The organism is Pseudomonas sp. CFII68 (assembly GCF_000416195.1).
GTDB classification, from domain to species: Bacteria; Pseudomonadota; Gammaproteobacteria; order Pseudomonadales; family Pseudomonadaceae; genus Aquipseudomonas; species Aquipseudomonas kilonensis.
Genome location: NZ_ATLN01000024.1, coordinates 1 through 98,168 on the forward strand (window position 1 = coordinate 1; position 98,168 = coordinate 98,168).

General features: G+C 61.6%; 76 protein-coding genes and 3 tRNA genes. 18 read left to right on the top strand and 61 right to left on the bottom strand.

Features of this window, described 5'->3' with window-relative positions:
• Positions 1–254: 254 nt before the first annotated feature.
• The 4 genes from CFII68_RS22975 to gabP all read right to left on the bottom strand — a co-directional run bounded on the left by CFII68_RS22975 (position 255) and on the right by gabP (position 6,399).
• A complete protein-coding gene (locus tag CFII68_RS22975) occupies positions 255–1,604 on the bottom strand; it encodes a TolC family outer membrane protein (RefSeq protein ID WP_018601895.1) in 1,350 nt (449 codons plus the stop codon).
• A gap of 2 nt (positions 1,605–1,606) precedes the next feature.
• Positions 1,607–2,977, bottom strand: a complete 1,371-nt coding sequence (locus tag CFII68_RS22970) for an HlyD family type I secretion periplasmic adaptor subunit (protein ID WP_018601897.1) — start codon at positions 2,975–2,977, stop codon at positions 1,607–1,609.
• Positions 2,970–4,691: a type I secretion system permease/ATPase gene (locus tag CFII68_RS22965; RefSeq protein WP_018601899.1), complete on the bottom strand. Its 1,722-nt coding sequence runs from the start codon at positions 4,689–4,691 to the stop codon at positions 2,970–2,972. The genes CFII68_RS22970 and CFII68_RS22965 overlap by 8 nt, the downstream gene beginning before the upstream one ends.
• 307 nt (positions 4,692–4,998) lie before the next feature.
• Positions 4,999–6,399, bottom strand: coding sequence for a GABA permease (gabP, locus tag CFII68_RS22960; RefSeq protein WP_018601900.1), 1,401 nt, complete (start codon positions 6,397–6,399; stop codon positions 4,999–5,001).
• Positions 6,400–7,002: 603 nt separating this feature from the next.
• Between gabP and CFII68_RS22955 the strand changes: the two genes are divergently transcribed.
• Positions 7,003–7,614, top strand: coding sequence for a TetR/AcrR family transcriptional regulator (locus CFII68_RS22955; RefSeq protein ID WP_018601902.1), 612 nt, complete (start codon positions 7,003–7,005; stop codon positions 7,612–7,614).
• 51 nt (positions 7,615–7,665) lie between these two features.
• Here CFII68_RS22955 and CFII68_RS22950 read toward each other — a convergent pair whose 3' ends face one another.
• The 6 genes from CFII68_RS22950 to CFII68_RS22925 all read right to left on the bottom strand — a co-directional run bounded on the left by CFII68_RS22950 (position 7,666) and on the right by CFII68_RS22925 (position 18,624).
• Positions 7,666–8,769: a polyamine ABC transporter substrate-binding protein gene (locus tag CFII68_RS22950; protein ID WP_018601904.1), complete on the bottom strand. Its 1,104-nt coding sequence runs from the start codon at positions 8,767–8,769 to the stop codon at positions 7,666–7,668.
• Positions 8,770–8,808: 39 nt separating this feature from the next.
• The gene (locus CFII68_RS22945; RefSeq protein WP_018601906.1) at positions 8,809–10,146 is read right to left on the bottom strand and encodes an alginate export family protein; all 1,338 of its coding nucleotides are present in this window, start codon (positions 10,144–10,146) and stop codon (positions 8,809–8,811) included.
• A 116-nt stretch (positions 10,147–10,262) separates the two neighbouring features.
• Positions 10,263–11,525, bottom strand: a complete 1,263-nt coding sequence (locus tag CFII68_RS22940; RefSeq protein ID WP_018601907.1) for a serine hydrolase — start codon at positions 11,523–11,525, stop codon at positions 10,263–10,265.
• A gap of 167 nt (positions 11,526–11,692) precedes the next feature.
• Positions 11,693–12,343 (bottom strand): response regulator transcription factor, encoded by a 651-nt coding sequence (locus CFII68_RS22935; protein ID WP_018601909.1) that lies wholly within the window; start codon positions 12,341–12,343, stop codon positions 11,693–11,695.
• Positions 12,344–12,438: 95 nt separating this feature from the next.
• Entirely contained in the window at positions 12,439–13,017 is a 579-nt protein-coding gene (locus CFII68_RS26415) for a lecithin retinol acyltransferase family protein (protein WP_084483645.1), read from the bottom strand.
• 117 nt (positions 13,018–13,134) lie between these two features.
• Complete coding sequence (locus tag CFII68_RS22925) at positions 13,135–18,624, bottom strand: ATP-binding sensor histidine kinase (RefSeq protein ID WP_018601913.1); 5,490 nt, start codon at positions 18,622–18,624, stop codon at positions 13,135–13,137.
• Positions 18,625–19,097: 473 nt separating this feature from the next.
• On the opposite strand from CFII68_RS22925, the gene CFII68_RS22920 reads away from it, so the two are divergent.
• From CFII68_RS22920 to CFII68_RS22900, 5 genes are all read left to right on the top strand, one after another.
• On the top strand, positions 19,098–19,469 hold the full coding sequence (locus CFII68_RS22920) for a response regulator transcription factor (protein WP_018601914.1): 372 nt from the start codon (positions 19,098–19,100) through the stop codon (positions 19,467–19,469).
• A 340-nt stretch (positions 19,470–19,809) separates the two neighbouring features.
• Complete coding sequence (locus CFII68_RS22915) at positions 19,810–21,258, top strand: efflux transporter outer membrane subunit (protein WP_018601916.1); 1,449 nt, start codon at positions 19,810–19,812, stop codon at positions 21,256–21,258.
• Positions 21,255–22,820 carry an MFS transporter gene (locus CFII68_RS22910; protein WP_018601918.1) on the top strand — a complete coding sequence of 522 codons (1,566 nt, stop codon included), beginning with the start codon at positions 21,255–21,257 and terminating at the stop codon, positions 22,818–22,820. Before CFII68_RS22915 ends, CFII68_RS22910 begins: the two co-directional genes overlap by 4 nt.
• Positions 22,821–22,826: 6 nt before the next feature.
• Positions 22,827–23,858 (top strand): HlyD family secretion protein, encoded by a 1,032-nt coding sequence (locus tag CFII68_RS22905; protein WP_018601920.1) that lies wholly within the window; start codon positions 22,827–22,829, stop codon positions 23,856–23,858.
• Positions 23,859–24,263: 405 nt separating this feature from the next.
• A complete protein-coding gene (locus CFII68_RS22900) occupies positions 24,264–25,367 on the top strand; it encodes a sigma-54-dependent Fis family transcriptional regulator (protein ID WP_018601922.1) in 1,104 nt (367 codons plus the stop codon).
• A gap of 213 nt (positions 25,368–25,580) precedes the next feature.
• Here CFII68_RS22900 and CFII68_RS22895 read toward each other — a convergent pair whose 3' ends face one another.
• The 8 genes from CFII68_RS22895 to msuE all read right to left on the bottom strand — a co-directional run bounded on the left by CFII68_RS22895 (position 25,581) and on the right by msuE (position 33,654).
• Entirely contained in the window at positions 25,581–26,351 is a 771-nt protein-coding gene (locus CFII68_RS22895) for an ABC transporter ATP-binding protein (protein WP_018601924.1), read from the bottom strand.
• A gap of 57 nt (positions 26,352–26,408) precedes the next feature.
• Entirely contained in the window at positions 26,409–27,734 is a 1,326-nt protein-coding gene (locus CFII68_RS22890) for an ABC transporter substrate-binding protein (RefSeq protein ID WP_018601925.1), read from the bottom strand.
• A gap of 72 nt (positions 27,735–27,806) precedes the next feature.
• Entirely contained in the window at positions 27,807–28,874 is a 1,068-nt protein-coding gene (locus tag CFII68_RS22885; protein WP_018601927.1) for a branched-chain amino acid ABC transporter permease, read from the bottom strand.
• A gap of 11 nt (positions 28,875–28,885) precedes the next feature.
• Entirely contained in the window at positions 28,886–29,767 is an 882-nt protein-coding gene (locus CFII68_RS22880; protein ID WP_018601930.1) for a branched-chain amino acid ABC transporter permease, read from the bottom strand.
• A gap of 215 nt (positions 29,768–29,982) precedes the next feature.
• Positions 29,983–30,765, bottom strand: a complete 783-nt coding sequence (locus tag CFII68_RS22875) for an ABC transporter ATP-binding protein (RefSeq protein WP_018601932.1) — start codon at positions 30,763–30,765, stop codon at positions 29,983–29,985.
• Positions 30,766–30,778: 13 nt separating this feature from the next.
• Entirely contained in the window at positions 30,779–31,939 is a 1,161-nt protein-coding gene (locus CFII68_RS22870; protein ID WP_018601934.1) for an AMP-binding protein, read from the bottom strand.
• Between the two features lie 14 nt (positions 31,940–31,953).
• The gene (gene sfnG, locus CFII68_RS22865) at positions 31,954–33,051 is read right to left on the bottom strand and encodes a dimethylsulfone monooxygenase SfnG (protein ID WP_018601937.1); all 1,098 of its coding nucleotides are present in this window, start codon (positions 33,049–33,051) and stop codon (positions 31,954–31,956) included.
• 39 nt (positions 33,052–33,090) lie between these two features.
• Positions 33,091–33,654 (bottom strand): FMN reductase, encoded by a 564-nt coding sequence (msuE, locus tag CFII68_RS22860; RefSeq protein ID WP_018601939.1) that lies wholly within the window; start codon positions 33,652–33,654, stop codon positions 33,091–33,093.
• Between the two features lie 377 nt (positions 33,655–34,031).
• Between msuE and CFII68_RS22855 the strand changes: the two genes are divergently transcribed.
• Positions 34,032–35,276 (top strand): acyl-CoA dehydrogenase family protein, encoded by a 1,245-nt coding sequence (locus tag CFII68_RS22855; protein WP_018601940.1) that lies wholly within the window; start codon positions 34,032–34,034, stop codon positions 35,274–35,276.
• Positions 35,277–35,343: 67 nt separating this feature from the next.
• Here CFII68_RS22855 and ligD read toward each other — a convergent pair whose 3' ends face one another.
• From ligD to CFII68_RS22835, 4 genes are read right to left on the bottom strand one after another with little or no spacing between them, the layout of a single operon-like run.
• Entirely contained in the window at positions 35,344–37,938 is a 2,595-nt protein-coding gene (gene ligD, locus CFII68_RS22850) for a DNA ligase D (RefSeq protein ID WP_018601942.1), read from the bottom strand.
• Positions 37,935–39,098 (bottom strand): carboxylate-amine ligase, encoded by a 1,164-nt coding sequence (locus CFII68_RS22845; RefSeq protein WP_033062421.1) that lies wholly within the window; start codon positions 39,096–39,098, stop codon positions 37,935–37,937. Before CFII68_RS22845 ends, ligD begins: the two co-directional genes overlap by 4 nt.
• On the bottom strand, positions 39,070–40,083 hold the full coding sequence (locus tag CFII68_RS22840) for a class I SAM-dependent methyltransferase (protein ID WP_018601946.1): 1,014 nt from the start codon (positions 40,081–40,083) through the stop codon (positions 39,070–39,072). Before CFII68_RS22840 ends, CFII68_RS22845 begins: the two co-directional genes overlap by 29 nt.
• 10 nt (positions 40,084–40,093) lie before the next feature.
• Positions 40,094–41,479: an iron-containing redox enzyme family protein gene (locus CFII68_RS22835; protein WP_018601948.1), complete on the bottom strand. Its 1,386-nt coding sequence runs from the start codon at positions 41,477–41,479 to the stop codon at positions 40,094–40,096.
• 402 nt (positions 41,480–41,881) lie between these two features.
• Here CFII68_RS22835 and CFII68_RS22830 point away from each other — a divergent pair, with 402 nt between their 5' ends.
• Positions 41,882–43,219, top strand: a complete 1,338-nt coding sequence (locus CFII68_RS22830) for a sodium:proton antiporter (protein WP_018601950.1) — start codon at positions 41,882–41,884, stop codon at positions 43,217–43,219.
• Between the two features lie 298 nt (positions 43,220–43,517).
• Here the strand turns inward: CFII68_RS22830 and CFII68_RS27340 are convergent, their stop codons facing one another.
• The 5 genes from CFII68_RS27340 to CFII68_RS22805 all read right to left on the bottom strand — a co-directional run bounded on the left by CFII68_RS27340 (position 43,518) and on the right by CFII68_RS22805 (position 51,080).
• Positions 43,518–43,682, bottom strand: a complete 165-nt coding sequence (locus tag CFII68_RS27340) for a hypothetical protein (protein WP_156886077.1) — start codon at positions 43,680–43,682, stop codon at positions 43,518–43,520.
• 477 nt (positions 43,683–44,159) lie between these two features.
• The gene (locus tag CFII68_RS22820; protein WP_014338386.1) at positions 44,160–44,696 is read right to left on the bottom strand and encodes a hypothetical protein; all 537 of its coding nucleotides are present in this window, start codon (positions 44,694–44,696) and stop codon (positions 44,160–44,162) included.
• Between the two features lie 195 nt (positions 44,697–44,891).
• Entirely contained in the window at positions 44,892–46,820 is a 1,929-nt protein-coding gene (locus CFII68_RS22815; protein WP_033062422.1) for a PAS domain-containing sensor histidine kinase, read from the bottom strand.
• Positions 46,821–46,962: 142 nt separating this feature from the next.
• The gene (locus tag CFII68_RS22810) at positions 46,963–49,305 is read right to left on the bottom strand and encodes an ATP-dependent DNA helicase (protein ID WP_018601962.1); all 2,343 of its coding nucleotides are present in this window, start codon (positions 49,303–49,305) and stop codon (positions 46,963–46,965) included.
• The gene (locus tag CFII68_RS22805) at positions 49,302–51,080 is read right to left on the bottom strand and encodes a VRR-NUC domain-containing protein (RefSeq protein WP_018601964.1); all 1,779 of its coding nucleotides are present in this window, start codon (positions 51,078–51,080) and stop codon (positions 49,302–49,304) included. The genes CFII68_RS22810 and CFII68_RS22805 overlap by 4 nt, the downstream gene beginning before the upstream one ends.
• A gap of 222 nt (positions 51,081–51,302) precedes the next feature.
• Here CFII68_RS22805 and CFII68_RS22800 point away from each other — a divergent pair, with 222 nt between their 5' ends.
• Complete coding sequence (locus CFII68_RS22800) at positions 51,303–51,527, top strand: YgdI/YgdR family lipoprotein (RefSeq protein WP_014338391.1); 225 nt, start codon at positions 51,303–51,305, stop codon at positions 51,525–51,527.
• A 263-nt stretch (positions 51,528–51,790) separates the two neighbouring features.
• Here the strand turns inward: CFII68_RS22800 and CFII68_RS22795 are convergent, their stop codons facing one another.
• From CFII68_RS22795 to CFII68_RS22765, 7 genes are all read right to left on the bottom strand, one after another.
• Entirely contained in the window at positions 51,791–53,644 is a 1,854-nt protein-coding gene (locus CFII68_RS22795) for a lipase class 3 (protein WP_018601968.1), read from the bottom strand.
• Positions 53,645–53,699: 55 nt separating this feature from the next.
• The gene (locus CFII68_RS22790) at positions 53,700–55,049 is read right to left on the bottom strand and encodes a TolC family outer membrane protein (RefSeq protein WP_018601971.1); all 1,350 of its coding nucleotides are present in this window, start codon (positions 55,047–55,049) and stop codon (positions 53,700–53,702) included.
• A 14-nt stretch (positions 55,050–55,063) separates the two neighbouring features.
• Positions 55,064–56,398, bottom strand: a complete 1,335-nt coding sequence (locus CFII68_RS22785; RefSeq protein ID WP_033062424.1) for an HlyD family type I secretion periplasmic adaptor subunit — start codon at positions 56,396–56,398, stop codon at positions 55,064–55,066.
• Positions 56,395–58,194 carry a type I secretion system permease/ATPase gene (locus CFII68_RS22780; RefSeq protein ID WP_018601975.1) on the bottom strand — a complete coding sequence of 600 codons (1,800 nt, stop codon included), beginning with the start codon at positions 58,192–58,194 and terminating at the stop codon, positions 56,395–56,397. Before CFII68_RS22780 ends, CFII68_RS22785 begins: the two co-directional genes overlap by 4 nt.
• A 136-nt stretch (positions 58,195–58,330) precedes the next feature.
• On the bottom strand, positions 58,331–58,768 hold the full coding sequence (locus CFII68_RS22775; RefSeq protein ID WP_371103479.1) for an AprI/Inh family metalloprotease inhibitor: 438 nt from the start codon (positions 58,766–58,768) through the stop codon (positions 58,331–58,333).
• A 123-nt stretch (positions 58,769–58,891) separates the two neighbouring features.
• A complete protein-coding gene (locus CFII68_RS22770; protein ID WP_018601978.1) occupies positions 58,892–60,349 on the bottom strand; it encodes a serralysin family metalloprotease in 1,458 nt (485 codons plus the stop codon).
• Positions 60,350–60,681: 332 nt separating this feature from the next.
• On the bottom strand, positions 60,682–61,587 hold the full coding sequence (locus CFII68_RS22765; protein ID WP_018601980.1) for a LysR family transcriptional regulator: 906 nt from the start codon (positions 61,585–61,587) through the stop codon (positions 60,682–60,684).
• A 132-nt stretch (positions 61,588–61,719) separates the two neighbouring features.
• Between CFII68_RS22765 and CFII68_RS22760 the strand changes: the two genes are divergently transcribed.
• Both CFII68_RS22760 and CFII68_RS22755 read left to right on the top strand, forming a co-directional pair.
• Positions 61,720–63,183 carry an MFS transporter gene (locus CFII68_RS22760; RefSeq protein WP_018601981.1) on the top strand — a complete coding sequence of 488 codons (1,464 nt, stop codon included), beginning with the start codon at positions 61,720–61,722 and terminating at the stop codon, positions 63,181–63,183.
• Positions 63,184–63,374: 191 nt separating this feature from the next.
• Positions 63,375–63,653, top strand: a complete 279-nt coding sequence (locus CFII68_RS22755) for a DUF1652 domain-containing protein (RefSeq protein ID WP_003201764.1) — start codon at positions 63,375–63,377, stop codon at positions 63,651–63,653.
• Between the two features lie 834 nt (positions 63,654–64,487).
• Here CFII68_RS22755 and CFII68_RS22750 read toward each other — a convergent pair.
• The gene (locus CFII68_RS22750) at positions 64,488–65,159 is read right to left on the bottom strand and encodes a Bax inhibitor-1/YccA family protein (protein WP_018601985.1); all 672 of its coding nucleotides are present in this window, start codon (positions 65,157–65,159) and stop codon (positions 64,488–64,490) included.
• A 124-nt stretch (positions 65,160–65,283) separates the two neighbouring features.
• On the opposite strand from CFII68_RS22750, the gene CFII68_RS22745 reads away from it, so the two are divergent.
• The 3 genes from CFII68_RS22745 to CFII68_RS22735 all read left to right on the top strand — a co-directional run bounded on the left by CFII68_RS22745 (position 65,284) and on the right by CFII68_RS22735 (position 68,411).
• A tRNA-Ser gene (locus CFII68_RS22745) sits at positions 65,284–65,371 on the top strand.
• 124 nt (positions 65,372–65,495) lie between these two features.
• The gene (locus CFII68_RS22740; RefSeq protein ID WP_018601987.1) at positions 65,496–66,350 is read left to right on the top strand and encodes an SPFH domain-containing protein; all 855 of its coding nucleotides are present in this window, start codon (positions 65,496–65,498) and stop codon (positions 66,348–66,350) included.
• A gap of 264 nt (positions 66,351–66,614) precedes the next feature.
• Complete coding sequence (locus tag CFII68_RS22735; protein ID WP_018601989.1) at positions 66,615–68,411, top strand: DAHL domain-containing protein; 1,797 nt, start codon at positions 66,615–66,617, stop codon at positions 68,409–68,411.
• Between the two features lie 151 nt (positions 68,412–68,562).
• Here CFII68_RS22735 and CFII68_RS26425 read toward each other — a convergent pair whose 3' ends face one another.
• Together CFII68_RS26425 and CFII68_RS22730 are read right to left on the bottom strand one after the other, a co-directional pair.
• Positions 68,563–68,754 carry a DUF2188 domain-containing protein gene (locus tag CFII68_RS26425; protein ID WP_074849700.1) on the bottom strand — a complete coding sequence of 64 codons (192 nt, stop codon included), beginning with the start codon at positions 68,752–68,754 and terminating at the stop codon, positions 68,563–68,565.
• 103 nt (positions 68,755–68,857) lie between these two features.
• Positions 68,858–69,757 carry a polysaccharide deacetylase family protein gene (locus CFII68_RS22730; protein ID WP_018601991.1) on the bottom strand — a complete coding sequence of 300 codons (900 nt, stop codon included), beginning with the start codon at positions 69,755–69,757 and terminating at the stop codon, positions 68,858–68,860.
• A 220-nt stretch (positions 69,758–69,977) separates the two neighbouring features.
• On the opposite strand from CFII68_RS22730, the gene CFII68_RS22725 reads away from it, so the two are divergent.
• Positions 69,978–70,232 (top strand): DUF6555 family protein, encoded by a 255-nt coding sequence (locus CFII68_RS22725; protein ID WP_018601993.1) that lies wholly within the window; start codon positions 69,978–69,980, stop codon positions 70,230–70,232.
• A gap of 152 nt (positions 70,233–70,384) precedes the next feature.
• Complete coding sequence (locus tag CFII68_RS22720; protein WP_018601995.1) at positions 70,385–70,615, top strand: hypothetical protein; 231 nt, start codon at positions 70,385–70,387, stop codon at positions 70,613–70,615.
• A 197-nt stretch (positions 70,616–70,812) separates the two neighbouring features.
• Here CFII68_RS22720 and CFII68_RS22715 read toward each other — a convergent pair whose 3' ends face one another.
• Positions 70,813–70,998, bottom strand: coding sequence for a hypothetical protein (locus CFII68_RS22715; RefSeq protein WP_018601997.1), 186 nt, complete (start codon positions 70,996–70,998; stop codon positions 70,813–70,815).
• A 285-nt stretch (positions 70,999–71,283) separates the two neighbouring features.
• On the opposite strand from CFII68_RS22715, the gene CFII68_RS22710 reads away from it, so the two are divergent.
• The gene (locus CFII68_RS22710; protein WP_018601999.1) at positions 71,284–71,646 is read left to right on the top strand and encodes an NUDIX hydrolase; all 363 of its coding nucleotides are present in this window, start codon (positions 71,284–71,286) and stop codon (positions 71,644–71,646) included.
• Positions 71,647–71,746: 100 nt separating this feature from the next.
• Here the strand turns inward: CFII68_RS22710 and CFII68_RS22705 are convergent, their stop codons facing one another.
• From CFII68_RS22705 to CFII68_RS22695, 3 genes are all read right to left on the bottom strand, one after another.
• Complete coding sequence (locus tag CFII68_RS22705; protein WP_216598577.1) at positions 71,747–72,196, bottom strand: hypothetical protein; 450 nt, start codon at positions 72,194–72,196, stop codon at positions 71,747–71,749.
• 247 nt (positions 72,197–72,443) lie between these two features.
• Positions 72,444–72,530 (bottom strand) — tRNA-Leu (locus CFII68_RS22700).
• 194 nt (positions 72,531–72,724) lie between these two features.
• Positions 72,725–72,798: transfer RNA gene (locus CFII68_RS22695), tRNA-Cys, on the bottom strand.
• Positions 72,799–73,189: 391 nt separating this feature from the next.
• Here CFII68_RS22695 and CFII68_RS22690 point away from each other — a divergent pair.
• Positions 73,190–73,969, top strand: coding sequence for a TSUP family transporter (locus tag CFII68_RS22690; protein WP_018602003.1), 780 nt, complete (start codon positions 73,190–73,192; stop codon positions 73,967–73,969).
• Here the strand turns inward: CFII68_RS22690 and nudC are convergent.
• From nudC to CFII68_RS28130, 20 genes are all read right to left on the bottom strand, one after another.
• Positions 73,937–74,767 carry an NAD(+) diphosphatase gene (gene nudC / locus CFII68_RS22685; protein WP_018602005.1) on the bottom strand — a complete coding sequence of 277 codons (831 nt, stop codon included), beginning with the start codon at positions 74,765–74,767 and terminating at the stop codon, positions 73,937–73,939. The genes CFII68_RS22690 and nudC overlap by 33 nt on opposite strands.
• Before the next feature lie 6 nt (positions 74,768–74,773).
• Entirely contained in the window at positions 74,774–75,586 is an 813-nt protein-coding gene (locus CFII68_RS22680; RefSeq protein ID WP_018602007.1) for a crotonase/enoyl-CoA hydratase family protein, read from the bottom strand.
• A gap of 240 nt (positions 75,587–75,826) precedes the next feature.
• Positions 75,827–77,308 carry an efflux transporter outer membrane subunit gene (locus CFII68_RS22675; RefSeq protein ID WP_018602009.1) on the bottom strand — a complete coding sequence of 494 codons (1,482 nt, stop codon included), beginning with the start codon at positions 77,306–77,308 and terminating at the stop codon, positions 75,827–75,829.
• The gene (locus CFII68_RS22670; RefSeq protein WP_018602011.1) at positions 77,305–80,409 is read right to left on the bottom strand and encodes an efflux RND transporter permease subunit; all 3,105 of its coding nucleotides are present in this window, start codon (positions 80,407–80,409) and stop codon (positions 77,305–77,307) included. The genes CFII68_RS22675 and CFII68_RS22670 overlap by 4 nt, the downstream gene beginning before the upstream one ends.
• 211 nt (positions 80,410–80,620) lie before the next feature.
• On the bottom strand, positions 80,621–83,716 hold the full coding sequence (locus CFII68_RS22665; RefSeq protein ID WP_018602014.1) for an MdtB/MuxB family multidrug efflux RND transporter permease subunit: 3,096 nt from the start codon (positions 83,714–83,716) through the stop codon (positions 80,621–80,623).
• A complete protein-coding gene (locus CFII68_RS22660) occupies positions 83,713–85,029 on the bottom strand; it encodes an MdtA/MuxA family multidrug efflux RND transporter periplasmic adaptor subunit (protein WP_018602016.1) in 1,317 nt (438 codons plus the stop codon). The genes CFII68_RS22665 and CFII68_RS22660 overlap by 4 nt, the downstream gene beginning before the upstream one ends.
• Positions 85,030–85,219: 190 nt before the next feature.
• Positions 85,220–85,720: a thiol peroxidase gene (gene tpx, locus CFII68_RS22655; RefSeq protein ID WP_018602018.1), complete on the bottom strand. Its 501-nt coding sequence runs from the start codon at positions 85,718–85,720 to the stop codon at positions 85,220–85,222.
• A gap of 125 nt (positions 85,721–85,845) precedes the next feature.
• Positions 85,846–86,517 carry a DUF3313 domain-containing protein gene (locus tag CFII68_RS22650; protein WP_018602020.1) on the bottom strand — a complete coding sequence of 224 codons (672 nt, stop codon included), beginning with the start codon at positions 86,515–86,517 and terminating at the stop codon, positions 85,846–85,848.
• Positions 86,518–86,606: 89 nt separating this feature from the next.
• On the bottom strand, positions 86,607–87,101 hold the full coding sequence (locus CFII68_RS22645; RefSeq protein WP_018602022.1) for a hypothetical protein: 495 nt from the start codon (positions 87,099–87,101) through the stop codon (positions 86,607–86,609).
• A gap of 99 nt (positions 87,102–87,200) precedes the next feature.
• Positions 87,201–87,698, bottom strand: coding sequence for a GNAT family N-acetyltransferase (locus tag CFII68_RS22640; protein WP_018602024.1), 498 nt, complete (start codon positions 87,696–87,698; stop codon positions 87,201–87,203).
• Positions 87,699–87,877: 179 nt separating this feature from the next.
• The gene (locus CFII68_RS22635) at positions 87,878–88,858 is read right to left on the bottom strand and encodes a LysR family transcriptional regulator (protein ID WP_018602026.1); all 981 of its coding nucleotides are present in this window, start codon (positions 88,856–88,858) and stop codon (positions 87,878–87,880) included.
• Between the two features lie 96 nt (positions 88,859–88,954).
• Positions 88,955–89,899, bottom strand: a complete 945-nt coding sequence (locus tag CFII68_RS22630; RefSeq protein WP_018602028.1) for a peptidylprolyl isomerase — start codon at positions 89,897–89,899, stop codon at positions 88,955–88,957.
• Entirely contained in the window at positions 89,896–90,372 is a 477-nt protein-coding gene (locus CFII68_RS22625) for a YbjN domain-containing protein (protein WP_018602030.1), read from the bottom strand. Before CFII68_RS22625 ends, CFII68_RS22630 begins: the two co-directional genes overlap by 4 nt.
• Before the next feature lie 23 nt (positions 90,373–90,395).
• Positions 90,396–91,043, bottom strand: coding sequence for a hypothetical protein (locus CFII68_RS22620; RefSeq protein ID WP_018602031.1), 648 nt, complete (start codon positions 91,041–91,043; stop codon positions 90,396–90,398).
• Positions 91,044–91,058: 15 nt separating this feature from the next.
• On the bottom strand, positions 91,059–92,750 hold the full coding sequence (locus CFII68_RS22615) for a putative porin (RefSeq protein ID WP_018602033.1): 1,692 nt from the start codon (positions 92,748–92,750) through the stop codon (positions 91,059–91,061).
• A gap of 39 nt (positions 92,751–92,789) precedes the next feature.
• The gene (locus CFII68_RS22610) at positions 92,790–93,494 is read right to left on the bottom strand and encodes an energy transducer TonB (protein WP_018602035.1); all 705 of its coding nucleotides are present in this window, start codon (positions 93,492–93,494) and stop codon (positions 92,790–92,792) included.
• Between the two features lie 2 nt (positions 93,495–93,496).
• A complete protein-coding gene (locus tag CFII68_RS22605; protein ID WP_003201710.1) occupies positions 93,497–93,922 on the bottom strand; it encodes a biopolymer transporter ExbD in 426 nt (141 codons plus the stop codon).
• Between the two features lie 10 nt (positions 93,923–93,932).
• Positions 93,933–95,732 (bottom strand): DUF2341 domain-containing protein, encoded by a 1,800-nt coding sequence (locus CFII68_RS22600; RefSeq protein WP_018602040.1) that lies wholly within the window; start codon positions 95,730–95,732, stop codon positions 93,933–93,935.
• Between the two features lie 17 nt (positions 95,733–95,749).
• Positions 95,750–97,354 carry a ShlB/FhaC/HecB family hemolysin secretion/activation protein gene (locus tag CFII68_RS22595; protein ID WP_033062425.1) on the bottom strand — a complete coding sequence of 535 codons (1,605 nt, stop codon included), beginning with the start codon at positions 97,352–97,354 and terminating at the stop codon, positions 95,750–95,752.
• Positions 97,355–97,380: 26 nt separating this feature from the next.
• Positions 97,381–97,983, bottom strand: a complete 603-nt coding sequence (locus CFII68_RS28130) for a transposase (RefSeq protein ID WP_014338096.1) — start codon at positions 97,981–97,983, stop codon at positions 97,381–97,383.
• Between the last annotated feature and the right edge of the window lie 185 nt (positions 97,984–98,168).

Genomic DNA, 98,168 nt, shown 5'->3' on the forward strand with positions numbered 1-98,168 from the left:
TATCGCGAGCAAGCTCGCTCCCACAGGGGGGCGTGTTGTGCCAGAAAGGTTGAAGGTCACCACAGGTCATGGGCGGCTTTTGTGGCGAGGGAGCTTGCTCCCGCTCGGCTGCGCTGTAGGAGCTGTCGAGCGAAGCGAGGCTGCGATCTTTTCAGGCCTTGTTGAGTGTTAAGTGAAAGATCAAAAGATCGCAGCCCAGCGGGAGCAAGCTCCCTCGCCACAGGGATAAGTTGCAAACTTGAGCCCTGGATTGTCTAGAACAAGCTTTGCACCTGCTCCAGCACTGCGCGGTTCATCTGGCCGGTGTGGGTGTGCAGGCTCACATAGCTTTGCAGCATGTCGAGCTTGGTGTTGAGCAGGTCTCGACGGGCCTGGAACAGCCGCTGCTGCGCGTCAAGAATATCCACCGTGGAACGCACGCCGCCCTGGAAGCCTTTTTCCGTCGAGGTCAGTGCTCGCTGGTTGGACTCCACCGCCCGCTGCATCGCCTTGCTCTTGGTAAACCCGGCGACGACGCCCAGGTAATCGGCCTCGATATCCTCGGCCAGTTGCTGGCGTTGCACGTCGTAGTCGGACTGGGCGCCGGCCAGTTGCGCTTCGGCCTTGGCCACCGACGCCCGTACCGCCCCGCCGCGATACAACGGGATATCCAACTGCACACCCACGTAGTAAGTGTCCTGGCGCGGGTCGAGTTCCTGGTATTGACGGGTTTCCCGGCGGGTCAGCTGAGTGGTCAGCGACAAGGTTGGATAATGCCCGGCGCGCTGGCTGTCGGCCTGGGCTTCGGCGACTTTCACCGCCGCCAGTCGGGCGGCCAGCTCGGGGCTGGCCTCGCGGGCAATCGCCGTCCAGTACGGCAAATCCTGCTCCGCCGGGATCGGGCTACCGGCGGCCAATTCTTCGCGCATCGGCAGGATGTCATCGATCGGCACGCTGGCACGCCCGGACAAGGCCCGCAACGCCGCCACCCGACGCGCCTGGGCTTCAGCCTCCTGGGCTTGCACCAGGTCGAGCCGCGCCTGGGCTTCGTCGATATCGGTGATCGCACCTTGGCCGCCTTCATAAAGCTTTTTACTTTGAACGACCAAACCTTGGATGGCGCTCTTCTGCTGGACGATCAACTTGATCTCATTCTCGGCCCGGGCGACGTCGAAATACCCCTTCGCCACCCGGTCATACAGAGTCTGACCGGCCACGTCGAACACCTGGGTGCCCAGTTGACCGCGCGCCTTGCCCTCCTGATACGCCGCCCAGCGTGCCTTGTCGTAGAGCGGCTGTTGCGCCGCCAAGGTGACGTTGTTCGCCTGGTAATCGTTGCTGTTGACGTAACTGCTGTCGTCACCGCCGTCGGTACGCCCGCCGTAGCCGTAGCGCGAGCTTAGCGACACTTGCGGGTAAAGGCCGCCGCGCCCGATGTCCTCTTCATGCCGCGAAGCTTCAAAGGCGTGGGCAGCCGACTGCACGGTCGGATCGTTGAGGCGCGAAGCATCGTAGGCGGCGGTCAGGCTCAGCCCCCCCTCAGCGGCCCACACCGGATTGAACGCCGCCCAACCCGCACACAGGCTCAGCAATACACGCACACGGTAGCGGCAACGATCGACCATGCTCATTCCTCCTTGAAGGCTGCAAGCAAGCGTTCACGCAAAGGCTTCATCAGGTAATTCATCAAGGTGCGCTCGCCCGTCACCACCGTGACGTCGGCGAGCATGCCCGGGCGCACCAGCAGGCCGGCGCTCTGCAACGCAGCCACCGTGTCGGCAGGAATCTCGACCTTGGCAGAGAAGTACGGTTGGTGTGTCTGCTCGTTGATCAACTGGTCCGCCGACACCGTCGTCACCGTGCCGGTCACCGTCGGCGTATCCACCCGTTGCAGCGCGGTAAAATGCACGTGCACCGGCAGACCCGGGCGCAGCTTGTTGGCCATCAACGGCTCGAAGCGCGCGGTGATCGCCATCGGTGCATCCAGCGGCACGACCTGCATCAGAGTCTGGCCGGCCTGAGCCACGCCGCCGACCGTATGAATGCTCACGTCCATGACCTGCCCGGCCACCGGCGCACGGATCGCACCGTTGTCGACTTCAAACTGCAAGGCGCGAATCTGATCGGCATAACCGGCGGCCTCGGCCGAGACTTCGCTGAGCTGGGTTTCGGCATCGCGACGGAACTCCTGCTGCGCCTGCAAGGCCTTGAGCCGGCTTTCGTTGATCGCCTGGCGAGTCCTGCCGACATCACCCACCCCAGAGGCGATCTGCCCCGCCAACTGGGCCGCGTTGCGCTCGGCTTCGAAGAGTTTGTTGCGCGGAACGTAGCCTTCCCGGGCCAAATCACGCAGGCCTTCGAGCTCCTGCTGCTGGAAGCGCATCTGCGCGTCGTAGTTGCGCTTGACGCCTTCGTAACCAAGCAATTGCTGCTGCAAGGCCGCGGCTTCGTGCTCGATGATCTGCAAGCGGCTGCCCAGCTCCGCGCGGCGGGTGATGAACAACTGGCTCTGCAAGGCCATGGCCGCCTTGACTCGCGGTTCGTCGGCGTGGGCCAGCAGTTCCGCGGGCCATTGGATCTCGGCATTGCCCAGGCGCTCGGCAATCAAGCGCGCCTCGATGCTGCGATCATTGAGCAGCTTGCCCAGGGTCACGTCCCGTTGCGACTGCGCCTGCACCGTATTGAGCTGCACGAGCAATTGCCCCTGGGTGACGCGGTCGCCATCGCTGACCAACAGTTTTTCCACCACCCCGCCGACCAACGACTGCACCGCCTTGCGCTCCCCCGCCACCACCACGGTGCCGCTGCCTACCACCCCTTGGTCGAGCGGCGCCAGGCAGGCCCAGAGCAGGAAACCACCCAGCGTCAGGACCAGGAATCCCACGCCATAACGCGCCGCGCTCCCGGCGTCAGTGCTGGCACTGGGCAGCGTCGTCGTGCTGCGCACGCTCAGCCCTTGCTCGCTGTACGCTTGTGCCCCTGGAGTCAGATCACGCATCGCCGCCCGCCTCCCTGACCGCGGCCGGTCTCGGCCCCGGCATCAATGCCTTGAGCACCCGGTCCCGTGGGCCGAACGCTTGTTGAGTACCGTCCTTGAGCACCAGGATGTGATCGACCACCGCCAACACACTGGGTCGGTGAGTAATCAACACCACGGTGCTGCCGGCCGCCTTGAGCGCACTGATGGCCTGCACCAGCGCCAGCTCGCCGGCGTCATCGAGATTGGAGTTGGGCTCATCGAGCACGATCAGCGACGGCCGTCCATAGAGCGCGCGGGCCAGGCCCAGGCGTTGTTTCTGCCCACCGGACAAGCCAAGTCCGCCGGGACCCAACGGCGTGTCGTAGCCCTTGGGAAAGCGCAGGATCATTTCGTGGATACCCGCATGACGCCCGGCGGCGATGATCTTGTCGGCGTCCTGCTCACCGAAACGGGCGATGTTGTCGGCGACCGTGCCATCGAACAACTCGATGTCCTGTGGCAGGTATCCAAGGTAGGGCCCCAAGGCGTCGTGGGACCACTGGCTGATCTCGGCATCGTCCAGGCGCACCGACCCGCCCATGGCCGGCCAGACCCCGACCAAGGCGCGCGCCAGTGTCGATTTACCGCTGGCGCTGGGCCCGACCACCGCCAGCACATCGCCTTTGGCGAGGCTGAAATTGATCCCGCGCAGGATCGGCTGCGAAGCCCCCGGCGGACCGACATACAACTGCTCCAGGCGCACCGCACCGGTGGGTGGCGGCAACGGCATGCGCAGACGCTCGCGCGGATGCTGGGCCAGCAATTGGCTCAGGCGCTGGTAGCTCTGGCGTCCGGCGTTGAATTGCTTCCACGAGCCGATGGCGATTTCCACGGGCGCCAGGGCCCGTCCCAGCAACAGCGACATCGCAATCATCATGCCCGCCGACAGTTGGCCTTCAAGCACCAGCAAAGCGCCCAGCCCCAACGCCAGGGACTGCCCGGAGATCCGCACGAAACGCGTCATCGAGGTGATACGCGCGCTGCGGTCGCTGGCATGGGCCTGGGCGGCAATGATCCGTTGCTGCAACAGGCTCCAGCGCTGACGCAGCGGCCCGAGCATGCCCAGGGCCTGGATCACTTCAGCGTTGTGCAGCGTGCTATTCACATAGATCGACGACTGCACGCCCAGGCGATTGGCTTCGCCCAGGCGCGTGCGCGTCGCCAGTTCGCCCCACAGCGCCAAGCCGACCAGCACCAGGGCGAGCACCAGTGTCAGCACGCCGAACCAGGGGTGAAAGATGAACGCCACCAGCAGGAAGATCGGCAGCCAGGGTGCATCGAGCAAGGCGATCAGGCCCTGCCCGGTAATCAACTGGCGCAGCGTCGCCAGATCGGTGAGCACTTGCGCCGGGTTGGCGTTGTGCTCGCGCAGGCTGCGGGCGAAGGCAGCGTCGAAAATCCGCTCGCCCAAGGCTTCGTCCAGCCCCGCGCTCATGCGAATCATCACCTCGCCACGGACCCACTCGATCAGGGCACTGAACATGAACAGTCCCAGGGCCATCAAGGTGAGCATGAACAAGGTGGTTTCGTTGCGGCTGGTCAGGACCCGGTCGTAGACCTGCATCATGTAGAGCGACGGCACCAGCACCAACAGATTGATCACGCCACTGAACAATGCCAGGGCCCAGAACACTCGGCGGTAGCTCAATAAGGCAGCATCGATGTCATGACGCGGATCGAGTAGAAACCCCATGGGAAATCGCCTGCAAGAGAAATGGTCGGTCCAGGACGCAATCCATCGCAAGGCTGTTTTTCCGAGAGTGCTCGAGAAAAAACTATCCAGCTGAGTGTGCCGATACCAGGGACGATCCTCATCCCTACAGGCGCAAATTACTGACAACGCGGCCGCGGGTTAGTGCCGGTTCGCAAGGCTGGGTTTGCAAGTGGGTGACAGGCGGAAGGGCCGCGCTTCAAGACTGGGGTTTTTACGTCTTGAATGGGCTGAAAAGGCGGTTTTGTTGACGCCAGTAACGTGGCGTCAACAGGGTAAAAATGACGAACTAGCCGAGGGAAGCGACGCGCTCAGGCTGGGGTGAATGCCGCGATGTCACCAGGCCGATAAAGGAAATGACCAACGCCAGGCCCAGGGTGGTACTGACCTCGCTACGGTGCTCAGGCGTGACCATCATGACCGCCAGCGCCGCCGAGATGAACACGATGACCAACCAGGTCAGCCAGGGAAACAACCACATGCGAAAAGGCAGCTCGATGTTCTGCCGTTGCAACATCCGGCGCATGCGCAGTTGCGAGATGGCGATCACCAGATACACCAGCAAGGCGATGGCGCCGGAGCTGGCGAGCAGGAACTGGAACAGGCCGGCGGGCATGAAGTAGCTGAACAAGGTGACACCCGCGCCCAGCACGGTACTGGCAATCACCGCCGACCGTGGCACACCGGCCGAGGACGTGACCTTCAGTGCCTTTGGCGCATCGCCGCGACGCCCCAGCGAGTACAACATCCGCGAGGCGATATAGATCGAGGAGTTCATGCAACTGGCCACGGCGATCAACACCACCATATCCACCAGGAATTTGGCGTGGGGAATGTTCATCAGTTCCAGCGCCCGCTGGTAGGAACCGACTGAAGCCAGGAGCGGATCGTTCCAGGGCACCACGGAAATGACCACGAAGATCGACAACAGGTAGAACACACCGATACGCCAGATCACCGAACGGGTGGCCTTGGCAATGTTCTGCGCAGGGTTATCGGATTCCGCCGCCGCGATCGTCACCGCCTCCGTACCGATGAAGCTGAACATGATGGTGATGAACGCGCCCACCACCGCCGACAGACCGTTGGGGGCGAACCCGCCGTGCTCCTCCATCAACCGACTCAGGCCGCTGGCTTCGCGTTCGGGAATCCAACCCATCAGCACCGCGAAACCCAGGGAGATAAAACCAATGATCGCCACCACCTTGGCCATGGCGAACCAGAATTCGAACTCGCCGTACTTGGACACGCTGAACAGGTTCGTCACGGCCAGCAGGACGATGGAGACCGAGGCAAACAACCACGCGTCGATAGCGGGAAACCATTGGTTGAGGACATGACCGGCGGCCAACGCTTCGATGGGAATCACCAGCACCCAGAACCACCAGTAGAGCCAACCGATGGTGAAGCCGGCCCAGCGGCCGATGGCCTGGTCGGCATAGGTCGAGAAGGAGCCGGTGTCCGGGTTGGCGACCGCCATCTCGCCCAGCATGCGCATGACCAGGACCACCAACAGCCCGGAAAACAGGTAGGCCAACATGACGGCCGGGCCGGCGGCGGCAATGGCATGGCCCGATCCCACGAACAGACCCGCACCGATGATCCCGGCAATGGACAGCATGGTGACGTGACGAGGCTTGAAGCCCTGTGCCAAATGGCCGTTCGAATCCTTGAAGCTGGGGCTGGTCATTTTTTTATTCTCTTGTGATCGAACATTGAGACGTGCGCAGGGACAGTCGGTGCTTCTGGTATTCCCGCCCCTCCTGGAAGCGGTACCGCTTGGTCGGGTTGATCCACCCTGGGCGAACGTGCGCACTTGCGATGAAAAGTCGCGCCACGTTACCTGCCTTCCCTCCCGAGTTAGTTACCTGAACGCGCCATCCCTGTGCCTGATTTCGCCAAGTACGGCATGGCATTTTGCCCATTGTGGCGAGGGGATTTATCCCCGCTGGGCTGCGTAGCAGCCCCCAAAATACCGCTGACTCGACACACCTAGCCGAAAGGTTTCAGGGCTGCTGCGCAGCCCAGCGGGGATAAATCCCCTCGCCACAAAAGCTCCCGATCAGACTCCACCATTGAAATAAATCCTTTAAAAACTTTACTGGGTTAAGTATTTTGCATGCCTATACCCGGCTTGTTGTTAACCAGGAACCCTGTGGGAGCGAGCTTGCTGGCGATGGCGGTATTTCAGTCGACTTCAAAGCGGCTGATCCACCGCTATCGCGAGCAAGCTCGCTCCCACAGGGCTGGTGCGCCAAGGCCTTTAATCGCTGCTTTCCAACAAGGACCTCCCGTGAGCGGACTGCGTGAACGTCAAAAAGCCGAACGCCGCCAAGCCATCAGCAAGGCGGCGGTCGAACTGTTCGAGCGCCAGGGTTTCCAGAACACCACCATCGAGCAGATCGCCAGCCAGGCCGGCGTATCGGCGCCTACCGTCTTCAAGTATTTCGGCAACAAGCAGGAGATCATCCTGGAGATCCTGCACGACGCCGACCAGCGCGCACTCACGGACACCCGCAGCCAGATCCCTGAAATCGAAGACCCGGTCGAAGCGCTGTGTTATCTGGAGCGGCTGTTGACCGGCTACGCGCTGGAGGTCATGCATCCGAGCCTGTGGCGCGAGTTGCTGCCGCTGATCCTGTTTGGTGGCAACAACGGGCTGCCCGAGGGTTATCGCGCCATGAACGATGCGCTCCGGGCCGAAATCAGTGGGCTGATCAGGGAATTGCAACAGGCCGGAAAGCTGCGCGCCGACCTCGATGTCGACCTCGCCGCGTTCCTGTTGAACGACTATTCGCACTTGCAGCTGTTCAGGTTGGTCAACCAGGAACAACCGGACATCGAGGCACACTCTACCCAGGTCCGGCGTATCACCGAATTGCTCTTCCTGGGCATGCGCGCCTGAGCGAACACCCCACCGATACGGACCCGGCGCCGCAACGCCGGGTCACACTGATCAGCGATGCGTCTTGATGCTGGTCCAGGTACGGGTGCGGATCCGCTCCACCGCCGCCGGCACCGGCTCCAACGCGAACAGAGTCTTGCGCGCTTCGTCCGGTATATACATGGCGGGGTTGTTGCGAATTTCAGCATTGACCAGCGTCGTGGAGTCCTTGTTCGGGTTGGGGTAACCGATCTTGTTGCTGATCCGGGCAATGACGTCGGGACGCAAGATGTAGTTGATGAACGCGTAAGCCTCCTTGGCATGCGGCGCATTGGTGGGCACCATCATGACGTCCGACCACATCGGTGCGCCTTCCTTGGGCAGCGCCATCTCCACCTTGACCCCCTTCCCTGCGTCTTCGGCCAGTCGCTTGGCCAGGGCCACCCCACCGGACCAACCCACCCCTACGCAGATCTCGCCGTTGGCCAGGTCCATGCCATAGCGCGATGAGTTGAAGTAGGTGATGTACGGGCGAACCTTGAGCATGGCCGCCTGCGCCTTTGCGTAGTCTTCACGTTTCTGGCTGTTGGGGTCGAGCCCTTCGTAGTGCAAGGCGATGGGCACGATCTCGTTGGCGGCGTCGAGCAGACCGACGCCGCAACTGGCCAGCTTGGCCATGTTCTCTTCCTTGAACAGGATGTCCCAGGTGTTCATTTGCACATCGGCACCCAGCACCTGCCGCACCTTGTCGACGTTGTAGCCGATCAGGGTCGTGCCCCACAGATACGGCGCCGCATAGCGGTTACCCGGATCGCCCACCGCTTCCAGGGACTTCATGAACTCGGGGTCCAGATGCTGCCAGTTCGGCAGTTGGCTGCGGTCCAGGGGCTGGACGGCACCCGCGGCAATCAAGTGACTGACGTTGGAACTGCTCGGGTAGACCACGTCATACCCGGAGTTGCCGGTCAGCAGCTTGGACTCCAAAGTCTCGACGCTGTCGAACACGTCGTAGATGGGACGGATGCCGGTTTCCTCCTGGAAACTCTTGAGGATTTCAGGCGGCAGGTACTCGATCCAGTTATAGATCCGCACCGTCCGCTCTTCGGCCAGGCTCGCGCCACTGACCAGCATCGAAACGACAGCGCCCAGCAAGGTGTTACGCAAAAACAGGCTCATGATCAAACACTCCAGCGCGGCCGCGAAGGCTCGCGGCACTTAATAGCGGTAGGTGAAGTAGAGTTCCAGCGCGCTGAATTTCCGGTCGTCGCCGAAGATTTGCTTGGCCGCTGCCATGGGCTTGACCCAGTTATAGGACAGCGAGGTGGACAACGACTTCGAAGGCGCCCAATCCAGGAAGACTACACTCTCGTCGGCAAACCGTTTATCGCTGACGGCGGTGCCCATGTAGTTTTTTTCGTCGAGCCAGAACTGGTAGTGGATCGCACCGAGGGTGAGGGTTTCGTTGAGGTGGGTCTTGAGTGAGAACTGCTGGACGTTTTCGTTGCTGTTGAACAGCAGGTAGTTGCCGACGACATCGCCGATCAACCAGGTGCTCCAGTCGACGAAGCCCTTGGTCAACGGATCCCAGGCTTTCTGTCGGTTGTCGGTGAGGTTGTCGTCGCCGGAAAAACTCGCGTAGCGGTAGCCGATCACCGGGGTCAGCGGCAGCGTGCTGAAGGTGTAATCCGCCTGGCCGTACCAGGCCTTGGCATCGTAGTCCACGCCTTCGCCGCTGCCTCGCTCCAGGGCATATTCGGCATTGAGGGTCAGGTCCGGGATGCCCGGGAGTTTGGCGTTCAAGGCCCTGACGTTGTACACCAGCATGCCATCGCGACGACGCGGCAATGTGCTGCCCTTGGGGCCCAGGGCCTTGACCTTCAACGCGGTGGCGCCCAGCGTCACCTGGTCGTCGAGGTTGTAGTCCAGGTTCACGCCGCTCATGCGAAAGTCACCCAGGTCGCTGTCGGTGCCCAGGCTGAAGCCCTGGACCTTCAACGCGCCATGGTCCCAGGCGACCACGGCCGAATCCTTGAAGGCGGTGCGTGGGGCGAGCCAGTAGGCGCCGTCGTTCAACTGGTCGAGGTTGCCATCCATCACGATGAAACCGTTGCCGATCATGTAGTTCTGGCGACCGCCGGTGACCGTCCATTCGCCAGCGCGGAAACCGCCATAGAACTCTTCGGTCGACAGCTTGCCGTCGGAGCTACGGGTGAAGCCACCGGCATCGCCATCACCGAAGGTGGTCGCGCCCACCAGGGAGCCGCCCGCCAACAGGCTGAAATCCGGCTGCACGGCGTATTCCAACTTGATGCCCGGCTTGACGTAGAACTCCTGCCAGTCGATTTTCGTGCCGCCATTCTTGCCGCTGCGCATGTCCACCACACCGCCGCCAAAGTTGACGTTGCGGGTAGAAAGGACTGCGCCACCGGCACTGAAGTTGACCTCGCCCTTGAGGTTGCCCTCCTCGAAGGTGTAGCCCGCCCAGGCAACCTGGGCGGTCAAGGGCAACCCGAGAACGAGCACCGTTCGGGACAAACGCATCATGGAAACCATATGGAGCTCCTGTGTGATTATTGTTGTTACAGGGCAGTAAATGGCGGCGCAAACCCGCGCCAACACCTGGTGGGGCCAGGTGAGCGGAACGAAATTCTTGTGTTTATCGGATGAAGTCAGGGCGTCAGTTGCGCCGCGATGGCACGCAGCATGCGCACGCTGTCGCCGTCGAATGGGCTGACGGCTTCGTCCAGGGACGACTGCTTGACGATCACCACGCCGGACGGTTTGTCGACGAACAGGTATTGGCCATGGATGCCACCGGCCATGAGCGCCTGGCTGTGGTCGTTGAAGACATACCATTGACTGCGGTAGGACGCGCCTGGGGTCCAGCTCGAAAAATCAGGGGATGCTGCGTAGATCGCGGGGTCGGCTCCGGCGGCGATACCGGCCAGCGCCTCGGCCGAGAGCAGTTGTGTCCCACCCTGGCGGCCATCGTTGGCCAGCAGGCGACCGAAGCGCGCCATGTCACGCAAGGTCGCACTGAAACCGGCACCGGCGACGCTGCGGCCCCAGGGATCGGCCAGGAAGTAGCCGTCACGTTCACAGCCCAACTGGCTCCAGATCTCTTGCAGCAACTGATGGCAGGCCTTGCCTGATGCCCGCTCCATGACCCAGGCCAACGCCTCGGTGGTGGCCGTCACGTAATGGAAAAAGCCGCCGTGACTGCCGCGTTTCCTCAGTGAGGGCAAGTACTGATACAGGGATTCGAAGGTCGCGTACTGCGCTGGTGCCGGCTGGAAACCGCAGGCGTAACCGTATTGGGAACTCTCTGAATCCGGATCCTCATAGACCTCGCTGTAATCGACGGCCACCGCCATGTCGAACAACTGGCGCACGGTCGCATCGCCGAACGCGCTGCCCGCCAGTTCCGGTACGTAATGGACAGCCGTCAACGTAGGGTCCAGCAGGCCTTCGCAGACCAGTTGCTCGCCCAAGGCACCGATCAGCGACTTGGTCACCGAAAACATGATGTGTCGGTCCTGGGGACGCTGGCCGTTGAAGTAGCGCTCAAACAGGACGGTGTCGCCCTGCAAGACCAGGAAAGCATCGGTCTGGCTGGCGACCAGGTGATCGATCACGCTGATGCTCAAGCCACACTCGCTGTCGAAGTGCAGCTCATCCAGCGGCTGGAGCGCCTGCTTGAACGCGCTGACCGGCCCGTTGCCGGCCTGCACGTCGATGGAAGGACGCAAGCGCGCCAGGTTGCGGAAACCCCATTGGCTGAACGGTGGGCTCATCCAGTTGTGCCAGGTGACACGGCGGTGGGGTTCGGCGGGAAAGCCTTGCATGAGTGAAGGCGCCAGGCGTGCGTCAAATGGCGATTCGTGAGTCTCGACGTAAAGACTGGCCAGTGAAGGCACGGTGTTCTGATTCATCGGGTTGCCCCTGCAAAATGACTCTGCGTGAAAGCAGATGCAGGGAAATAATTACCCGATGTAATTTTTTAGTCAATAAATCTTTTTACCAGCAATTAGCTAACCGTCGCCGCCTGCGCGGCGTCGCAAGTCCAGGAGCCGGCGTTCATGCAGGCCTGTCGCTCTGTTCAATGGCCCTGCCCGGCACCTAATGACTCCGCCATCCGAACCAGGTCAGCGAAGGATTTGGCGTGCATTTTTTTCATCGCGTGGCCGCGGTGGATTTTCACGGTGATTTCGCTCAGGTTCATCTGCCCGGCAATCTGTTTATTCATCAGGCCTTTGGCAGCGAACGTCATCACCTCTTTTTCACGGGCCGTCAGCGTTTCGTAGCGGGCATGCAGGTCCGCAAGCTGACCCTCGACGGCCCGGCGCTTGACGTCGGCCTGGAGTGCGGCTGACACCGCGTCCAACAAATCCTGTTCACGAAAGGGTTTGGCCAGGAAATCCACGGCACCGGCTTTCATTGCCTTGACCGACATTTCGATGTCGCCATGGCCGGTGATGAAAATGATGGGGATAGTGACGTTCGACCCCGCCAACTGACGTTGAAAGTCCAGGCCGCTGCTACCTTGAAGCCGTACATCGAGCACCAGGCAACTGGCACCTTCGGTCTTGGGTTGTTGGAGAAAGTCCGCCGTGGAGGCGAACGTCTCGACGCGTATGCCGACCGAGCGCAAGAGGTTGCTTAATGCATCGCGCATTGAGGCATCGTCATCCACCACGAACACAATTGAATCCTTGCTGCTCGGGTCATTGGATGGGGAATTGCCGTTCATGCACGATCCTCTTGGGGAGTGGGCGGAAAAAAATTGTAGCACAGCGCCTCGGCCCGGAAAGTACGGTAGCAATGGCTCGAACCGTGATGTAGACGCTATGCAATGAGCTGGGGGTGCAACGCTGATATCAGTGCAAAAAGATGACGAGGCCGATGCAAGTATGCATTGATCTGGCTGCTGTAACTTTCCCCGGTGGTGCACCAACTGCAAAAGTGCTCGCAGTTATTGGATAAGACCCTGTATTGGTCTTCGCCTAGTCGCGAACGCGCCCGATGGGCCACTTCTTCGGCGCAATATTCACAGTGCTCGTCAACTATCCACACGGGTTTGCCTTTGGCGAAATGCTCAAGATCGGTCACTTCGATAGGCCCCGACTTGAGGGAGCCGCTGAACCCCGAGTAATGGGCAACTTCTGCGCCGCCAAGGTATATGCCGTGATGCAGGTAGAACCGGCGAGGGCTGACCAGGTGGGCGCCTATGGGCACGCTGCCCAGGGCTTGCTCGATGTTGACCGGTTTCAATGAAACATCCGACATGTCCTTCGGCAGTTGACCTGGGGACGTGGGCGCACTCAAGCGATAGAAAACATTCGTTGTCATCAGTGCCAGGCAAATGAGCACAACGGAACGCAGTGATGAAAACTCATCCACGGCATGGGCAGTTAGATTATTCATGAGAAGAGACTCCGCAACCCTTGAAAACACTGTATCGCCGGGGTTGCGGAGTTTCATTTGTACATGGGACTGATTTCAATGACCGGTTGATATACAGGTCTTAAACCTAAGTATTAATCAAGACGCTGTCCTTGAGCTCAAGGCTGCGATGGGCAGCGTGAATTGAACAGTGGCACCGCGGGGTGGGTTGACGCTTGCCCTCAAACTGCCACCATGGGATTCAATGATCGAACGACAGATCGATAACCCCAATCCCAAGCCCGTAGGCTTGGTGGTGTAGAAGGAAGTGAAGACCAGGTCGGTACTGTCCGAGGCGAACCCCGGGCCAGTGTCACTGACACTCACCACGATGCACCCGGCATCATCGCGCACCGTGCAGATCAGCAACTGCCGCTTGCCTTCGCTGACACCGCTCATGGCCTCGAGCGCATTCATGATCAGGTTGAGCAACACCTGTTGCAGCTCTACACGGTCGCCTTCGATGGTGGGCAAACCGTCCATGAGCTGCGTCTGTATCGAGGCGCCACTCTTGCTGATCTGGCCACGGGTGAAGTCGATCATCTCGCTGATCGCCGCGTTGATGTCTACCGGTCCCTTTTGCGGTGGTGCCTTGCGGATATGTCCACGGATGCGACCCAGCACGTCCGCCGCTCGGTTGGCATCGAAGATGAGGCGGTCCAGCACCTGCCGGACCTCCCCGATCTCCGGCGGTTGCACGTTCAGCCAGCGCAATGCGGCATTGGCGTTGAGGATGGCCGCGGCAATTGGTTGGTTGACTTCATGGGCGATCGAAGCCACCAACTGCCCCATGGTCGCGACACGGTTGGCATGGGCCAGCTCGGTCTGTACTTCGCGATAGCGCCGCTCGCTTTCGCGGATCTTTTCCTCCGCCTGCCTGCGCTCGGTCAGGTCCAGCACAAAGGCGACCCCTTCCCTGCTACCGGCTTCGAACATCGCCAGGCCGACGATGACCGGCAGTCGGCTGCCATCCTTGCGCAAATATTCTTTCTCGTAGGGTCGAGCATGCCCGGTCAGCAAAGCGTGGGCCAACCTGCGTTCGCTGAGTTCTCGAAACTCAGGAACCGTCAGGTCTCTCCAGCGCAGATGGCCCGAGGCAAGGTCTGCTCGTTCGTATCCCAGCATACGAAGGAACGCATCGTTGGCTTCGATGATCTCGCCGTCGGCGTTCCACACGAGGATCCCAATGATGTTGGCGTCCACGAGGCGCCGGATCTTCGCTTCGCGTTCCGCGACCTCACGGTACAAGCGAGCATTTTCCAGCGAGATGGCAGCCTGTGAAGCCACCAGCTTCAACACGACGATCCGGGTCGGACTGAACACACGGGCCGCCAGATTGTTTTCGAGATAGAGCGCGCCGACGAGCTTGGCCTGGTTCATCAACGGCAGGCAGAGAATTGAACGGGCCCGCTGCTGCCGGATATAGGGGTCTGCGGCGAACGGCGCCTCGGCCACGGCATCGTCAAGGAAAACGCTCTCTCGGGTGCGCAGCACATGATAGAGAATCGACTCGGGCAACAGCGCCGCACTCACCCGCTCATCGCGTAACTGCGTTGCGTTGCCGCCAGTAGTCACTTGCGCCGCGATACGGTGCTCGCCGCCATCGGACAGGATCAACAGCCCGCGTTCAGCGCCTGCCTGTTCGATGGCCGTGCACAGGATCATATCGATCAGCTTTTCCAGGACGATTTCGCCCGATACGGCTTGGGAGACCTTGAGCACAGTGGCAAGGTCAAGGTGTTCGACCGGTGTCGCCATCGTCGCCGTCGGGCCTGGGGCATGCTCCTGGGCCTTCAGTGACGGATATCGGTTCTCGAGCTGACGGACCTTGCCATCGGCGCCCCAATCCAGGTAGCCGTAACGGGCGTCCTGCAAATAGACGCGGGCAATCTTGCCGAAGCCGCGCGCTGCGTAGAAGCGAGACGCGAGCTCATTGGCTAGCGCCTCGATCGGAATGAAGTCGCTCTGCTGCGCGCAATGGATCGCTTGCTCGTACAGCAACTCGGCATCGATCACACGCCCTTCGACGCGGGCGATTTCGGCACCGACCAGCGCCGCACGACTGGCGAAGTTTTCCGGACACTGCTGCGCCCAGGCCTGGAGCCATTGGTGATCGGCAGCCATTGCGCTCAAGTGCTGTTCCTGCTCGCCCAGCGGGAGACTGTCGCAGCGGGCGGCCCGGGCCAACGCATCATAGAAGTAATACTCGGCCTCCTCGAAAAACGAGTGGGAGGTCCACAGCAACTGCTGCGCCTTTGCGGCAGCGTCCAGGGCCGCTTCCGGGTCCTCGGCGATGTAGCGGGCCTGCAGCTTGCGGATCCAGTACCAACACTCGGCCAATGCCAGGTCCGGGTTGCTGGACAAGCGGGCTTCAGTGTCACGCTCGTTGACGTCACCGTCGTCCAGGCAACCGAAGGTCGGCGTCAAGCCGCGCAGCATCCGGATCAGCACCAGTTGCGTGAGGATAAAATCGACCACCAGCCCGAAGTGAACCTTCCTGGCATAAGCCAGGCCCCGTTCGGTTTGCTCTTGGACCTCGGGCAGCGGTTCGCCGGCGAACAGAGAATCGGAGGTGAGGCTGTTGCCTGCATAGGCGCCATACGGCAAGTCGCCGATCCGGTTCGCCGCAGCGAATGACCGGTGCAGCAGGTCGCGGCATTGCCTCACGGGTTTCATCCAGCGCACGGCAAAATTCGAGAAGCAAAGATAAGTGCTCGCCTCGAATCGCGTCAGGCCACGTCGTTCAATGAGTTCGCAACCGAGCTGACCGAACCGGAACCCCACTTGATAGTCACCGAACCTGCGGCCGGCGACCCTGAATACATTGGCGTAGAGCACACAGGAAGCATCACAGTTACCCTGTTCGAGGCTCAGGGTGACCGCCTTGCAGATCAACAAGCTGGCCAGGTTCGCATCGGTCTGCAAGGCCGGCGCAAAGAGCTTGCTCAACGCGTTGACGGTCATCAGCGACGTCGCATCCTCCATCAACGGCAAGTCGATGAGGTCCTCGATTGCCCGGTCCCCCAGTAGTGCTCCGATACGGTCGTACTCGCTACGCACTTCATCATCGCTCGGGTGGGCCGACCACTCGATCCCGACATGCCGCAGGTAGGCCAGGCAGACCGTGACCGCACCGTCACTGCGATCCAGGAGCAAGTACACATCCATTAGCAGGCAGGCGACGTTGGCCCGTTCGATCACGGTCATGGCGTGATCCGACAATGCCGTGAGGCGCTCGTCGGCGGCAGACAGCTGCCCGGTCAGGAGCTCGCATTCGGCGCGATTCAACTCCAGCGCGAAAATCAGCCCATGGCGACGCGTCCAGCAATCCTCGCCCAACAATTGCATCCCGGTAATGAGATAGTTGAGCGCCGACGCATAGGCCGTCGACGCCTTGGCACGTTGGCCGGCAATCAGGTTGAACGCTGCCAACTGCTCCCGTTCAGCCGGGTCGGGGATCAACGCCGCGCCGCGATTGAGCTGGCCGACGATTTCAAAAATCGCCTCTTCCTGCCCTTGCGGGGATGTCTGCGCAGCGAGCAGTCGCCCGATGCGCAGGTGGGCCTCGGCGCGCGAACCTTGGGGGATCAACGAATAGGCGGCTTCATGAATACGGTCGTGGACAAAACCATAAGCGTCGTCCAGCCGCTCGACCAGTTCCTGGCGAATCGCCTCCCAGAGCACCGCGCGGACCTGGGACCCGGGGATCCCCAGCACGGTCGAAAGCGCGTTGAGCCCGGCGACGTTACCCAGGCAAGCCAACTGCTGCAGCGCCTGCTGCGTCTCGACCGGCAGGCGCACCAGCTTGCCGACCATCAGGTCCACGACATTGTCGGTGTAGCCCTCGGCATGAATGCGGTCCGGATCCCACCACCACTGCCGGGCGTCATGATCGAAAGTCAGCAGTTGCCCGTCAGCGAGCGTTTGCAGGAACTGAATCACGAAGAACGGATTGCCGGCGGTTTTGTCCAGCACCAACTGCGCCAGGGGCTCGATGCGGGCCTGCTCGTCATGCAGCGCCTCGACGATCAACTGCTCGATGTGCACCTTGGCGAGCGGCGCCAGCATGATCTCGACGACGTTGCCTCCCGCGTTCCGAATAGTCTGGAGCTTGCCTGTCAGCGGGTGGGTGACATCCACCTCGTTGCTGCGGTAGGCGCCCACCAGCAACAGGTGCCGCACATCAGCGCTGGTCAACAGATCCTCCAGCAAATCGAGCGTAGCCGCATCGAGCCACTGCAAATCGTCGAGAAACAGTGCCAGTGGATGATCTTCGTGGGCGAACACACCGATAAAACGCCGGAACACCAGCATGAAGCGACGTTGCTCCTGCTGTGGATCAAGTGCCGAAACCGGTGGTGGTTCACCGATGATGAGCTTGAGCTCGGGGATGAGGTCGGTCATGAGCCGCGCATTGGCGTCCAGCGCCTCCTGCAGCGCGTCCCGCCAGTTGGCCAGTTCCGTGTCGCTCTTGCCAAGCAGGGTACGCACCAGGCTCTGGAAGGCCTGCACCAGCGTCGCATAGGGGATGTCGCGGCGGTACTGATCGAACTTGCCGCTGGCGAACAGTCCCCTCGGCGGAACCAGTACCTTGTGCAACTCATTGACCACCGAGGATTTACCGATACCGGAATAGCCGGTGACCAGGACGAGCTCCGGCGCACTGCTTGCAACGACCCGCGAGAACGCTTCGACCAGGGTGTCGACCTCATGCTCGCGACCATAGAGTTTCTCGGGAATCAACAACCGATCGGACGTGCCATGCTCGCCCAACGCAAAGGCATTGATGCGGTGCTGTTGCTGCCAGTCGGCGAGGCAGCGCCGCAGATCATATTCCACACTCGCGGCGGTCTGATAACGCTCCTCGGCCGTCTTGGCGAGCAGCTTCATGACGATGTCGGACAGCACCTCGGGGATGGTTCCAACCCGCTCGCGGGGTGGCAAGGGTTTCTTGGCGATATGGTAGTGCACCCACTCGATCGGGTCGGATGCCGTGAACGGCAGCGAGCCGGTCAGCATCTGGTACAGCGTGACGCCGAAGGAATAGAGATCACTGCGTGAATCGATCGAGCGATTCATCCTGCCGGTCTGCTCGGGTGCCATATAGGCGAGCGTCCCCGCGAGGGTCTCGGGCGCCTGCCGCTCCCGTGGCAGCCGTGAGGCGAGGCCGAACCCGGTGAGCCTGGCCTGTCCGTCGAAGCAGTTCACCAGAATATGACTGGGCTTGATGTCTTTATGGACGAGACCGCGCTGGTGGAGCTTGTCCAGGGCCACGGCGATGCTCACCGCCAGCCGCAAGAACGTGGCCGTTTCCATGGGCGCAATCAGCAATTGCACGAGTGGCGTGCCGCCTGGATCCTCAAGCACCAGCTGCGTCTGGGCGCCTTCGCGCACCATCTCCAACGGTCGCACCGACCAGGTGCCATCGAGTTCGTCTTTCAGGCCAAACTCGTGGGCCAGACGGCCAAGACAGCCGGGACGCGGTTGTTCGGCAGCGGGCCGCGCAACCAGTACGCTGCAATCGCCCTCGACACCCGGACGCAGTTCCCGGCAGAAGACACGTTCACCATCGTCCCATAAAATTTGCATGTGGTTTTCCATCGGCACGCGAGCAATTTGTAGTGAGTTATCCGTCGCACGTTGCCGTCGGGCTGGCATCCAGTGTCACATCGCATGGCCGATATCGTCGCGCTGGGGCGACGTCCGTGGCTGCGCTGGCCGCCCGATGAGGATGGGGCTCTGTCGGGATCCAGAACGGGTCGTGTTGCCGATCTCTAGATTAACCCCTCATGAAAGCCCTTCAAGTGATTTCATAGAGGAACAGCGAATTAACGCGCCCTAGGGGTTTGGTGTTGAACCCCTAGGGAACGATGCGTGCCAGTCTAGGCGAGCCGTCAGCCCAGGTCAGTTGTACCTGCGTACAGTGGAAGCAGCCCTGGGACAAACCGTTGGATCCAACGCCAACCCTTTGGTCTTAGCGCGCTATACCTAGGTATACTTTTGCGCCTCAGGAGACCGCGTATCGTTGTAACAACGACAGGCGCTTGTGCGAGCGACCCGATATGCATGACACCCCGATGCGCAATACCACGACGATTGCCGTTGTCGATGATGACGACTCCGTTCGGGCCGCCCTCAAAAGCCTGTTACGGTCCAGCGGTTATGACGTGCGAACCTATTGCAGCGCCATGGACTTCCTCGACGCAAACGCCCTGGCGGCTACCCACTGCCTGATTTCCGATATCCAGATGCCGGGGATGAGTGGCCTGGAACTGCATGAACAGCTCGGTGCCATGGGCTTTCAAATCCCGACCATCTTCATTACCGCTTACCCGGACCTTGGGGCACACATACCGAGGTTGATCGCCTGCCTGCCTAAACCCTGTGATGCCGACAAGCTGCTGGCCTGTATCGACACGGCCCTGCGCCAGTAGGAGCTGTGTAGGAGCTGTGTAGGAGCTGTCGAGTGCAACGAGGCTGCGATCTTTCCCCTGACACTTGAATCTCAAGCGAAAGATCAAAAGATCGCAGGCTTCGCCAGCTCCTACAGTCGTCGAACGGGAGCAGCACCTCGCCACGATGCTTCCATCACGCCACTGACCCCACACCTTCGTATAGATCCCCCGCCACTGACGTATGGTTTCGCTGAACCGATGTAGAAGTGCGCCAGGAAACGTCCCCCAATACCATGAATTCACAGCGAGCCAATCGCTGATTCATTGACCCCAGGCGTGCGCTCGTCGAGCGACGCAGCAACCTTACGGGGAACTGGCTATGTCGGCTTTCTTCGGGATACCTCGACACATTTTGACGCTCATCGGCGCGATCTTCCTGACCGCTTGTACGGTAGGCCCAGACTTCGTGAAACCTGAGAGCGGGCTTGACGCTGTGCAACTGTCACCCCGACAAGAGCACGCAAGCGTCATCCCGACGTCCACTGCCGCGGTGCCGTCCCAGTGGTGGACACTGTTCAATGACGCCGTGCTCACCGGGCTGCAATCGCGCGCACTGGCGGGCAACCTTGATCTGCAGATGGCCGCCGAACGCATCGAGCAAAGCCGCGCCCAACTGGGCATCGCCGCATCGCAATTACTGCCCAGCGTAGGCGCCAATGCCAGTTACACCCGGGAGGCCCTCAGCGAACATGGCAAGTTCGCAGCCCTGGGTGCTCCGACCGGGCCCAACAATTTCTGGCAACTGGGCTTCGATGCCAGTTGGGAGATCGATCTGTGGGGCCGTGCACAACGGGCCCGCGAAGGCGCTGCCGCGACGCTGGAAGCCACGGTTTATGATCGCGAAGCCGCACAGGTGGCCCTGGCCGCCGAAGTGGCACGGACCTACCTGCAATTGCGCGGAACCCAGGCGCAACTGGACATCACCCGGCAAAACCTGACGGTCGCGGAGCGCACCCTCGGCCTGGCTGAAAGTCGCGAGCGTAACGGCGTCGGGACACGCTTCGAAACCTCCTCCGCCCGGGCGCAGTTGGCCACGATCAAGGCCATGGTTCCTGAACTGGACCAACGTCGCAACGCCCAGATGAACGCACTGGCCTTGCTGATGGGTGAGCAGCCCCGTGCCCTCGATGGGCAGCTGGGTAAGGCTCTGCCCTTGCCTGCCCTGCCCTCCGGGGTCCCGGTTGGTGTCCCCTCTGAACTGGCCCACAGGCGCCCCGACATCCTGCGCGCCGAAGCCCAGCTGCATGCCGCCACGGCTGCCATTGGTGTGGCCAAGGCTGATTTCTATCCGCGCATTGGCCTGAAAGGAAAGATCGGCGTGGAAGCCTTCGACAGTGGCGATCTCGCCAGTTGGGATTCCCGGTTCTTCTCCATCGGCCCCACGGTTTACCTGCCGATCTTCCAGGGTGGACGCTTGATGCAACGCCTGGCCCTGAACGAATCACGGCAAAAAACCGCGGCACTCGCTTATCGCCAAACCGTCTTGCGAGCCTGGCATGAAGTGGACAACGCCCTGGACGCCTGGGGGGCCCAACAGCGTCAACACGATGAGCTGCTGGTGTCCTATGAACAGAACAAGCAGGCGCTGCATGCCGCCGAGCGAGGTTATCAGCAAGGCGCCGCCGACTATTTGAGTGTACTGACGGCCCAGTCCAACCTGCTTGCCAGCCAAACCCGCCTCAACGCCAACGCGACCGACGCCACGCTGACCGTGGTCAATCTCTACAAGTCCCTGGGTGGCGGCTGGAATCCGGAGGTTGCCCAATGAACAGCGTCGCACTGTCGCCAGCGCACGTCGCGGCCAGCGCAGGGCCTCAGGCCTCGTCCTCGAAACGCTCGATGGTCGGCCTGGTCGGCATTTTTCTCGCCGCCATGATGGCGGGGTTGAATACCCGGGTCGGCGCATTGGCCCTGGCAGATGTGCGAGGCGCGATGGGCTTGGGCTTCGACGACGGCTCCTGGCTCACCACCGTGTACAGCGCCGGCGAGTTGATTGCCATGCCCTTTTCGGCGTGGTTCGCCATCACGCTCTCGGTCCGTCGCTTCGAATTGTGGATGCTCGGCAGTTGTACGCTACTCGCCTTGCTCCTGCCTTTTATCCACGACCTGGAGCTTTTGCTGACCTTGCGTTTTGTGCAAGGCATTGCCAGCGGCACCACCATCCCGCTGCTGATGATGGCGGCGCTCAAATTCCTGCCGCCCCCCATACGGCTGTATGGCCTGGCGCTGTATGCGATGACCGCGACCTTCGCGCCTAATCTGTCCATCTGGTTGGCCGGGCGCTGGACGGATGGGTTGCAGGACTGGCGCTGGGTGTACTGGCAGATCATTCCCCTCGCCCTCATCGCCGCAGGCCTGATCGCCTGGGGGCTGGCGAAGGAACCCGTCCAGGTCCCACGTTTCCGGCAGGCCAATTGGTTTGGTATGGCCTGCGGTGTGCCGGCGTTCGGTTTGATCACTGTCGCACTGGACCAAGGCGTGCGGCTGGACTGGTTTCATTCACCGCTGATCACGTCTTCGCTGCTGGTTGGCCTGGCCTTGCTGGCGGTCTATTTGTTGACCGAGTGGTATCACCCATCACCGTTTATCAAGTTGCAGATCCTCGGACGCCGCAACCTGGGACTGGGCTGCACCCTGTTCTTCGCGCTGCTGGTGGTGTTGATGTCCAGCTCGCTGCTACCGGCCAACTATCTCGGTGCACTTCAGGACTATCGCCCCTTCCAGATGGCGCCGGTCGGCCTGATCGTCGCGCTGCCGCAGCTGGTCCTGGGGCCCGTGGTGGCGCTGCTGCTGTACCAGAAGAAGATCGATGCGCGTGTCGTGTTCGCCCTGGGGTTGTGCTTGATCGCGCTGGCGTGTCTGGCCGGCTCACAACTGACCAGCGAATGGAACCGCGACCAGTTCGTCATGGCGCAGACCCTGCAGGCCCTCGGACAACCGATGGCGGTGGTCTCGATGCTGTTCCTGATCACCAGCGTGGTGCAGCCTGCTGAAGGGCCTTATGTGTCCGGCACGATCAACACGTTGCGCGCCTTCGGATCGCTGGCCGGTGCAGCGGCGGTTACCCAGCTCATCACCGTGCGCGCTCGCTTCCATGGAGAAATGTTGCTGGACCAGGGAGCACTGGTAGGTAACAGCCTGGCGTTTGTGCCTGAGCCGGCGCAACTGATGAGTCTCATCGGCCAGCAATCGCTGGTGCTGTCGATCGCTGATGCCTATCGCGTGTTGGGCCTGCTGGCGCTGCTGTTGATTCCTCTGGTGTTGCGACTGACCTACATCCCCGCCCCTGTCATGCACGCAGCCTCATCACCTTCCTCCTCACACGGGTGACTCATCATGGCATTACCGAAGAAAGCCCAGATCATCAGCGCCACACTGCTCGCAGTGGCCATCGGCGCTGCGTTCTATTTCAATCGTCCTGAATCCAGTGCATCGATACAGTCTACGGATGATGCCTACGTCCACGCCGACTTCACCACGGTAGCGCCGCAAGTGTCGGGCACGGTTGAGACAGTATTGGTCGAAGACAACCAACCGGTGAACAAAGGCGACCTGCTGGCAACCATCGACGACCGCGATTTCGTCGCTGCCGTGAACGCGGCGCAAGCCCAGGTCGCCAGCGCCCGGGCCGGCATCGCCAGCCTGCAAGCGCACTTGATCCAACAGGAAACCACCATACGTCAGGCCCAAGCGGTGGTAACCGCCGACGAGGCGGCACTCAAACTGGCCAGCGTCAATCAGGCCCGTTATCGCAACCTGGCCACCGACGGGTCGGGCACCGTGCAGGCCCAGCAACAGGCCGAAGCGCAATTGAGCGTTCAACTGGCCAGCCGGGACAAGAGCCAGGCGGGGTTGCTGGCTGCCCGGCAATACGTGGATATCCTCAAGGCCGATCTGGAAAAGGCCAAGGCGGCCCTCGCCCATGCCGAGGCGGCGCAAGCCATCGCGCAACTGCAACTTTCCTATACCCGCATCACCGCACCGATCAGCGGCACCGTCGGGGAGAAATCGATACGCGTCGGTGCTTTCGTCAATGCCGGAAAACCCTTGCTGGCAATCGTGCCACTGGACGCCGTCTACATCACCGCCAACTTTCGCGAAACGCAACTGGCGCGCGTAGAGACCGGACAAACCGTGAATATCGAAGTGGATGCCTTGCCGGGCCAGGCACTGGAAGGCACGGTGCAAAGCCTGGGGCCGGCCAGCGGCGTCAGCTACTCCGCCATTGCCCCGCACAATGCCACAGGCAACTTCACCAAGATCGTCCAGCGCTTGCCCGTGCGTATTCGCATCGACCCCGACCAGCCCGGGGCGGCGAAACTGCGCGTGGGGATGTCCGTCACACCGCATATCCGTATCGGCAACTAATGTCTGGGGCTGCTGCGCAGCCCAGCGGGAGCAAGCTCCCTCGCCGCAATGTTCGTGGTGTCGGATGGAGGGGGGTGGTATCTGCCATCGAAATGGCGTACGGCCCGGAACTGCAAATTTGCCCAGACAAACACAATCCCCCGTGGCGAGGGAGCTTGCTCCCGCCGGGGTGCGAAGCGGCCCTTGGACCGGCTGGCACGGTGCAAGCTCCCTCACCACAAAATCTCCCTGCCACCGATTCGAAGTGCAGGTGAAGCCCTAAGCAAATAACTAAAGGTTATTTGTTGTCTATTTTTTAGATCATTTAGATTAAGCCTTAAGCCCAATGGCTTCGCGGTACTGCCTCAAGAACGTTGGCATTTACCCCTCCTCAGTCACGGCAAATCTCATTAACGGGCCACCGTCATGCAGCTTCTAACGCTTCCTCCCTCCCCCGGCCTGGCCACCTCGATTCGTGCCACGGCCCAGGTCTTCGAAGACCCCACCTCCCGCGCTTTGCTGGCTCACCTGCAGCAAGTCGCGCCCAGTGACGCCAGCGTGCTGATCATCGGCCAGACCGGGACCGGCAAGGAGCTGGTGGCGCGCCACGTACACAACCTCAGCGCCCGTCGCCACAAACCGTTTGTTGCGGTCAACTGCGGGGCGTTTTCCGAGAGCCTGGTGGAGGCCGAGCTGTTCGGCCATGAAAAAGGCGCCTTTACCGGCGCGTTGACGGCCAAGGCCGGCTGGTTCGAGGAAGCGGACGGCGGCACGCTGTTCCTGGATGAAATCGGTGATTTGCCGTTGCCGATCCAGGTCAAGTTGCTCCGGGTGCTACAGGAGCGCGAGGTGGTCCGGCTGGGTTCGCGCAAGAGCATCAAGATCAATGTGCGGGTGTTGGCGGCCACCAACGTGCAACTGGAAAAAGCCATCAATGCCGGGCACTTTCGCGAAGACCTCTATTACCGTCTGAACGTGGTCAGCCTGGTGCTCAAGCCGCTGCGCGAACGCCCCGGTGACATCCTGCCGCTGATCCGTCACTTCATTGCCGAGTACAGCCGCAGGCTCGGTCACGGCGAAGTGACGCTGGATGCCCAGGCACAGCGCAAATTGCTCGACTATTCCTGGCCGGGGAACATCCGCGAGCTGGAAAATGTCATCCACCACACGCTGTTGATTTGCCGTAACAACGTGATCGGCGTGCAGGACCTGCACCTGTCGAACTTCCGTATCGAACGCCAGGACAACTCGCAGGAGTCGGCCCCTCAAAGCGCAGAGACGCTGTTGCAGAAAGCCTTCGAGAAACTGCTCGAGCAAGAGCATGGCGACTTGTATGAAAAGGTCGAGGCCGAGTTGCTGCGCACCGCCTACCGCTACGCCAACTGCAATCAGGTCCACACCGCCAGCCTGTTGGGCCTGAGCCGCAATGTCACCCGCACGTTGTTGATCAGGATCGGCGAACTGGTGGTCAATCGACGCCGCCCGGCACTGGACACGCGCGATGGTCGGGTGATCAACCTGTCGACCTGAGCCCACACCTCTGTGGCGAGGGAGCTTGCTCCCGCTGGGGTGCGCAGCGCCCCCCCATGAAACGGATGACATGCACCTGATACACCTCGATAACTGGCTTTGATCGTTCCCACGCTCCGCGGGGGAATGCATCCCGTGACGCTCTGCGTCACACGCCAAAAGCGGAACGCGGAGCGTCCCTGGCGACACTCCCACGCAGGAGCGTGGGAATGATCATGGAACAGCAAGCTCCCTCGCCCGTGCGCCCAGGTAGAAATCCTGCAGATCGCCGCGAGCCGCCAGTTGCTCGGCGCTGCCTTCACTGACCACACGACCGCTTTCCAACACGTAGCCATAGTGGGCGTAGCGCAGGGCGACGTTGATGTTCTGTTCGGCAATCAGGAAACTGACGCCTTCGTCCTGATTGAGTTGGCGCACGATCTCGAAGATTTCCTCGACAATCTGCGGCGCCAGGCCCATCGACGGTTCGTCGAGCAAGACCAGTTGCGGCTTGGCCATCAGTGCACGGCCTATCGCGATCATCTGTTGCTCGCCGCCCGAGGTGTAGCCGGCCAGGCTTTTGCGCCGCAGCTTCAGCCGCGGAAAATGGCCATAGACCAACTCCAGGTCAGCCAGCAACTGGCGCCGCGGCACCTGGCGCGCCAGGGCGCCGGCCAGAAGGTTTTCCTCCACGGTCAACTGGGCAAAACAATGCCGCCCTTCGAGCACTTGCACCAAGCCGCTCGCCGCCAAGGTGTGAGGCGCGCTGTGGGTCACCTCCCGTCCCTGGTAGACGATCCGCCCCCGCACCACTTCGCCCCGTTCGGCGCGCACCAGGTTGGAGGCCGCTTTCAAGGTGGTGCTTTTACCCGCGCCGTTGGCGCCCAGCAGCACCACGACCTGCCCTTTTGCGACCTCCAGCGACACGCTGCGCACGGCCAGGATGGTCTGTTCGTAGAGGACTTCAATATCGTCGATCTGCAGGATCGGCACGTTCGTCGTCATGCTGTTTCGCCTTTTTCAAGTAGCGACCGGACACGCCCGCCCGGTCGCCGTGACGCCTCAGGATTCCTTGCTGCAATCACGCGGGGTAATGCCTTTTTCCCGGGCGTACTGGTGCGAAGACGCTTCGATGATCGGTCGCAACAAGGCGCGGTCGGCCTGCACCCAGTCACTGATCAGCTTCCACTGCGTACCGTCCCATTGCTGGAAGCGCACCGCACCACCGCCTTCATGGTCCGAGCACGACAACTGCAACGGCTGCACCAGGCCCAACGCCCCGAGTTCCTTGAGTCGAGCGTCGTCGAGCTTGAGGTTCTCGAAGCCCCACCGCACTTGCTCGCCGGTCAGGGGTTGCTTGCCGAATTTCTGCTGGGCAATGCGCAGCGCCTCTACGTTGAGAATGCCGTTGACCACGCCGAGGTTGTAATACACCGTGCCGAAACGCTTGGGGTCGGCCAGGTCGCCATGGCCGGCGTCGACCACTTGTTTCTTGATGCCCTGCAACACCGGGAAATCGGTGCCCGAAGGGTGCGTGGTGATGGCGATGAAACCCTTGGCCGCGGCACCGGCCGGCGCGGCGTCATCCTCGGAATTGCTCCAGATGTTGCCGATGATGTGGTCGGCCGGGAAACCGACTTTCTGCGCGGTTTTCAGCGCCACCGGGTTCATCACGCCCCAACCGCGCAGGATCACCCAATCAGGTTTTTCCCGACGTATATTCAGCCATTGCGATTGTTGCTCGTTGCCCGGGTGCGGCACCTCCAGCAAGGTCAGCGCAAAACCGTACTTGGCGGCCAGGGTTTGCAGCACCTCGTTGGTTTCCTTGCCGTAGGGCGAGCCGTGATACAGGGTGACGATCTTCAAGCCCTTGAGCTTGTCCACCCCCCCGGCCCTCTGGCCGATGTAGTTGATGATCGCCGACACTTCGGAATACGGGTTCAACTGCAACGGGAAGACATAGGGAAACACGCTGCCGTCGGTGGAGTCCGTGCGACCGTGGTTGATGGTGATCAGCGGCAGTTTGTCGGCGGTCGAGCGCTCCAGCGTGGCGTAGGCAATACCCACCGACAGTGGGTTGGTGGCCGCCGCTGGCGCGCCGTTCAAGCCTTTCTTCAGGCGCTCGTAGCACTCGACGCCTTTTTCGACCACGTATTCGGTCTCGCACTCGCTCCAGGTCAACTTGACGCCATTCACGCCGCCATTGGCGTTGACGTACTTGAGGTAGTCGATAAAACCGCCGAAAAAACCGGTGCCGCCGGCCGCATAAGGGCCGACGCGATAGCTTTGCAGCGGGAAGTATTGTTCGTTGTCCGCCTGGACGGTGAAGGCCGCGGCGGTGAGGCTCAGGGCCAGTGCCAGGCTGCTGGCGAATGATCGTTTGAACATCGGATTTTCCTTGTTATGAAGCCATAGGTAAGCCAACAAAATGGAACTGCAAACCCGCGCTGTGCGCATCGCTCAGTAGCGCAACGGCCACAGCCGAGCGCGCTGGCGAAATCTCTGCCAGAGGCGCGCAAGGCCCTCTGGCTCCTTGATCAGGAACAGGATGATCAGGGCGCCGAATATCATCTTCTGCAGGTTCTCCACCTGACCGGCGTCCACCAGCCCGCCGGGCAGCAGCGACACCAGGTTCGAGAGCAACACCGGAAACAGCACGATGAAGGCCGCGCCGAGGAAGTTGCCCAGCAGGCTGCCGAGGCCGCCGATAATGATGATGAACAGGATCTGGAACGACCGATTGAGGTCGAACCCGTGGGGCTCCACCGTGCCCAGGTAAGCGAAGGCCCAGAGCGCGCCGGCCACCCCGAGGAAAAAACCGCTGATGGCGAACGCCAGCAACTTGGTTTTTGCCAACGCAATGCCGATGACCGCGGCGGCGGTGTCCATGTCGCGCACCGCCATCCAGTTGCGCCCCAACTCGCTGCGCACCAGGTTCTTGCCCAGCCAGAACAGCGCTACCACCACGCTCAGGGTCAATAGGTAGCGGCCAGCCGGCGCATCCAGGTTCACCCCGAATATGTCCAGGCGCGGCGCGCTGATCACGCCCGAGGCGCTGTTGTTGGAAAACCAACTGAACCGGGTCAGCGCCCAGGTCACGAAAAACTGCGCCGCCAGGGTCGAGACCAGCAGGTAGAAGCCCTTGATGCGTAAACTCGGCAGGCCGAACAGCACCGCCACCAACGCCGCCGTCAACCCGCCCAGGGCGATACTGACCAACAGCGGCAAACCGACGACCCGTACTTCGAGGTTGTAAGTGGCAAAGGCGCCCACGGCCATGAACGCCGCTGAACCGAGGGACAATTGCCCCGCATAGCCGGTGAGCAAATTGAGCCCCAACCCGGCCAGGGACAGGACCAGGAACGGAATCAGGATCGCGCTGAACCAATAGTCATTGCCCAGCCAGGGCACCACGACGAAGGCAAACAACAGCAACGCGGCCAGCCCGTGACGGTCCTGGCGCAGCGCGAAGACCCGGCGGTCCTGGGCATAGCGGGTGTTGAACTGGCCTGCTTCTCGATAAAACATCATGCACTCCCCTAAACCCGTTCGATGGCCCGTTCGCCAAACAACCCCGCCGGACGCACCAGCAAAAACAGCAGCGCCAGCACATAGGGAAACCAGTTCTCGATGCCGCTGCCGATGAAGGGCCCGAGATAAACCTCCGCCAGCTTCTCCGAGGCGCCGATGATCAAGCCGCCGACAATCGCGCCGCTGATGGAGGTGAAGCCGCCGATGATCAGCACCGGCAGGGCCTTGAGCACCACCAGCGAGAGCGAGAACTGCACACCGAGGCGAGCGCCCCAGAGCAGTCCGGCGACCAACCCGACAAACCCTGCCACCGCCCACACCACCACCCACACTCGCTGCAAGCGGATGCCCACGGCCAGTGCCGCCAGCGGGTCATCGGCCACCGCCCGCAACGACAATCCGAGCCGGGTCTTGTTGAACAGCCAGGACAGCAGCAGCACCAGAAACGCCGCCGTCAACGCGGCAAATATGTCGAACTGCGACAACAACATCCCGCCCAGCGCCAGCGGTTCGTCGCTGATGCCCAGCTCCAGGCCATGCACCTGGGCGCCCCACAGCGCCTGGGCGAAGCCTTCGATGACGTAGGACAGCCCGAGGGTGGCCATGAACAACGTGATCGGCGAACGGTTGACCAAAGGGCGTAGCACCACCCGCTCCACCGCCACGGCGATCAGTACCATGGCCGTCAGGCTGATGAGGAACGCCAGCCAGAACGGCACGCCGCGCTCCAGCAGGCTGACAAAGGTCAGCGCCGAAAACAGCACCATCGCGCCCTGGGCGAAATTGAACACCCCGGAGGCCTTGTAGATCAGCACAAAACCGATGGCCACCAAGGCGTACATCACCCCTGCCAACAAACCGCCAATCAATACTTCAAAGAAAAATTCCATGCCTGTTCCTAATGCTGTTCAGCTAATACAAACGAGGATCCTGTGGCCAGATTGCTCCCGCTGGGCTGCGCGGTAGGAGCTGTCGAGCGCAGCGAGGCTGCGATCTTTTCCCAGACACTTGAGTCTCAAGCGAAAAGTCAAAAGATCGTCCGAACGCGGCCCGAGCCTTCGCCAGCTCCTACAGAGCCCAGCGCGAAGGCGTCGAATATCCAGTGTCAGTGGCGAGTGCCCAGGTAGGCCGAAATCACCTCGGGGTTCAGCCGTACTTCCTCGGGCGAGCCGTCGCCGATCTTGCGACCGTAATCGAGCACCACCACGTGGTCGCTGATGTCCATGACCACGCCGATATCGTGCTCGATCAACACCACGGTGGTGCCCAGTTCACGATTGATATCGACGATGAAGCGGCTCATCTGCTGCTTCTCGTCGGCGTTCATTCCGGCCATGGGTTCGTCCAGCAGCAACAGCCGAGGCTCCGCCGCCAGCGCCCGGGCCAGCTCCACGCGTTTCTGCAAGCCGTAGGGCAACGTACCCACCAGGGTGTCGCGCCAAGGCTGCAAGTGCAGGAACGCGATAACGCGCTCGGCCGCTTCGCGCTGGCGGTCATCCTCGGCCCGAGCGCGACCGATGCGCAGCGCCTGCTCGATCCAAGTGCTGCGCCGCTTGAGGTTGCGTCCGGTGAGCACGTTGTCGAGCACGCTCATACCCTTGAACAGCGCAATGTTCTGGAACGTGCGGGCGATGCCGCGTACCGCCACATCGTGGGGGCGCATCCGGCGCCGCTCCTGTCGATCAAAACGGATACGTCCCTCCTGGGCCTGGTACACGCCGCTGATGACATTCAGCAGCGAGCTCTTGCCGGCACCGTTGGGGCCGATCAAGGCGCAGATCTCTGCGGTGGCGACACGAAAGCTGATGTCCGTGACCGCTTTGACGCCTTTGAATGACAGTGAAATATGCTCCAGCTCCAGCAAATGCGCGGTGGCCGTCTCGGTCATGGCGCGTCTCCTCTCAGGCCAATTGCGACTGGCGCCCGGTCCAGTCATCGGTGGTTTGCTGCACGAGATGCGTCGGCGCTTCCCAGTGGGCCGCATCGCCCCACTGGCGAACCCTGATACCCAATGCCTGGAAAAACGCCTGGGTCTGGGGCGGCAACGCATCGCCCACCAGCAGCGGCGCGCGGGTCCGGGAGAACCCCAGCACATCGCGCAAAGGCCGGCGCACCAGCCAGTCACCCAGATGCCGTTGCAAGGCGTCGGGATGGGCCGCTAACGCCCAGTCCACCAGCCCACGCGACCAGCTGCCCGGCGCCGGCAAACGCTCCAGCGCATAACGGTACAAACGCTCATAGGTTTCTCGCGTTCCGGCCACCAGCGTCGGGCCCAGCTCGCGGCGGTCGCGATCACGGGTCGCCAGGTTTTCTGGAAAATTCAGGCGAAAACCGGCTATCAACCAGGGCGCCAGCAGATAGCGGGCTTGTCCGCCCGAGGCGAACGCCCGGGCGGCCAATGCCTCTTCCTGCCGTCCCAGGCCTTCGCGCGTCACCAACCGCTGGCCCTCCTGCAGCAGCTCGGCGTGGCTGACGCGTTGCTCTTCAATCGCCTGCCCAGCCCCGCGATAAAACACAAAGGCCGTTTGCAGCACTTGCCCTTGCGGTGCCCGTTCATTGGTTGGCTGCTCGGCAACCAGCGCGGCGTAATCCAGCGCTTGAACGAATGGCGTCAAATCGGCCAGGCCACGCTTGTCGAGATAAACCAGCACACGCGCAGCCACCTGCGCCGCACGCAGACGCAGCATCTCCTCCAGGCCTTCGACCAGGACGAAATCCGGCTGCAGCGTGCCGAGCAATTGCACCTGTTCGGCCGGTACCTCCAAAGGGTCGAAGAGACTCGCCACGCCACCCAGCCACTGCGCGGCCAAGGCTGCAAGCAGCGCCTGCGGCCGGGGTCGGCTGATGATCGTCAGGGTCGCGCCCGCCGCAAAACCGCGGGCTTGCAGGGCACTCGCCAAACGGCGCACCTCCTCGGCCACTTGCGCCCAGCTCCGCTCCTGCCAGACACCCAGGTGCTTATGGCGCAGCGCGACATCCGCGCCATGCCGATGCGCCTGTTGCTGCAACCACTGGGGCAAGCTGGCCGGTGCCGTGTCGAGAGTGTCGGTGAACGTGCCCATGCTGCCTCCCGCGCCTAAGCGACCGCCGCCGTTTTGGCTGCCACTTTGTGTTGCTCCAGCTCACGCACCAGCGGCAGGACCTTACGGCCGAAATACTCGACTTCTTCCTGGAAGTGCAGAAAGCCGGCGAGCACCAGATCCACACCCACCGCCTTCAGCGCGACGATGCGTTCGGCGATCTGCTGCGGTGTGCCGATCAGGTTGGTCTTGAAGCCATCGTTGTACTGCACCAAGTCCTCGAAGCTGGACTTGGCCCAGTTGCCCTCGCCTTCCGGGCTGGACTTGCCGGCCTGCTTCGCCGCATCGCCAAAGGCATTGACGGCCTCGGGGTCGGCCTGGTCGATGATCTGGGCAAGGACCGCACGCGCCTCTTCTTCGGTGTCGCGAGCAATGACGAAGGCGTTTACACCGACCTTGACCTTGTGGTTGTTGGCCGCGGCTTTTGCCTGGAGGTCATCGATCTGCGCCTTGACGCCTTCCACGGTATTGCCGTTGGTGAAGTACCAGTCCGATACCCGTGCGGCCATGTCCCGCGCCGCACGCGAGCTGCCGCCCTGGAAGATCTCCGGTTGCTGCTGCAGTGGTTTCGGCTTGAGGGTGTAGTCGTGGAAGCGATAGAAGTCACCGCGCAAGGTGAAGTTGTCGGTGGTCCAGATGCCCTTGAGCGCGGTGATGAACTCTTCGGAACGGCGATAGCGCTCATCGTGCTCCAGCCACGGCTCGCCAATGGCGGTGAACTCGCCCTTGAACCAACCCGACACGATGTTGACCGCCACCCGGCCGCCGGTCAGGTGATCGATGGTTGCGATCTGCTTGGCCAACACCGACGGCGTCCACGGCCCAGGCAACACTGCGGCGATGACTTTCAGGCGCGTGGTGGCGGCCAGCAAGGCATGACTGAACGCTACGGACTCGTGCTGGTATTCGGCGCCGTAACCGGCGGTAAAGCGCACTTGGGACAGGGCGTAGTCGAAGCCGGCCGCTTCAGCGATCTGGGCCAGCTTGCGGTTGTAGTCGATGCCCCAGTCGGTGCGTTGCTCGATTTTGCTGACCACCAGCCCGCCACTGACGTTGGGCACCCAGTAGGCAAATTTGATCGTGTCCTGGCTCATTGCATGTACTCCACGGCTCGTTTTGAAAGAAGAAATTGATCAGGCGGCACTGGCGTCGCGTCGAACGCTCGGGACCAGGCTCAGCAACGCCGACTCGACGGCGCGCTCGATACGCTCCAGTACCTGTGCGCTGGAGATCCGGTATTGGCTGAAATCGGTTTCGCTGGCATAGACCCCCACCGGCAGGCTCAGGGCCTGGAAGAAGCCGAACAGGGGCCGCAGTTGGTGATCGATGATCAAGGCATGGCGATCCGAGCCCCCCGTCGCGGCCAGCAGCACCGGTACGTTCTTGAGGGCTTCGTGATGAACGAAATCGAACAGGTGCTTGAACAGGCCGGTGTACGAAGCCCGATACACCGGGCTGGCGGCGATCAACAGATCAGCCGACTCAATGGCCTGCAGGTCATCCTGCACGGCAGCCGGCAATGCCTCGCGACGCAAGACCCCGGCGAACTGGGGCCCGACCTTGGCCAGTTCGATTACACGCAGCTCGATCGGCAGTTGCTGCGCGAGCCTGTCGACCAATGCCTGGAGCAGGACCAGCGTGCGTGACGGGTGCTGCACGCTGCCTGACACCGCCACCACTTTGAATTGCTTGCTCATCGCTTACCCCATGCCTGGAGACGCCACCTCAGCGTCTGCACAAGGTGTAGAGCAGCAACCGTGCCAGTTGAATATTCATTTATTAATCAATGTGTTAGGAGCTTTGCCGGATCATGTCACTGTCGCTCGACGGACAAGCTGTTGATCCACTGTTGCGTGGCGAACATCCGCTGCGTCGATATCCGTGGCAGCAACTGTTGCCGGGCACACAGTTGCGCAGCAGATTGTCCTCGGCAAGGACAGCCCCTGCGCTGATGAACGCTGTACAAGCCCCGTATTTACGGGCATCTGGGCTCGGGCACGGACTGTGCAATAGCCGCTGGCACCGGCAGGTTTCTCCCCCTGCCTACCTATTCGTCATAAGAAGGAACCTCACCATGACCGCACAGCAACAACACCTGCCGCCGATCCTGTCCACCGGCACCGACTATGAGCCCTTGGCCGAACGCTTTCGGCCGATCTTTGCACGCATCCAGGCCGGCGCCCTGGAGCGTGAGCAGACGCGCAGCTTGCCTTTTGAACAGGTGAAATGGCTGAAGGAAGCAGGCTTTGGAGCCATTCGCGTACCGGTCGAATATGGCGGCGCCGGGGCTTCGTTGCCGCAGCTGTTGCAACTGCTGATCGAACTGGCCGAAGCCGATTCCAACCTGCCCCAGGCGCTGCGCGGGCACTTTGCATTTGTCGAGGACCGTCTCAACGCCCACGCCAGCAGCCCACAAGACATCTGGTTCAAGCGCTTCGTCGAGGGTGAACTGGTGGGCAATGCCTGGACGGAAGTTGGCGCCGTGAAAATCGGCGACGTCGTTACTCGGGTTTCCCGGCAAGGCGATCAATGGGTGGTCAACGGCACCAAGTACTACAGCACCGGCAGTATCTTCGCCGACTGGATCGACGTGTATGCCCAGCGCGACGACAACGGCACCGACGTGATTGCCGCCGTGCGCGTGCACCAGCCGGGCGTCAAGCAAAGCGATGACTGGGACGGTTTTGGCCAACGCACCACCGGCAGCGGCACGTCGCTGTTCGAGAATGCGTTGGTCGAGGCGGAAAATCTCATCGACTTCTCTACTCGCTTCAAATACCAGACCGCGTTTTATCAACTGGTCTTGCTCGCCGTGCTGACCGGTGCCGGCCGCGCGGCGGTTCATGACATTACCGAGCAAGTGCGCAAACGCACGCGAGTCTTCAGCACCGGCAATGCCAGCGAAGTGAGCCAGGACGTGCAGGTGCAACAGGTCGTCGGCAGGGCCTCGGCCCAGGTCTATGCCGCCCAAGCCACTGCCCTGCGAGCCGCGAGCGCCTCCCAACGCGCCTACGAAAGCCGCTTCAGTCAGAACGACGCGACCGAACACGCCGCCAACATCGCCGCCGAACTGGAATCGGCCCAGGCCCAGGTGGTCATCTCCGACCTGGTGCTACGCGCCACCAGCGAGCTGTTCAATGCCCTTGGTGCCTCGGCCACCAGCACCAGCAAGGCCCTCGACCGCCACTGGCGCAACGCCCGCACCGCCGCTTCGCACAATCCGCTGATCTACAAGGAGCGCATTATTGGTGATTGGGAAATCAACGGCACGGAACCACCGTATGTCTGGCAGATTGGCGGGGGATCGAAACAACAGTGATTGCCGGGGGGCGTAGGTAGGCCGGTGGGCATATCCGTTACCGCAGCAATGGATATGCACACCCCCCTCAAATACGTGACTTCACGGTCTTCTTCATGCCGATGCGTCGTCGCATCTCAGCAGTAATACTCTGCCGAGTTGTCTTCAGCCCAGCCCAAGGCTCATGCCCAACTTCCGCCAGCCGCTCATGAACATTGCGCACATTCCAAAGATTCGCGCCCTTGAGTTCAGCCACTTCCTCGCGAAAAATCGGCACCGAAACCGGCAACCCTTCCCGAGTCCGGGCCGCGTAGGCACAGATGGTGGTGGCGCCCAACCCATTACGCAGATAATCGATGAAGATCCGCCCTACCCGGTTCTTCGGCCCGGACACTGCCGAGAAACGGTCCGGCAGCAGCTTGGCCATGTGACTGACAATTACATGGCTGAACCCCTTGACCTCGTCCCAACCCAGTTTGCGCGTCAGCGGCACCACCACATGGATGCCCTTGCCACCGCTGGTCTTGAGAAACGCCTTGAGCCCCAGCTCATCGAGCACCGATAGCGTGAGCTGCGTCGCCTCGACCATGCTTTTCCAGGGCAAGGCCGGGTCCGGGTCAAGGTCGAGGACGAAGCGGTCAGGCTTGTCCAGATCGACCGAGGTGGCATTCCAGGTGTGCAGTTCCACCGTGCTCATCTGCACCGCGCCGATCAGCGCCTCGGCGTTGTTGATGATCATCACCGGCTGCCCGGTCAGTTCCTTGTCCAGACGGCTGATGCCGGGAATCGCCAGGCGCTCGGCGTTCTTCTGGAAGAACAGCTCCCCGGCGATGCCATCCGGCGCCCTGACCAAAGCCACCGGGCGATCCGCCAGTTCCGGCAGGATGAACTCGGCCACGCTGGCGTAGTACTCGGCCAGTTGCAGCTTGGTGGTGCCGCTGCTGGCATCAATGACCCGCTCCGGGTGGGTGATGCGGACCTTGCCGTCCATGGGCGATACCACGTCTGGTTCAGATTTGCCCCGGGTTTTCTTCGCTGCGGTGGTTTTTTTCACAGGCTTGGCCAGCTCCTGGGTGATGTCCTTGGCCGGCTTGTCGTCGCGCATGCCATGGAAGACCGCATGGCGCACCGAACCTTCCTTGGTCATCTCGGCAAAGGCCACTTCGGCCAACAGCGTCGGTTCGAGCCAGTGCACGCCCTTGGCTTCGTAACCGGTGGGCGGATTCACCACGGCGGCCTTTTTCGTCTCCAGGGGCAGCAGTTGCTGGTAGATGCTTCTAAGGTTGGTTTCGTTGAACCCGGTGCCGACCTTGCCGGCGTAGCGTAACTGGCCGCTGTCGGCATCATGCAGCCCCAGCAGCAAGGCACCGAAGGCGCTGCGAGCGCCCTTGGGCTCGCTGAAGCCCACCACCACGAACTCCTGGCGATTCTTGCACTTGAGCTTGATCCAGTCGTTGCTGCGCCTGGACACATAGGCACTGCCGATGCGCTTGCCGATCAACCCTTCCATCCGCATCTGGCAGGCGCTGTTGAGCAACGCTTCGGGGGTTTCCTCGAAAGCATCGGAAAACCGCAGCAAGGGGCTTTCGTTGGGCTCCAGCACTGCGGCCAAAGCCGCCCGGCGCTCTTGCACCGGAACTTTGCGCAAATCCATGCCGTTAAGGTAAGGCATGTCGAACAGGTAATAGGCGATCTTGCCGCTGCTGCCGGCCTCGAAGGCATTTTGCAAGGCCTGGAAGTCCGGCACGCCCTGGTCGTTGGCAACGACCATCTCGCCGTCTAGCCAGGCCGATTCCAAGCCCAGCGCAGCCAAGGCTTCGGCCTGTCTTGGCAATTTATGGGTCCAATCATGGCCGTTGCGGGTGAGCAGCTTTACATCGCCGCTTTCAATGCGCGCCATGACCCGGTAACCGTCGAACTTGATCTCATAGAGCCAATCGCCGTCGGGCGCGCTGTCCACCAGCGTTGCCAGTTCCGGCTTGAGGGTTTCCGGCAACGGCTCGGCGACCGCGCCGCTCAGAATGGTTTTCGAGGGGCGTTTCGGCGATTTCGGCTGGACGGCTTTTTCCGCTTGTTTCACCGCTTTGGCGGTAGCGGCCTTGCCGCGGCGCTTGGGCACGAGGGTGCGATCGCTGAGCACGCTGTCCGGTTCGGCCTGGACCACGTCGTATTCGCTCTCGGGGCGGGCGGCCTGGTCCTGATGCTTGATCAGGAACCACTGCTCCTGCTTGCCGGGCATGTGGGTGCGCACCAGGTTCCACAGGCCGCTGAGCTTTTCGCCTTGCAGTTCGAACTTGAGCCGGCCTTTTTCATAGGCCTCATGGGGATCATCCTGGGGAATCCAGACGCCCCGGTCCCAGACGATAACGTCACCGGCGCCGTAATGGCCCTCGGGAATGTTGCCTTCGAACGTGGCGTAATCCAGCGGATGGTCTTCGACATGCACCGCCAGGCGCTTGGCTTTCGGGTCCAGGGAGGGGCCCTTGGGCACCGCCCAACTCTTGAGCGCACCGTCCAGCTCCAGCCGAAAGTCGTAATGCAGCCGCGAAGCGTCGTGTTTTTGAATACAGAACTGCAAGGCATGGGCGCTTCTTGCCGATTTGCGCGAGCGCTTCGCCGCCGGCTCCGGGGTGGCGGCGAAGTCGCGCATGCGGTTGTAGTCGTCCAGGGTCTTGCGGCTCATGCACCACCTGCCACCTGTTGCAACGCCGGATCAGCGACCGGCAGCCCGGCGGTTTCCGCGAGTAATTGATCGACCACGCGGCACAAGGCCTGTTCGACGGAATCGCCCAGCAGCAGCCCCTGTTCGAAGAGGACGATTTGCCGGTCGGCGCTGGTGCCTTCCTGCACCATGCGGCGCACCTGCTTGAACACGTCCTGGACACCCAGCTCTGCTGCGGTCTCACCGAAGGTTTGCTCGGCCAGGGTCAGCCATTCACCGATCAACATCGGCTGCTCCTGCCCCTCGACGATAAACTCCGCGAGAATCCCGTGACGCTTGGCCCGCCAGCGATTTTCCTTGAGGACCCACTGGGACATCTGGTTGTAGTGGGCGCCAGGCCGGCGCTGCGCCACGGCATGGGCCACCATCAGGCGAAACAGCGAGACCAGACAGAGGACGTCGTCGACCCGAGGACAGGCATCACAAATGCGCAGTTCCAGCGTGGGGTAACGTGAGGAAGGCCGTATCACCCACCAGCAATCGCTGGGCTGGCGAATGGACCCGGTGCGCATGAGCATGTCGACGTAGCGGGCGAACGCCGACTCGTCTTCGAAAAATTCCGGCACGCCCATGCGCGGCCATTCATCGCAGGCCACTTGTCGGTAGCTGCTGAAGCCACTGTAGCCGCCGTTCCAGAACGGCGATGAAGCGCTCAGGGCCAGGAACATCGGCAACCAGGGCAGGATCTCATTCATGACCCGCACCCGATCCTGGGTGGCCGGAACTTCCACATGGACATGCAGGCCCGACAGCACGCTGCGCCGCGCCACCCGCTGGTAATCATCGAACAGTTGCTGGAAATGCAGCTCGTCGGTTGGCTGCAGCACTTGGGTCGTCATCGGGTGTGAACCGGCGCTGAGCAGACCCAGGCCATACGGTGCCAACCGCTGGTTCAAGCCCGTACGCACCTGGCTCAGGTAGTCGGCGGCCTCGGGCAGGCTGCGAAAGATGGGCGATGCCATCTCGACCTGGCACAGGAACATTTCATGGGCGAAATGCTTGCCCAGCTCGGCCTGGCACGCGGCGACAGCCTCCGCGGGTGGCTCACCCGGCATGCAACGGGTTTGCAGATCGGTGATGAAATACTCCTCTTCAATGCCGAATTTCATGCGCCTGTTCATCGATAATCCCTCCGATAGCCCCGCCGATACCTGCGCCAATGCGGGTTACAACCAACGCCACCACGGCGATCCTTTCCACGTCCTGATAACCCGGCGTCAGCAATTCCTCACCAAACACGTCCGGGTCCAATTCCTTGTAGGTCCAGCCGAAATCCGCCGAGTCACGCCATCGGCCCAGCGCTTCCAGGAACGGGTCGCGCCCATCCACCATCGCCACGCCGGTGTAGAGCACCAGCGAGCCGCCCGGTGTGAGCCGGGGCAAGGCCTGTTCGACGATGCGCAACGACAGCTCCGCGCCCAGCGCGCCGCCGCCATGGCGATAGGCGCGCTCGGATGGATCAGCCATGTACGGCGGGTTGGCGACGATCAGGTCGAAGTTGCCTGGCACGTCCTGCAGCACGTCGCTGCGAGCGATCTCGACATTGCCCACCTCGGCCAGCGCGGCGTTCACAGCACTCAGGCGCAAGGCTAGCGGGTTGATGTCCACCGCCAGCACTTGCGCTTCACGCCGGGCGCGGGCAATCACGATCGCACCGACGCCGGCGCCACAACCGATGTCCACGGCGCGATGCACCGCCGTGAAGTTCTGTTGCAGATGAGTATGGATCAGTTGGGCGAAGCGGTAGCTGTCAGGGCCGAAAAACACCGCATCGGAGGCCTGGGTGGGGAACTGCGAATGCGCGAACAGCAAGCCATCCAGGCTCGACCAGCGCACCCGGCTGCGCAGCAGGCCGTCGCGTTCTTCCAGCACCTGGGCTTCTTGCAGTTGCCGCTGTTCGTCGGTGCTGATCAGCCCCGGCGCAAACGGCCGCGACCAGCCAAACACGTCCCGCAAGGTCTTGGAGCGTTCATTGCCGGGCCGCTGGTTGATCCGCTCGTGGGTCAACGGCGTCGGGGTAATGAAACGGTAGCCGTCGGCTTGCAGGCGCCGGCCCAGTTGCAACAGCGCAAGGTCCGTCTCGCACAGGCGTTCTTCCTCATTCATGCAGGGCTCCCTAGCGAAGTACGGATTTGAGTTCGATGAAGCGGCGAGTCGCCAACAGCCCGGCCGGATGGCTATGGCAACGGGCACAGAGCCAGGGCATCAGAACCTGCATCTGCGCATCGGGCGTGCGGCCTTGCAGTGCCTGTTGCAGGCTTTGCACATCGGGATCATCCATCGGCGTTGCGGGCTCGCACGCCGCACCCGGACCACGCCGGGCGCCGGACTTCGTGCCCTGGTCCAGCCAGTCACCGGCAATCCAATCGTGCAGCAACTGCTTTTCGTAGGGGCTGAACACGCCGAACATGGCCGCACCGGCCCCGTCGATCAGCGCCCAGAAGCGGCTGCTCTGCGGGTCTTCATGGCGTTTGATCCAGCCTTTGTTCTGCATTGCCGCCAAGAACCCTTCCAACTGGCCTGGCACCGCAAGCCACTGGTTGACGGTCTTGCCTTCGAACTTGCAGTAATCGGAATGCATGTGCTGGCCGAACGGGCGTTTGCGTTCGAGCATGTCCAGCACTTCGCGCTCCAGGTCGAACGAGGCGATGATGTCCCGGCTGCCCTGCCCCAGGTCGTTGAGGCGATAGCCCAATGTGACTCGGTGCCAGAAAGCTTCACGGTCCGCTTCCATCGGCATCAGTTGCAGCAATGCCTGCACGGCCTTATGGGCGTGGCCGGTGCTGGCGTTGTCGATGGTGACGTGAAGGGTGAAATAGTAGGGATCGATGTCCAGTTCGCTCAGCTCATAGGCGCTGATCAACAGATGCAAGGGCAATTGTTCATAGCCCAGGTTGTAGCCGATGACCTCCGGCAGGTATTCGTCACCGGCATAACCCAAGGCCAGTTGCACGGCACCTTGCAGATAAAGGTCATCGTCGATGTCCGGGGCATCCGACAGGTCGTGTTCGGCGAGCAATTTGCGATAGAGCACCACATGGTTTTGCCCGGGATGACCGTCCCCCAGTTCTTCCAGGTAGGTGCACAGCAACCCTTCGAAACGGTGGTCGTGCCAGTGCTTGACCACGCCATACAGCCAGGCGCCGTCGACCCGTTTGGTCGGCGCCACCGCCTGCAGGAAGTACAGGGCGTGGGCCCTGCCGCTGAAGAATTCCCGCGCACCGCCATTTTTGCGCCGCTCCAGGTAGTCAGCGTATTGCCGGGCCACACCGGCGCTGTGCTGCTCGACCCAGGCCTGCAGCGCCATGGGGTCATCGGGCACCTCCTGGGGGAGCGCCGCAGCCTTTGCGATGCATTGCTGGAGGAACGCTTGGGCGACGGCTTGCTTGTCGGCGTCATCGGGGCCCTGGAACAGTCGCTCATAGCATTGGCGCACGTGTCCGTTATGGGTGACAGGCTGGACGGTGGCCGGCCGGGATTGAAGGGGTGTCAGCGCAGTCATAAGGGCCTCTTGGGTTCTCGGCGGACGCTGAATCAGAACGTCTCTTCTGTTGCAGAGCGCCGGCAACGGCGAAAAATTCCGTTGGGTTGAAAGGCAGGCGGATAAACGGGTTGTTCGTTCACGAGGGGAACCCTCGTTTCGTTCCAGCCCTCGAATGAGTGACAAGTGCGCCAATACCAGCAAGTGAACACCCTTGTGGCGAGGGGATTTATCTGTGGGAGCAAGGCTTGCCCGCGATAAAAACAACGCAGTCTCTCTGGAACCGAGGCTCCTGCATCGCGAGCAAGCTTTGCTCCCACAGCGGGGCGGTGCGACGTTTCGCTAAATCCCCTCGCCACAGAATTGTGCTTGGCGGTCCTACAGGGTGTTGTAACTGGCTCCCTTGCTATCCAAGGAGCAACGATGACTTTCACGGTATGGGTAGCGGTGCTCGGTGCGGTGTTGCTGACCCTGGCCCTGACCTCCTCCTATCTGCGCTGGATGCCGGTCACCACCTCGGCGATGTGCCTGGTGCTGGGCGTTGCCATCGGGCCGATGGGGTTGGACGTGCTGAAGCTGGACATCAGCGACTCGTCGGTCTGGATGGAACACCTCACGGAGGTCGCGGTGGTGTTTTCGTTGTTCGTCAGCGGCCTCAAGTTGCGCCTGCCCCTCAAGAACCGTACCTGGCGCGTGGCCTTTGGGCTGGCCGGACCGGTGATGATCCTGAGCATCGCCGGCCTGTGCCTGGCATTGCATTATCTGTTCGGCCTCAGTTGGGGCGTGTCGATGCTGATCGGCGCGATATTGGCCCCCACCGATCCGGTATTGGCGGCGTTGGTGCAGGTCAACGATGCGCGGGATGACGACCGGGTGCGTTTCGGTCTGTCGGGCGAAGCGGGACTGAACGACGGCACCGCGTTTCCCTTTGTGATCCTCGGCCTGTTGATGCTGCGCGACGACGGCAGCGGTTTTCTCGGCGAATGGCTGCTGCGTAACGTCCTCTGGGCGGTGCCGGCCGGTTTGCTGGTTGGCTACTGGATGGGCCGCGGGATTGGCAAGCTGACCTTGTCGATGCGCATCAGGAATGCCGACAGCACGCTGTCGCCCAATGACTACCTGGCCCTGGCACTGATTGCCCTGGCCTACGTCGTGGCCGAGTGGATCCAGGGCTACGGCTTTCTCTCTGTATTCGCCGCCGGCCTGGGGCTGCGCCAGGCCGAGGTCAAGTCCACCGACGAAGCGGCGCTGCCGGCAGAACACCTGGTGCAACCGGTGGTGGGCCACGAAACCGTCGAGCCCCAGCAGGCCGTCCTCGGTGATACCGAGTCGCTGGACGATGGTCAATTGGCCGCAGGGGTCATGATGAGCGACATGCTCGCGTTCGGCAGCCTGGTGGAACGGTCGATGGAAGTGTTCCTGGTAACCCTGCTCGGCGTCGTGCTGGCCAACCATTGGGACTGGCGGGCCTTGGCGATCGGTGCCCTGCTGTTTGCCGTCATCCGCCCGTTGAGTGTGCTGGCGTTACCCTGGGGGCGGCTGCTCGACGGACCGCAACGGCTACTGATCGGCTGGTTCGGCATCCGCGGGATCGGCAGTCTGTTTTATCTGTTTTTCGCCTTGAACCATGACCTGCAGCCGGAGGTGGCGCAACTGTGCATCAACCTCACCCTGTCGGTGGTGGCCTTGAGTATTTTGGTCCATGGTGTCACGACCCAACCCACCCTGGCATGGTATGAGCGCCATAAGCAGCCGAGGTGAGGCACTGCGGCAGGAGATGAACGCTGTTGTGGCGAGGGAGCTTGCTCCCGCTGAACTGCGAAGCAGGCCCCTTGGGCGGTCGCTGCGCAACCGAGCGGGAGCAAGCTCCTATCAAACAAAACGCAAGCACTTGATTTTCTACAACAAATTCCAGGTCAAGGCTGCACGATAGCGAATAGGTTCAATTTCCACGGAAATGTGGTTGCCCAGAATCCATGGCCAACTATCAGACCGCCTTCGCGAGCAAGCTCGCTCCCACAATTGGACCGGAGTACGACCGGACGAGCCAGGTCGGCTACTAGGCCGCCTCGGCGTGGACGTTGATCTCGGGCGCCCCGTTAACCACGATGGCCGAACGCAGGCATTGCGCAGTGGGCATCCCGGCATGGATGCCGGGATAGCCGCGCTGGGCCATGGATGGCCCTTCGCGGCGGCCCACGGAGCAATGCCGGAGTGAGGGCATGCCGAGCCTAAGCGAGGCACCAAGTGGTGGGGCAAAGCGCTTTTGGTTACTTTTGGCGCTCTTCCAAAAGTGACCCGCCGTCAGGGCGGAACCCTAAGTAGCCGTTACCGCAGCGATGGATATGTACTCAGCCATAATCCTGGCCAGCTGTCAGACTGACTTCGTGAGCAAGCTCCTACCCAAAAACTCAGATATCTGATCTTCTAAATAGATTCCAAGGCGCAGGTTACACGGTGGCGAAAGGGTTCACTCTCCTATACGTGGTCACAGCATGCTGTGCCAACAACGACTCCACGCCGATACCGTGCGGACCACTCTCCCTCTCGGGTGCGAACACGCCAGTGATAACTACGGCCTCTGTCCTGCGCGCACCTCCTATCTTAGGCCGAATAATTGTTTGCTGCGCGACAGCGCAGCGTCGAAGACGCGGCGGGGGCTCCCTCGCCACAATGATGTTCGTCCTCAAGAGCGTGTGGCTCAACCGCCAGGATCGCCCATCTGGATATAGACCGAATACACCCCCAGCAACACCCAGAAGGTGGCGAAGATCCATGGCGTACGCACCGAGAACAGCAACGATTTACGGTAGCCCTTGTGCGTCGACTCCCGCTCGCTGAACAGCGGTGACTCGTCGTAGGCCAGGCCCATCAAGGGTTCGGCGCGCAATAACTCGCTCTGTTTGAAATGCCAGTGATCGATGATCTCGTAGGCCGCTCGAATGCCCGGCCAGGCATTGAGCGAGCTCAAGAAGCCCAGCAAGGCCAGGAATGGCGGCACGATCAACGTGAACAACTTGCCCCACTCCGGGTTCAGGTTGGCCATGCACGAAGCAAAAGCAATCACCAGGAAGGATTGGGCGGCGAGGTAAGCATCGGTTCGGTTGGCCAGGATGCTGGTTTCGTACTGGATTTCCCGGCGATAGAAATCCAGTCGTTCCTTGGGCGAGCCGAACAGTTTGGCGTTGTGTTCCGTCAGTTCTTCTTCCGGGGTTGGCCCGGTGAGTATTCTGGGCATTGCGCAGGCGGTGCCTTGGTGATGATTCGGACTCATTAGAAGAACCCGGCGCACGGCAAGTTCAAGCCAATGGATCGCAGGCGCATCAGACCTTCGAGGAAACGCGCCCATGTCGCGAGCGCTTCGCACTGGTGCGCCAACCCGGTCGAGCGGGAGCAAGCTCCCTCGCCACGGGGGAAAACATTGCATTCCTGACTATTTCATCGTCTGCCCAATGATCTGCACCAGGTCTATCTGCTTGAACGGCTTGATCAACCGAGGCAATTGCGTGGCGAAACCTTCCAAGCGTTCGGCATAACCGGTGGCCAGGATGATGGGCAGGGTCGGTTGGCGGTCGCGCAACAGTTTCGCCAACTGCGCACCGTCCATCTGCGGCATGGCCATGTCGGTGATTACCAGGTCAATGTCCGGGTTGATCTCATACAGCTCCAGTGCCTGGGCGCCCGATGGCGCGCAAAGGACCCGGTGCCCGAGGTCTTCGATGAGCAGGCGCGTGCTGGTGAGCACCAGGCTGTCATCGTCGACCACCAGCACTTTCAACTCGTCAACTGGCGGCGTTGTTTCCTGGATCGACGCTTTGCCCGGTGCCGGGTTGTCGGCCACGGGTAGCCACAACTGCGCGGTGGTACCGACACCTTTCTGGCTGCTGAGCATCAGGCGGCCGCCCAGCTGCTCCGCCAGTCCATGCACCATGGACAACCCAAGGCCCGTGCCCTTGCCGACCCCCTTGGTGGTGAAGAACGGGTCCACGGCCGAGGCCAGCGTGGCTTCATCCATGCCCTCGCCTTCATCGGTAATCGCCAGGCAAATGTAGCGCCCGGGGGCCATCGACTTGTCCGGGGCCGCATCAGACCCTTGCCGCTCATCGGCGGTAATCATGAGCTGGCCGCCATGGGGCATGGCGTCCCGGGCATTGGTCGCCAGGTTGAGAATCGCCAGTTCCAGCTGGTTGACATCGGCCAGCACCGGCGACAGTGCCTCGGCGAAACGGGTCTGGACGTGTATCGACGGGCCCAGGGAGCTTTGCAGCAGGCCGCTGATACCCTGCACCAGGGCCGACAGCTCGACCGATTCGTAGGTCAGCTTCTGCCGACGGGCAAACGCCAGCATGCGTTGGGTCAGCGAAACCCCGCGCAGCGCGCCCTGGGTCGCGTTGTCCAGCAATTGAGTGAGTTTCGGCTCGTTGGGCATGCGCTTGCGCACGATCTCCAGATTGCCAAGGATGACCGTCAACAGGTTGTTGAAATCATGGGCGATGCCGCCGGTGAGCTGGCCAATGGCTTGCAGTTTCTGGGATTGGAACAGTGCCTCACGGGCCTGCTCGAGGGCCTGCTGGGCCTGGGTGACATCGGTAATGTCGCGGGTGATCTTGGCAAAGCCCAACAGCATGCCAGTGTCGCTGCGGATCGCGTCAATGACGACGTGGGCCATGAAGCGCGTGCCATCCTTGCGCATGCGCCAGCCCTTTTTCTCGAAACGCCCTTCGCTGGCGGCGATGCTCAATGCGCGTTGTGGTTCGCCGGTATCGCGATCCTCGGGGGTGTAGAACATCGAGAAATGCCGGCCGATAGCCTCGGCCGGAAGATACCCCTTGATCCGCTGCGCCCCCAGGTTCCAGTTGGTGACCTGGCCTTGCGGGTCAAGCATGTAGATGGCGTAATCGGTGACGCTTTGCACCAACAGGCGGAACTGCTGCTCGCTTTGCTTGAGGGTTTCCTCGGCCATTTTGCGATCGGTCAGGTCGCGGGTGATCTTGGCGAAACCAAGCAAGGTGCCGCTCTGGCTGTCGATGATCGGATCGATCACCACATGGGACCAGAACAGCGTGCCGTCCTTGCGCACCCGCCAACCCTCGCCTTCAAAGCGCCCCTCATGCACGGCCGTGTCCAGCGCCCGTTGCGGCAGGCCCGCGGCGCGATCCTGATCGGTGTAGAAACGGGAGAAATGCTGGCCGAGGATCTCGGCTTCCTCGTAGCCCTTGAAACGCCTGGCGCCGGAGTTCCAACTGGTGATGATGCCCGATGGGTCGGTCATGTAGATGGCGTAGTCGACCACCGCGTCGATGAGCAGGCGAAAGCGCTGTTCCTCGTTCATGAGTGGGATCTTGGGGGCGTTCTCAAGCATCTGGCCGGGGCATCCGTATGGACTTTTTTCGGAGTATGGAACAAGTCTGGTGCCAGGAAAAATTATTGAGCGCTGGCAAGGTGTAAGCCGATGTCCAGCCTACTTCGTTTGTGGGAGCGGGCTTGCTCGCGAAAGCGGTGGGTCAGTCCACATTGATGCCGGATGCACCGACGCATTCGCGAGCAAGCCCGCTCCCACAGGGAAATTTGTGTGTTTCCTGAGTGACAGACCACCACTGCGGCAATAAGTGCTGCACCCTCGCCTCGCCAAATCGGTCGTCGATCAGCATCACCACCCCGCGATCCTGCTGGGTGCGGATCACGCGACCGGCCGCCTGCACGACTTTTTGCAGGCCGGGATACAGGTACGTGTAGTCGTAGCCATCACCGAAAATCGCGGCCATGCGTTGTTTCATCTGCTCATTGACCGGGTTGAACTGCGTCAGCCCCAGGGTAGCGATGAACGCGCCGATCAGGCGTGAACCCGGCAAATCGATGCCCTCGCCGAACGCACCGCCCAGCACCGCAAAGCCAATGCCTTGGCTGTGCTCCATGAACCGCTCGAGAAACGCCTGCCGGGGGGCTTCGCCCATGCCGCGCGATTGCGTCCAGAGCGCAATTTGCGGGTACCGCTCGGCAAACAGCCCAGCCACTTGCTGCAAGTAATCGAAGCTGCTGAAAAAAGCCAGGTAATTGCCTGGGCGTTCGCGGAACTGGCGAGCCATCAACGCGGCAATCGGCTCCAGGGACGCCTGGCGATGGGCAAAACGGGTGGAAATGCGGCTGACCACCTGCACGTCCAGTTGTTCGGCCTTGAACGGCGATTCCACGTCGATCCACACCGTGTCGCCCGGCGTCCCCAACAAGTCTGCGTAGTAATGCCGAGGGCTCAGGGTCGCCGAGAACAGCACAGTGCTGCGCGCGGCGGTCAGCCTGGGCCGCAGGAACGCGGCCGGCACCACGTTGCGCAGGCACAGCGTAGACAGGCTGCGCTGACGACCGAGCTCGCGCTTGTGGATGTCGAACAGGAAGTGCTCGTCGAAGGTTTCCGCCACCCGGCCAAACTGCAACGCATCGAAGTAAAACGTCTGCAATCCACTGTCCAGGCCCTGGGGGTGATCGTTGAGGTAATCGCCGATAGCCGTGGTACAGGTGGCCAGGGCCTGGAGCAGTTTTTCCGGCAGTTTTTCATAGGCCTGATAGGCCGCCACCTGGGACGTGTGCAAGGCGTTCCACTGGCGATTGACCCTATCCAGGGATTTCTTCAGTGGTTCGGGGGCGGTTTTGCGTACGCTGCTCAACATGGCTTGGTCGAGGGTTGCGCTGTACATCTGCCGTCCGCGCTCCACCAGGTTATGGGCTTCATCCACCAAGGTTGCGACAGTCCAGCCGTTGGCCTGTGCCAGGCCGAAGAGCAACGCGCTGAAGTCGAAGTAATAGTTGTAGTCGGCCACCACCACGTCGGCCCAGCGGGCCATTTCCTGGCTGAGGTAATACGGGCAGACCTCGTGGGCCAGCGCAATCTCGCGCAGCGTCGCCTGGTCGAGCAAGGTGACCTGGCTCGCCGCCGCCCGGGCGTCCGGCAAACGGTCGTAGAAACCACGGGCCAGCGGGCAGGATTCGCCATGGCAGGCTTTGTCCGGGTGTTCGCAGGCCTTGTCCCGGGCGATCATTTCCAGCACCCGCAATGGCATCGACGGTGCGCTGCGGGTGATCACGCGTGCCGCGTCCAGGGCCAGCTTGCGCCCCGGGGTTTTGGCCGTGAGGAAGTACACCTTGTCCAGTTGCTGCGGTGCCAGGGCCTTGAGCAGCGGGAACAGCGTGCCCACGGTCTTGCCGATGCCCGTGGGCGCCTGGGCCATCAGGCAGCGGCCAGTGCTGACGGCCTTGAACACTGATTCGGCCAAGTGCCGTTGCCCCGGCCTGAAACCCGCATGGGGAAATACCAGGGATTGCGCGCCGAGGTTGCGCGCCTGTCGATGGGCCATTTCCTGTTCGGCCCAGGCCAGGAACAACGCGCATTGCGCTTCGAAGAAGGCTTGCAACTGCGCCGCTTCGAAACGTTGGGTGATGCGGGTTTCCTTTTCGCTGACGATGTCGAAATACACCAGGGCCACGTCGATGTGCGGCAACTGCAGTTTCTGGCACATCAGCCAGCCATAGATTTTCGCCTGGGCCCAATGCAGCTGGCGATGGTTGGCCGGTTGTTTGCTCAGGTCGCCGCGGTAGGTTTTCACTTCCTCAAGGCACTGGCGGGCCGGGTCGTAGCCATCGGCCCGGCCTTTCACTGTCAGGGCCTGGTAATGACCTTCGAGGGCCACCTCGGCCTGATAACCCTCGCTGCGCCGCGAGGCGACGGTACGATGGCCGGCAATGCCTTCCAGGGCCGTGGGCGACGGCGTGAAGCGCAGGTCAAGATCACCCACCTTGGCGGTGAACTCACACAACGCCCGTACGGCGATGCTGTAGCTGGGCGCCGGGTTCATGCGGCCCCATCGCGAGCAAGCTCGCTCCCACAGGTGATCTGTGGTGACTCATCCACGGTGGGAGCAAGCTCACTTACACAGGTGTTCTGTAGTGGCTCGCCCACTGTGGGAGCGAGCTCGCTCGCGATGGCTGACTCTGCCCATTGCACATAACAAACGGCAACGGGCATCTGGTGTTCATGGCAGAACTCCAGCCAGCGCAGTTGGTTGTCTTGCAGGCGATCACCGGGGCCTTTGACTTCGATCATGCGGTAGGTCTTGTGCTGCGGCCAGAACTGGATCAGGTCCGGCATGCCGGCGCGATTGGCCTTGATGTCCAGCAGCAGACGGTCAAACCAGTGCTTGAGATGCGCGGCCGGCAGGCAATCGAGGGCTTGTTCCAGCAAGGGCTCGGACAGCGCGCCCCAGAATACGAAAGGCGACTGCACACCCCATTTTTCGGCGTAGCGACGGCCGATGGTCTGCCGATAGCGGCCATCGTCCAACTCTGCCAGGCAAGCGGCGAACAGCTCGGCGCGACGGGCGTGGAAATCCTCGTTGAGCAGGTCCACCGGCCCGCGCTGGAACGGGTGGAAAAACGCGCCCGGCAACGGCGCGAAAATCGCCGGCCAGCACAGCAGGCCGAACAGCGAATTGATCAGGCTGTTCTCGACGTAATGCACTGGCGCGGTTTCGTCGTGCAGGTGGGCCTGGACGTGGTACTCCACCGATAAGGCCGGATCGACGCGCGGCAGGTGCAGCTCCAGGCGTTCCACTTCCCGGGCCATGGCCCGTGGCACTGGCGGGCCGCCCAACTTGCGCCGCAGACGGGGCACGATCCGCAGCAAGGCCTGGGTTTCGGCGGCACTTTGCGGTGCCTGCGCCGCCGCCTCGCCCAGTTCGAGGGCCAGGGTGTATTCGCCGATGCGCTCCAGTACCCGGACCATCCGCAACCGCGCGCCCGGGTAGGTGCAATCGCGATAGATGCCCAAGGCCAAGGCCAAGTCGCCGATGCGTTCGCCGTGCTGGCCGATCAGGAACAACAACTTGGCCCGGCGCCGCTCCAGCCACGGACTGTCCAGGGACAGCTCGTTGACCTGGGCGACGATCTCTTCCAGGGGCTCGCCGGCTTCGAAGCGTTGCTGGCAGTCGTGCAGGAACAGACAGGCATCGACGTCCTCACGGCTGCGCAAACCCCGTGACTCGGCGCTGAACTCGACGGTTTCGTAGGTGAAGATGCCCAGGTCCGCCAGGACGAATTCCGACCAATCCTGATAAAGGTTGCCGAAAAACATCAACCGCAGCCGGTCGCACAGATTCATGATCGTCAGGCTGTACAGCCGGTCGTCCAACTGCGGGCACCAGACATCGAACGGCTGGGGCTGGTTGAGGCGTTCGTCCAAGGCCTGGAGCCATTCGGTCTTTTTCGCCTTGGGGTGTTCGATCAGATGGCCCAGGCAAAGGAGGATTTCCGGCTTGAGCAGCACCTCAAACAGCTCGACGAGCCCAATGGGGGCCTGTTCCTCGACCCAACCCAGCGCCAGCAGTGGCGCGACGGCGGCGCCGATGTCGCCAATTTCCGGGTAATGCAGCTTGCTATGACGAAACCGTAGCCCCTTGCGCATCACCATCCGCACCAGCAAGCCCCGGGCGCCACGCGGCAGCGCGGCGAAGTGCTCGATGAAGCGCTGCTCTTCAGTGCTGAGCACATCGGCATACCGCTGCGTCAACCAAGCGAGCACCTGCTGGAAGTTGTTCAGGTAGTAAAACGGATCGTCGAGAGAACGGGCTGCCACGGAAAGAAACGCCAAGGGAATCGGGATACTGGTTATGCATACAGATAACAGCTGTAAACCAGCCAGGCAACAGCAAAAGATGAACGGTCTCCTATATTTAAGGTGAAATCCTTCAGCTAGCGATGAACTTTCCTACGGCAAGCGAGACCAATGGCGGTTAGCTAATGTGATGGCGCGGTCGAATCAGTTGCTCCGTGTCCTTTTGATTGAGAGGTTATGGTTATGAACATCAGGTTTCTGGGCCTGCCCATGGTCGCCGTGGCATTTCTGGCGCTGGCTGGCTGCGCGTCGCCCACTGTAGTGACCTTGCAAAACGGTACCCAGTATTTGACCAAGGACACCCCCAATACTCGCACCGTCGATGGTTTCTACGAGTTCGAGGATATTTCCGGGAGGAAAGTCCGGGTCCGCGCCGATGATGTGGCAACCATTCGCAAGGAAGACTGATTACCAGTGATTCGCCGGGTAGGCCGCCATCGCGAGCAAGCTCGCTCCCACAAAGGTTTGGTGGTGAACACAAATCCTGCATACACCTTTGAACTACTGTGGGAGCGGGCTTGCTCGCGAAGGGGCCTGTACATTCAACATCAATGCAAGCTGACCCACCGCTTTCGCGAGCAAGCCCGCTCCCACAGAGGTTCGGTGGTGAATACAAATACTGCATACACCCGAGTTCCACTGTGGGAGCGAGCCTGCTCGCGATAGCGATATCAGGCGAACACGATCCCTTCGCCCCCTACCTGACCCAGCCCAACGCCCACCAGCGTCACGGAACTGTCGCCGATCTTGAGCAGCGTGTCATTGCCCACTTGTGACAGGTACTGGCTGTAGTCATCACCTGCCCCGGCGCCCGGCACGCCGAGGAACACCAGCTTGTCCCCCGCGTCGTAGCCGCTGATCCGGTCCTGGCCGAAGGTGCCGTTGAAGAGGAAGGTGTCACTGCCGCCCCCCGCTTGCATCTGGTCATTGCCCGCCCCACCGACGAAGGTGTCGTTACCCGCGCCGCCCACCAGCACATCGTTGCCGTCATGGCCGAACAGCCAGTCACCCTTCGCCCCTGCCACCAGGGTGTCGTTGGCCGCGCTGCCATTGATCGAGGAGGCATACGCCGTCAGGTTGGCGCCGGCCACCAGGCCATTGGCGGTGACGCTGTGGCTCACCTCATCCTTGAGAAGCCCCCAGAACAACCCAGGCTCCTTACTGACTAACATGCCGATGTCGCGGGTGATGCTGACCGCGCCATGGACGTCGCGCATGTACAGCGTTCCGGCCCCGTCGTGGGCGAAACTGAAATCCTTCACCGACTGCTGCAGTTGCAGGCTGTTGTTGCCCTGCCCACCCAATATCACGTTGTAGCCACCGCCATCGCGAAAGGTGTCATTGCCGGCGCGGCCCTCCAGGTAGTCGTTGCCCTGGCCACCCTGGATCAGGTCATTGCGGTCGCTGCCGATGATGAACGTGCTGCCGGTGTGGGTTTCGGCATTGCGATTGAGGTCCTGCACCCAAGTATTGGCGCGCGCAGGGTCAGACAGGTTGGCGACGATGATGGTGGAGTCTTTTTCGGTGAGGTCGTAGAACGCCGACCCCATGATCCGGCCCATGCCATCGCCATAGCCGGTAGGCAGGTGGGAAATCCAGGTGGGGATGTTGAGGATGGAAAACGGCAACACGTTCCAGGCCGTCGAAGCGTAGTGGTCGTTGAAGCTGACGATGTTGTTGGTGGCCGATTCCTGTTGCCCATCGTGCACACCCAGCGACGCGAGGTTGAACGTCGAGCCGTCCAGGGCGCGGAACACCGGATCGTTCTCGTAACCGATGTTCAAGACCTTGTCGGTACTGCTCTGGGTTGGCGAGGCGTAGGCGATGTAGTTGGCATCGGCGTAGAACCCCGACCATTGGCTGGCGCTCAAGTCCGCCAGGCTGTTGACCGCCAACCCGCCCAGGCTGTGGCCGCTGACCAGCACGTCGCTGCCCGTCAGGCCATGGGCCTGGGCAAACTTCGCGACGTCCCCCAGCAGGTTGCCAAAGGCTTCGCCGGCGTAGTTTTTCGCGTAGTCCTTGGGCCCCAGCGCGGCCATCAGGTCGTTGATCACGTCACCGATGGAATCGCCAATCAGGTTTTCCCGAGGCCCGCTGGTGCCGCGAAACGACACACCGATTTCCTGCAAGTGCCCCACGGCGTCGTACTTGCCGAGGATCTCGACCTGCGCGGTGGTGTAGCCGGCTTTTTCACCAAAAAATGTCCCGCGATCATCCACCTTGCCGGCGTAGCCCAGTTGCGTGGCGCTGATGGGTGTCCAGCCAGCCTTCTGCACCGCCTCCAGGGCCAGTTTTTCCGAGTCGGGGTTCCACGGCACGCCGGGAATCACCCCTTGGGAATCGGTGCTCCCCAGCACCGCAGTGACCAGGGTCGCCGGCAGCCCGGCACCGAAGCCGTTGAGCTGGTACCCGGCGGCAAAACCGTTGTCGAGGTTGTGGTAGGAATACAGCATGATCGCCATTGCGTCGCTGACCAGAGCCTTGGATTCGGCGGTGCCGAGGTTCTTGTAGTCGTAGATACCCATGGTTGTTGCCCTCTTTTGTTGTTGGAATCCCCTCGCCACAACGGCATCCGCGCGGTCATTGAATACCTGCCCGGGACACAAACGCCTCATCCACCTTCGCCAGGTCCTGCGGGCCGAGGGTGCCGGCGTAGTAATGCAGCTTGGTCCAGGCCATGAGGTAGTCGTAACGGGCCTGGGCCAGGTCGCGGCGGGTGGTGTAGAGCTGTTGCTCGGCATTGAGCGCATCGAGGTTGACCCGCTCGCCGCCAAGGATGCTTTGCCGGGTCGAGACCACCAGCGCTTCGGCGGAGCTCAGGGCCTTCTGATAAGCCCGCAGTTTGTTCACCCCCGACACGCAAGCGCTGAACTGGCGGCGCAGTTCGATCAGCGTCTCGCGGGTCTTGGCATCCAGCTCGTATTCGGCCTGTTCCATATGGCGGTTGGCCTGGCGGGTCGACGCCGAGACCCCACCACCGGCGTACAGCGGCACACTGACTTCCAGGCCGATGGTGTTGGTGTCGTAGCGTTGGTTATAGGTGTTGCCACTTTCCGATTCGTTCTTGCGCATCGTTGCGTAGGCACTGACCTTGGGCAGGTGCCCGGCGCGGTTGCGCTCCACCTCGAAACGCGCCACGTCCACGGCTTGGCGCTGGGACGCCAGGCTGGGGTTATTGCTCACCGCCAGTTCGTGCCAGGTGTCGAAACTGGCCGGTTGCAAGGCAAAGGTCTGGAAGGTGTCGTGCAGCGGCGCCAGGTCGCCGATATCCAGGGCCGGAACGCCAATCAGCGAGCCCAGCTCACGCAAGGCGGCGTCCTGCTCATCGCGCGCCTCGATCTCTTCGGCGATTGCCAGTTCATAGCGCGCCTGCGCCTCGAGGATGTCGGTGCGCGTCCCTTCGCCCTGGCGAAACAGATGCTCGTTCTGCTGGAACTGCTGCTCGAACGCCTTTTTCTTGGCCTGGGCAATGTCGATCTGGTCCTGGGCGAACAGCGCCTGGGTGTAATGACTCAGCACCCGCACCAACAACTCCTGGCTCTTGCCACGAAAACTTTCGTCGGCGAACAACGCCTGGGCGACGCCCTTTCGATAGGCGGCGTAAGCCTCGTAGTCCAGCAACGGTTGTTGCAGCGTCAGGCTGGAGCCGTAGCTGCTGTAGTTGCGATCGTCATGCTGGCTGGCGCCACGGTCATTGAGGTACGTGACCTTGGATTGGTTGCGGCCCTTGTTGTAGCTGTAGCCCAGGTGCGGCAACAGCCCGGCGCGGCCAATGGCGCGGTTCTCCAGGCCCGCATCGCGCTCCTTGATCGCGCCCAGGTAGACCGGGTCATTGCGCAGGGCCTGCTCGTAGAACTCGAAGGGCCCCATGGCCCAGGCGTTGTTGCACACGGAAACGGCCAGCACGGCCAGCCAATAGAAACGCTTCATCGCGTCGGACATCCTTATTCTTCGGTCAACGCAGAGCCGGCTCGGTCGAGCAGCGGTTTGAACAGGTAGTTGAGCAATGAGCGCTCGCCTGTGCGCACAAACATCTCGGCCGGCATGCCGGGCTTGATCACCAGGCCGTTGAGCTTGTCCATCGCCACGTCGCTGACGCTGCTGCGCAGGACGTAATACGGCGCGCCGGTCTTCTCATCGAGCATCTGGTCGGCAGAAATCAAGCTGACTTCCCCCGGCACCCTCGGCGTGCGGTTCTGGTTGAAGGCGGTAAACAGGATGTCCACCGGCAAATGCGGGCCGACCTTGTCGATCAGGTGCACCGGCAAATGCCCTTCCACTTCCAACCGCGTGCCCTGGGGGACGATTTCCAGCAAGGTGTCGCCCTGGCGCACCACCGCGCCCTCGGTGTGCACCCCCAGGTTGACGGCGATGCCGTCGGCGGTGGCGAGGATTTCGCTGTGTTGCAGCTCGAAGCCGGCGGATTTCAGTTGCTGTTGCAGGGTTTCACTCTTGAGCTGGGCGTCGGCCAACTGGCTACGCACCTCTTTCTGGTATTCCTCGTGATGCTGCTGCAGCTTCAGGCGCGACTCGACGATCCCCTGCTCCACCCGCCCGCTTTCGCCGCTGTTCTGCGCCAGTTCCTGCTGTACTTGCGACAGTTGGCGTTGATAGTCCAGCAGGCGGTTGCGCGGGATGTAGCCGTTGTCTGCCAAGGGTTGCAGGTTGCCCAGTTGCAGGCGCAGGGATTCGGCCTGGGCGGTCAGGTCGCTGCGGGCCCGGCGCATGCCCGCCAATTGCGCCGCGGCGCCCTCGATGCTGGCGCGCAACGCCGCCTGCTCCCGGGCGAAGGCTTCGCGGCGACTGCTGAACAGTTGCCGCTGGCCTTCAAGCACCAGGGCCAGGCGTGGATCGGGATCGCGACTCAGCTCAGCCGGAAAACTCACCTGCAACAGGTTGTCCCGCTCACTTTGCCAGCGCGCCAGGCTCGCCCAGGTCATTCGGTACTGCGCCTGCAATGATTGGACATCGGCGGCGGCCTGGGTCTGGTCCAGGCGAAACAGCGGCTGGCCCTGCTTCACCGCTTCGCCTTCGCGCACCAGGATCCGGCTGACTACGCCGGCGCTCATCGATTGCACCGCCTTGCGCTTGCCTGAAACCACCACGGTGCCTTGCACCGGGATGCCTTGGTCCAGCGGCGCGAGGCTGGCCCAGGTGAAAAAACTGCCCGCGCCAATGAGCGCCAATGCCCAGCCCATGCGGGTGAAGAAACGGGCATCGCGCTCCGGCTGCTCAACGTCCTGAGAATGTTCGAGATTCATGTCGCGCTCCTTGCTCATACACCAGCGGGTTTGCTGGCGACCTGGTACTGGCGACTCATGCTCAGTCCGTTGGGGGCCGCCTGGGGACTGTTCGGCGGTGAGCTGCGCGGCGCGTTGTCCTGTGAGCCCGACTGGCCGGACAGCGCCCGCAACACTTGCTGGCTTGGGCCGAAGGCTTGTAGCCGGCCTTCGTCGAGCACCAGTAACTTGTCGGCCTGGGCCAGTGCCGAGGAGCGATGGGTGACCAGCACGACACTGCTGCCCTGGGCCTTCATCTGCGCGATGGCACTGGCGAGCGCCGCTTCGCCAACCGTGTCGAGGTTGGAGTTGGGTTCGTCGAGCACCACCAGGCTCGGCCGGTCGTACATCGCCCGGGCCAGCGCAACCCGTTGTTTCTGCCCGCCGGACAAACCACCGCCGTCCTCCCCCAGCACCGTGTCATAGCCTTGGGGCAGGCGCAGGATCAGCTCATGGACCCCGGCCTGCTGCGCGGCGGCGACGACTTTTTGCGGATCGGCTTGGCGAAACCGGGCGATGTTCTCGGCAATGCTGCCGCTGAACAGCTCGATGTCCTGGGGCAGATAACCAACGTGCGGGCCAAGTTGCTCGCGATTCCAGCGATGAATGTCGGCCCCGTCGAGGCGCACCGTACCCGCGAGGGTCGGCCACACCCCCACCAGGACTCGGGCCAGGGTCGACTTGCCGGAACCGGACGCCCCCAGCACACCGAGCACTTCCCCGGCAGCCAAGCTGAAGCTGACCTGCTGCAGCGTCGCGCTGCGTTGTCCTGGTGGTCCCGCGCTCACTTGTTCGAAGCTCACCTGGCCCTTGGGCGCTGGCAGCGTCATGCCGTCATCCTGGGGCGCAAACGCCTGCAACAGCGCGTCGAGACGCCGGTAAGCCAGCTTGGCGCCGCTCCATTGCTTCCACACGGCGATCAACTGGTCGATGGGGCTCAATACCCGTCCCATCAGGATCGAGCCGGCAATCATCATCCCGGCGGTCATGTCGCCCTTGATCACCAGCAGTGCGCCCAAGCCCAGCACCAGCGATTGCAGGCACAGGCGCAGGGTCTTGCTCAGGGAGCTGATGACCGCGCCGGTGTCGCTGGCCTGGTTCTGCAAGCCGAGAAACCGCGAGTGCACGGCAAACCAGCGGCTGCGCAGCGCGCCGAGCATGCCCATGGCCTGGATCGTCTCGGCGTTGTGCAAATGGCTGGTAGCCAGTTGGCTGGACTGTTGCGAGTAGACGCTGGCCTGCCCCAAGGCTTTTTTGGTCATGGCCTCGTTCAGGCAGGCCAGGCCGATCAGCAGCAGCGTGCCGACGGAGGCAAACACGCCGAGCCACACGTTGAACAGGTAGATCACCAGCAGATAGATGGGAAACCACGGCGCGTCGAAGAAAGCGAACAGCGCCGGCCCGGTGAGGAATTGGCGAATATGCGTGAGGTCGCCCAGGGATTGCCCGGCGTTGCCTTCTCCCTGGCGCAGATTGCGCTCGAACGCGGCCTGGTACACCTGGAGATTGAAGCGTCTCTCCAACTGGCTGCCGATGCGGATGACCACGAAGCTGCGGACCATTTCCAGCAGCCCGATGAATACGAAGAAACCGACGACCATCAATGACAACATCGCCAGCGTGGTTTCGTTTTGGGATGACAACCCGCGGTCATACACTTGGAGCATGTATATTGAAGGCGCAAGCATCAAGACGTTAATCAACGCAGTAAAACAACCGACACTGATCAGAATGTTTTTATAAGCGCCCAGCGCTTTAAACAGCGGCACGGCGACAGCGCCCCGGCTCTTAGTCATGATTCTTCCTGCTGTTGGCTTCGCCGGATATACGGCTGTTATGCACTACCAATCTTTAATTATTAAATCGGCCCCGGCCGATGCGCACGCCTGATTGAACATACGCGTCTTGTTCCGGGGTAAACGTAACAATTTGTTAACGCTCGATCGGGCGCTCAAGCCTGAGTATTAGGCCGGACTTCAAAGTGACTTGATAATGATGTTCTTGGCGCATCCCCAGATGCACTCTAGAGTTCTGCCTGCCAATGAGGGAAAGACCATCGGGTTCGGTAAACCAATGGACCGGTTCATCCCCCAGCCAGCGACCCAGGCATTCGGTCTGCCCACCGAGGGTCTGGTCCGCCTTGAGCTCGACAAGGCAAGTGTTGGACGGTTTGTCCTGCATCGCCTGGCTTTGCGCGGTGTCCTGCGGGCTCGACAAAACGGCCAGCCACTGACCGGCCAACTGCGAGGGTTCTGCTAACAACAGGCTGCGCGCCATGGCGACTTCTCCACAAAACATCATCAGTGTAGCGAGCAACCCGGCGGTTGCCTGAGCGCTACTGGGCATGAATTTCCTACGCATTTTTTCCATCCTGGCCGGGGTCCTGTAGGAGCTGTCGAGCAAAGCGAGGCTGCGATCTTTTCGCTTGAGACTCAGGTGCCTGGGGAAAGATCGCAGCCTCGCTCCGCTCGACAGCTCCTACAGGGTTTAGCATCAGGCCACGATATCCGAGACCGCTGCCTGGCCAACGGTGCTGACCAGGAAGTCAGCCACGCCGTGCCCGGAGAAGTCCACCGACAGCAGGCTGTTGCCACCCGATGTCGACAACACCGCATCGCCCGCCGCACCGGTGAACGCACTCACGAAGTGCAGGCCCGCGCCCTTGGTGATACCGGTCAGGTCGATCTTGTCCAGGCCGCTGACGAAATCGAGAATCTGGTCCGTCGCCCCCGGCCGCGAATCGGAACTGGCGGCAAAAACAAAGGTGTCCGAACCCGAGCCACCCCAGAGCTTGTCTGCGCCACCAGCGCCCCAAAGGATGTCGTTGCCCGCGCCGCCCTTGAGTTCGTTGGCCACCGTGTTGCCAATCAGCAAGTCGCTGCCCGAACCGCCGATGGCGTTCTCTATGACGGCACCCTGGGCGATGGACACATTGCCCACCATGCCGCCAACATCGGAGAACGAGGCGTCATTGAGGTTGATTTTCTGGTTCTGGGTAAAACCGGAGAAATCCAGGGTATCGCGCCCGCCCGCGTCCCATACCGAAAACACCACTTTGTCCGACGACGAAGACGCACTGAGAAAATCACGACCGGTGTTGGAGTTGAAGCCGTAGGTCGAATCGCCGGTACGGGTCGTGGTGTTGGCACCGTAGAGCTTCTGGATGGCCGCGATGTCATCCATCAGCGGAGCGGAGGCGTAGGCTTCGACGCCGCCCTTGCTGAAGTTCTGGTCGGTATTGCTTTCGCTCCAGTAGCTCATGAGGCTGTAGCCACGGGTGTCCTGGCCATACGTGGCGTCATCGTAGGTCGGGCTGCCTTCGCCAGCGTTGTAGTCACCCGGGTGGGCCAGGCCGAGGGTGTGACCGATTTCGTGGGTCAGGGTCTGGCGGCCGTAGTTGTTCAGGTCCGGGGTCTTGTTCTGGGTGTAGCTGCTGTTGATCAGGTACCAGGAGGTCCCGTCATAGCCGGCACCCGTCCCCGGCAGATAAGCGAACGCCGCCGCGCCATCCTGGCCGCCGCTGTAGTTGCCGAAGGTCATGTGACCGTCGCCGCCGCTGGCTTTTTCGGTGAAGGTGACATTGGCCACGTCCGCCCAGGATTGCATGGCCAGGGCTGCCTGGCCTTTCTGCTGCGCACTGAACTGGCTGAAGCCGCTGATCCCATGCTTGTTCATGGTGCTGGAAGAGGCGGACGTCAGGAAGGTATAGGTCAGCTCGATCTTGCCGCTGCCGTCCCGGTCCTGGTAAGCCGCGCCGTCGCGCAGCAACTGAGTGGCCGCCTCGTCGACGGAGTACGACGGTTTGCCGTTGACGGTCAGGTTGCCGCCCCGGTCGTATTGGTGGCTGAAACTATTGATCTGGTTGAACGCATTACTGGGAGCCGCCAATGATTGCGGCGCCCAGAGGAGTTGTTCGGCAGAATCGATAGCGCTGCTTTTGACTTTCGACATAAACACACTTCCTTATTTGCAAATGGAATAGAGTTAGTCAGACAGACAATCTCTGGCGAGATCGTCCTATCACTCGCCCAATGAGGACGCAAGAAACCTGACACAATTGGAAATCAAACGTCTAGCAATTTTTTTCGTTCAATTTCACGGTTTCTCCATAATGCCAACAAACAATAGGTTTCTGCCTCGTTAGTGTGCGCATTAAACTGCCTGAGCCAAGGATTGTCAGACAAATTTCTATTTAAATATTAAATATCGATAACTAACAATTTGTGGAAGATGTCGCACTTTCTCCAACTAAGTGCCAGCGAAATGCTATTAATCAATATCTACTAAACCTCTACTGTTTTACGTGCGCACACTTCCCGCAGACAGCCTCGAAGCCAGCGATGCACAGGGTCGGCGTCCATCCGCGGATGCCAGAGCATGGCGATCGTGAACCCAGGTACTGGAAACGGCAGCGCAAAACTGTGCAGGCCGACCCGCAGGCTCGCGGTGTAGCGTTCGGGCACGCTGGCAATCAGGTCGCTGGCGCGGGCCAAGCCCAGCGCCGAGGAAAAGCCTGGCACGCTGGTGACGATTTCCCGGGACAGATTCAGAGCCGCCAGGGCCTGGTCGATGAGGCCATGATCCAGGCCGCGCATCGACACACCGACATGCCCACCTGCGGCATAACCGGCGGCGCTCACTGTTGTCTGGCTCAGCGGGTGTCCCGCGCGCACTACGCCGATCAAACGGTCGCTGAACAACGCCTGGGTTCGCAGTTCCGGGCTGGTGTCCTTGTCCACGACGGCGGTCTCCAGGTCCACGCCGCCTTCGCGAAGCGCCGTGCTGTCGCGGTCGGTCTTTTCCACGAAACGCAGGCGCACGCCGGGCGCTTGCTCGTGGATGCGAGTGATCAGGTCGATGGCAAAGTTCTCCACGAACCCTTCACGGGTGCGCAACGTGAAAGTTCGGCTCAAGCGCCCAAGATCCGGGGTCGTCACTGGCCGCAGCACCGCCTGGGCCTGCTGCACCAGGTGGCTGACCTGTTCGCGCAACTCCAGCGCACGGGGCGTCGGCACCAGCCCTCGCCCGGCCCGAACCAACAGCGGGTCACCGGTGGTTTCACGCAACCGCGCCAGTGCCCGGCTCATGGCCGACGGGCTGAGCTGCAAGCGCCGGGCGGCCCGGGCCACGCTGCCTTCCGAGAGCAGCACATCAAGGGTGACGAGCAGATTGAGGTCAGGCGAAGACATGGCGGTATCTCGAATTGAACAGATGGCGTTTGTTGCAGCTATAACCTGCAACTGCTGCGTCTTCCGCCATGTTATGCCCGGGCGTAACGTTCTGACAGCTCCGTTTCGAGCGCCATGGATACAGGTGACACGATGAGACCCGTCAACACGCAACAAAACCGGTCGGCAACCGCGCCCGCACACCGGCTCCTTTCACCTCGCTGGGCCTTGGCCAGCCTTGCGCTCTCGACGCTGCTCGCCTCCCTTGGCGCCAGTGTGGCCGCGGTGGCACTGCCGACGCTGGCCGAGGCGCTCGGCGCCTCTTTCCAGCAGGTCCAATGGGTGGTGCTGGCCTATCTGCTGGCAATCACCACACTGATTGTCAGTGTCGGCCGTTTGGGAGACCTGATGGGCCGGCGCAAGTTGCTATTGACCGGTATCGCCCTGTTCACCTTGGCATCGGCGGTATGCGGCCTGGCGCCCTCGCTTTGGCTGCTGGTCGCCGGGCGGGCGCTGCAAGGCCTGGGGGCGGCCATCATGATGACGTTGACCCTGGCACTGGTCGGCGAAACGGTCGCCCAGGAAAAAACCGGCAGCGCCATGGGGCTGCTGGCAACGCTGTCGGCGGTGGGCACGGCCCTTGGACCGTCCTTTGGCGGCCTGTTGATCAGCGGGTTCGGTTGGCCGGCCTTGTTCCTGGTCAACATCCCCCTCGGCCTGCTGACGCTAGGGCTGGCGTGGTATTCGCTACCGGTGCGTGAAGTCCCGCCGAAGCCCGAAGGCACCCGCTTCGATGTAACCGGTACATTGCTGTTGGCAATGACGCTCGCCGCCTATGCCTTGGCCATGACCTCCGGGCGCGGGAGCTTTGGCGGATTGAATAGTGCACTGCTGCTGATCGCGCTCGTGGGCGGCGGACTGTTCATTCGGGCCCAGTCCCGGGCCGTATCGCCGTTGATTCCCTTGACAGTGTTTCGCGACAAATCATGGGTATCAGGCCTGGCGACGAACGCCCTGGTCGCGACGGTCATGATGGCGACGCTGCTGGTCGGGCCTTTTTACTTGTCCATCACCCTCGGACTGCCGGCGGCCTTCGTGGGGCTGGTGCTGGCCGCGGGCCCATCTGTCGCGGCGTTGGCCGGAGTGCCTGCCGGACGCCTGGCGGATCGCTTCGGCGTGCAGCCCATGCGGCTCGCCGGCCTGGCGACCATGGTCGTCGGCTGCCTGATGCTGTCACTGGTTCCCCCAGCCCTTGGCACCGTCGGCTACCTCGCAGCTATCGTGGTGACGACCCTCGGCTACGCGTTCTTCCAGACGGCCAACAACACGGCTGTCATGGCCGATGTGGCTGTCCAGAGGCGTGGCGTCATCGCCGGGCTGCTCAACCTGTCGCGTAACCTGGGTTTTTTCACCGGAGCCTCCGTGCTCGGCGCGGTGTTTGCAGCCGCGGCGGCGACGAATGACATCACCCGCGCCAGCCCCGAGGCGGTGACGAACGGCCTGCACACGACCTTCGCCGTCGCCCTGGCGATGGTGACCCTGGCCCTGCTCATCGCCTGGAAAAGCCGCGGGCCAGAGCCCTTGCCCAAGCCTCGGGACAACCCCAGCCAAGCGTGATGGCATTCTGGGCATTACCGCTTAAGTCGTGATCCAGATCAAAAAAAGTGAACCAATCGCAAAACGGACTGAAAAAATCCACATGTGCTTCATTTTCAGGTGCTATTTTTAGTTCTCACTGGTAGAGCCATGATGGCTCTTCCTTCCTGACATGGGCAAAAGGAAGCGCTCGATTGAAGAAGGCGGGCAACATGAATAAAGGATCTTTCAGTAAGGTTACGTTCCCCAACGCTTGCCAGTTGATGCGCTGGCACTTCCATCCAATGGGATTCGAAGCGAGCATGGATGCGCCTGGCAGCATGGTTGCCCGGCTGTTTGACCGTGCCAGCGGCGAGACCATGATCGCCATTGCGGGCATCCCCTGCGCGACCGTGATGAATGCTCCGGATGTGGAACGAATAATCGAGGCGGTAGAGGCCGAGCTGGAAGCTTTTGTGCCACCGGTGGGGTTGCGGCGGTTTGCTTCCTGACAGGGTTGGTTCTTTTTACTGCTAGATAAAGCGGCGCCTCCCATTTGTATGGGCAGGCGCCGTTTTTTTTTATTGGATTGATGTGTACATATCCGTTGTTGCGGTAACGGCGACTTAGGGTTCCGCTCTTACAGCGGCTCACTTTTGGAAGAGCGCCAAAAGTAAGCAAAAACGCTTTGCCCCACCACTCGGCGCCTCGCTTAGGCTCGGTGTGCCCTCACTCCGGCATTGCTCCGTGGGCCCGCCGCGAAGGGCCATCCATGGCCCAGCGCGGCTATCCCGGCATCCATGCCGGGATACCCACTCCACAATGCCTGCGTTCGGCCATCGTGGTTAACGGGGCGCCCGAGATCAACGTCCACCGCGAGGCGGCCTAGTAGCCGACCTGGCTTAGGATGATCGCGTTTCTCCTGTGGGAACTTCTCCTGTGTGGGAGCTTGCTCGCGATGGCGGTGAATCAGCCACATAGATGCTGGCATGTATCCCGCTCTTGCTCTTGCTCTTGCTTTGGATCTTGATCTTGATCTCGACGCCCCGTTAAACCACGCTGGCCGAACGCAGGCATTGCGCAGTGGGCACCTCGGCATGGATGCCGAGGTAGCCGCGCTGGGCCATGGATGGCCCTTCGCGGCGGCCCACGGAGCAATGCCTTCGTTCAGGCATGCCGAGCCTAGGGTCCGGCTCCCGAGAAACGGATATACACATCAAAGCAAGTAAATCCCAAGGCTTTCAAAAAAACCAAAAAAAACGGCGCTTTTCATCTCTGAAAAACGCCGTTGCTTCTATGTGAACAGCCTCACGCCAAAGCGGACTACTCACTCATCACAAATGCAATCAGTCGTCACGACCCATCAGGCCGAACAGCTGCAGCAGGCTGACGAACAAGTTGTAGATCGATACATACAGGCTGACAGTGGCCATGATGTAGTTACGCTCGCCGCCGTGAATGATGGCGCTGGTCTGGTACAGGATGCAGACCGACGAGAACAGCACGAAGCCGGCGCTGATCGCCAGTTGCAGGCCGCTGATCTGGAAGAAGAAGCTGGCCAGCGTCGCCCCCAGCAAGACGAAGAAACCTGCGGTGATGAAGCCACCCAGGAAGCTCATGTCCTTGCGGGAAATCAGCACGTAGGCCGACAGGCCACCAAATACCAGCGCGGTCATTGCGAAGGCCGAACTGACCACTTCGGCGCCGCCCTGCATTTGCAGGTAGCGATTGAGGATCGGGCCGAGCAAAAAGCCCATGAAACCAGTCAGGGCGAAAGCCGACACCAGGCCCCAGGCCGAATCACGGAGTTTGTTGGTGAGGAAGAAAAGGCCGTAGAAACCGATCAGCACGACGAAGATGTTCGGGTAACCCACCCGCATCTGTTGTGCGACGTAGGCCATCACACCGCTGAAAGCGAGTGTGAGTGCCAGCAGGCCATAAGTGTTGCGCAGGACGCGGCTAACCTCTAGCTGCTCAGCCTGCACGCTGTTGTTCACTGCGTAATCCTGTTCGCGCATGGCGACACTCCTCCGGTTTTGAAACATTCAGTGGCAAGGATCATAACAGACGCTCTGTAACAAGCTACGTAGAGAGTTTGACAGTGTGTTTCATTCGGGTATTATGGCGCCCGCAACGCAATACGGAGGTGTGGCCGAGTGGTTTAAGGCAACGGTCTTGAAAACCGTCGACTGTAACAGGTCCATGAGTTCGAATCCCATCGCCTCCGCCATCTTTTAACGTTAAAGCCCTGATTATTCAGGGCTTTTTCGTGTCTGGCATTCAGAATGCCGGTTGCAGCATCAACATTGGACACCGCTATGGCAAACCCTCCCCAGCCACTCAAGGAAAGAAAAGTGACCAGTAAAACCATCGGCTCCATCGTTGCTGCAATCGCGGGCATCCTCTTGTTATGCGTATTCTTTGGCAGTTGGTACACGGTCGACGAAACCGAGCGTGGCGTGCTGCTGCGCAACGGGGCGCTGGTCGGGGTGGTTGAACCAGGGCTGTCCTTCAAGATGCCGTTCATCGAGTCGGTACGCCTGATCAGCGTCCAGAGCCAAGTGACGGCTTATGAAGACCTCCAGGCCTACAGCAAGGACCAACAGTCCGCCGAGCTCAAGGTGTCCGTGTCCTGGCACATCGCGCCTTCCGATGTCGCGAAGGTCTATACCCAGTTCAAGGACCTTGAAGGCATCCGCGACCGGATGATCAGCCGCCAGGTGCCTACCCAGGTGGAAAACGTCTTTGGCAAGTTCAACGCCGTGGCTGCCGTGCAGAACCGCGTCCAACTGGTCAACGATATTTCCACGGCCATCAAGGCCACCATTACCGGCCCGGTGATCATCGACAGCGTCCAGGTCGAGAACATCGACTTCAGTGACGCCTACGAGAAGGCCATCGAAGCGCGCATGGCCGCGGAAGTCCAGGTCAAGACCCGCGAACAACAGCTCGCCACCGAACAGGTGCAAGCGCAGATTCGAGTAACCCAGGCCCAGGCGGAAGCCGATTCGCAAGTGGCGCAGGCCAAGGCAGACGCGCTGGCGACCGAGTTGCGCGGCAAAGCCGAAGCCGAAGCCATCAAGGCACGGGCCCAGGCCCTGGCCAGCAACCAGAACCTGGTGGAACTGACCAAGGCCGAGCGCTGGAATGGTGTCTTGCCAACCACCGTGCTGCCGAACGGCGCCCTGCCCTTCATCGACATCAAGTAACACTACAGGCGCGGCCTGCCCGGCCGCGCCTGCTCCGTCCCGGAGCGCTCCCGCAGCAAGGCCCCTCTCGTTAGCGCTACACTCAACCATGAACCCGACGTTCATCGTTAGCAGGGAGCTCAACGTGTACCCAGGCAAAAGCAAACCGACACGACCATCCGTACGACGTTTACCTTTCCTCCCTTTCGGCTCCCCCCTCGAGCATCTCTCCCCCCTCGGGAACTCACCGACTCCTTCGATAAGCGCCCTGAACAGGAGAATAGCGTGACCACGATTATCAAAAAATATAAATGGCCCGCCCTGTTGGCCGTCGCGCTTGTTGTCTTTTCCGCACTGATATTCTTTTTAATCAAGTCATACACGTACGACTCATCGACCTACTTCGAATCCCGCGACTTCATCCGCCAACTCAAGCAGGCCGACGCTAACTGGAACGGCAAGATCCTGAGGAAGAAGATCGGCGTCAACCACAACCTGTCACTGGCACCGCCAGCGGAGGCGGACAGCCGCTGGCAGCAGTTGGAGCGACTCAATAGCTCCGGCCCCTTGGCGGCGCTGTGGGCCTCCAGGCGCAAGGGCTATGTGGACGCCGTCAAGAACAAGACCTCGCTGGTAGAGCAATTCGAACAGCACAACGCCAATCTGCGCACGTCCCTGGACGCGCTGCCGCAGGTCGAAGACCAGATTCAGGCACTGCTCAAGGAGATGAGCATCGAAAGTCCCATGGAGCGCCTGACCGCGGCGTCCAATGTGCTTGAATTGACCCTGACGACACTGGAGTTCGCACTTGATGCCAGCTCGGACAAAGCCCGGGAAGCGCAAGGCAAATTAACTGAGCTGGAACCCTACATCGACCAATTGCCCGCGACCTATCAGGCCCCCTTCATGACCCTGATCCAGCACGTCAAGACCGTTGTCCAGGAACAACCTGTCGTCAATGACCTGCTTGATCGCATCAGCGTCATTCCGGTTGCCCAGGAGCTGGACAGCATCAATGAGCTGTTGAACGAGACACAACGCAGGACCGCCGCAACCGACCGTCAATACCATATCTACCTGGCCGTGTGTGCCAGCTTGATGGCGCTGTTGATGATCTACCTGGCGGTGCGGCTGGTGCGCAGTTACGCCATGATCAATCAGATCAACCAGGCGCTGCAAACGTCCAATGAACGCCTCGAAGAGCGCGTGCAGGAACGCACCCGTGAGTTGATGGAGGCCGAACGCGAACTGGTGGATGCGGCCCGAATGGCGGGCATGGCCGAAATCGCCACGAATGTGTTGCACAACGTCGGGAATGTGCTCAACAGCGTGAATATTTCCGCCGAGCTTGTGACCCGCAAGTTGAGGACCAGCAAGACACTCGGGCTCACCAAAGCGGTCAAAATGATGAATGAGCATGCCGAGGATCTTGGCCAGTTCATTACCCTTGATGAAAAAGGCCGGTTGCTGCCGCGTTATTTCAACGAGCTGGTCGACTCCATCGCCGCCGAACAGAAACTGCTTATCGATGAATTGGCGCAGTTGACCAAGAGCATCGATCACATCAAGGAAATCGTCACCACCCAACAAACCTATGCGGGAGCCGCCAGGCTGATCGAACCGCTCAATGTCAGCGATCTGTTCGAAGATGCGCTACGCATGAACTCGGGCGCGCTCAGTCGGCATCATGTCACCGTCCTCAAGGAATATCAGGACGTTCCTGCGATCATGGGGGACAAGCACAGGTTGCTGTTGATCCTGATCAACCTGATCAGCAACGCCAAGTTCGCGATGTCGCACATCAGTGAGCACCCACGGGAAATGACCCTGGGGATCCGCATCCTCGACGAAACGACGCTATGCCTCAGCGTCAAGGACCGAGGCGAAGGTATTTCCCCGGAGAACCTGGCCCGCATCTTCAATCACGGTTTCACGACCCGCAAGGACGGCCATGGGTTTGGCTTGCACAGCTGCGCCCTGGCGGCGGTTGAAATGAACGGCCGCCTTCATGTCCATAGCGACGGCCCGGGGCAAGGCGCCCTGTTTACCCTGGAAGTCCCACTGGAGTTGGCGCGCACTTGATCACAGCTGACCCAAGGCCATCGCGAGCAAGCTCGCTCCCACAGGGGATTTCTGGTGAACACACGATTGCTGAACACCCGGAAAAACGGTGGGAGCGAGCTTGCTCGCGATGGTGTACCTGTCACCGAAAGGCTGGATGTACCGGCCCTACCTATTTCGTGTTCGCAGGCCGGCCGCTACGGCTTCTGCGGGTCGGCAATGCGGCAGCGTAGGCCAGCGCTTCCTCACGGGAAGCAAAGGAGCCCAGCCGGTCAGCCTGGGTACAGACCCTCCATGGGCCGCTGTTTACGCTGAGCACGTCATAACCGTTGATGTGCATTTTCGTCAGCATCGCAGTACTCATCAGTCACCTCCGACTTTAACCAAGGGTGCACGGCTTACCATACACGCTGATTGCCCAGGGTGGCCAACCGGACGTCGCGACACCCACTGCACGCGTCGCGCCCTCAGTGGGAATCCGAATCCCACAACCAGTCCCACAGCCCCGGCAAATGCACGGGTTCAGTGCTGCGATCGACCGTCCGCGCCAAGGCCGCTCGCGCCAGCGCCTGGTGGTCATCATAGAACGGCTTGGCGGCGGTCCTCACGCCAGTCGCCTTGGCACTGTCGAGCAGGATTTGCAGGTATTCGCGAGCATGCCGGGCGGTATAACGATTGATGTCGTGAAACGTCACCACCACCGGAATGACCCCATCCACCACTGGCAATTGCCCGGCGGCGATGCGCTCGCGCACTTCGGAGAGTTGCCGGGTCAGGTTGATCCGCCGCCGCGGACTCATCGTGATGCCCCAGACTTTGCCGTCATTTGCGCTCAGGTCGGTCAACAAAATGTGCAGGCCATGTTGTCGGTACGCGGCAGCGGTGCGCCTGTCGAAGCTCCAGAAGGGTGGCCTGACCAAGGTGGGTGCTGCACCGCTCAGGGCGGCAATATCACGACTGCCGTGGGTGAGCGATTGTTCCAGCTCGTCAGGATTCAGGGACCGGTGATTGGTGTGCCAGTAGGTCGCCGTATGAAAGCCCAGCACATGGCCTTCCTGCTGCTGACGGCGCATCACCGAGCGGCCAATATCACTGCCCCCGGCACGCGGCGCACGGGTCTGCAGGAAAAACACCGCCTTGATGCCGGGCTGTACCGGGTTGTCTGCGAGTGCGTCCAGCACCTCCAGGCTAGGGTTCCAGATAGACGAGGCGCTGGGCCCATCATCGAACGTCAGCAGGAAGCGGATCGGAGGTTGTTGGCGCAAGCGTTGTTCGGTTTGCGGCGTCAGTTCGATGGGGGCGCCAATGCAGCCCGACAAACCAATAGCAAGGGCTGCGATGAACAGCACCCTGGCGATGTTTTTCATGTTTTGCCTTTTGTTGATGCCGCACTGCCTCGCCTTTGATCCCTGGCCTTGGTGCTGAAGCTCACCTTGGAGAAGGGTAACCGGGTTTGGTTCCTTGTTTGCAAAATTTGCTGTACTCCGCGCTCTACGCTGGGCGGTATTAATTTGACCGTCTGGAAATTCGATGGAATTTTCCGCATGCCTTTGCATCCATCCGTATAGGACTAATTAGGGAGGATTTATGGGCGGGCCATCGCTTTACATCATTGACTACATGCTTCATGGCGAACCCAAGTCATTCATTATTCGCGCAGAAGCGATGAATAACTCCGAGGCTTGGCATTGGGCCAGCTGCGACGCGGGGGTCGGGCGCATACCGAAATTCGGCAGGGAAAAAGTCAAGCGGGTTTCCAAGCCCCTTGCGGAAAAATACGGCATTACCGATGTGCGCTGGCGGGCGAGCGTCGCGCCAGCCTGGGTCAAGGAATCCGGCTGAAATCACGCGTACCGTTTCCGGCGCGCCGGTTGTCTGACCGGGCGCCGGATTCTTCGACAGATCCGAAATAACTCAACTACGCTTAAACCACGGCACAGCCCGCCCCTGGCGGGTTTTGTGCTGCCTCATCAACCCCTGAATGGAGGTGTGACATGTCCGAAAAAGAGTCCATCACCACCCTGCTCACCCTGCTGGAATCACGTCAGGCCAGGCTCGCGGCAGCCTGCAAGGAAATCGCCGACTGGGTCGACCACCAAGGCGGGCACCCTACCGCAGTGCGTATCCGGGATCGGCTCAACGACATCGACAAGGACGCCCCGTCGATCCAGAGCGCACTGACGTCACTCAAGCCCGCTGAACCGCCGCTACCCAAGTTTCGCTGAGGCCCCACGTCAGAGGTGTTTCCCTTTGAGTTCTACCGGTTGGAAAACTGATGGAACGCGGACATTTTTTGCGCCTCGAAATTGATAGGCACTGGCGCAAAAGCCGCAACGGGAGAACCACATGAATGCCAGAATCCTGCTATTGACCGCTTGTGGAGGCCCCGCTGCCCTCACGGCCCGAGGTGCGCGCATGGCACCTACCCTCGCTCATTCAGATAAGTGACCCATTGCTCATAGGCTTCATGTTGACGCTGGACCGCCTCATCCCAAGTCGATCCGCTCATTTGATGAACACATATGAGCTTCATCATTTCCGCTGTGGCCGCATCAAGCTCCACCAGGAGCTCATGGGATTTGATCTTGAAGTCTTCAACGGTGGTCATTTCTCGCTTCCTTCCCCTATCGGGGCCGGCCAATGCACCCAACATGGATTCATTTTTTTGAAGCTGATTCATTTGAGGCGATAACCGGTCGAAAACCTAGTGCTAGCGGTCGGAGAGATGGATTGGAGCGATGGCAGGCACGAATAAGCTCAGTCTGTCCCGCTCCGTCGCGGTCGTATTGGATAAGACCTTGAAAAACTCGACATTTGAACGAAGCAGCTAATGCCAGGCGCAAATATTGCAGTTATATTTCACTTTAATGACAGTCACTGATTGAGCACGGCCATGAAAATTCGAGCGACCGTCATCTGCGAGGACAATCGCCACATCTTGCTGGTTCGCAAAGCCAATAGCCGCTGGGCGCTGCCGGGCGGTACCGTCGAACGCGGTGAAACCCATGCCGGGGCAGCCATCCGGGAATTGGCAGAGGAAACTGGCCTGGACGTCGAGAACCTGCTCTACCTGATGCGAATCAATGACGGGCAAACCGAGCATCACGTATTCGAAGCGTCAGTCACCGATTCAACGGCGGCCCGGCCACAGAATGAAATCATCGACTGCCTCTGGCACCCGCTGGATGCCATTGCTCAGTTGCAAATGAAAAAAGGCACGCGGGATATTCTCGAGGCGTTTCGCCGGCGATTGTGAGGCGTCGACTCCGATGCCTTAAACCGAACAGGCTGCATGATAAATATCATGCAGCCTGTTGTTTTATAAGCCAATAAAACTCAGTTTTGGCGCAATGAACTCACTTCTTGTTCCAAGCGGTACTGATGGGATTGAGCACGGTGTTCTTTTCCTGGGTGTAGGTCCCGTTCTGCTGGGCAATGGCCTCGCCGGTGTCGACAATCGCGTTCTGGATAAACACGTTCTGTGCATCACCTCGAATGAAGGTGAGCTGGTGATACGCGGTTTTATTTCCCCAGTCCGGGGAAGGCAGGGAGATGAACTTCACGGTGTAGGTCTCGTCGGTGTGTTGACCCTGCAAGACATAGACACCGTAATGGTTTTCTCCCTGAGAGATGATCTTGTACAAGCCGTTGCTGTAGTAATAAATTTCCGCATCGGGAAAGGGCTTCTTGTCGTACATTTTCCGATAATGCAGCACTTGCTTGACCGTCGGCTCGCCAAAGTTCACGGCCAGGGTTTTCCCATCGGCGGACGTTGTCTCTCCAGCGTATGCGGCACTGCTGCTCATCAAGGCCAACAGACTCATCGTTGCGATTGTTTTCACTCGATACCTCTCCATGGTTAAGGATTAGCGTGCTCGACAGGGCCTGGACGGGAGATATCCGCCTGGCCACTTCACCCTAATCTCAGCGCCGAGTGTAGAGGTTCGCGCGTGAAAATGCCCAGAGGCTTGGGCTCCGTTCCATGACAGTTTTCAGAAGCGGAAACGAACAAGGGTTTGCATTAGCTTTCGCTCGCAAACCCTTGATTTTAGATGGTGCCCGAAGCCGGAATCGAACCGGCACGCCCTTACGAGCGGGGGATTTTAAGTCCCATGCGTCTACCAGTTTCGCCATTCGGGCGGTAGCGCGGTTAGCCATGGGAACGTCGGCAGAATCTGATGGCCGATGCCCTGGCTGGTGCAGCAAGAGGGGGAATATATACATCCCTCCCCTGTGAAGCAAGGTAGCTTATGCCCTTTTCAAGACAAAACCTTTCAAATGCTTCGCAAATAAAAAAGCTCCGTAAATCATAGATCTACAGAGCTTTTTAAAAGTGGAGGCCGAAGTCGGAATCGAACCGGCGTAGGTGGATTTGCAATCCACTGCATAACCATTTTGCTATTCGGCCTCAGAACGCTTGATGCAATGCAACCACATCAACCGTGTACAAACCTGATCAGGATACAGGACACCTATGCGTCGCTATCTCCTTGAAAACATTGAGATTTTTTACGTCCCAGTGCGTTCGATGGGCGCAATTATGTACTCATTTGCCTAGGCTGGCAACCCCTTGATTTCAAAAAAAATTCGTCCACCGGCCAGCTTCCGCCAGGCAAACACATTCGACTGTCAGGTGGAGGTGGAAGGCTTTTGGAGCTGCTGCACAACCCCGCAGGAGCAAGCTCCCTCGCCACGGGGAATGTCGCCGATCTTAGTGGCTGTCGCAGCCGTGCACCATTATGGGTAACATACCGGCCTCCCCCGCAGCTCTTCTGCGACCTGCCGAATAAGCCTATTCCATGCCTTTTGAACTCAGTGTTGACCTCACTACGCTCGCTATCCTTGCTGTTGTCGCCTTCATTGCCGGTTTCATCGACGCTATCGCCGGTGGTGGTGGGCTGCTGACCACGCCGGCGCTGCTGACAGCAGGCTTGCCGCCGCACCTGGTCTTGGGGACCAACAAACTCAGCTCGACCTTCGGCTCGGCGACGGCCAGCTTCACCTTCTACAAGCGCAAGCTGTTCCACCCAAGGCAGTGGACTCATGCCCTCGTCGGCACCCTGGTCGGGGCCCTGACCGGCGCCATCGTCGCCCATTACTTGCCCGCCGAGTGGCTGAACAAGATGCTGCCGGTGATCGTCTTCGCCTGTGGCCTGTACCTGTTGTTCGGCGGCACGCCCAAGGCACCGCTGGACAGCAACGCACCGATCAAGAAGACATGGCAGTCGCCCCAAGGCTTCAGCCTGGGTTTCTATGACGGCGTGGCCGGGCCGGGTACGGGGGCGTTCTGGACCGTGAGCAGCCTGCTGCTCTACCCCATCGACCTGGTCAAGGCCAGCGGTGTGGCCCGCAGCATGAACTTCGTCAGCAACATCGCGGCGCTGTCGGTGTTCATCTTTTCCGGGCAAGTGGACTGGGTCATCGGCCTGAGCATGGGCCTGTCGGTGATGATCGGCGCGTTCTTCGGCGCTCGCACCGCCATCAGCGGCGGTGCGAAGTTCATCCGACCGGTGTTCATCACCGTGGTGCTGGGCTTGACCGTGCGCCTAGCCTGGCAGCACTGGTTCAGCGTGGCCTAAGCGCCGCGCCACATACAGGTCGATCAGGTAGCGGGCGATGGAGCGCGAGGCCGGCAACGGTGGCAGGTCGTGGACGTTGAACCATTGGGCGTCCTCGATTTCATCTTCCTGGGGCACGATGTCGCCACTTGCATATTCAGCGTGGAAACCGAGCATCATCGAATGGGGGAACGGCCAGCACTGGCTGCCCATGTACTGGATGTTCTTCACCTCGATACTGACCTCTTCGCGCACCTCGCGAACCAGGCAATCCTCGGCCGACTCGCCAGGCTCGGCAAACCCCGCCAGGGTGCTGTAGACACCCGTGACGAAGCGCGGTGAACGGGCCAGCAGGACTTCATCGCCGCGGGTAATCAACACAATCATGCTCGGTGAAATCCGCGGATAGTGCCGCAGCTCACAGGCATCGCAATACATGGCCCGCTCCAACGGAATCTGGCTCATGCGCTTGCCGCAACTGCCACAGAAGCGATGCTCGCGGGCCCAGGTGCCGATCTGTGCCGCATAACCCAACACTTTGTAGAGTGTGTGGTCATCCTCGAGCATGAACGCCCGCAGGCCTTTCCAGTTACAGCCAGGAATGTCCAGCGGGCTGTGCAATTCCAGCAGGTAGACCGGTTCGCCATCCAGGTGACCGATGCCGTGCTCGGCAAGGATCGACAAGTCTTGGCGCTTGAGCCATTCGCGGGGGAACAGTGCGCCGTTGTCATCGAACAGAAAGCCCTCAGGGCTGCGGGCGACGGCCCAGCCGCCAGCAAGAGCGGTATCGAGTACTGCGGTGGTCCAGCGTGAAATCATGGTCAATCAATCCTGAAATTCAGGTTTCTGTTTGCTCATATGGGCGGCCATGGCCACGCGCAGGTCGGTCGATTGCAACATGGCGGCGTTCCAGGTGGCGACGTATTCCAAGCCGTCGTCGATGCGGTGGTCGCGCATGTAGCTGATCATTTCCTTGGTACCGGTCACGGCAATCGGTGACTTGGCGGCGATTTCCCGGGCAATGCCCATCACGCCGTCGAGCAGGCTGGCGGTGTCGCTGTAGACACGATTGACCAGGCCGATGCTGCGCGCTTCGTCGGCACCGAAGGTGCGCCCCGTATAAGCGAGTTCACGCAGCATGCCGTCCCCGATGATCCGGGGCAAGCGTTGCAATGTGCCAACATCGGCGGCCATGCCGATATCGATCTCCTTGATGGAGAATTGCGCGTCCTCGGCCGCGTAACGCATGTCGCAGGCGGCAATAAGGTCGATGGCCCCGCCCAGGCAGTAGCCCTGGATCGCCGCGAGCACGGGTTTGCGGCAATTGTCCACGGCGTTGAACGAGGCTTGCAGTTGCAGGATCTTGCGCCGCAGCAGGCGTGCATTGCGCCCTGCGTCCTTGCCCAGCTCGTTGGCTACGCCTGCCAGCATCATCAGGTCGATGCCGGAGGAAAAATGCTTGCCGGCGCCGCTGAGCACCACCACCCGTGCGGCATCGGTGTCATCGATCCATTGGAAGATCTCGATGATCTCGCTCCAGAACGCGGCGTTCATCGAATTGATCTTTTCCGGGCGATTGATCTGCACATGGGCAATGTTGTCTGCAAGTTCGACGTTGAACGCTTGGTATTGCGACATGGCAGTGATCCTTTACCGGCTGAAAAGAGGCTTGAACTATAACAAGCCAGCGCGACGGTACGTAGGCAGTGCATCGGCCAAAAGCGGGACTGACTGCCGACATGACCAAGGAAAACTTTATGGAAAAGGGGGAACTCTGTGGGAGCAAGGCTTGCCCGCGAAACAGGCAACTCGATTCTTGAAAGACCGCATTGCCTTCATCGCGGGCAAGCCTTGCTCCCACTCACCCCGTCACATTGATCAGGGCTTCTCGTCCGCCTGCAACTGCCCGTCCCAACCACCCCCCAGTGCCGCAATCAACTGCACGCTGGCGATCAGGCGGCTCTGCTGCAGGCTCAGCACGCTGCGTTCGTTGCTCAGCGCGGTGGCCTGGACGGTGACCACGTCGAGGTAGGCAATCAAGCCGGCCTTGTACTGGTTCTGCGTCAGACGCAGGGATTCCCGGGCGGCGTCCAGGGCTTCCTGGCGCACACGGGCTTCGTCTTCCAGCACCTTGAGCTGGACCATGTAGTTTTCCACCTCGCGCAAGCCGTCGAGCACGGTCTGGCGATAGGTGGCGACGGTCTGGTCATACGCCGCGACGGTACGGTCGACTTCCGCCGAACGCTGGCCGCCATCGAACAGCGTCATCGCCAGTTGTGGCCCTACCGACCAGAAGCGGTTCGGCACGCTCACCCAGTTGTCGTAGGTACTGCTGCTGTAGCCGCCACTGAGGCTCAGGGTCAGGTCCGGGTAGTACGCGGCCTTGGCGACGCCGATGTTGGCGTTGGCGGCCATTACCGAACGCTCTGCCGAGGCGATGTCAGGCCGGCGTTCGAGCAGTTGCGACGGCAATGCCACCGGGATCTGCGGCAATGACGGGATGTCCTGGGCCTCGGCCAGGTTGAACTCGGCCGGCGGCAGGCCGATCAGTACGGCGATGGCGTTTTCAAACTGGGCCCGCTGCCAGATCAGGTCGATCAGGTCGCCCTGGGTAGTCTTGAGCTGGTTTTGCGCCTGGGCCACCGCGTCCCTGCCGGACACCCCGGCGCGGTACTGGTTTTCAGTCATTTTCAGGGAGCGCTGATAATTGTCGACGGTGGTCTGCAACAGGCGCTTCTGTTCATCGATCACCCGCAACTGCAAGTAGTTCTGCACCAGTTCCGATTGCTGGCTCAGGCGCATCGCCGCCAGGTCGGCGAAACTGGCTTGGGCGCTCGCCTCGTCGGCTTCCAGGGTGCGGCGCAACTTGCCCCACACGTCCGCCTCCCAGCTGACGCCGGCCTGGGCGCTGTAGGTGTCGCGAATGCCGCTGGACGAACTGCTCAGGCTCGAACTGCTGCTGCCAGTGCCCTGGCTGGAACGGGTCTTGCCAACGGTCAGGTCCACGGTGGGGAAAAATGCGCCACGGGCATTGCGCACCAGCGCCCGGGCCTGCCGGTATTGGGCGTCGGCCTGGGCCACGGTCTGGTTGGACGCATTGAGCTGGTCCACCAGGCCATTGAGTTGCGCATCGCCGTACAGCTCCCACCAGGCGCCCCTGGCCATCGCATCGCTGGGGTTGGCCTGACGCCAGCCCTGGGCCTCCTTGTATTGCACCGGGGCGGCAGCCTGGGGACGTTGATAATCCGGGCCGACGGCGCAGGCACTGAGCATCGCCACGCACAGCACCAGGCTCAGCACCCGCGAGCCACGGGCGGTCGCCAGCGTTGCGGCAAGATTGAAAGGCGAACGGTCGGTCATAGCGGAGTTTCCAGGGCAGCATCAGTGCGCACACCGCGCCAGCGATTGAAGCGATGGCGCAGCTTGTCGAGATAAAGGTAAACCACCGGGGTGGTGTAGAGCGTCAGTACCTGGCTGAACACCAACCCACCGATGATGGTCAGGCCCAGCGGCTGGCGCATTTCCGAGCCTTCGGCGGCGCCGAGCAGCAGCGGCAAGGCGCCGAGGATCGCCGCCAGCGTGGTCATCAGGATTGGCCGCAACCGCAGCAGGCAAGCGCTGCGGATCGACTCCAGTGGCGTCTGTCCGGCACGCTCCAGTTGCAGCGCCAGATCGATCATCAGGATGGCGTTTTTCTTCACCACACCGATCAACAGGAACAGTCCCAACAGCGAGATCAGGCTGAACTCGCCACCCAGCGCGTAGATCGACAGCAACGCGCCAACCCCGGCCGATGGCAACGTAGACAGGATGGTCAGCGGATGGATGTAGCTTTCATAGAGCACACCCAACACCAGGTACACCGCTAGCAACGCCCCGAGGATCATGAACGGTTGGCTTTTCTGGGTGGCGGCGAACGCATCGGCGGTGCCGGCCATTTTCGCGATGACATCCTCGGGCAACCCAAGCTTGGCAAGTGCCCGCTCGATGGCCGCGGTGCCCTGCTCCACCGTGACACCTTCGGCCATGTCGAAGGAAATGCCCTCGGACGCGAACTGGCCTTCATGGCTGACCCGGTCGTCCTCCAGGCTGTTCTCGTAGTGGGCAATGGCCGACAGCGGCACCCGCGCGCCATCGGCGGTGATCACCTGGACCTGTTCGAGGGTACTCGGGTCCTGGGCATACTTGGGATTGACCTCCATGACCACCTGGTACTGGTTGAGGCTGTCGTAGATGGTGGATATCTGCCGCTGGCTGTAGGCGTTGTTGAGCACCGCGGTGACCATGTCCATGTCGATGCCCAGGCGCTTGGCCTGGTCGCGGTCCACCACCAGCGTCACCTGCTGCGCCCCACCCCCGTCGCGGGCGTCGATGGCGGTGAGTTCCGGCAAGGCCCGGAAGGCCGCCACAACCTTGGGGTACCAGGCGCGCAGCGACGCCAGGTCAGCGCTTTGCAGGATGTAGGAATACTGCGAGGTGGTCTGCTCGCGACCGCCACCGAACTGCAGGTCCTGGTCGGCCATTAACATCAACTGAGCGCCGGGGACCTTGGGCATTTCTTTACGAAGGCGCTCGATGACCTTTTGTGCAGAAATATTACGCTCCTTGATCGGCTTGAGGCGCACCAGCATGAAGGCGTTGTTGGTGCCGTTGTTGCCACCGATGAAACCGGCGACGCTTTGCACCGCCTCGTCCTTGAGCACGGCGCGGCGGAAAATTTCCATCTTCGGCTGCATCACGTTGAACGACAGCCCGTCGTCGCCACGCACGAAACCGATCAACTGGCCGGTGTCCTGCTGCGGCATGAAGGTTTTCGGCACCACCACATACAACGCGACGTTCACGCCGATGGTCACCAGCAGGCTCAGCAAGGTCAGGCGTCGATGGCGCAGCACCCAGTCCAGGCTGATCGCGTAACCACGGACCATGCGCTCATTGAGCCGCTGGCTCCAGCGCTGCAAGCGGTTTTCCTGCCCCGGCACGTGAGGCTTGAGCCAACGGGCGCAGAGCATCGGTGTGAGGGTAAGCGAGACCATCAGCGAGACCACGATGGACGCCGCCAGGGTGATGGAAAATTCGCGGAACAGGCTCTCGATGATCCCGCCCATGAACAGGATCGACAGGAACACCGCCACCAGCGAGACGTTCATCGACAGCAAAGTGAAACCCACCTCTTCGGCCCCCCTATACGCCGCTGTCATAGGAGGGACGCCTTCGTCGATATGCCGGGAGATGTTCTCCAGCACCACGATGGCATCGTCCACCACCAGCCCCGTCGCGAGGATCAACGCCATCAGCGACAGGTTGTTCAGGGAGAAACCGTACAGGTACATCACCGCAAACGTGCCCACCAGCGACACCGGCACCGCCAGGGTCGGGATCAGCGAGGCGCGGAAATTGCCGAGGAACAGGAACACCACCAGCACCACCAGGGCCACGGCGATCAGCAAGGTCATTTCCGCTTCATGCAGGGTGGCCTTGATCACCGGCGAGCGGTCCATCGCCAGGTTCAGCTTGACGCTGGCCGGTAGCACGGCCTGCAGCGCTGGCAGTTGCGCCTTGATCTCGTTGACGGTCTCGATGATGTTGGCCCCGGCCTGGCGGTTGATCACCAGCAACACGGCGGCATCGTTGTTGAAGAAACCGCTGTTGTAGCGGTCCTCGACGCTGTCGGTGACTTTCGCCACGTCCTTGAGCCGCAATACCGAGCCGTCCTGGTAACGGATGATCAGCGTTTCGTAGTCCTTGGCCTTTTCCAACTGGTCGTTGGCCTGGACCTGCCACATGCGCCGGTCGTCCTCCACCGAACCCTTGGGCCGGCGCACGTTGCTATCGGCAATGGCGGTGCGTACATCGTCCAGGGCCACGCCGTACTGATTGAGCAACTGCGGCTCCAGTTCGATGCGCACCGCCGGCAACGAGCTGCCGCCGATCTGCACCTCGCCGACACCCGCCACCTGGGACAGGCTCTGGGACAGGATGGTCGAAGCCAGGTCGTAGAGCTGGCCTTTTTCCAACACATCCGAGGTCAGCGAGAGCACCATGATCGGCGCCTGGGACGGGTTGACCTTCTTGTAGGTGGGCATGCTGCGCATGCCGCTGGGCAACAGGTTGCGCGACGCATTGATGGCCGCCTGCACTTCCCGGGCGGCACCGTTGATGTCACGGTCCAGGTCAAATTGCAGAATGACGCGGGTAGAACCCTGGCTGGAACGGCTGCTCATGGTGTTGACCCCGGCGATGGCGCCGAAGGAACGCTCCAGGGGCGTAGCCACCGTCGAAGCCATCACCTCGGGGCTGGCCCCTGGCAGGTTGGCCTGGACCACGATCACCGGGAAATCCATTTGCGGCAGGGGCGAAACCGGCAGCAGGCCGAAGCTCACGCCACCGAGCAGCATGATGGCGAAGCTCAGGAGCATGGTCGCTACGGGGCGGCGGATGAAGGGGCCGGAGAGGTTCATCGGCCGCCACCACAGACTTCAAGCCACTGACCACAAGAGATAGCTGGGCTTTTGTGGCGAGGGAGCTTGCTCCCGCTATGTGGGAGCAAGGCTTGCCCGCGATAGACGCGATGCGGTCTTGCAGAATCGAGGCGCCTGTCTCGCGAGCAAGCTTTGCTCCCACAGACCAGCGGGAGCAAGCTCCCTCGCCACGAAAAGCGCTGCATCGCCGTCACACCCGCACCTCTTTCCCATCAGGCCTGGCAAACCGGCGTCCCAGTCGATCGAAATACAGGTAGATCACCGGCGTCGTGAACAACGTCAATACCTGGCTCACCAACAACCCACCTACCATCACCAAGCCCAGGGGCTGGCGCAGTTCGGCGCCAGAGCCGGTGGCGAACATCAGCGGTATTGCGCCGAACAAGGCCGCCAGGGTGGTCATCAGGATCGGGCGGAAGCGCAGCAATGCTGCCTGGTAGATCGCTGTCTGCGGGTCCATGCCCTGGTTGCGCTCGGCGTCGAGGGCGAAGTCGATCATCATGATCGCGTTCTTCTTGACGATGCCGATCAGCAGGATGATGCCGATGATCGCGATCATGCCCAGGTCATTGCCGCTGAGGATCAAGGCCAGCAAGGCACCGATGGCCGCCGAGGGCAAGGTGGAAAGAATGGTGATCGGGTGAATGTAGCTTTCGTACAGCACGCCCAGCACGATGTACATGGTCACCACCGCTGCCAGGATCAGCAGCAAGGTACTCGACAGCGACGCCTGGAAAGCCTGGGCCGCGCCCTGGAACTCGGTCTGCACGCCCACCGGCATGCCGATGTCCCGCTGGACCTTTTCGATCACGTCCACCGCATGCCCCAAGGCCACGCCCGGCGCCAGGTTGAACGACATCATCACCGCCGGGAACTGGCCAATGTGAGCAATCGCCAGTTGCGCCTGGCGTTCTTCGACCCGGGCCAGGCTCGACAGCCGCACCTGCCCACCGTCGGTGGTCTTGACGTGAATCTGGTCCAGCGCCTGGGGCCCGATCCGTTCCCCGGCCTGGGCCTGCAATACCACGCGGTACTGGCTGGCCTGGGTGTAGATGGTGGAAATCTGCCGCTGGCCGAAGGCGTCATAGAGCGCGTCGGTGATGTTCGACACCGAGACGCCCAGGCGTGAGGCCGCGTCGCGGTCGATCACCAGGTAGACCTGCAGGCCCTTGTCCTGCAGGTCGCTGGCCACATCGGTCAGCTCCGCCTGTTGGGCCAGGGCCTCGACCAGGCGCCCGCTCCACAGGCTGAGCAACTCGGCATCCGGCGATGACAGGCTGAACTGGTACTGGGTGCGGCTGACCCGGTCTTCAATGGTCAGGTCCTGCACCGGCTGCATGAACAGGCGAATGCCCACCAGCCGATCCAACTGCGGCTGCAAGCGGGCAATGATCTGGGTGGCGCTGTCGTCCCGCTCGCTGTGGGGCTTGAGGTTGATCAGCAGGCGCCCGCTGTTGAGCGTGGCGTTGTCGCCGTCCACGCCGATGTAGGACGACAGGCTCTGCACCGCCGGGTCGGCGAGAATCACTTTCGCCAGTTGCTGCTGGCGCTCGCTCATGGCGGCAAAGGAGATCGATTGCGGCGCCTCGGAAATGCCCTGGATCACGCCGGTGTCCTGCACCGGAAAGAACCCCTTGGGCACGGCCAGGTACAGCACCACCGTCAGCACCAGGCTGGCCACCGCCACCAACAGGGTCAGTGGCTGATGCTTGAGCACCCACTGCAACTTGCGTCCGTAGGCGGCGATCAACCAGTCGATCCAGGCGCCGCTGGCGCGGTAGAAACGGCCTTGCTCTGCTTCCTTGGGCTCGCGCTTGAGCAAGCGGGCGCACATCATCGGCGTCAGGGTCAGGGACACCACCAGGGAAATCAGGATCGCCACCGCCAGGGTGATGGCGAACTCGCGAAACAACCGCCCCACGACGTCGACCATGAACAGCAGCGGAATCAGCACGGCGATCAGCGACAGCGTCAGGGAGATCAGCGTAAAGCCGATCTGCTTCGCACCCTTGAGCGCGGCCTGCAACGGGCTGTCGCCCTCCTCGATGTAACGGGCGATGTTCTCCAGCATGACGATGGCATCGTCCACCACGAAACCGGTGGCAATCGTCAAGGCCATCAGGGTCAGGTTATTGATGGAAAAACCGGCCAGGTACATCACGCCGAAGGTGCCGATCAGCGACAACGGCACGGCCACCGACGGAATGATTGTGGCACTGACGCGACGCAGGAACAGGAACGTCACCATGACCACCAGCGCAATGGCGATCAGCAATTCATGCTGCACATCGGTGACCGAAGCGCGGATGGTCTGGGTGCGGTCGGTCAGCACGGTGACATCCAGGCCGGCCGGCAGGTTGTCGGTGATGCTCGGCAGCAGGGCCTTGATCCGATCCACCACCTCGATGACATTGGCCCCCGGCTGGCGCTGGATGTTCAGCAGCACGGCCTGGTTTTCGTTGGCCCAGGCGGCAAGCCGTTCGTTTTCGGCGCCGTCGACGATCTGTGCCACGTCCTTGAGCCGCAACGGCGCGCCATTGGCGTAGGCCAGGATCAGCTCGCCGTAGTCCTTGGGCGAGGTCAACTGGTCGTTGGCGTCGAGCATCGAGACCCGGGTCGGGCCGTCGAAGTTGCCCTTGGGCTGGTTGACGTTGGAAGCGCCGATCAGCGTGCGCACATCAGCCAGGTTCAGGCCGTTGGCCGCCAGGGCCTCGGGATTGACCTTGATCCGCACAGCCTGGCGCTGGCCCCCGGCGATGGTAACCATGCCGACGCCGCTGATCTGGGCGATTTTCTGCGCCATGCGGGTGTCGACCAAGTCGTTGAGCTTGGGCAGCAGCATGGTCTTGGAGGTAATGGCCAGGGTCAGCACCGGGGTGTCGGCCGGGTTGACCTTGTTGTACACCGGCGGCGCCGGCAGGTCGTTGGGCAGCAGGTTGGTGGCGGCGTTGATCGCAGCCTGCACCTGCTGCTCGGCGACGTCCATGTTGATATCGAGGTTGAAGCGCAGGGTAATCACCGACGCACCGCCGGAACTGGTGGAGGCCATTTGCGTCAGGCCCGGCATCTGTCCGAACTGCCGCTCCAGGGGCGCGGTCACCGCACTGGTCATCACATCGGGACTGGCACCCGGGTACAGGGTCATCACGCGGATGGTCGGGTAATCGACTTGGGGCAGTGCTGACACCGGCAGCAGCCGATAGGCGATCAGGCCGGCCAGGATGATCGCCAGCATGCTCAGTGTCGTGGCGACCGGGCGAAGGATGAACAGTCGCGAGAAATTCATGCGCCGCCCTTTTTCGCCTGGTCGGCCGCGGCCGGCTCAGTGGGCGCCGCTGCGGACTTGCCCTGCAGGTGCTCGGTCGGCGTGGTGGGCACTTCCTGGCTGTCGCTGACCACTTCCACTTCGCTGCCTTCCTTCAAGCGATCGGTGCCTTCGAGCACCACCCGGTCACCGGCGGCCAGGCCTTCGGTGACCACGGTGTTCGCGCCGTCGCTGGCGCCGATCTTCAGCATCTTGATGGTGACCTTCTTGTCGCCCTCCAAGGCGTAGACGAAGGTGCCATTGGTGCCGAACTGGATGGCCGCCGTCGGCGCCAGGACCACACCCTTGAGGGTGTCGGCCAGCAGGTGGACATTGACGAACTGGTTGGGGAACAGCGACTGGTCACGGTTCTCGTAGCGGGCCTTGAACTTCAGGGTGCCGGTGGTGATATCGATCTGGTTGTCCAGGCTTTGCAACACGCCGCTGGCCTGGCGCTTCACGTCGCCCCGGTCCCAGGCTTCGACCGGCAGTTTCGCCCCGCTGCGGTAACGGGCGAGCACCGTGTCGAGGTTGTTCTCCGGCAAGGTGAACACGACGCTGATGGGTTGGGTCTGGGTGATGACCGCCAGGGCCGTGGTGTCGTTGGCCGCCACCAGGTTGCCGGTGTCCAGCTGCCGCAGGCCGACTCGCCCGGAGATGGGCGCGCGGATCCTGGTGAATTCGAGGTTGAGCTTGGCGTCGTTGACTGCCGCCTGGTTGGTCTTGACCGTGCCCTGGTATTGGCCTACCAGCGCCGCGGCGGTGTCGAGGGTCTGCTTGGCAATACTGTCTTCGGCGTACAGGCCGCGATACCGCTCGAAGTCTACCTGGGCATTTTTCAACTGGGCCTGGTTCTGCAACAGCGTGCCTTCGGCCTGGAGCAAGGCGTTCTGGTACGGGCGTGGGTCGATCTCGGCCAGCAAGTCCCCGGCCTTGACCATTTGCCCCTCTTCGAAAGCGATCTTGACCAACTCGCCACCCACGCGGCTACGCACGTTGATGGTATTGAGGGCCGTGACCGTACCCAGCGCCTTGAAGTACAGCGGGAAATCCCCAGTCACCGCCGGCGCCACCCGCACCGGGATCGGCCCTGACGCCCCACCGAACCCTGGCCGCATGCCACCCGAACGCCCCATGTGCCCCGCCGCGGTTTTATCCCCTTCCCCAGGCTTTTGGGTCGAGCCACTGGGCCAGAACTTCCAGGCCAGCGCCGCGACAACCAAGACGATGAACAGGCCGAACAGCCAGCGACGGGAATTGCGGGAAACAGAGGATTGCATGGAGTGATCAACCATTGGGCGCGTGGACTTCTTTTACGGGAGGCTGAACGATAAGCACTGGCGGGTGTTTAGCAAAGCGCCTTTACCGGCAATTTACGTTGGGCTTACCTGGCACATAGTCGGCTAAAGCCTTGAAGCACAAAAGAAAACGGCCTGGACAAGCCAGGCCGTTAACAATTGTAATAAATACCTTATTTCATTCCACTTATTTCAGAACGGCCAGGGCCGCGTCGTAGTTCGGCTCTTCAGCGATTTCCTTGACCAGTTCGCTGTGCAGCACGGTGTCGTTTTCGTCCAGCACCACCACGGCACGGGCGGTGAGGCCTTTCAGCGGGCCATCAGCAATTGCCACGCCGTAGTCCTGGATGAATTCGGCACCGCGCAGGGTCGACAGGTTCTGGACGTTTTCCAGGCCTTCGGCGCCACAGAAACGCGCCTGGGCAAACGGCAGGTCGGCGGAGATGCACAGCACCACGGTATTGTTCAGCTCGTTGGCCTGGGCATTGAACTTGCGCACGGAGGTGGCGCAGGTCGGCGTGTCGACACTTGGGAAAATGTTCAGCACTTTGCGCTTGCCGGCGAAGTCCTTCAGGGAAACGTCCGACAGATTGCCGGCAACCAGGGAAAAGGCTGGCGCCTTGGAACCGGCTTGTGGCAACTGGCCGTTGACTTGGACCGGGTTGCCTTTGAGGGTGACTTGAGCCATGAACGGATTCCTTCTGACAGTTTGAAAATGGTGAGGCCGGAGTTAACCACGAAATGCTTGCGCGACCTATGGTTGGACATAAAAAGTCGTGGTTTGGACGCCGGCGCGTGAGGTAACGGCGGTGGCTATTTAGCCTTGAATTTCAGAAACGACTGATGCAAATCCGACGCCCAGCCATCGATGACCCCTTTGACATCATCGGGTTTCATGACCTGGGACTCGTTGGACAACGGCTTGCCCGTGCCTTTGCGCACCACCTGGGCGACCACCGCGTTGTTGCCACCGTCGAGAAAAACCGCTTCGGTGCCCAGGGTGGTTTCCTGGTCGCGAATACCGCTGGCGGTGCTGACAGCGGCCGCCACCAGCGCAATCGGGATCACCTCATACGGTTTCAAGCCTTCGGTCTTGCTGCTGACAGCCGTGATGGCCGCCCGCATCACCAAGACACCCGGCCCAGGAGCTGTCGCCAGGGGCAAGGATTTTCCCGCTTCCCGCTTGAGGGCCTGATCATAATAAGCGGTAATGCCCGACAGTGTGCCCTGGGGGATCTTCACGGTCGGCTGTGGCTTGGGATAAAGCTGCGTCGGCTCGATATAAAGACTGGTGTACTTGCCCGGGTCGATCTTCGGATCGACCCAACGCATGACCTCGGCCCCCGACGGCGATTTCTCTTCCTTGAGCCGGCTGTAATCCCCCAGGAACCCGGAGTACTCATCCGGCTGGGTGACTTTGCTGGAACACCCCGCCAAGGCGAGCGAGGCAATGCAAACAGTGCCGATCATCGACGAAAACTTCATGCTGTCACTCCTGTAAGCCACACGAGGCGGGGCCGGAACTACAGGTATAGCCAATGGACAGGTTTTTGCCTGCTCTGAGAATGCCTGATTCAGCCGCGCTCGCGCGGTATCAGGCTCTGCAGCTGTTGTGCGAGGAAGTTGGCATCGAAAGCAAACGTGTCGGGGTCCTTCAACCCGTTGGTCCGGCGCCATTGCCATTGCACCGATGGCGGTTGGCAAACCAGGGAAATGCTGCCGTGACGGGTCGCGGCAAGGCCCATGATCGACAAAGAAATCAGCCCGCCCGCGCCCATCACCTCCGGCACGAACTCCACCGGTTTCCCGGTAATGGTCAAGGTCAGTTTTTCAGTCTTGAAACCGGACGTCTCGACTGGGGCGCTCGGCCCGTGCGCCACATACGTCTCACGGCTCAGTTCCAACAGGCCGAGCGCCATGACAGGCGCCAGCCATTGCTCGATTTGCCCGTACAACGCCTTGATCTGCTCTGCCCAAACCGCCGACTGGGCCTGGTGCAGTTGTTTTTTATGCGCTTCGCTGTCGGCGTAGTGACGAAGCATCTCGCCCAATTGCTGTACATCGTCCATGGGCCGGTCCTCGATTAAGGGAGTACTGCGAAGCGCGATGATGACAGGTTCAAGACGTTGGCGTACGTAAAAGCCCTCTTTGCCTGCGCGCGGGGGCCTTCAGCGCAACCGCGCCATAGCCAGGGTGTCCACCCAGCGTCCGTCACGCACGGCATAGTCGCGCATCAGGCCTTCGGTTTCGAAGCCAAACTTGCGGTACAGGCCGATGGCCGCTTCATTGTCGGCGTACACCGTCAACTCGACCCGCCGCAGGTTCATCCAGTTGTCCGCGACCTCCAGCGCGGCGGCCAGCAGCATCGAACCCACACCCTTACCCTGCCAGGCGACAGCCACACCCATGCCGAGACTGCCGCAATGGGCACGACGCACGCGCGAAAACTGCTCCAGCCCCAGGTTGCCGATGACTTCACCCTCGTGCAGGGCCACCAGTTTCAATAAACGCTCGTCGTCCATCGCCAGGCGCTTGCGCCAGATTTCGCTGGACTGGAAAGGCATTTGCAACACCTGGCGGGTCACCGCCGGGTCGTTGTAGAGCGCGGTGACACCGGCGATGTGGGCTTCAGCGAAGCGAACGAGGGTGATCGATGATTCGGGCATGCGGCTCCTCCCTGGAGACGTGACAAGGCCGATCACTATAAGCCGCGCCAGGCTGTGGGGGAAACCTGTGGGAGCGAGCTTGCTCGCGATGAGGCCCTTTCAACCGGCATCAATGTTGAGTGGACGACCGCTATCGCGAGCAAGCTCGCTCCCACAGAGGGCCTACTTCCTATTTTGGGTTATGCCTGGAACCAATCCCGGCGCTCATCCAGTGTGTGGTGGATCAGCTCACGAAGCATCTGCACCTCTGGCGAGCCTTCGGCCTGGGCATTGACGGCCATCCACAAGGAGCGCTGCATCGACAGGCCGAATACTTGCGGCAATGCCACCAAGCCTCGGTCAAAGCGGCTCATGTACTGCGGCAACAAACCGATGCAGGCGCTGCAGCGAATCATTTCCAGCATCAATTCATAGGATTGCACCTGCACCACGCCGGCCCGGCGTTGCTCTATCAGGGCGTTCCACGGCGCGAAACCGTCCACGTGTCGGTCCGCCTGCCATTGCACCAGCATGTAGTCGTTCAAGTCGTCCAGGCAGTCCGGGCGTGTGACCGGTCGTGAATAGCGTTTGGCAATGTGCGGCACATAGTCCAACCGCGCCAGCCGATCCGCTGGCAACGTGGCAAAGCTCGGCCCTGGCACTGACGCGTGGGCATCACTCAACCACAGCACCAGGTCGGCGCTGACGGCTTGCAGCGCCAGTTCACTGTCCAGGGTAATGATCTGCAGCCGCACGCTGGCGTTGCGCCGCAGCAACGCGATCAGGTCGCGTCCCAGGATGTCATGCAGAATCGACTCGGCCACGGCCAGGCGAATCAAGGGTTGATCGTTCAGCGGCGGCGCGCTTTCGTGGGCCAGAGTGATCAATCGCGCCTGCAACTGCCGACCTTCGCGAGTGAGGGTCAAGGCGCTGCCCTGGAAGCTGAACAGCGAGCGTTGCAACCGCGTCTCCAGCTGCGCCAACTGCTTGCGCAGCCAGGTTGCCTTGACGTTGAGGCTACGGGCCGCTTGCATGAAGCAGCCGCAACGGGCACTGACCAGGAAACACTGCGTCACCTGCGGTTCAATACCGCCGGCCAATGTCAGCCAGGGATCGGGGACACGCAACGGCGTGCGGTATGCGGTGACAGCCTGGCGTCCTGCGGGCTCGGTGAAGGTCATGGGTGACTCCCTGTCGGTTGTACAAATACATGGGGCAAACAACACAGCACCCTGTGGCGAGGGAGCTTGCTCCCTCGCCACAGGGTGTGAACCTCGCTAGAGCCCCTCCTCCAGCACCTTGCTCAACTGCGCGCCATCGATGCTCAACGTGGCGGTGTCGAGCATGCCGTCCAGGTAGGCCTTGGCGATCTGTTCCTGGCGCTGGGCGCGCAGGGCCTGGGTCAGGCGTTCGCGCACGTCATCCAGGGTCGCTTCCCGGGCCGGCTGTTGTTCGGTGAGCTTGATGACATGGAACCCCGCCGGGCTCTGCACCGGCTCCGACACCGCCCCGACCTTCAAGCGCGCCACCGCCTCTCGCACCGGCGGGACCAGTTGCTGCAACGGCTGGAAACCACTGTCGCCACCGCGCTCGGCGCTGACACGGTCCTGGGAAAAGCGGCTGGCCAGGGCGGCAAATTCGGCGGGCGACGCCTGGGCCTTTTTACTCAGTTCCAACGCTTGCCGGCGCACCGCGTCCACCGTTTGCGGTTCGGCGGCGGCCAGGAAAATCTGGCTGACGCGGTACAATGCCGGCGCCGTCCAGTTGGCTTTCCCGGCGTCGTAAGCCTGCTTCAGCTCTTCTTCACTGGGATACCCGGCCGGCACCTGGCTGACCGACTGCAAGTAGTCGCGAAACACAATCTGCTCAGCCGCCGCTCGCGTCTGGCGCTCGACCTCCGGCCGCTGCCGCCAACCCTGGGCATCGGCCTGCTCCAACACGGCTTTTTCCGCCAGGCGGGCCCGGATCCAGCCTTCCAGCGCAGCTCGATTGCCACGCATTTGCTGGCGAGCCTCAGGGGCCAGTGCGGCAAGCAACGCCTTGAGTTCATCGGGGCTGACTTGCTGGTTGCCCAACCGCGCCAGGCTCGACGAATCGGCCGCAACCACGTTGACGGTCTGCACCGCGGCGACCGGACCGCTCCCCGGGCGCAGGCCAAGCACCAGCGCCACGGCGAGCAGGCCCAGCGCCGCGGCGCTGATGACGAAGGTCGGCTTTTTCACGATGCACTGGCCTCTTCCAGCTCGGCCTCGACGGGCTCGGCCTGGGTTTGCATCCGCGCCGCGTTCTGGCTGTACTCACGCAGGTAGACAATGAACTCCTGCAACAAGCGATCCCACAGCTCCAGGTTGCTGCGCAAATGATCGGTGCTCACGCCTGCCACCACCACGTCCATTTCCATCACCAGGAACTCGCCTTGCACCGACAACCGGGCAAAGCGTCGCGAGGCGTTCCACAATTGCGCCAACCCGGCCGGCAACTCGCCCTGTACCCGCAAAGCACAACTGAAGGTGAAGTCCAGGTAGTCGCCCGGTGTTGGCGCAGGATTGCCGAAGCGCACCGCATAGCCGATGCCCTGGCTGGCGCTGAGCAATTGCACGATGCCGTTCTGCTCCGTCTCGTTGACCCGATAGCCAGCGGCCTGCAACAACTCGGTCAGGGATTTTGCACAGACGTATTCAATCATTGAGGTCATGGTCAGTTCTTCCTTGCGCTAATTCAGTGAGTGATCGAGGCCTGGGGTGCATCGAAACGGTTCTTGTAGAGATCGTCGCCAAACCCCTGGGCCAGCTCTTCGAAACGCACCCGGGCCTTGGCCGCGAACGGCTGGCGGATCTTCATGATGTCGGTCACATCAATGGTTTCGTAGGCATGCAGCAGCGTCTTGGCGACTTCGTACATTTGCTGATTCTTGACCGAACATTGCTGCACTTGTGTGTCACGCTCGGTCAATTGCGCCTCCAGGCGAGCGCGCTCGGCCTCTTTGCCGCGGGCCAGGACCAACAGTTCTTCATAGGCTTTCTTGAACTTGCCGATCTGCTCGTTGCTCGCCGCCACCTGGGCCTGGGCCTGGCTTTGCAGGCTTTGCTGATGCCCGGCCAGTTGTTCGGCCTGGGCCTGGGCCTTGGTCAGTTGTGCGGTCAATTGCTTGATCTGCGCCTGGGCTTCCTTGGCCTGGCTCTCGGCAGCCTGACGAGCGGCGCTGGCCTGGGCCTGCTCGCTTTGCAGGGCCTGCAACTGGGCGGTGGTGCTGCGCAGCTGTGCCCGCAGGCGTTCTTCCAGGCCTTCGCCGTGAGCCACGCCACTGAGTAGCAGGCCCAGCACCAATAACGCGGCCGGGCATGGGTATTTGGCTCGCCTTTTCATGAGGCCTCCCTGCGCTTAGAAGCGCGTGTTGATTTCAAGCTGCAAGACATCGATGTCGTACGGCGCGCCGTACACCGCTTCGGAACTCAACCAGCGACCGGTGGCGAAGACGTTGCTCGCCAGGCCATAGTTGCCGCCCAGGAAATAACCCTTGGCATTGGTACCGCCCAAGTGGAATGACGAATCGTTGAAGCCGTCCGGCAAGGCGTCCGGCTGGATGTACTTGTAGCCGGCGAACAAGTTCCAATCGCCTCCACGCTTGAGCTCCAGCGAGTTGCCGAGGGTGAACTGGAGCATCCAGGCGTTGGCGCCGCTTTCCACCTCGCCGTTTTCATCCAGGTTATTGGCGAACTGCCCTGCCGAGCGCTTGCGCATCTCGCCTTCGTCGTAGCCCAGGTTGTGGACGTAGTGGGCCTGGCTGCGCAGTTTCAGGTCTTCGGGCAGGTCGGTGTCCCAGGCCAGATTCAGGTCCAGCAGGTTGAATTCCGAGGCCAGGCCGACGTATTGCGGTTGTGGCGTGGTGGACGGGTTGAGGGGGTTGGGCGTGATGTCGCGCAGCAGGAACACGGTGTTGCCCTTTTGCATGAACGCCACGCGTGAACCGTCGCTGTCGCAGCCTGGATCACCGGCCCAAGGCTGGCACGGCGAAGAGCGCTGGCCTTCGATGTCGTCGAAGCGGTAATAGGCCATGGCCCCCTTGATCCGGTTGCTGTCGTTGATGGCCCAGTTGGCCCCCAGTTGCGCACCGTACAACCACTTGTTGTCGCTCTCCTCCTTGTCGCTGCCATTGCTGGTGCTGGTGTCGTTGGTGTACTCCACCGGGAACGCGCCAACAGTACCGAACACACCCCAACCCTGATTGAGCTTGTGGTTGAAGTTCGCCGCCACACCGTCGAAGTTCAGGTCACCGGAATACAACAGGTCGGTGGAGAAAAACGGGTTGGCGAAACGCCCGCCGGTCAGGGTCAATTCGTCCGAGGGTTTCCAGGTCAGGTAGCCCTGGTCGAGCCAGATGTCTTTCTTGCCAAAACCACCACCGAGGGTCTGGGTGGTGGACACCGGGTTGTTGTCCGAGCCGGTGCCGATGCGAATGCCGGCGGTCCATTGCGGGGCAATCACGGCCTTCATGCCCAGACGTGCGCGCAGGCGGAACAGGTTCTCGCGGTCTTCGCGGGTGTTGAGCAACGGCGGCAGGCTGGAGCTGCTGTTGGGGTTGACGTCGTAGGGCCCCTTGTCATTGAGCCGGGCGAAGTCGACGATTTCGTTGCTGTTGGTGCCCGAGTAATAGCGCGACTCATCCCGCAGGCGAATGTCGCCGTCAAAGCTGATGCGCGAGACCCAGTCCGGGAAGGTATTGGGCTGGGCCCAGTTTTCCTGTTTGGCGGTGGCCATGACTTCTGCCTTGACCTGGTCGCGGATCTGCTCACGCACGATGTTCGGCACGTATTGCACCCGCACGTCCCCCGGCGCACCGGCCGGCGCTGCGGCAACCGCCGTGGCCGCCTGGCGGGCCTGCACGGCTTCCCGTTCGGCCTGGGCGATCAAGCCATCGGCCTGGTCTTGCTTCAACACGCCCTGCTGCACCAGCAGGCGGATCAGATTGATCGTGGCGTTTTCCGACGGCGCCGAGGCGGCCGCCGCGTGTCCAGCCAGGCTCAAGACCACCAGGCCGATCGCCCACGACAATCGATTCACATTGGAAATCATCTGCACACAACTCCTGTTGGCAAACTTTCAAATAGTCGGTTAACCCGGCCGCCGTCCCTGCAAGGACAGGCGCACGGGTAAAGTCAGGGAGGCCGGTGGCCGTTCACTCAAATGGGGCGCGGCACGCAGGGCGGACATCACTTGCTCGTCCACTTGCGGGTTACCGCTGGACTTGACCAGCTCGACACGGGTGATTTCGCCCACGGCACTGAGCCAGACATCGGCCTGCAGCGAGAACGCCAGGCTGCGCAGGTCGGGGTTTTCCCGCAGCAAACGCTGGAAGGTGAACGCCAGGAACTGGCTGTAGGTGCCATTGCCGAGGCGCCCGCCCCCTGCCCCGGCCATGCCGCCGCCCTTGCCGGCACCGATGTTGAAAGCGTCGTTGCCGGACTGGGCGTCGCCGTCCATCTGCATCGGGTTCGCCAGGTCATCGACCGGCGACGGCGGCGCTTCTTCCTCGGGCTTGACCTCTTCGGGCTCCGGGGTCGGTTCTGGCTCGACCACCTTCTCCTCGACCTGGGGTTCCGGCTCCTTGGGTTTTTCCGGCGGCGGTGGCGGCGGCGGTGGCAGCGGGATAATGGTCGGCACCTTGGGTGCTTCGCGGCGCACACCACTCATGTCGTTGGCCCACTGCCACAGCAGCCAGGCCGCCACAGCGCCCAACAATAGGCCGGCGACCCACTTGAGCAGGCGCAACGGCGAGCTCTTCACCGGGGGCGGGTTGATGGGAAGTCTGGCGGTCATGGTCAGCCCTGGCTCGGTTTGCCGGTCACCAGACCGACCTGGGACAGTTCCAGGCGCCGCAACAGATCCAGCACTTCAATGACTTTCTGGTACTGCACCGTCGCGTCGCCGCGCACGATCACCGGGAAGTCCGGGCTCTGGGCCTTTTCGATGCGCAGGCGCTCTTCCAACTCGGCCAGGGTCACCGGATAGGCATCGAGGAAGACCTGCCCGCCGTCGTTCACCGAGATCGCCTTGGTCTTGGCTTCGGACAGCGACACCGAGGCACTGGCCTTGGGCAGGTTGATCTGGATACCCGACACCTGGGCCGTGGCCGTGAGGATGAACATCACCAGCACCACCATGAGCACATCCACCAGCGGCGTGATGTTGATGCTGTCGACTGCGGCATCATCGTCGTCATCGTGTGAAGCGTTTACGCTAGCCATGGCGACTCCCTCAGGCCGGTACGGTCGATTGGACGTGATGATTACGGCGATGCGCCGCTTCACCGGACTGGCCTTCGCCGTGCATCTCCGCCAGGCGCGTGATGAACTCATCGACGAAGACGCGCATGTCGGCGCTGACTTCCTTGTTGCGGGTGATCAGGCGGTTGTAGCCAAACAGCGCAGGGATCGCGACGAACAGGCCCATGGCAGTGGCGAGCAAGGCCGCGGCCATGCCCGGGGCAATGGCGTTGATGTTGACGTCACCGGCCATGGCCGTGCCGAGGAACACCACCATGATCCCCAGCACGGTGCCGAGCAGGCCGATGTACGGACCGCCGGCGATGGCGTTGGACAGGGTCGAGAGCTTCGAACTGAGCTGCTGGTTTTCCCGGGTGCGCACGCCGTCCATGGAACAGCGGATCGCTTCGATGGTGGCCGCCGACACCGACGAAGTGTCGGCGCCCTGCTCGCGGCGGGTGCGGATTTCCTTGACGGCCACCAGGTACAGGCGCCACAGCGACGAGTGTTGCAGGCGCTGGGCGAGGTCCTGGTCGTCGGCGAACATTTCCAGGCGCGTGCCGATCCTGGCGAACTGTTCGCGGAAGGCTTCGTTGGCCGCGCTGAGACGGCTGACCATGCGGTTCTTGCGGATCATGATGACCCACGACTGGAACATCATCAGCACCAGTACCCCGATGATCACCCAAGCGTCCATCGGCACGGCCTTGAGCAGGAAGCCCAGGCTGCCGAAACCGAAGCCGGACTGCTCTTCATCGACCCCGTAGGCCACCAGTTTCGACTCGGCGCCCTGGGCATTGGCGTCGGCCAACAGCAACGGCGCCGGGCGGGCGACCTTGGACAGGCGCGCTTCGTCCATGGCCCCGCCAAATGGCGCGAAGGCACCTGCGGAAACGTCGGCCCCCAGGGCTATCGGCGAATTGAACGCTGGCATCGCCACCGCCAGGCTCGCGGTTTCACGTCCATTGACGTACAGCACGACCCGGTCGCCCGAGGCGGTCAACGCCAGGTGCTGCCACTGGCCAGGGTTCAGCGGCTGGGTCGAGACCGCACGCTGATCATTGATCGCTACGAACGGCACACCCTGGTTCACGCCAATCAACAGGCTGGTGGCGGCTTCGCGACGGGCCAGGATGATCTGTTCGCCACTGGCCTGGTCCTGACGCAGCCAGGTACTGAAGGTGAACGCCGCGCCGGCACTGTGTTGCAACGAAGGGCTGGCGGGCAACAGCAGCGGCTGGCCGTTGAACTGCAAGGCCCGCCCGATCACGCCGTCGATGCTGACACCGGCCGCGCCCTGGGCATTGTTGCCGTAGGCCGTGGTATCCCGGAGCGGTACGCCAGTGGCGCCGTCAAAGTGGTACAGCGCGGTGTAGTCCGGGTCGAAGGTCAGCTGGCCGCTGCCCGTGACCGGCGCCTTCTGGTTGCCGTAATACATCCACACGTCCTGACGCTGACCGCCCTCCACGCTCGGAACACCGACCCAGATCAGCGCCATGCCCATCAGCGGGTCGAAGCTTTCGATCTGGTGATTGAGCACGGTCTTGTCGTCGGCACTGACGAAGCGCAGGTCCGAGCCGTCGTCCTTGACGCCGTCGAAGGTGAAATTGCCGGTGTGCAGGCGCACCAGCAGCGCGGTGCGTCCCAAGGCCTGGGCGATGGCAGCGCCCTGGGGCGTGGTGTCCACCGAAATCTGTTTGCGGTAGTGCCAGTCGTCCTGCCACCAGGCGTTGGCGGTCGCCGGAAGCACCAGCCCCAGGCAGATAAACAGGGATAACAATAAGCGTTGCATGGACATGACTCCTGGGTTCAAAACGTCGCTTGCAGGTTGAAGTGCAGGCGCGATTCCTGTTTCGAGGTGTTCGGTCCTTCGAGCAGCGGATAGCCCCAGTCGAGGCTGCCGGACAGCCATTTGCTCAGGCTCGCGCGAGTGCCGAGGCCTACGCTGGCGAGGCTGTAGTCGGCTTCCTGATCGGGCAGTTCGTCGCGCAGGTACAACTGCGCGCCTTCGGCGAAGGCATAGAAGCGCCACTCCTGGACATAGCTGCCGAGGAACGTGGCCAGGGACGGGGTGCGTAGCTCCTGGGACAGCAGGTAGCCGTCATCACCGGTGCGCTCGGCGGCCAGGTAGCCACGCACCGAGGTGGCGCCACCGGCGGAGAATTGTTCGTTGGAAACCAGTGGCCCGGAGGCGAGTTGGAAGGCGGCCTTGGAGGCGGTCTGCCAATCATTGGCGAAGGTGAAGGTGTAATTGCCGTCGCCCTTGAGCACGGCGAAGCTGGGGCTGGCGCGGTAGCGCTTGTAGTCGAACTCTTCGTCGGAGCTCCCATAGCCCAGCAGGCTGCGGGTACCCGCCACCAGGCTCAGGCCGAGGCCCAACTGGCTGGTTTCGGTGTAGCGAAAGCCGTTGTAGGCGAAGGTGAACGGCGCGTACTTGAGCGGTGCCTTGTCGCTGGCGCCGCCGAGGTTGAGCTCCTCCTCGAAATCCTTGAAATCCACCCCGACCGAAAAACTGTTGGCCCACGCCCCGCTGGACGGCAGGCTGTAGATCGCCGACACCCCGTAGGAATGACCTTTGCCCAACACGTTGCTGCCGCCAACCGTCGCCACGTTGCTGTCGGATTGGTAGCCCGAGAACTGCACATTCCAGCGTTCGCTCAGCGGCGCGGTGTAGGAGCCCGACCAGACCTTGGCGTTTTCGGTGTCCTGGGGAGCGGTGAAGAAGGTCAGCGAAACGCTGTGGCCCAGTTGCCAGAGGTTGTTGTAGCCCAGGCTGGCGACCGTGCGCAGCTTTTCGGTGTCGGCACTGTAGTCGTTGTTCAACCCCAGGCTGGCCTGCCAGGGGTCCTGGTCTTCGACCTGCAAATCCACGTCCATGGTCCCGGGGCGCTGGCCTTCGCGCACCAGCGGCATGACCTGGCGCCCCGGGGTATTGTTCAGCAGCGCCAGCTCTGTCTGGACCTGGGTGAAATCGGGCACCTCGCCTTCCTTGAGCGCCGGCACGTCATCACGGATTTCAACGGGCGAATAATGCTTGGCCCCCACCACCCGCACCCGGCCGATCTTGGTCTCGCTGACTTGCAGGTAGACGATGCCCTCTTCGACTTTCTGCTCCGGCAACTCAACGAACACCGATTGATAACCGCGCGCCTGATAGGCCTTCTGCAAGGCCTCCCGGGCGCCTTCGATGTCGCTCAAGGCCTTTTGCGGGCCGAGGAACGGGTACACCGCTTCCTCGATGGCCCGGGCATCGAGTACGGTGTTGCCCCGCACGAAATACTCGTTCACGTCCACCAGGCGCGCTGGCGCCGCTGCGGCTTCCTGCCCTCCTTCAGCGGCAAATGCCGACGGTCCCCCGACCGCCAGCAGCAACCAGCCCCACAGCGCCGGCCGCGATTTGAAGAAATGCTCCACACCACCCCCTGAATTCAAAATACGGCTCAATTGCTTGCGGTCGATGTCGTGGCGTGCCGGGCCAGCCAGGTGTGCAGCAGCGCGAAATTCAAGGAGAACTCCGGCATTTGCAGCAAGGCGCCACAGAACACTTCACCGATGATTTTCTGGATGAGCCGCACTGCCCGCGCGTCGCCCAGCAGTGTGGCGAGGTCTTTGCTCAGGACGTTGAAGCTCCAGACCTTCTGATTCAGGTCCAGGCCGACGAACCAGCGGAACAGCAAGTTGTAGTTGAGTTGTTCGTAGAGTTGCTGCTCGCTGGGCACCGAATAGAGCAGTTGCAGCAGGAGGATATGCATGGCGGTTTGCGGTGCGATCAGCATCTGGGCACCGGCGTTGAGGCCCTGCAGCACATCGCGATGGTCATCCAGCAGGTCGTCGATCTGCGGACGCAGCAAGACCAGTGAATGGCCTTGCGGAATGTAGCTGGACACTTCCTTGAGCGCGCCCTGCCAGTCATCCTGGGAAACGATCCAGACCCACGGCGCGCCGTAGCGATACACCGAGACCGGCTGCTTGCGCGCCGCCTCGACGATCTTCGACAGCCGCTGGTCAAGCTCCTGCATGCCCACTTTCGAATAACGTTCCATAGTCCCCATCGCCTCACTCCCGGCTTCGCGCCCCGGCTCCAAAACGACCTTGCAGGCCCCCTTGAACACGTCACACAGGCATGACGGGAATGGCGATGTGCTACCGAACTTTTGTCATGAAAGCTTCATTTGGAGGGTATGGAGGGAGTGAGGTTTTGTGGGCGCGGGCTTGCTCGCGAAGGCGG

Bases quoted from the DNA above. Each gene is read 5' to 3' on its own strand.
- CFII68_RS22615 (WP_018602033.1), bottom strand. From the start codon at position 92,750: ATGATTTCCAATGTGAATCGATTGTCGTGGGCGATCGGCCTGGTGGTC.
- CFII68_RS22720 (WP_018601995.1), top strand. From the start codon at position 70,385: ATGTCCGAAAAAGAGTCCATCACCACCCTGCTCACCCTGCTGGAATCA.
- CFII68_RS22715 (WP_018601997.1), bottom strand. From the start codon at position 70,998: ATGACCACCGTTGAAGACTTCAAGATCAAATCCCATGAGCTCCTGGTG.
- CFII68_RS22680 (WP_018602007.1), bottom strand. From the start codon at position 75,586: ATGTCGCAATACCAAGCGTTCAACGTCGAACTTGCAGACAACATTGCC.
- CFII68_RS22830 (WP_018601950.1), top strand. From the start codon at position 41,882: ATGACTTTCACGGTATGGGTAGCGGTGCTCGGTGCGGTGTTGCTGACC.
- CFII68_RS22905 (WP_018601920.1), top strand. From the start codon at position 22,827: ATGGCATTACCGAAGAAAGCCCAGATCATCAGCGCCACACTGCTCGCA.
- CFII68_RS22605 (WP_003201710.1), bottom strand. From the start codon at position 93,922: ATGGCTAGCGTAAACGCTTCACACGATGACGACGATGATGCCGCAGTC.
- CFII68_RS22650 (WP_018602020.1), bottom strand. From the start codon at position 86,517: ATGAAGTTTTCGTCGATGATCGGCACTGTTTGCATTGCCTCGCTCGCC.
- CFII68_RS22780 (WP_018601975.1), bottom strand. From the start codon at position 58,194: ATGACTAAGAGCCGGGGCGCTGTCGCCGTGCCGCTGTTTAAAGCGCTG.
- CFII68_RS22660 (WP_018602016.1), bottom strand. From the start codon at position 85,029: ATGGTTGATCACTCCATGCAATCCTCTGTTTCCCGCAATTCCCGTCGC.
- CFII68_RS22970 (WP_018601897.1), bottom strand. From the start codon at position 2,977: ATGCGTGATCTGACTCCAGGGGCACAAGCGTACAGCGAGCAAGGGCTG.
- CFII68_RS22635 (WP_018602026.1), bottom strand. From the start codon at position 88,858: ATGACCTTCACCGAGCCCGCAGGACGCCAGGCTGTCACCGCATACCGC.
- CFII68_RS22935 (WP_018601909.1), bottom strand. From the start codon at position 12,343: ATGAACGGCAATTCCCCATCCAATGACCCGAGCAGCAAGGATTCAATT.
- CFII68_RS22705 (WP_216598577.1), bottom strand. From the start codon at position 72,196: ATGAGCAGCAGTGCCGCATACGCTGGAGAGACAACGTCCGCCGATGGG.
- tpx (WP_018602018.1), bottom strand. From the start codon at position 85,720: ATGGCTCAAGTCACCCTCAAAGGCAACCCGGTCCAAGTCAACGGCCAG.
- ligD (WP_018601942.1), bottom strand. From the start codon at position 37,938: ATGAGCCGCAAGACCCTGGACGACTACAACCGCATGCGCGACTTCGCC.
- CFII68_RS22840 (WP_018601946.1), bottom strand. From the start codon at position 40,083: ATGAATGAGGAAGAACGCCTGTGCGAGACGGACCTTGCGCTGTTGCAA.
- CFII68_RS22710 (WP_018601999.1), top strand. From the start codon at position 71,284: ATGAAAATTCGAGCGACCGTCATCTGCGAGGACAATCGCCACATCTTG.
- CFII68_RS22915 (WP_018601916.1), top strand. From the start codon at position 19,810: ATGTCGGCTTTCTTCGGGATACCTCGACACATTTTGACGCTCATCGGC.
- CFII68_RS22620 (WP_018602031.1), bottom strand. From the start codon at position 91,043: ATGAAAAGGCGAGCCAAATACCCATGCCCGGCCGCGTTATTGGTGCTG.
- CFII68_RS22900 (WP_018601922.1), top strand. From the start codon at position 24,264: ATGCAGCTTCTAACGCTTCCTCCCTCCCCCGGCCTGGCCACCTCGATT.
- CFII68_RS22940 (WP_018601907.1), bottom strand. From the start codon at position 11,525: ATGAATCAGAACACCGTGCCTTCACTGGCCAGTCTTTACGTCGAGACT.
- CFII68_RS22670 (WP_018602011.1), bottom strand. From the start codon at position 80,409: ATGAACCTCTCCGGCCCCTTCATCCGCCGCCCCGTAGCGACCATGCTC.
- CFII68_RS27340 (WP_156886077.1), bottom strand. From the start codon at position 43,682: ATGCCCTCACTCCGGCATTGCTCCGTGGGCCGCCGCGAAGGGCCATCC.
- msuE (WP_018601939.1), bottom strand. From the start codon at position 33,654: ATGAGCAAGCAATTCAAAGTGGTGGCGGTGTCAGGCAGCGTGCAGCAC.
- CFII68_RS22895 (WP_018601924.1), bottom strand. From the start codon at position 26,351: ATGACGACGAACGTGCCGATCCTGCAGATCGACGATATTGAAGTCCTC.
- CFII68_RS22750 (WP_018601985.1), bottom strand. From the start codon at position 65,159: ATGCGCGAACAGGATTACGCAGTGAACAACAGCGTGCAGGCTGAGCAG.
- CFII68_RS22675 (WP_018602009.1), bottom strand. From the start codon at position 77,308: ATGACCGACCGTTCGCCTTTCAATCTTGCCGCAACGCTGGCGACCGCC.
- CFII68_RS22765 (WP_018601980.1), bottom strand. From the start codon at position 61,587: ATGTCTTCGCCTGACCTCAATCTGCTCGTCACCCTTGATGTGCTGCTC.
- CFII68_RS22755 (WP_003201764.1), top strand. From the start codon at position 63,375: ATGAATAAAGGATCTTTCAGTAAGGTTACGTTCCCCAACGCTTGCCAG.
- CFII68_RS22785 (WP_033062424.1), bottom strand. From the start codon at position 56,398: ATGAGCAAGGAGCGCGACATGAATCTCGAACATTCTCAGGACGTTGAG.
- CFII68_RS22775 (WP_371103479.1), bottom strand. From the start codon at position 58,768: ATGGAAAAAATGCGTAGGAAATTCATGCCCAGTAGCGCTCAGGCAACC.
- CFII68_RS22790 (WP_018601971.1), bottom strand. From the start codon at position 55,049: ATGAAGCGTTTCTATTGGCTGGCCGTGCTGGCCGTTTCCGTGTGCAAC.
- CFII68_RS22645 (WP_018602022.1), bottom strand. From the start codon at position 87,101: ATGGACGATGTACAGCAATTGGGCGAGATGCTTCGTCACTACGCCGAC.
- CFII68_RS22795 (WP_018601968.1), bottom strand. From the start codon at position 53,644: ATGGGTATCTACGACTACAAGAACCTCGGCACCGCCGAATCCAAGGCT.
- CFII68_RS22870 (WP_018601934.1), bottom strand. From the start codon at position 31,939: ATGGGCACGTTCACCGACACTCTCGACACGGCACCGGCCAGCTTGCCC.
- CFII68_RS22855 (WP_018601940.1), top strand. From the start codon at position 34,032: ATGACCGCACAGCAACAACACCTGCCGCCGATCCTGTCCACCGGCACC.
- CFII68_RS22810 (WP_018601962.1), bottom strand. From the start codon at position 49,305: ATGAACCCGGCGCCCAGCTACAGCATCGCCGTACGGGCGTTGTGTGAG.
- CFII68_RS22950 (WP_018601904.1), bottom strand. From the start codon at position 8,769: ATGAGCCTGTTTTTGCGTAACACCTTGCTGGGCGCTGTCGTTTCGATG.
- CFII68_RS22760 (WP_018601981.1), top strand. From the start codon at position 61,720: ATGAGACCCGTCAACACGCAACAAAACCGGTCGGCAACCGCGCCCGCA.
- CFII68_RS22885 (WP_018601927.1), bottom strand. From the start codon at position 28,874: ATGTTTTATCGAGAAGCAGGCCAGTTCAACACCCGCTATGCCCAGGAC.
- CFII68_RS22965 (WP_018601899.1), bottom strand. From the start codon at position 4,691: ATGGGGTTTCTACTCGATCCGCGTCATGACATCGATGCTGCCTTATTG.
- CFII68_RS22910 (WP_018601918.1), top strand. From the start codon at position 21,255: ATGAACAGCGTCGCACTGTCGCCAGCGCACGTCGCGGCCAGCGCAGGG.
- CFII68_RS22610 (WP_018602035.1), bottom strand. From the start codon at position 93,494: ATGACCGCCAGACTTCCCATCAACCCGCCCCCGGTGAAGAGCTCGCCG.
- CFII68_RS28130 (WP_014338096.1), bottom strand. From the start codon at position 97,983: ATGGAACGTTATTCGAAAGTGGGCATGCAGGAGCTTGACCAGCGGCTG.
- CFII68_RS22815 (WP_033062422.1), bottom strand. From the start codon at position 46,820: ATGCTTGAGAACGCCCCCAAGATCCCACTCATGAACGAGGAACAGCGC.
- CFII68_RS22690 (WP_018602003.1), top strand. From the start codon at position 73,190: ATGCCTTTTGAACTCAGTGTTGACCTCACTACGCTCGCTATCCTTGCT.
- CFII68_RS22600 (WP_018602040.1), bottom strand. From the start codon at position 95,732: ATGCAACGCTTATTGTTATCCCTGTTTATCTGCCTGGGGCTGGTGCTT.
- CFII68_RS22925 (WP_018601913.1), bottom strand. From the start codon at position 18,624: ATGCAAATTTTATGGGACGATGGTGAACGTGTCTTCTGCCGGGAACTG.
- CFII68_RS22875 (WP_018601932.1), bottom strand. From the start codon at position 30,765: ATGACCGAGACGGCCACCGCGCATTTGCTGGAGCTGGAGCATATTTCA.
- nudC (WP_018602005.1), bottom strand. From the start codon at position 74,767: ATGATTTCACGCTGGACCACCGCAGTACTCGATACCGCTCTTGCTGGC.
- gabP (WP_018601900.1), bottom strand. From the start codon at position 6,399: ATGACCAGCCCCAGCTTCAAGGATTCGAACGGCCATTTGGCACAGGGC.
- CFII68_RS22845 (WP_033062421.1), bottom strand. From the start codon at position 39,098: ATGAACAGGCGCATGAAATTCGGCATTGAAGAGGAGTATTTCATCACC.
- CFII68_RS22730 (WP_018601991.1), bottom strand. From the start codon at position 69,757: ATGAAAAACATCGCCAGGGTGCTGTTCATCGCAGCCCTTGCTATTGGT.
- CFII68_RS22770 (WP_018601978.1), bottom strand. From the start codon at position 60,349: ATGTCGAAAGTCAAAAGCAGCGCTATCGATTCTGCCGAACAACTCCTC.
- CFII68_RS26425 (WP_074849700.1), bottom strand. From the start codon at position 68,754: ATGAGTACTGCGATGCTGACGAAAATGCACATCAACGGTTATGACGTG.
- CFII68_RS22975 (WP_018601895.1), bottom strand. From the start codon at position 1,604: ATGGTCGATCGTTGCCGCTACCGTGTGCGTGTATTGCTGAGCCTGTGT.
- CFII68_RS22800 (WP_014338391.1), top strand. From the start codon at position 51,303: ATGAACATCAGGTTTCTGGGCCTGCCCATGGTCGCCGTGGCATTTCTG.
- CFII68_RS22820 (WP_014338386.1), bottom strand. From the start codon at position 44,696: ATGCCCAGAATACTCACCGGGCCAACCCCGGAAGAAGAACTGACGGAA.
- CFII68_RS22625 (WP_018602030.1), bottom strand. From the start codon at position 90,372: ATGACCTCAATGATTGAATACGTCTGTGCAAAATCCCTGACCGAGTTG.
- CFII68_RS22890 (WP_018601925.1), bottom strand. From the start codon at position 27,734: ATGTTCAAACGATCATTCGCCAGCAGCCTGGCACTGGCCCTGAGCCTC.
- CFII68_RS22665 (WP_018602014.1), bottom strand. From the start codon at position 83,716: ATGAATTTCTCGCGACTGTTCATCCTTCGCCCGGTCGCCACGACACTG.
- CFII68_RS22725 (WP_018601993.1), top strand. From the start codon at position 69,978: ATGGGCGGGCCATCGCTTTACATCATTGACTACATGCTTCATGGCGAA.
- CFII68_RS22880 (WP_018601930.1), bottom strand. From the start codon at position 29,767: ATGGAATTTTTCTTTGAAGTATTGATTGGCGGTTTGTTGGCAGGGGTG.
- CFII68_RS22920 (WP_018601914.1), top strand. From the start codon at position 19,098: ATGCATGACACCCCGATGCGCAATACCACGACGATTGCCGTTGTCGAT.
- CFII68_RS26415 (WP_084483645.1), bottom strand. From the start codon at position 13,017: ATGAATAATCTAACTGCCCATGCCGTGGATGAGTTTTCATCACTGCGT.
- CFII68_RS22640 (WP_018602024.1), bottom strand. From the start codon at position 87,698: ATGCCCGAATCATCGATCACCCTCGTTCGCTTCGCTGAAGCCCACATC.
- CFII68_RS22945 (WP_018601906.1), bottom strand. From the start codon at position 10,146: ATGGTTTCCATGATGCGTTTGTCCCGAACGGTGCTCGTTCTCGGGTTG.
- sfnG (WP_018601937.1), bottom strand. From the start codon at position 33,051: ATGAGCCAGGACACGATCAAATTTGCCTACTGGGTGCCCAACGTCAGT.
- CFII68_RS22835 (WP_018601948.1), bottom strand. From the start codon at position 41,479: ATGACTGCGCTGACACCCCTTCAATCCCGGCCGGCCACCGTCCAGCCT.